The organism is Buttiauxella sp. AC142 (assembly GCF_979253435.1).
Map to the genome: position 1 here is coordinate 3,106,084 of NZ_CEEDCH010000001.1, position 115,343 is coordinate 3,221,426.

The window sequence follows — 115,343 nt, forward strand, 5'->3', positions numbered from 1 at the left end:
TATAAGGGTGCCGGGTACAACGAACTGATGTTTGAGGACCAGACAGGCCAGAAGCTGCTGTCGATGCATGCCCAGAAGGACATGAAGACGGTGGTGCTTAATAACCGGATGACGGAAGTAACAGCTAACCACAGCGAAAACGTGGGCGGCAACCAGGCAGTCACCATCGCCAGGAACCAGGTGCAAAGCATTGGTGCCAACCAGATGGAAACCATCACCGCCAACCAGGTCCTGACTGTCGGCCAGAATCAGTCGGAAACCATCGGCACAGCCAAAAAAGAAACGGTCGGGTTGCTCAGCGCATTAACTGTCGGACTGGCTTACCAGGTCAGCGTGGGAGGCGTGATGAATACCTCTGTTGCCCTGGCTCAGTCCTCAGAAGTGGGACTGCTCAAATCTCTGATGGTCGGGCAGAAATACGCTGTCAATGTCGGCAAGGAAATGACCGTCAGTGTGGGTGAGCGTAAAACAGAAAGTGTGGGCAAAGTGTCACAACACTCCGCCGGGGACCATCTGGAACTGAGTTGCGGAAAAGCCAAAATTGTTCTGACTAAAGACGGCAAAATATTTTTGTCCGGGATGGAACTGCATATCCAGGCCGTAACGGCCGTGAACAGTGATGCCCTGCTGATAAACCTGAATTGTGGGATGACCACACCGCCTCCTGCTGCGCCTTCTGACAGCGTTGGCAGTTAGCCAGACAACCCATTGATAATGTATTAATTAAAAGGATTTCACCATGCCAGGTATGCCTGCTGCGCGTCAGGGTGACGCAACGTTAATCGGTGGCCCGATTGTTCAGGGCTCGTTGGGTGTCATGATTGGTGCGCCCACCGGCGTGGCCTGTTCGGTCTGCCCGGGAGGTGTTGCGGTGGGCAATCCGGTCAACCCGGTGCTGGGCGCTAAAGTCCTGCCCGGTGAAACCGATGTCGCCCTGCCGGCACATTTACCCTTTGTGCTCACCCGTAGCTACAGCAGTTACCGCACCGACACACCCGCCCCGGTCGGCACGTTCGGCTCCGGCTGGCAGTCGGCGACAGATATTCGCCTGCAGATTCGTTCTTCTGAGCTCATTCTTAACGATAACGGTGGGCGCAGTATTCATTTTGACCTGCTGGCTCCGGGTGCGATTGCCTGGAGCCCGTCCGAAAAACTCTGGCTCGCCCGTGGGGGTGTGGATACGCAGCCCGATAATCATCGCCTGAGCCGCCTGTGGCAGGCGCTGCCGCCAGACGTTCGGCTAAATTCACATACGTACTTTGTCGCAAACGACGCCACCGGGCCGTGGTGGATACTGGAGCCTTTTCAGTTGCCGGTTTCACCGGAAGACGTGCTGCCGCGCCCGTTGCCGCCGTTCCGTCTGTTATCCGGTCTGACTGACCGCTCCGGTAATCAGTTGCACTATCGCCGTGATGCTGAAGGGGAATTTGCCGGTCAGGTCACTGCGGTGACGGACAGCAGCGGGCGGCAGTTCCGGCTGGAGCTTGCCACGCTGCCAGCCGGTACTCGTCTTGCCGCTGTCTGGCTGGTGCGCGATGTGGCGTTTCCCGATTTACCGTCAACACCACTGGTGCGTTATGACTACAGTCCGCGCGGTGAGCTGGCGGCGGTGTATGACCGGGCGGGGGTAAAAACGCGTCACTTCGAATGGCACCCGCAACATACAGGCCTGATGGTCGCCCATCAGCACACCGGCCGTCCCGCCAGTCGCTATGTCTATGACGACACGCTGCGCGTCATTTCCCAGACCAACCCCGGTGGGCTGAATTATCAGTTCGTGTACAGCGACAACCAGACCGTCGTCACTGACAGCCTCGGGCGGGTCACCGTCTACCACTTTGAGGGAAAACGCGGCCTGAAGCGGGTCGTCAGACTCGAACAACCCGACGGCAGTGACATCCACAGCGAATTTGACGGCAGCGGGCGGCTGGTCAGCCAGACGGATGCCGCCGGGCGTAAAACCGAATATCAGCTGGACGTGGTGAGCGGCAACCTGCTGGCCATCTGGTATCCGGACGGCACCGTCAGCCGCTTTGATTACAACGCCCGCAATCAGCTCATCAGCACCACCGCCCCGGACGGGAGTCGTACGGCCCGGGAATATGACTCTTGCGGACGACTGACGGCACAAACCGATGCCATGGGTCATACCCGCCGCTGGCATTATGCGGATGAGAAAAGCGCACATCCCTCAGCAACCGAAGATGCGGCGGGGGGACGCCAGCAACTGGAGTGGAATGCATACGGTCTGCTCGCCTCATACACCGACTGCTCCGGGTACAAAACACAGTACCGCTATAACCGCGACGGCCAGGTCACGGAAATGAGGGCGGAAGAAGGGCTCTCCACCCGTTACGAATACGATGCCCGCGGGCGACTTGTTGCCAGTGAAGACAACACCGCTGCCCGCACCACCCGCCAGTACAACGAGGCAGGTGACCTGCTGACCATCACGCATCCCGACGGCACCACCACCACACAGCGATATGACGCACGCGGCAACCCAGTCGCACAGACCCGCGGCGGACTCACCCGCCAGGCAGAGTTTGACGCTGCCGACCGGATTATCAGTCTGATAAATGAAAACGAGGCGCGCACACAGTTCCGCTATGACGCCATGGACCGGCTGGTGCACGAAACCGGGTTTGACGGGCGCGAGCATGTCTATCAGTACAGCCTGGCCGGAAAACTGATGCGCAGTGAGGACGCCGGGCTGGTCACCCGCTGGCACTATGACGACAACGGCCGTCTCATTCGCCGTGAGCGACCGCCCCTGCCCGACGGCACGCCCGATGAAATGCTGTTCGGTTATGATGACGCGGGACGGATAACCGACATGGCCCACCGCAGTGAAGACCATCTGGTCAGCGTGCGCCATGAATACAACCGTAACGGGCAGCTCACCGCCGGGCATCAGCTCATCCACAATGCGCAGGGGGACAGACTCTGGGAGTACAGCGTGGCCCGCAAATATGACCCGCGCGGCTTTGAGTCCGCCGTCACGTATGACGGACTGCCAGACATTCAGTGGCAGACCTACGGCCCCGGCCATCTGCTCGGGGTGAAACTCGGCGATGAACCCCTGCTCGAGCTGACCCGTGACCGTCTGCACCGGGAAACCCGCCGTCAGTTCGGTGACTGGCAGTCCGCCGCTGCGTACACGCCACGCGGGCAACTGGCACAACAGTCCGTCTCAGGCCCCCATCCTGCCCTGAACCGCGATTATCACTACAGCGCCACCGGGCTGCTGACCGGTATCCACACCGGCCACGGCGAACAACATTACACCTATTCCCCGTCGGGACGGCTGGAGAGTGCCCAGTTGCCGGACGCCTTTATCACCACCCTCACCGACCCGGCGGGCAACCGCAACGTGACGCTGGCGCACGATTTTATCCCGGCACCGGAAGACCGCCATGTCTGGCCCGATAACCGTACCGGCCAGGATGAACGCTACACGTATCAGTACGACCGGTATGGTTATCTCACCGAAAAACGCCGTTATCTGTCCGGCTGGACCGGCGAGGAATACGCCCCGGATGAAACTCACCATTATCATTACGACCAGAGCCACCGTCTGACGCGTTACACCCGGGAAGATGACGGAAAGCCCACCGCACAGGGCCGCTATGTGTACGACCCGCTTGGCCGCCGGGTGGGTAAACTCACCGCCATTGTAAACCCAGTAACGAAACAGACCGACACGCAGCACAGCTGGTATGGCTGGGACGGCGACCGACTGGTGCTGAGCGAAAGCCAGGGCATGCAACAGCACACGATTTATCAGCCCGGCAGCTTTGTGCCGCTGCTGAGAGTCGGGCAGACAAAAAAAGAAGATAACCACAGCTCGCTGGCCGAAAAGCTCGAACGTGACGCCGGGGTCACCTTCCCGCCGGAGCTGCACCAGCGGCTGAATCTTATTGAGCAGGAGCTGCGCAAAAACCAGCTCAGCGACGACACGGTGCAGTTCCTCATCGCCACTGGCCTGAAAGCGGAAAACCTCGCCCTGTGGCTGGAGCCCGAAGCGGAAAGTGACCGCACAATCCACCTGTACCACTGCGACCATCTGGGCACGCCGCTGGCGCTGGTTAACACGACCGGCACCGTCGACTGGCACATCACCCTCGACCCGTGGGGCAATGTGCTCCGCGAACACAATCCGCAGAGCCTGCAACAGCCGCTGAGAATGCAGGGCCAGCAATACGATGAAGAATCAGGGCTGCACTACAACCGGCATCGCTATTATGATCCGCAGCAGGGCCGGTATATTACGCAGGATCCGATTGGATTGGCGGGGGGGTGGAATGCTTATCAGTATCCACTTAATCCACTCATACATATCGACCCTTTAGGATTACATTCATATACGGGCATCAACATGGGGAAGGGAGTGACAGAACGAGCCTCGCTTGGCGAGTCGATGACTGAAAATGGAGCGTCTCCAGAAGAATTAACTAAATCTATGGCACCTTTCGCACCACCTAATCCTATATCAAGAGAATGTCGAGCCTCTGCAACAGCAGCGTTAGGTACTGGTGTATCAGGAACTGTTTCGTACAATGAAAATAATGGCATCAGCGGGTTAGGTAGCATCCCAGTTGCTGCTGCTGGCGCACGTGCAAGTGCAACGTGTGGACTGAAATTTAGAAGTTCTAAAGCTAAAGATTTAAAAGCTAATGCGGGTTTTGCAATTGGGTTAGGAATTATTAGTGTCGAGGTAACGCAGACATCATCATGGCCAGAGTTATATATTGGTGCAGGTCCCGGCATTGGCCCGGAAATTAAAATACCATACAACCCAAACGTATCCGTTCCATTGTTTTAGATGAGGTAAACATGTGTGAAGTAATTATAATCACCAGAGTCGTGGCATTCTTTATTATATTTTCTATGGCATTAATAGCTGTTTTTTCAGGAGTACGTTTCTGCAAAAAAAAAGGTATAGATTTTAATTCATTTTCAGGCATGTTTGAAATGTATACCCGTATTTTTAAATTTGAAGAAAAAGCATTTTCAATCTTGATGCTGAGTTGTATGTACGGAGGTGCTTTACTAGGAATAATAATAGTTTGCATCAGCGCTTGGGCAACAAATAAAGGATGTGTGTTCCCAACGCAATATAGTAAATAATCATAAACACGTGTCGATTATTAAGTACCCCAGGCATCCTTTGGCACGCGGTATTCTCAGAGATGAGAACTACTTTTGGCACTTCAATATCCATGAAGGTATGAAGTGCCAAGCTTAGTGATTGGGAGACTCTGCAAATAGAGATATCGCAGAATACGTATAATCATTCCTTTGAGTCAGAAAAAATATCATAGATATCTATAGTTATTTTCTCGTGAACAAATAAATCATAAGCCACAAATAAGGCCACCCAAACGGATGGCCAACCATGTCGAACATTTATTATTAGTTCTGCTTACTGAGGCAAAATAGCTTTCAGTGCTTCACCGATGTCAGCCAGGCTGCGAACGGTTTTCACGCCTGCGGCTTCCAGCGCTGCGAATTTCTCATCCGCTGTGCCTTTACCACCTGCAATGATGGCGCCCGCGTGGCCCATACGCTTACCTTTCGGTGCAGTCACACCCGCGATGTAACCTACTACTGGCTTGGTGACGTGCTCTTTGATGTAAGCGGCTGCTTCTTCTTCAGCGCTACCGCCGATCTCACCGATCATCACGATTGCTTCAGTCTTCGGATCTTCCTGGAACATCTTCAGGATATCGATGAAGTTAGAGCCTGGGATCGGGTCACCGCCAATGCCTACGCAAGTAGACTGGCCCAGACCGATATCGGTAGTCTGTTTAACGGCTTCATAGGTCAGCGTGCCGGAGCGGGAAACGATACCCACTTTGCCTGGCAGGTGAATGTGCCCTGGCATGATACCGATTTTGCACTCGCCTGGGGTGATAACGCCTGGGCAGTTTGGCCCAATCATGCGCACGCCTGCTTCGTCCAGTTTCACTTTCACAGTCAGCATATCCAGCGTCGGGATACCTTCGGTGATGGTGATAATCAGCTTAATGCCTGCGTCGATTGCTTCCAGAATGGAGTCTTTGCAGAACGGTGCCGGAACGTAGATAACAGAAGCAGTAGCGCCTGTTGCTTCTACGGCTTCGCGTACGGTGTTAAATACTGGCAGACCGAGGTGCTCAGTGCCGCCTTTGCCTGGCGTAACCCCGCCAACCATTTGCGTACCGTATGCAATCGCCTGCTCGGAGTGGAAAGTCCCCTGGCTGCCGGTGAAACCCTGGCAAATCACCTTGGTGTTTTTATCGATCAAAATGGACATTATTTCCCCTCCACGGCAGCAACAACCTGCTGTGCTGCATCCGTCAGACTTTTCGCTGCAATAATATTCAGGCCGCTGTCAGCCAGTTTCTTCGCACCCAGTTCCGCATTGTTACCTTCCAGACGAACAACCACTGGAACGTTAACACCCACTTCTGCAACCGCACCGATGATGCCGTCTGCAATCAGGTCACAACGCACGATACCGCCGAAGATGTTAACCAGAACCGCTTTCACTTTGTCATCAGACAGAATGATTTTGAATGCTTCGGTTACGCGTTCTTTGGTTGCACCGCCGCCAACGTCCAGGAAGTTTGCTGGTTCGCCGCCGTGCAGTTTAACGATGTCCATGGTGCCCATTGCCAGGCCCGCACCGTTAACCATGCAACCGATGTTGCCATCAAGCGCAACGTAGTTCAGTTCCCACTGAGCAGCCTGGGATTCACGTGCATCTTCCTGGCTTGGGTCACGCATTTCACGCAGCTCTGGCTGGCGGAACAATGCGTTGCCATCGGCGCCCAGTTTGCCATCGAGGCATACCAGATCGCCCTGCTTGGTGATAACCAGCGGGTTGATTTCGATCAGCGCCAGGTCACGATCCAGGAAGATGTTCGCCAGGCCCATGAAGATCTTGGTGAACTGCTGAACCTGTTTACCTTCCAGACCCAGTTTGAACGCCAGTTCACGGCCTTGATAAGGCATTGGGCCTGCCAGTGGATCCAGAGCAACTTTGTGGATCAGATGCGGGGTTTCTTCCGCAACTTTTTCAATTTCAACGCCACCTTCGGTGGACGCCATAAACACGACGCGACGGGAGCTACGATCAACCACCGCGCCGAGATACAGTTCTTTATCAATGTCAGTCGCAGCTTCAACCAGAATCTGGTGAACCGGCTGGCCATTTGCGTCTGTCTGGTATGTGACCAGACGTTTACCCAACCAGTGCTCAGCAAAAGCACGGATGTCTTCTTTGCTGTTAACCACTTTCACGCCGCCCGCTTTACCGCGGCCACCAGCATGAACCTGACATTTTACCACCCACGGACCAGCACCAATTTTTGATGCTGCTTCTTCCGCTTCACGTGGAGTGTTGCAGGCGTAACCGACTGGAGCCGGCAGGCCATATCGAGCAAACAACTGTTTCGCCTGATACTCGTGTAAGTTCATGAGTTCTATCCATCCTTCAGGGTAATCGTTATAAACCTGTAGGCCGGTGCGCTATTCATGCCAGATGGCGCGCAGCTTTCGGCCTACAGTGCAGGTGATGCTTTAAAACTAAACGTCCAGCAGCAGACGAGTCGGGTCTTCGAGCAATTCTTTGATTGCTACCAGATAACCCACTGATTCACGGCCATCGATCAAACGGTGATCGTAAGACAGCGCCAGATACATCATTGGCAGGATCTCAACTTTACCGTCAACCGCCATTGGACGATCTTTGATAGCGTGCATGCCAAGGATCGCGCTCTGCGGCGGGTTGATGATCGGCGTTGACATCAGGGAACCAAACACACCACCGTTGGTGATGGTGAAGTTACCGCCAGTCAAATCTTCAACTGTCAGCTTGCCGTCACGGCCTTTCACTGCCAATTCTTTGATGCGTTTTTCGATGTCAGCCATACCCAGGGTATCAACATCACGCAGTACCGGAGTCACCAGGCCGCGTGGGGTAGAAACCGCGATGCTCACGTCGAAGTAGTTGTGATAAACCACGTCTTCGCCATCAATAGAAGCGTTCACTTCCGGATAGCGTTTCAGTGCTTCAACGACCGCTTTGATGTAGAAGGACATGAAGCCCAGACGTACACCGTGGCGTTTCTCAAAAGATTCACCGTACTGCTTACGCAGTTCCATGATTGGCTTCATGTTCACTTCGTTAAACGTCGTGAGCATGGCGGTGGAATTTTTCGCTTCCAGCAAACGTTCAGCGACGCGTTTGCGCAGGCGAGTCATTGGAACGCGTTTTTCGCTACGGCCAGCCAGTGGCGCAACCGGAGCTTTGGATTCTTCTGCCGCTTTAGCTTGAGCAGGTTGAGCCGCTTTCGCCTGAGTCAGATGCTTATCCACATCTTCACGGGTGATACGACCGCCAACACCGCTGCCTTTAATGGCATTAGCATCCAGAGAATGCTCTGCAATCAGGCGGCGAATAGCCGGGCTGAGAGCGTCATTGCTCTGCTCTTCCAAAGAAGCCTGCTGGCGCTGCGCCGGGGTAGACTCTTTGCTTTCTGCTTTCGCAGAAGTCTCTTTACCAGAGCTGTTGCCTTCACGCAGGCGACCCAGGATTTGACGAGAAGTTACGGTGGTGCCTTCATCTTCCAGTACAGCATCCAGAATACCATCTGCAGACGCCGGTACTTCCAGTACCACTTTGTCAGTTTCGATTTCCACCAGCACTTCGTCACGGGTCACGGTGTCACCCGGTTTTTTATGCCAGGTTGCAACAGTCGCATCGGCAACGGACTCAGGCAGGTCAGGAACTAGAATATCTACGCTACTCATTTTTTATCCTTTAATTAATCGACGTTCAGCGCGTCATTAACCAGATCTTGCTGCTGTTTCTGGTGAACGGACAAGTACCCTACCGCAGGTGATGCGGAGGCTGGACGACCTGCATAACGCAGGGCTGATCCAAATGGAATCACTTCACGGAAATGGTGCTGGCTACAGTACCATGCGCCCTGGTTAAGCGGCTCTTCCTGGCACCACACAAAATCATGTACGTGAGCAAATGGTTTCAATGCTTCCTGCACCGCCTGGTGCGGGAACGGATACAACTGTTCGATGCGCACAATCGCCACATCTTTTTGATCGTTCTTACGACGCTGTTCCAGCAAATCGTAATAAACCTTACCAGAACACAGGACGACGCGTTTCACCGCTTTAGGATCAAGCTCGTCAACTTCGCCAATGGCAGGTAAGAAGGTGCCGTTAGCCAGTTCTTCCATGGTGGAAACTGCCAGTGGGTGACGCAGCAGAGACTTAGGCGACATCACCACCAGCGGACGGCGCATACCGCGCAGCGCCTGACGACGAAGCATGTGGTAAACCTGAGCCGGAGTAGAAGGCACGCAAACCTGCATGTTTTGTTCAGCACACAGTTGGAGGTAACGCTCCAGACGCGCGGAGGAGTGCTCCGGACCCTGGCCTTCGTAACCGTGCGGCAGCAACATCACCAGGCCACACATACGGCCCCATTTCTGCTCGCCGGAACTGATGAACTGGTCGATAACAACCTGAGCGCCGTTGGCGAAGTCGCCGAACTGAGCTTCCCAGATAGTCAGCGTGCGCGGTTCCGCAGTGGCATAACCGTATTCGAACGCCAGGACTGCTTCTTCAGACAGCACGGAGTCCCAAACTTTGAACTCACCCTGGCTGTTGTGAACGTGTTGCAGCGGCGTGTAAGTTGAACCGTTAGTCTGGTTGTGAATCACAGCGTGGCGGTGGAAGAATGTCCCGCGCCCCACGTCTTCACCCGACAAACGCACAGAAACGCCTTCATCAACCAGGGTTGCATACGCCAGATTTTCAGCCGCGCCCCAGTCGAATTTCTTCGCGCCGTTCGCCATTTCCATGCGGTCGCTGTAGATTTTCGCTACGCGTGACTGCATCTCAACGGTTTCAGGGGCGCTGCTAATACGCTTCGCCAGCTCCTGCAAACGCTTCATCTCTACCTTGTTCGGATAGCTCTCATCCCACTCGTGGTTGAGGTATGGCGACCAGGTAAATGAATGCATATTCATTGGGCGGTATTCTTCAACCACACATTCGCCAGCATCCAGCGCGTCACGATAGAGATTCACCATTTCGGTGGCATCTTCAAGCGTTGCCAGTTTTTGCTGCTCCAGACGGTCTGCGTAGATCTTACGCGGCGTCGGGTGTTTCTTAATTTTCTGGTACATCACTGGCTGAGTTGCGCTTGGCTCATCAGCTTCGTTATGACCATGGCGACGGTAGCAAACCAGATCGATAAACACGTCGCGCTTAAAGGTGTTACGGAAGTCCAGCGCCAGACGAGTCACAAACGCTACCGCTTCCGGATCATCTGCATTCACGTGGAAAATTGGCGCCATCACCATCTTACCGATATCGGTACAGTACGGCGTAGAACGCGCATCCAGCGGGTTAGAGGTGGTGAAACCAATCTGGTTGTTGATAACAATGCGAACGGTACCGCCCACTTCGTAACCACGCGCTTTGGACATGTTCAGGGTTTCCTGAACCACGCCCTGTCCGGCTACCGCGGCGTCACCATGAATGGTGATTGGCAGAACCTGGTTAATGCCTGGTTTTTCCAGACGGTCCAGACGCGCGCGCACAGAGCCGATAACCACCGGGCTAACGATTTCGAGGTGTGACGGGTTAAACGCCAGCGCCAGGTGTACCAGGCCGCCTTCGGTTTCAACGTCAGATGAGAAGCCCATGTGGTACTTCACATCACCGGTGCCGAGGTGTTCTTTATGCTTACCGGCGAACTCGTCGAACAGTTCCTGCGGTTTTTTACCCAGTACGTTGATGAGTACGTTCAGGCGGCCACGGTGCGCCATACCCAGAACCACTTCACGTGTGCCGCTCTTGCCCGCATGGCGGATCATCTCTTTGAGCATTGGCACCAGTGCATCACCGCCTTCCAGCGAGAAGCGTTTTGCGCCTGGGAATTTCGCACCCAGGTAACGCTCAAGGCCTTCTGCTGCGGTCAGCTCCTGCAGGAAGCGTTTTTTCTCATCAACAGTAAATGTTGAGTGACCCACTACCGATTCAATGCGCTGCTGAATCCAGCGTTTTTCTTCGGTGTTGGTGATGTGCATATATTCCGCACCGATAGATCCGCCGTAAGTCTGCTTCAGCGCACTGATCAAGTCGGACAACTTCATGGTTTCTTTGCCGCTGGCAAAAGAACCCACATTGAAAGTTTCCTGAAGATCGGCGTCAGTCAGATTATGGAAGGTCGGGTCAAGATCGGGAACCGCGTCCTGTTTCCATAAACCAAGTGGATCAAGGTTTGCAGCCTGATGGCCACGGAAACGCCAGGCGTTGATCAGCTGCAACACTTTGACTTGCTTGACGTCGGTGTCAGGGTCGGTAATTGCGGTGGAATAACGTGAGGCATCCTTCGCCAGACGACGGAAATAATCACGTGTTTTGGAATGGAATTGATCCGGTCTGGCCCCGGTTCCAGGTAATTGCTGGAACATTGAGCGCCAGTGCGCATCAACAGAGTCAGGATCGGTTAAGAAGTCTTCATAGAGCTGCTCTATCCAGGACTGGTTTGCACCTGCCAGGTAAGAGGAATCCAGCCAGGCTTTCATTTCGCCGTTCTGCATCGTGATCCCTTAAGCATTTATATGCTTATTTCGCCGTGAATAACTATTGCGTACACATGTGGTACACATTACCGGGGTTCACAACTACGAGCCTTTTTCCTTTCCAGGCGGCTCGAGAAGGAACCTTTAAAAACTGTCGCAACAGGGCAGTTTTTAAAGGTTTCCTGCAAATTTTCCCCTCTCCCGAAGGAGAGGGAACTAAAAGCTAGGCACTCTTTTGCAGCAACATCGACTTAATGTGGCCGATGGCTTTCGTCGGGTTCAATCCCTTAGGACAAACACTGACGCAATTCATGATGCCATGGCAGCGGAATACGCTGAAAGCATCACTGATTCCGTCAAGACGACTTGCGGTTTCAGTATCACGGCTGTCAATCAGGAAGCGATATGCCGCCAGTAAACCTGCCGGGCCGATGAACTTATCCGGGTTCCACCAGAATGATGGGCAGGAAGTCGAGCAGCACGCACACAGAATACACTCGTACAATCCATCCAATTTCTCACGCTGCTCGGGTGATTGTAAATGCTCACGAGCCGGTGGATTTTGCCCATTATTCAACAAGTAAGGCTTAATCTTCTCATATTGAGCATAGAATTGCCCCATGTCTACAACCAGATCGCGCACAACCGGCAATCCAGGCAGTGGACGGATCACAATCTTCTGCTTTCCATTGCCCAACGCGGAGATCGGGGTGATACAAGCCAGGCCATTTTTACCGTTCATGTTCACGCCATCGGAGCCACAAACCCCTTCACGGCACGAACGACGGAACGATAGCGTTGGGTCTTTTTCTTTCAGTTGCATCAGCGCGTCAAGCAACATCATGTCGCGCCCTTCTTCCCCTTCCAGGGTGTACTCCTGCATACGCGGAGCATCGTCAACATCCGGGTTGTAGCGATAAATAGAGAATTCGAGTTTCATCACTTTGCTCCGCTATTAATAAGTACGCACTTTCGGCGGGAATGCCGGACGCAGTTTCGGCTGCATGTTCACCTCACGGCGAGTCATGCTTTCCGACTCAGGCAGATACAGGCTGTGACACAGCCAGTTTGCATCGTCACGTTCCGGATAGTCGAAGCGGCTATGCGCGCCACGGCTTTCGGTGCGGAAGTTAGCGGAAACAGCGGTCGCAAAAGCAGTTTCCATCAGGTTATCAAGCTCGAGGCACTCAACGCGCTGGGTGTTGAACTCGCTTGAAGTATCATCCAGACGGGCGTTTTTCAGGCGCTCGCGGATTTCTTTCAGTTGCTCAAGACCTTTTGCCATCGCATCACCTTCACGGAATACCGAGAAGTTGTGCTGCATACATTCCTGAAGCGCTTTGCGGATTTGTACCGGATCTTCGCCGTTACGGTTGCCGTTCCAGCGGTTCAGGCGCTCGAGTGCGGCATTAATTTCGTCTTCGGTCGCATCACGCAGCTCGCCCTGCTCTGCGATAGACTCCAGCAGATGCATGCCCGCAGCGCGGCCAAATACCACCAGATCCAGCAGTGAGTTACCGCCCAGACGGTTTGCACCGTGAACGGATACACAAGCGATTTCACCGACGGCAAACAGACCAGGAATCAGAACGTCTTCGCCCTGCTCATTCACGGTCAGCGCCTGGCCAGTGACTTTGGTCGGGATGCCGCCCATCATATAGTGGCAAGTTGGGATAACCGGGATTGGCTCTTTAACCGGGTCAACGTGGGCAAAGGTACGAGACAGTTCGAGGATGCCCGGCAGACGGGATTCGAGAACTTCTTTGCCGAGGTGGTCAAGTTTCAGTTTCGCGTGTGGACCCCATGGGCCATCACAGCCACGGCCTTCGCGGATTTCAATCATAATGGAACGCGCAACAACGTCACGGCCCGCCAGATCTTTCGCGTTTGGCGCGTAACGCTCCATGAAGCGCTCGCCGTGTTTGTTCAGCAGATAACCGCCCTCACCACGACAACCTTCTGTAACCAGCACACCCGCACCCGCAATGCCGGTTGGGTGGAACTGCCACATTTCCATATCTTGTACAGGCACGCCTGCACGGAGCGCCATGCCAACACCGTCGCCGGTATTAATGTGTGCGTTAGTTGTAGACTGATAAATACGGCCCGCACCACCAGTTGCCAGAATGGTCGCTTTCGCTTTGAAATAAACCACTTCGCCGGTTTCGATACACAGCGCGGTAGTCCCCACCACGGCGCCATCGGCGTTTTTCACCAGATCCAGCGCATACCATTCGGAGAAGATCGTGGTTTTGTTTTTCAGGTTTTGTTGGTACAGCGTGTGCAATAGCGCGTGACCGGTACGGTCAGCCGCTGCTGCAGTACGTGCCGCCTGCTCGCCACCGAAGTTCTTCGACTGGCCGCCAAACGGACGCTGATAAATAGTGCCATCATCAAGACGGGAGAACGGCAGACCCATGTGCTCCAGTTCCAGAATCGCTTCCGGGCCGGTTTTACACATATATTCAATGGCGTCCTGGTCACCGATATAGTCGGAACCTTTTACCGTGTCATACATATGCCATTCCCAGTTGTCTTCGTGGGTATTACCCAGCGCTACGGTGATACCACCTTGCGCAGACACGGTATGGGAACGGGTTGGGAAAACTTTAGACAGCAAGGCGCAAGTCTGGCCACCTTGTGAAATTTGCAGTGCGGCGCGCATACCTGCACCACCAGCACCGATGACAACTGCATCAAACTCTCTGACTGGTAAACTCATTACACACCCCACACCACAACGAATCCATAAATGACGTAAACCAGCAGTGCTACAACAATCACGAATTGCAGCCCAAGACGAATCGCCACTGGTTTAACGTAGTCGGTCAACACCTGCCACATGCCAATCCAGGCATGGATCAAAATTGAGAACAATGTCAGCAGGGTGAACACTTTGGTGAAGGCGGAGCCGAAGAAACCACTCCAGACTTCGTAGGTTAAATCGCCGGTAACAGCGAAGAAGCCAATCATATAGATGATGTACAGGGTGATTACGATGGCGGAGGCACGAACCAGAATATAGTCATGCACACCATTGCGACCTAATGCGGAGGCATTGCTTACCATACGAGGACTCCTGCGAGAAGTGAAAGCACGACAGTAATAACAAAGGAAATCATTGCGGATCGTTTGCCCGCTATCAGGGTTTCTTCCAGTAAGCCGGTGTCCATCAGGATGTGGCGAATACCCACAACAACGTGGTATGCCAACGCGGTGAGGATGCCCCACATGATGAATTTAACAAAGAAGCTACTCATTATGGATGAAGCAACGAGGAAGCCTTCTGGAGAAGAGAGTGACTGGCCTAACAACCACAGTAGAATGCCAACAGCCACAAAGGTGATCACGCCGGATACACGATGGAGGATGGAAGCGATCGCAGTGACGGGGAACCTCATCGTTGTCAGATCGAGGTTTACAGGTCTTTGTTTTTTCGCATTTTTTATCATGAATAGCGCCCACATGCTGTTCTTATAGTTTCCTTCCTCCGGATCTGCAGGCGGGGTCAGACAGCGTGAACTTTCTATAACTGTGCGTCATGCAAAAACAGCTACATCCAGATGCCAAAAAACTGGCTACAACGCTGGGTGGCGCCCGGTGGCAGGGTATTCCGGAGACCTGGCGGCAGTATAGGCGCTTCACAAATTCATTACAATTAACCTACATATAGTTTGAAGGGTTTTGGTCGGAACAGTGAGCAGGATCACGATAACAACATTATTTTAAATTTTAATCATCTGATTTGACAAAACTTAAACATTCTTGTTACAAACAGAGCCAGAAAAGCCGTATAATTCGTAAAAGTTATAGGGTCTGCCTTTCACCTGAGAATAAGTTATGTAACAGTGTATCGGTATTGACCCAATCAATCAGGACAGTTATTAGTGGTATACAGGTTTGAATGATATGGACTGCTAACGCTCTGATTTGCTGATTTTTCGCCTGCGTGGCATATGTTACCTGCAAGCGCCCTTCGCTCTGTACCCTTGCTGTACACAATCAAAACAGAGCCACGAGCATATAAAAAAACGGGTAAGCGTCACGGTTGGTTTGAAAGCAAGTCGGGCATCCCGCAGTCTGATAAATTAGGCGCTAAGGAGACCGTAAATGGCTGATAAAAAAGCAACTCTCACCTACAATGGTGATGATGCTATCGAACTGGATGTGCTAAAGGGCACGCTCGGTCAGGATGTAATTGATATCCGTAGTCTTGGTTCTAAAGGTGTGTTTACTTTTGACCCGGGTTTCACCTCTACCGCATCATGCGAATCAAAAATCACCTTTATCGACGGTGATGAAGGCATCTTGTTGCACCGTGGTTTCCCGATCGATCAACTGGCAACCCATTCCAATTATCTCGAAGTCTGCTATATCCTGCTAAACGGTGAAAAGCCGACTCAGGAACAATACGAAGAATTCAAAACCACCGTTACCCGTCACACCATGATCCACGAACAAATCACCCGTTTGTTCCACGGTTTCCGTCGTGACTCTCACCCGATGGCTGTTATGTGCGGCGTGACCGGTGCGTTGGCAGCGTTTTACCATGACTCCATGGACGTGAATAACCCACGTCACCGCGAGATTGCAGCTTTCCGTCTGCTGTCCAAAATGCCAACCATGGCAGCGATGTGTTACAAATATTCCATCGGCCAGCCGTTCGTTTACCCACGTAACGACCTCTCTTACGCGGGCAATTTCCTGAATATGATGTTCTCCACACCGTGCGAAGAGTACGTGGTGAACCCAATTCTGGAGCGCGCAATGGACCGTATTCTGATCCTGCACGCCGACCACGAGCAAAACGCTTCAACCTCTACAGTGCGTACCGCCGGTTCTTCTGGTGCTAACCCGTTCGCCTGTATCGCAGCCGGTATCGCCTCCCTTTGGGGACCTGCGCACGGTGGTGCTAACGAAGCGGCACTGAAGATGCTCGAAGAAATCAGCAGCGTTGAACACATTCCTGAGTTCATCCGTCGTGCGAAAGACAAGAACGACTCTTTCCGCCTGATGGGCTTCGGCCACCGCGTCTACAAGAACTACGACCCGCGTGCCACTGTGATGCGTGAAACCTGCCATGAAGTGCTGAAAGAGCTGAATCTGAAAGATAACAGCCTGCTGGAAGTGGCGATGGAACTTGAGCACATTGCGCTTAACGACCCGTACTTCATCGAGAAGAAACTCTACCCGAACGTGGACTTCTACTCCGGTATCATCCTGAAAGCGATGGGAATTCCATCTTCCATGTTTACCGTTATCTTCGCGATGGCGCGTACCGTGGGCTGGATTGCACACTGGAACGAAATGCACGACGACGGCATCAAAATTGCCCGTCCACGTCAGCTGTACACCGGCTACGAACAGCGTGATTTCAAATCTGATTTGAAAAAATAAGTTCGTTACTGGAAAGTAAAAACGCGCCAAATGGCGCGTTTTTTTATATCTGAAACAGCTCCTGAACCCTGCGCATTGTTATGCCTGCGGCGTATCCGTCAGATTAGTGATGCTCACGCCCTGCGGTGTCGACGTTTGCGTCTCTGTCGGCGACTGAATGGTTGGCTTCAACTCGGTGACTTTCGGCGGTTCCTGTGTTTCCGGCGTTGCGACTGGCGCGGCGGGTGCTTCAGCCTGCGTCTGTTCGGTGGCGGCAGGCTCTTCAATTTGCTTCGGTATCATCGGAATGGGTTCTGCCGGAATCGATTCTGATTTCGGTTTCGGTACTGGAGTTGATGCACGGACGATAAATGTCGGTTTGCCGTTCGCCACAGAATAGGTCACATGGCTGATAACGTCGCTTGATGTCGACACTTCGACAGGCGCGATGGTCACACGACCAATCAGCGTCCGGGCATAGCCGCCGACTTTATGCTTGCCCTCAGGCAGTTGAACCTCGAGACTCTCACTCGTCCCCAGCTTACCGGCATCCTTGCTATCGACAGTCACGTAAATTGCAGTGCCATCGTCAGTTTTAGTCGGAATATGCGTCACTGTCACCCGCGAGGAGCCGAAATCGAAAACCGGAGCCTGGTCGGCTGTTTTCGATTTTGTGCATCCCGTGAGGGCTAAAACGGCTGCCATGGCAGTCAGGGCGAAACGATAACTCATAGTACAACGTCTTCCTTTAAGATTTTTTTGTGATCTGCGTCCCAATATACCCGATCTCTGCCCGATGAGATAAACGCAATCTTCAGGATTGTTTAATGCTGACAGCCCGGGCACCAATAAAATGGCCTGGAGGAAAGCATTGTTTTCTCGATGATGCCACCGCAGCGTTCGCACTTCTGCCCCGCCCGATGAAACACCTTAAAGCTAAAAATCACCCCATGATGCTTATTTTCATCGACATTCCCACGCGTATTGTAGGAATGTCGCGGAATATCCAGCAGTGCATGCGACAGTTTGTCGAGTTGCTCGGGGGTTAAATCCTGCGCTTTATGCTGCGCCAGCAACCCCACCGCCCAAAGAATTTCAACGCGCAGATAGTTTCCTAATCCTGCCAGAAATGCCTGATCCAACAGCAGACCGCTGAACTGCCGCTTGTGAAATCTCGTCGACAACAAACGCTCTTTCACCCGTTCAGCGCTCAGTGTGAGATCCAAAACATCCGGCCCGACGCGCAACAAAAATGGATGTTTCGCCAGGCCGTCTGCATCGAGCATTTCAATATCCGAAGCGCTATAGAGCAAAATGGCTTTATCGGCTGTCTGCAATTTCACGCGCAGTACTCGCGTGGTTTCCGGCATTTCCCCGGTGTTGACCACGCGCCACACGCCATAAAGCTGGTTGTGGCTATAAAGGGTTAAACCGGCAGAAAAATGCGTCAGTAACGCTTTACCGCGTGTTTCGATACGCTCAACTTTTTGGCCGACAAGTGCCTGTTCAAACGCTTTTAATTCAGGAAAGGCGAACCACGCCGCAGTTAAAGGTTTACCTAAAACCGCGGCTTCGAGTTTATCCGCCGCTCGTCGTATTTCCGGGCCTTCTGGCATCACATTATCCCTGAAAATCAGTCTTCGTTATTCAGCCGCCAGGCCAGTTGCTCGAGATAAATATGCTGCTCGCGACGCGCTTTCAGCGCTTCCTCAAGCGTGCATTGCACAAAATGCACGGGTTCGCCGAGTCGTATTTGCGCCAGGTTAAACATATCGGCTTCGATTACGCAGGCGATTCTCGGATAGCCGCCGGTTGTCTGAGCATCGTTCATCAGTACAATAGGCTGCCCGTTGTGCGGCACCTGAACCACACCGGGTAACAAGCCATGCGACAGCAACTCGCGGTCAGTGGTGCGCTCCAGGCGCTGCCCCTGTAAGCGATAGCCCATGCGGTTACTTTGCGGGCTTAACTGCCACGGCAGACGCCAGAATTCATCTTGCGAAGTTTGCGTAAATTCATGATATTCCGGCCCCGCCAGCGCCCGAATGCGATTGCCCCAGAGCAACTGTTTCACGCCCCGCGCTTCGCGGAAATGGCGTGTGGTAGGTAGCACAGGGATCTCATCGCCATCTTTCACCAAGCGTCCTTCAAGGCCACCCACTTGCGCTTTAAGATCGGTACTGTACGATCCCAGAACCTCAGGCACATCCAGACCCCCCGCAACAGCAAGATAACTTCGCATGCCACGCTCAGGGTTTTTGAGCTTCAGTTGCTGACCCGCTTTCACCGGTAAACGCCAGCCCGTCCACACCGCACGGCCATCCAACTCGGCATGGCAACCCGCACCGGTCAGGGCAAACCAGGTATCCTGAGTAAACTCAACGACGCAATGACCAAGCGTGATTTCCAGCGCCGCGCTTTCCGGCGCATTTCCTACCAACAAATTAGCGATTTGTAACGCTGATGCATCAAGCGCACCGCAGCGGCTCACGCCTAATTGACGATAGCCATAGCGCCCGGTGTCTTGCACTGACATGTGCATCCCGGCACGAATAATTTTCAGCACACGCCCTCCTTTTGAGGCACAAAGCGCACGGTATCACCCGGAGTTAATAATGTCGGTTTCTCTGCTGCCGGATTGAATAATTTCAACGACGTCTGACCGATAATCTGCCAACCGCCCGGCGTTGCCAGCGGGTAAATTCCGGTCTGACTGCCGCCAATTCCCACCGAACCGGCAGGAACCATCAAACGCGGTTCAGCGCGTCGTGGGGTGACAAGCGTGGGCGCAAGCCCTGCCAGGTACGCAAAACCAGGCTGGAAGCCGAGGAAATAGACCACGTAATCAACCGCCGCGTGTTGTTCGACCACCTGACTTACCGATAAACCGCAATGCCCGGCCACTTCTGCCAAATCTGGCCCGTGGTTGCCACCGTAAATTACCGGGATTTCCACGCAGCGCGAGGCGGGTATCATGGCTTCACTCTCTTCCCACCAGCGCTGGATGCGTTCAATGCCATCCAGCGCCAGGTTCTGCGGCTCACGTAATACGACGGTGATATTGTTCATCCCAGGGATGACTTCCGACACGGAAGGCGCTTCCAGCAATCGTTGGGTCAATCCCCAGATACGTTGCTGACTTTCCAATGATAATGGTGGCTCCAGTTCGAGAACCACTGCGCTTTCGCCTAATAGATAACAGCGTGCTCTTTGCACTTTTTCTCCTCGGTCTTGCGTTATGCCGGGTTCGGAATATCAATGAAGGTCACGTCTAAATCGGTTTCGCTGTTCAGCCAGTCGCTCAATGCCTGGATGCCGCCGCGTTCAGTGGCGTGATGGCCAGCCGCATAGAAATGCAGACCTTGTTCGCGCGCCGAATGAATAGTTTGTTCTGAAACTTCGCCGGTAATGAAAGCATCGACGCCAAAACGGGCCGCGCTATCAATAAAGCTCTGCCCGCCGCCCGTACACCAGGCCACGCGACGAATGTGTTCCGGGCCGGTATCGCCACACCATAGCGGTGTGCGCCCCAGACGCATTTCAATCCATGACGCCAGTTCAACGCCGGAAAGTGGCGTTGGGAACTCTCCCCAGGGCACCAGCGGCTCAATTTCACCTTTGGTTTCAATGCCCAGCAACGCACCAAGCTGCGCGTTATTACCGAGTTGCGGATGGGCATCAAGCGGCAGGTGCCAACCAAACAGATTGATATCGTTAGCCAGCAGCGCTTTGAGGCGATTACGTTTCATGCCGCGAATCACCGGCGGTTCGCCTTTCCAGAAATAACCATGGTGAACGATAATAGCGTCTGCCTGTTGGCGTATCGCCTCATCAATCAGCGCCTGGCTTGCGGTCACGCCGGTCACAATTTTGCGAATCTCTTCGCGCCCTTCAACCTGCAAACCATTCGGTGCGTAATCGCTTATCGCAGCACTGTTGAGCTTCTCGTTAATCAGACGTTCGAGTTCGCTATTTTTCATCTTCTTTCTCTCAAGATTTCCGGGCCGCTTCATAAGCGGCGAGTGTCGCGATACGTGCTTGTTTATGTTCAACAATGGGGCGTGGATAGTCCAGCTTCAATTGTTGTTTTTCTGCCCAAACCCAGGGCGTATGAATATATTTATCCGGCACATCACTCAGCTCAGGCAACCAGCGGCGGATAAATTCCCCTTGCGCATCAAAACGCTCCCCCTGTGTGGTCGGGTTGAAGATGCGAAAATAAGGTGCCGCGTCGGTGCCTGTGGAGGCTGCCCATTGCCAGCCGCCATTGTTTGCGGCGAGATCCCCATCAATCAGTTGTGACATAAAGTAGCGTTCACCACGCCGCCAGTCACACAATAAATCTTTGACCAGAAAACTCGCCACCACCATCCGTAAACGATTGTGCATCCAGCCTGTGGTGTTGAGCTGGCGCATAGCCGCATCCACAATCGGGAAACCTGTTTTCCCTTGCTGCCAGGCGATAAACTGCGATTCATCTTGTCGCCAGACAACGTTGTCTGTCCATGAGATAAATGGCTGATGGCGACAAAGTTTCGGATACGCCACCAGCAAATGGCGATAAAACTCACGCCAGATTAATTCGTTTAGCCAGATACTCCCACTTCCCCCCTCCAGCGCCTGGGGATGTTCTTTTAGCAGACGATGTAAACACTGGCGTGGGGACAACACACCCGTCGCCAGATACGCCGATAAGCGGCTGGTCCCGTCGATGGCGGGGAAATCCCGTTGTTGCTCGTAATCGGCAACCGGCTGGCGGCAAAACTGGCGCAGTTGGTTAATCGCCTGCTGTTCGCCGATGGGGAACAAACTTTCATCTATTGGCTGGCGGGAATAATCAAATTCGCGGAGTATTTCTGGCTCAGGCAATGTGATTTCACGTGCTTTCGGCGCCGGAACACATTCCGGTAAACCTTCGTGCAAGCGTTTGATAAACGCTTTGCTAAAAGGTGTGAAGACTTTGTACATCTCGTGATTGCCCGTTGTGACGCTGCCGGGCGGCAGTAATACGCTGTCATCAAAACCCTGACAAACCACATCCCGACCCAGCGCCTTCTCAACCGCTGCATCACGCTGGCGTTCATTAAGTTCGTATTGATAGTTATAAAACAGGGCGTCGATGTGTTGCTGTTCGCAGAAACTCTTCAGGTATTCAGCGCAGGCATTAAAATCAGCCACTTCATGAACCCGCAACTCAATACCGCGCTGGGCAAGTGCGTGAGACAAACTTTGCACGTGTTGCCAGATAAACTCGGCCTGACGCGGCGCCATATCGTGCTGCCGCCATTGCCCTGGCGTGGCGATAAAAAGACCAACGACACGAGCGTGGGGATCACGACATGCGGCTGCTAAAGCCAGGTTATCATTTACCCGTAGATCATTGCGAAACCAGACCAGATGCGTGGTCATAAAACTCCATATTTAATTACCTGGCGCAAGATATGCTTCCGCACGTTTGAAAATGCTCGCTTAAGTGTAGCAAGCCCATAAAACAAAAAGGGCCACCCTGTTGGGCAGCCCTTTCACAGGTCGGGTTGGAACTACATCATCGGTGTCGCCATACGCACTAGCGTAATCAGCGGTTGCGGGTAAACACCCAGCAACAACACCAGCACGGCAGAGATCAGCACGACAACGCCGCCCGCAGTAAATGCCCAGTTTGTTGGCGCATCACGGCCTGGCTGTTGCGGTGCATTCAGGTACAAACTCACCGTCACACGCAGATAGTAGTAAAGACCAATCGCACTACCCAGTACCACAGCACCGGTCAGCCACCACAGGTGAGACTGCACACCGACGGCGATGATGTAGAACTTACCGATGAAGCCCAGGGTCATTGGGATACCCGCCAGAGACAACATCATCACGGTCATCACCGCAGACAGAATCGGCTTGTGCCAGAACAGACCACGATAGGAGTACAGCGAATCAGCATCCGGACCACGGTACGGGCTGGACATCAGGCTGACAACACCGAACGCGCCGAGGCTGCTGAACAGATAACCGGCCAGATACACACCAACGGATTCCATCGACATATCGCCGCTTTGCAGCGCAATCAGTGCCACCAGCAGATAACCCAGGTGCGCGATAGACGAATAACCCAGCAGGCGTTTAATATTGGTCTGGCTCAACGCCATCAGGTTACCAACGATGATAGATGCGAAGGCGATAATCCCCAGCACCACACGCACTGCTTCGCTATCGCCGACTGGCGCATAGAGGAACAGACGCATCACCACACCAAAGATGGCGATTTTGCTGGCGGTTGCCAGGAAAGTGGAAACCGGAGCTGGCGCGCCCTGGTAAACATCTGGTGTCCACAGGTGGAATGGAACCAGTGACAGTTTAAAGCCAAGTCCAACAATCATCAGACCCAGACCCGCCAGCAGCAGCGGTTCATGCAGCATGTTATCGGCGAGGCTCTTACCGAGGCTCACAAACGACAGGTCGCCAGATTCCGCATACACCAGCGCCATACCGAACAGCAGGAATGAAGACGCTGCGGCAGACAGAATAGTGTATTTGATACTGGCTTCCAGCGAACGTTTCTGGCGGAAAGCGTAACCAATCAAACCGAACAGCGGCAGAGAAATCAGCTCGATACCGAGGAACAACGCTGCCAGGTGATTTGCGTTAGCCAGCAGAATACCGCCGAGAGCAGCAATCAATACCAGTAAGTAAAACTCTTCGCGGTTGTCGGTATAACCTTGCAACCACGGATAAGCAAACGTACAAGTCGCAAGGCTCGCCAGCAAAACCAAACCGGTGTAAAGCATCGCATAGCCATCAACGCGCATCAGCGGCGTGACGTCCATTGCGCCAGCCTGGCCGACAAACCACAGTGAAACGAGTGCGGCGTTCAGGCCGATTACTGCCAGTGTTGCATTGACAAAATGGTCGCGTCGCCACGCTATGGAGAGCATCACAACCACCACCGTCAATCCGACGACGAGCAGCGGTAGCAGCGCGATCAATTGTTGAGGAGTTATAGTCATGGCGAATTACGGCCTTGTAGTTGGAATTGAACTGGTAAACCACTGCTGAATATTGCTCATCGCGGAATGCGAAGTATCCAGAATTGGCTGCGGGTAGAAGCCCAACAGGACTAACAACACCACCAGCAACAGGATGATAAAGAACTCGCGCAGCGACATGCCTGCCAGTTGTTTATCACTGATTTCACTTTTCGCTTTACCGAAGTAAGCACGATGAATCATCGCCAGAGAATATACCGAGGCAAAGACCAGACCGAAGGTCGAGATAATCGTAATCATTGGCACGACACGGTAGCTGCCGAACAGAATCATAAATTCGCCAACGAAGTTACCGGTACCCGGCATACCCAGCGTTGCCACTGCAAAGAACAGCGACAGACCTGGCAGCCATTTAATTTTGTTCCACAGACCACCCATCAGACGCATATCACGAGTGTGCAGACGCTCGTAAATCTGACCACAGATGATGAACATACCGGCCGCAGAAAGACCGTGCGCAATCATCTGAATCACCGCACCCTGGTAAGCCAGTTGGCTGCCGGTATAAATGGCAATCAACACGAAGCCCATGTGGGAAACGGAGGTATAAGCAATCAGGCGTTTGATATCGGTTTGTGCGAAGGCCATCCACGCGCCGTAGAAAATACCGATAACACCCAGCCACATCGCGATAGGTGCAAATTCAGCAGACGCTTCCGGGAACAGCGGCAGTGCGAAACGCAGCAGACCGTAGGCCGCGGTTTTCAGCAAGATACCTGCGAGGTCAACAGAACCCGCCGTCGGTGCCTGGGAGTGCGCATCGGGTAACCAACCGTGCAATGGAACCACTGGCATTTTCACCGCAAACGCAATGAAGAAGCCCAGCATCAGCAACCATTGAACGCTGCTGGACATTTCAGTGTGCAGCAATTGCTCGTAGTTAAATGTCCAGACGCCGGTTGAGTTGTAATGCACGAACACCAGACCAAGAATGGCAATCAACATCACCAGGCCGCTTGCCTGGGTGTAGATGAAGAACTTGGTCGCAGCGGTGATACGCGTCTTCCCGTCGGAGGCTTTGTGGCCCCACAGTGCAATCAGGAAGTACATCGGCACCAGCATCATTTCCCAGAAGAAGAAGAACAGGAACATGTCGATGGCAAGGAACACGCCGATAACGCCACCGAGGATCCACATCAGGTTGAGGTGGAAAAAGCCCTGATATTTTTCGATTTCATTCCAGGAACAGAGTACCGCCAGCACGCCGAGCAGACCGGTTAGGACCACCATCAGCAATGACAGGCCATCCAACGCCAGATGGATTTCAATCCCAAAGCGTGGGATCCACGGCAAAACAAATTCAGACTGCCACTGCGGCAAACCTGCGGATTGCGTCAGTGTGTAGCCACCGGCTAACCACAGTTGCAAAGAGAGAGCCAGTGTCAGTCCCATCGTTACCAGCGCGATCCAACGCGGCACTTTTACGCCGAAACGTTCAGTCTGCCAGCAGAAGAAGCCGCCAATAAAGGGGATGAGTATCAGCCAGGGTAATAGCATGGCATTTGTGTCCCTAAGTCAAAATAAACCAAAACATCACTCACATTCCCTCCCCTTATTCAGAGGAGGGAGCGTTGAATTAGCGCAAGACCAGCAGCAAGCCCAGAACAACCACCGCGCCGATACTCATTGATGCCACATACCAGCGAAGATAACCGTTCTCGCTCACCAACAGGCCGCGACCTGCAAAGCGGGAAAGAACTGCCGGAATGTTCATCAGTGAATTCAGCGGATCGCTCTTAATCAACCAGGCGATACCGAGGAATGGCTTAACGAAGACTTTGTCATACAGCCAATCGAAGCCCCAGGCATGGAACCACCAGGTACCGAAGAAGCGGCCCGGTGCGCTGTTAGCAATGGAGGTCACCAGAGTGCGTTTACCCAGCCACAGCCATGCTGCAATCAGAATGCCCGCGATGGCGACCACACCAGAAGTGATCTCCAGCGTCAGCACGCTACCGTGCGCAAGCTCTGTGGTTGCTGGCAGGACGCCCGCTAATGGCGGAACAATCATTGCCCCCACGAAAGTGGACAACACCAGCAGCACAATCAGCGGCAGGTGGTGAGTGATGCCTTTAAGCGCATGCGCGTGAATCTGCTCTTTACCGTGGAAGACGATGAAGATCATACGGAAGGTATACAGCGAGGTCATAAACGCACCGACCAGACCTGCAACCATTAGGTTCACATGACCATTCGCCATCGCACCGGCCAGAATCTCATCTTTACTGAAGAAGCCCGCAGTAATGAGTGGCAACGCAGACAACGCGGCACCGCCGACCAGGAAGCAGATATACACCAGCGGAATGGACTTACGCAGGCCACCCATTTTGAAGATGTTTTGTTCGTGGTGGCAGGCAAGAATCACCGAACCGGATGACAGGAACAGCAACGCTTTGAAGAAAGCGTGCGTCATCAGGTGGAAAATCGCCGCATCCCACGCTTGTACGCCCAGCGCCAGGAACATGTAGCCAATCTGGCTCATGGTCGAGTAGGCGAGCACACGTTTGATATCGGTTTGCACCAGTGCCGCAAAGCCTGCCATCACCAGCGTCACCGCACCTACGATACCCACTAAATGCAGCACTTCTGGCGTTAACAGGAACAGGCCGTGAGTACGAGCAATCAGGTAGACACCAGCGGTAACCATGGTGGCCGCGTGGATCAGCGCTGAAACCGGCGTTGGGCCAGCCATCGCATCAGCAAGCCAGGTCTGTAAAGGCAACTGCGCAGATTTACCTACCGCGCCACCTAACAGCATCAGAGTTGCCCACATCAGCATTTGGTTGCCAGCCGCAAAGTGCTGCGGTGCCAGTTCAACCATTTCGCGGAAGTTCAGCGTGCCCAGTTCGTTGTAAAGAATGAACAGTGCGAAAGCGAGGAACACGTCGCCCACGCGAGTCACAACGAATGCTTTCATGGCCGCCGCGCCGTTCTTCGGATCGGTGTAGTAGAAACCAATCAGCAGATACGAGCACAGACCCACGCCTTCCCAACCGAGATACATCAGCAGCAAGTTATCGCCAAGCACCAGAACGACCATGCTTGCAATAAACAAGTTGGTGTAGGCGAAGAAGCGGGAGTAGCCCTCTTCCCCACGCATATACCAGGAGGCGTACATGTGGATCAAGAAGCCAACGCCTGTGACCACAGAAAGCATGGTCAGCGACAAACCGTCGAGGATCAGATTAAAGCCGATATTGAAATCGCCGACTGACATCCAGGTCCATAATGGCTGGGTAAACGCTTCTCTTCCGTTGTTAAAGAAATCAACCCCAACAATCGCGGTGACTAACGCCGCAAGGCCGATTGAGCCAACCCCAACCGTGGCAGAAAGGTTTTCTGACCAGCGGCCACGAGAGAACGCCAACAATAAAAAGCCAATAAAAGGCAAAAGAATGGTTAACCAGAGAAGGTTCATCCACGCATCTCACTTACTGAATCGATATTCAGGCTCTGGCGACGACGATGGAGCTGCAATAACAGCGCGAGGCCAATACTGGCTTCGGCGGCAGCTAAGCTAATCGCGAGAATATACATCACCTGGCCGTCAGCCTGGCCCCAATAACTCCCGGCGACCACGAACGCAAGCGCCGCGGCGTTGATCATCACTTCCAGGCTAATCAACATGAAAAGCAGGTTGCGACGAATCACCAGGCCAGTCAGCCCAAGAACGAACAAAATGGCAGCAAGGATTAGTCCATGTTGCAGCGGAATCATACGTGCTCCTCCGTTTTTCTTTTAGCAGCCGCGTCAGCCTGACGATTGCTCAGCACTTCACCAGGGCGGTCTTCACGACCCAGGTGGAAGGCCACAACCAGACCCGCTAACAACAGCATTGAGGCTAATTCCACTGCCAGAACGTACGGTCCGAACAGCGCGATACCTACCGCTTTTGCACTCACTGAGGTGCCGTCGATACCCTGGTCATTCAGACCGAGAATCGCGTAAACCAGCACCGCCAACAGTACGGCAGACAAAATACCAGGGCCAATCCACAACTGCGGCTTCAGCCACTGGCGCTCCTGTTCTACAACCGCGCCGCCGAGGTTTAGCATCATGACCACAAAGACGAACAGCACCATGATGGCACCGGCGTAAACGATGATCTCAAGCGCTGCGGCAAAGTACGCCCCCAGGGAGAAGAACACCCCGGAGATCGCCAGCAGTGAGATAATCAGATACAGCAAGGCATGCACCGGGTTGGTATGCGTGATCACCCGTAAGGTGGTCCCCACCGCGATGATTGCGCAAATATAAAAAGCGAATTCCATTGCCTTGCTCCTTTAAGGTAATAGGCCTTTGACGTCGATAGGCTTGGCTTCGTTTTCCGCTTCGCCCTTATCTTTGCCGTCGATTGCCATACCTGCCATCCGGTAGAAGTTATATTCCGGGTATTTGCCCGGACCGGAGATCAGCAGGTCCTCTTTTTCGTACACCAAATCCTGGCGCTTAAACTCACCCAGCTCGAAGTCTGGAGTCAGCTGAATCGCGGTGGTTGGGCACGCTTCTTCGCACAGGCCACAGAAGATGCAGCGCGAGAAGTTGATGCGGAAGAATTCTGGGTACCAGCGGCCATCTTTTGTTTCTGCTTTTTGCAAAGAGATACAGGCTACCGGGCAGGCTACCGCACACAGGTTACAGGCTACGCAACGCTCGGAGCCGTCCGGATCGCGCGTCAGCACGATGCGGCCACGGTAGCGCGGCGGTAAATAGACTGGCTCTTCCGGATACATCTGCGTTTCACGTTTGGCAAACGCGTGCAGACCGATCATCCAGATACTGCGTACCTGGGTGCCGAAACCAACCGCTAACTCTTTCAATGTCATGGTTTTTTCACCCCTTATGGTGCCTGATAGAGAATGACCGCGGCGGTCACCAGCAGATTGATCAGCGTCAGCGGCAGGCAAACTTTCCAGCCAAATGACATCACCTGGTCATAACGCGGACGAGGCAAAGATGCACGGATCAAAATGAACATCATCATGAAGAACGCGGTTTTCAGCGCGAACCAGATGAATGGTGGTAACCACGGGCCATGCCAGCCACCAAAGAACAGGGTGACGATCAGGGCTGAAACGGTAACGATGCCGATGTACTCACCCACGAAGAACAGGCCGAACTTCATGCCTGAATATTCGATGTGGTAACCATCTGCCAGTTCTTGCTCCGCTTCCGGTTGGTCAAACGGGTGACGGTGGCATACCGCAACGCCTGCGATGGCGAAGGTCACAAAGCCAAAGAACTGCGGGATGACGTTCCACAAATTAGCTTGGTTATCAACGATATCGCCCATATTGAACGAACCCGCTTGCGCCACAACGCCCATCAGGGAAAGACCGAGGAACACTTCGTAGCTCAGTGTCTGCGCAGAAGCACGCATTGCGCCCAACAGTGAGTATTTGTTGTTACTTGACCAGCCAGCGAACAGCACCGCATAAACCGCGAGGCCTGCCAGCATCAGGAAGAACAAAATACCAATGTTCAGGTCGGCAACCACCCAGTTCGGGCTGACCGGCACAATCGCAAAGGCCAGCAGCATCGAGGTGAAGGCAATCATCGGTGCCAGGGTAAAGATTACACGGTCCGCAAAGCGCGGGGTCCAGTCTTCTTTAAAGAACATCTTGATCATATCCGCGACTAACTGGAGCGAGCCGCCCCAGCCAACACGGTTCGGTCCGTAACGGTTCTGGAACAGGCCCAGCAAACGACGTTCACCAAAGCTCATGAACGCGCCGCAAGTCACGACTACCAGCAGGATTACGACCGCTTTAAGAATGCTCAGCAGAATGTCGATAACATCCGGTGTTAACCAACTCATTGGCCAGCCTCCTGGAGATTTTCAAGACGAGCACCCGCCAGTACCGGAGCAATGCCTGGCATCCCCATCGGTAAACCAACCTGCCCTGCTGCCAGACCTTCGGAAAGTTGCAGCGGCAGACTCAACGTCTGGCCTTCGTAACTAAACGAAATCAGGCTTCCCGCATTCACGCCCAGTTTTGCAGCGTCTGCCGGATTGAGCTTGATATACGGCTCGGCCATGCGGCTCTGGAATATCGGAGATCGCTGGGACATTTCATCGCTGCCAAACAGATGGTAGTAAGGCGCGATACGCCATTTCCCTTCTTCGGCATGGAAGATTTCCGGCACGTCGGTGAAGTAATCAATCCCTGTTTCGGACGCTTCAATCAGACGTACACCCGGGTCACCATGACGCAGTTTGCCACCCACTTCGGCCTGGAATTTGTTCCATGCCTGCGGTGAGTTCCAGCCTGGCGCCCACGCAAATGGAATTTGCTGGCGGTTAGCCGACGGGCTGTTGTTCCCTTCCATAGAGAAAGCAAACATGGTGTCTTTATCCTGCGGCTGGCGCGGTTCATGCACGCTGATGTTCGCGCGCATCGCCGTACGGCCACTAGAGCGGATTGGAGAGCGCGACAGTTTCTGACCACGAATACGGAAGCTGGCATCTGGTGCCGCATCTTTAATTCCGGCCAGTTGTGGCAGCGCTTTCACGCACGCGTCGATAACGTGGTCGAGTTGCGTCCAGTCCACTTCACGGCTTTGAACCGTGCTGTGAAGAGAGTGCAACCAGCGCCAGCTTTCGAGCATCACCACTGAATGGTCGTAGTAAGACGGGTCATAAACCTGGAAGAAACGCTGTGCGCGGCCTTCGTTGTTAATCACTGTTCCGTCGCTTTCAGCAAAGCTTGCGGTGGACAGCACCAGGTGGGCTTTGTCCATAATCGCCGTGCGTTGATGGTCAATAACCATCACCAACGGAGCTTTGCTCAGTGCTGCGTCAACACGCGCCGCAGAAGCATGACGATGCAGATCGTTTTCCAGCACCACGACCGCATCGGCCGCACCGCTTTCCAGTTCACTTAATGCTTCTTCCAGCGAGCCGCCGCCAATCATGCCGAGGCCTAAGCTGTTAACCGCGCGAGCGACCATAGTGATACCGACATCGGCACCACGGCCTTTCAGTGCTTTAGCCACGTTGGCTGCCGCCTGAATCACCGCTTCGCTACCGGCGTTAGTACCGGATACAATCAATGGTTTTTTCGCACCCGCCAGCGCTTGCACGATAACGTCGACTTTGTTTTTCAGGTCGCGATCCAATTCAACTGCTGGAGAACTGCTGTCCAGCGCGTTGGCGATTGCGAAGCCCAGACGCGCCTGATCTTCAACCGGCGCACGGTAAGTCCACGCGGCGATGTCGTCCAGACGAGTGCTGTCGATGTTGGTGACAAACAGTGGATGTTTGGCGTGCTGGCCGATGTTCAGGATTGCGGCAATCTGCCAGTCAGCCACTTTCTGCGCTGCTGCCATTTCACGCGCTTTGCCTTTGACGGCCTGACGCACAGCCAGCGCAACACGCGCACCGGTTTGGGTAATGTCTTCGCCCAGCACCAGAACCGCATCGTAAGATTCGATTTCACGCAGTGCCGGAGTATGAATGCCGCTCTCTTGCAGCACTTTGAGCATCAGTTGCAGACGTGCTTGTTCACCGGTTGCGATACCGGTGTAGAAGTTGTCCGCACCGACCAACTCGCGCAGCGCAAAGTTGCTTTCTACGCTGGCACGTGGGGATCCAATACCGATCACTTTCTTCGACTGGCGCAGAATATCTGCCGCGCCCTGCATCGCTTGTTCAGCGTTCAGGGTGATCAGATCGTCGCCACGACGCTGGATCGGCTGACGTGGACGATCCTTCAGGTTGACGTAGCCATAACCGAAGCGGCCACGGTCACACAAGAAGTAGTGGTTCACGGTACCGTTATAGCGGTTTTCGATACGACGCAATTCACCATAGCGCTCACCAGGGCTTGTGTTACAGCCGATGCTGCACTGCTGGCAAATGCTCGGTGCGAACTGCATATCCCACTTACGGTTATAGCGCTCGGAGTGAGTTTTGTCCGTGAACACGCCGGTCGGGCAGATTTCTACCAGGTTGCCGGAGAATTCGCTCTCAAGCGTGCCGTCTTCCGGGCGACCGAAGTAGACGTTATCGTGCGCGCCATAAACACCCAGGTCGGTGCCGTCAGCGTAATCTTTGTAATAACGTACGCAGCGGTAACAGGCGATACAGCGGTTCATTTCGTGAGAGATGAACGGGCCGAGATCCTGATTACGGTGAGTACGTTTGGTGAAGCGATAGCGGCGGAAGCTATGACCGGTCATGACCGTCATATCCTGCAAGTGGCAGTTGCCGCCTTCTTCACAAACCGGGCAATCGTGCGGGTGGTTGGTCATCAACCATTCCACAACGCTTTCACGGAATTCTTTTGCTTCACCGTCATCAATAGAGATGAACGTGCCGTCCGAGGCCGGTGTCATACAAGACATCACCAGGCGGCCACGAAGATCTTCTGCGTTCTGATATTGCTTCACCGCGCACTGGCGGCAAGCACCGACGCTGCCTAGCGCCGGGTGCCAGCAAAAATAAGGAATATCGAGGCCGAGTGACAGACATGCTTGTAGCAGGTTGTCTGACCCGTTTACCTCATATTCTTTGCCGTCTACATGAATCGTAGCCATAGTCAGCATGCTTCCAGTTAATTATAAAATTTTTCTTACCTGCACCTTTATCGGCGCAGATATCACCAGCGTGCTTTTAACAAGTTCGGCTGAATACCACTAATGGCACGGGTGTTACCGAAATCTTGTTTGGCAATGCCTGCTTCGAATTCTTCGCGGAAATATTTAATCGCGCTCTGCAATGGCTCAACCGCACCTGGCGCATGCGCACAGAAGGTTTTACCTGGACCAAGGAATCGACACAGTTGCTCAAGTGTTTCGATATCCCCTGGCTGGCCTTCGCCACGCTCCAGCGCACGCAGAATTTTTACGCTCCACGGCAAGCCATCACGGCACGGTGTACACCATCCGCAAGATTCGCGGGCAAAGAACTCTTCCAGGTTACGAACCAGCGGAACCATACCAATTTCATGGTCTACGGCCATCGCCAGTGCAGTACCCAAACGGCTGCCTGCTTTGCCGATGCTTTCGAATTCCATCGGTAAATCGAGGTGTGATTCGGTCAGGAAGTCAGTCCCTGCCCCACCCGGCTGCCAGGCTTTGAATTTCAGTCCATCGCGCATACCGCCCGCATAATCCTCGAGGATTTCACGTGCCGTGGTGCCGAACGGTAATTCCCAAACGCCAGGGTTTTTCACACGACCCGAGAAGCCCATCAGCTTAGTACCAGCATCTTTGCTGGTAGAAATGCCCTGATACCACTCAACGCCATCCGCCAGAATCGCCGGGACGTTACACAGCGTTTCGACGTTGTTAACGCAGGTCGGTTTACCCCACACACCGCTCGACGCAGGGAATGGTGGTTTTGAACGTGGGTTTGCACGACGGCCTTCGAGAGAGTTAATCAATGCGGTTTCTTCACCACAGATATAACGCCCGGCACCGGTGTGCACGATCAGCTCAAAATCAAAACCAGAACCGAGAATATTTTTGCCAAGCAGGCCCGCTTCGGTGGCTTCTGCAATCGCACGGCGCAGATGCACCGCAGCTTCGATGTATTCGCCACGCAGGAAGATGTATCCGCGATACGCTTTGAGAGCGAAAGCAGAAATCAACATGCCTTCAACCAAAAGGTGCGGCAGTTGCTCCATCAGCAAGCGGTCTTTATAGGTGCCCGGTTCCATTTCATCGGCGTTACACAGCAGGTAACGGATGTTCATGGACTCGTCTTTTGGCATCAGGCTCCACTTCAAACCCGTGGAGAAGCCTGCGCCGCCGCGCCCTTTCAGGCCAGCGTCTTTAACACGGTTAACGACTTCATCTGGTGCAAGGCCAGTCAACGCCAGACGAGCACCTTCGTAGCCGTTTTTGCTGCGATATTCATCCAGCCAGACCGGCTGTTTGTCATCGCGCAACCGCCATGTCAGCGGATGGGTTTCGGCAGTACGAATAACGGTTTTCATTTGTACTGCTCCAGCAAATCAGGGATCGCTTCCGGCGTCAGATGGCTGTGAGTGTCATCATCAATCATCATGGTCGGCCCTTTGTCGCAGTTGCCCAGACAGCAAGTTGGCAGCAGGGTAAAGCGACCATCAAACGTGGTTTGACCCGGTTTGATGCTCAGTTTTGCTTCGATAGCCGACTGAATGCCCTGGTAGCCCGTAATATGGCAAACCACGCTATCGCAATAGCGGATAACGTGGCGGCCCACTGGCTGGCGGAAAATCTGGCTATAGAATGTCGCAACACCTTCTACGTCACTGGCAGGAATGCCCAGCACGTCAGCGATGGCATAAATAGCGCCGTCTGGCACCCAGCCACGCTGTTTCTGTACAATTTTCAGCGCTTCGATAGACGCTGCGCGAGCATCTTCGTAATGATGTTTTTCGTGCTCAATCGCATCACGCTCGGCCGCACTCAGTTCAAAAGCTTCAGCCTGGGGTTGTTGTTTATCGTGCATAGTTAGCGATCCACATCAGACATTACAAAATCGATACTACCCAGATAGACAATCAGGTCAGAAACCAGGCTGCCACGAATCGCAGACGGGATTTGCTGCAAGTGCGCAAAGCTCGGGGTGCGGATGCGGGTACGGTAGCTCATGGTGCTACCGTCGCTGGTCAGGTAGTAACTGTTAATCCCTTTCGTCGCCTCAATCATCTGGAAGGATTCGTTAGCCGGCATAACCGGGCCCCACGAAACTTGCAGGAAGTGAGTGATCAGGGTCTCGATATGTTGCAGCGTGCGCTCTTTCGGCGGCGGCGTTGTCAGCGGATGGTCAGCTTTGAACGGGCCAGCAGGCATGTTTTTCAGGCACTGATCAAGAATGCGCAAGCTCTGGCGAAGTTCTTCAACTTTCAACATCACGCGGGTGTAGCAGTCGCTGATGCCACCGCCGACCGGAATTTCGAAGTCGAAGTTTTCATAACCAGAGTAAGGGCGAGCTTTACGGATATCGAAATCGACACCAGTAGCACGCAGGCCAGCGCCGGTAGTGCCCCACTCCAGCGCTTCTTTCTTACCATAAGCAGCAACGCCCTGAGAACGGCCTTTCAGGATGGTGTTGCGCAGCGCAGCTTTCTCGTAGGAATCCAGACGTTTCGGCATCCAGTCGAGGAACTCTTTAAGCAGACGTTCCCAACCGTTTGGCAAGTCATGTGCCACACCGCCGATACGGAACCAGGCCGGGTGCATACGGAAACCGGTAATCGCTTCGACCAGGTCATAGATTTTCTGACGGTCGGTAAAGGCGAAGAACACCGGAGTCATCGCGCCCACATCCTGAATAAACGTGGAGATGTACAGCAGGTGGCTGTTGATTCGGAACAGTTCAGACAGCATGACGCGGATAACGTCTACGCGTTCAGGAACCTTGATACCCGCCAGTTTTTCGACCGCCAGCACGTAGGGCATTTCGTTTACGCAGCCGCCGAGGTACTCGATACGGTCGGTATACGGAATGTAGCTGTGCCAGGACTGACGCTCACCCATTTTCTCAGCGCCACGGTGGTGATAGCCGATATCCGGAACGCAATCGACAATTTCTTCACCGTCGAGTTGCAGGACAATACGGAATGCACCGTGAGCAGATGGGTGGTTAGGACCGAGGTTCAGGAACATGAAGTCTTCATGTTCACCGCAGCGCTTCATGCCCCAATCTTCAGGCTTGAAGGTCAACGCTTCCATCTCGAGGTCTTCTTTCTGTTTGGTCAATTCAAACGGATCGAACTCGGTGGCACGCGCCGGGTAGTCTTTACGCAGCGGATGGCCTTCCCACGTTGGCGGCATCATGATGCGCGTCAGGTGCGGGTGACCATTAAAGGTAATGCCAAACATTTCCCATGTTTCACGCTCATACCAGTTCGCGTTAGGGAACAGTTTGGTTATCGTTGGCACGTTCAGGTCGTTTTCAGACAGCGCCACCTTGAGCATGATGTCGCGATTGCGATCGATAGAAATCAGGTGGTAGAAAACGGAAAAATCCGCGGCCGGTAAACCGTCGCGGTGAGTACGAAGACGCTCATCCATACCATGCAAGTCAAATAGCATGACGTAAGGTTTTGGCAGTCTTTTCAGGAAATCGACAACTTCCAGTAATTGTTCACGCTTAACCCAGGCCACCGGAACACCAGTGCGGGTTGGCTGAACAGTGAAGGCGTCCGGCCCAAAACGGTTACGCAGTTCGCCAATAACCGGATCATCAAGATGGTCACGGGTTTGCCAGGCTTGCTGGTTGGCATCATGCGCAGTTAAATCGGTCATAATTCTCACCATTGCAAATGGTACTGTGGTGACTGTTGGTCAGCGGCTTCGCGCTAATATTATTGATATGCGAAGTAAACTCACGCCGACCACAGGCGCAAATTAAATCTCGTCTGGCGTCCGCAAGTTGGTGACAGCAATACGCTCACCACGTTTACGTTCGCGCTCGGATTGCATATTGGCGCGATACACACCTTGATCGCCAACTACCCACGAGAGCGGACGACGTTCTTTACCAATAGATTCTTGCAGCAGCATCAGAGCCTGCATGTAAGCTTCCGGACGCGGCGGGCAGCCAGGGATGTAAACATCAACCGGAAGGAATTTATCCACGCCCTGCACCACGGAATAGATGTCGTACATGCCGCCGGAGTTGGCGCAGGCACCCATTGAGATGACCCATTTTGGTTCGAGCATTTGGTCATAAAGACGCTGAATGACGGGAGCCATTTTGGTGAAGCAGGTTCCGGCAATCACCATCAGGTCAGCCTGACGCGGAGAAGCACGCAATACTTCGGCACCAAAACGTGCCACGTCATGCACGGCGGTAAACGAGGTCACCATCTCAACGTAGCAGCAAGAAAGGCCAAAGTTGTAAGGCCAAATTGAGTTTTTACGACCCCAGTTCACCATATCGTGCATGGCATGTTCGAGCTTGCCCATGTACACGCTACGGTTGATTTCTTGATCAAGAGGATCGGTTACGATCTCCTGTTTTTGCAGGGGGTAACGGTCGTTCTCACCGTCGGGGTCTATGCGGGTGAGCGTATAGTCCATCTTATTGCCTCGCTGTTACTGCTGACGGTTAGTGATACTGTCGGTTTCCGGGTTGATTTGGGCACGGCGCGAACGCGCAGGTGTCCAGTCAAGCGCGCCAATACGCACCAGATACACCAGGCCTGCCAGTAACACTAAAATGAAAATTGCGGCCTCGACGAAGCCTACCCATCCACTTTCACGGATGGACACTGACCACGCATAGAGATACAAGGCTTCCACGTCGAAGATGACGAAGAACATGGCGACCAGGTAAAACTTGGCGGATAGACGTAAGCGCGCTGTACCAACTGAGTCGATACCTGACTCGAAGGGAGTGTTTTTGTGCCGACCCTTAGCTCTCCCGCCAAGGAACCAGGCCCCGAGAAGCATTACGCAACACAGGCCAATGGCAACAATCAGAAAAACTGCGAACGCCCAATGGTGAGCGATAACTTCAGTGGATGTTGACATACTCATTGCTTACTCATCAAAAGTGGCGCCAAAGTCTCTGCTCTTGCTGGCAGATGAACACCACATCGATTCATGGGGAGGAACAATAAACCTTACAATAACTGCTGGAATCAAAACTTTACCAGCAAATTGATGGGGTTTTTTACTCCTTTCTATAACCTTTTGTCAACTTTAACAAAAGTATCCACACATTAATTTACATGACACCACCTTCATTAACATTTAGTGCCTTAAACGTTAGTAACGCCGAGTGATTAACTCGGTTTTATTAATGGTGAATCGTGTCCGTAACGGTGGAAAAAAATAACTACTGTTCTATTTTGGCAGGAAATCTCAACTATTCATCCCCCCTATAGGGAGTATTTTCTTGATCTGAGACACGCTTTTGTTAATCCATATCAAAAACCAACAACATTGCGGCCTATTTTTTAACATTTAAACACGAGTTGATTCAGAAGACGGTGGATGAAGGCAGTCAGTGAGGGAGGTGCGGAGTGGTTTGTTTTAAAACATGTTTTTACAAAATAGCAATAAACTTATCTTGCGTTGAATAAAAAACAAGCCACTGAGCTAAAAAACAAACTCAGTGACCTGTTTTCAAATTTCATATTTTGTTACCAACAACCTGCCATGCGTTACTCGAAATCGCGTTCCATTAACACAGTGCCATCATCTTCATCTGATGAAGCCAAATAACGATAGGGATTTGGGTTGGATTCCAGCGCACTAAAAATAGCCTGCGCCAAATCATTGGTCGTTTGCATATTGCGGCACAACAGATATTGGGTCTCTGGCATCACGGGTAAGCCATCAGCGCTACCGAGCACGCGCAACTCAGGACTCATCATTTCAACAGGACGAGCGGTAACACCCAGGCCTGCTTTAACGGCCGCTCGTACCGCTGAAAGCGTTGAAGCAACGTAAGCAATACGCCAAGGAATGCGCTCTGCATTCAAATGCTCAAGCATCATATCCCGGTAAGGACTCGGATCGTCGAGCATCACCAGAGGGACAGTTTCACCTTTCTGGAAGACATAATCTGCCGCGCAATACCATAACGTCGGTGAAGTGCGTAAAACAATGGATTCAAAATGTGCAGGCTTCGCTGTCGTAACAACTAAGTCAACTTCCTGCTGGTTGAGCATTTCAATCATGAACGGATTACGTTTAACCCGCACGTCCAACGCAAGCTTTGGATAAACGGAACTTATCCGATTAAGCAGGAATGGCAGAATCGTATCCGCTGTTTCATCAGAGGCGCCGATGGTCAGCACGCCCTGCAAATTACTAAACATCAGTGAGGTGCAAGCTTCATCATTGAAACGCAGAATTTTTCGCGCGTAGCCCAGAAGCTGGATTCCATGCTCTGTCAGTAGCTTATTACGGCCATGACGTGCAAAAAGCTCTTTCCCTACTAACTGTTCCAGACGCTGCATCTGCTGGCTTACTGCCGATTGAGTACGGCACACCGCAACTGCCGCCGCAGCAAAGGTATTGAGATCCGCTACGGCAACAAAAGTCCTTAGCAGATCGAGGTCGAGATTTAATATCGGACGATTTGCGTTAATCATAATTTTTTCACTAGTAGGTTGCTCTTACGAGTCTGCCTTAGTTTTATTGCTGTGATTTATCAAAAAGATAAAGCAATTCCCTTTTACAGAACGTCCCCGTAGGGCTGCACCATCATCCTGACAGTCGCTCTGACTTTTTTATTTTCACTAACCCAGGGTGACACGCACCAATAATGTGCAGCGCGTATTCCGGGAGTTATTATACTGGCGTAAACAACATACAAACATTCGTCTTAACGTACTAGTCGCGTAAATTAAAACTGAGTAATTATTGTAAATCCACTTCAATAATGAGTTTTATTTATTCGATACACAACAACAACGAGTGTATGACTGATGAAAATCTTCTTAATGTTACCACGCAGCAAGGGTAATTAGCCGGGCATGGTGACCACGAACGAACCCACAACAAAACATAGAGTTGCGTAATATTCAACAAGAAACACCTGCCATTAACTGTAGGATATCTTACCGCAAATCGTCTCATCTCATAACTTTTGTTGCGAATTATCTGATCTCATTCTCTTTTTTAATTCTTTCTTCTACCAATTATTACCAAAATTGGACATTTTCTTTCAAGGTAAATGAGAGGAAATTCAACTCTATTAACTATTTATATTAATAATATCGGTTGTTATTTTTTTATGCATATTATTAACTCACTCTAATGTATTCATTTTAACCTTAAGCATGAATATTCAATTTTCCTTAACTATTACTCAATTAAATTCGCAATTAACACAGCATTACCTGCTGCAACACCACACGCAGAGGTAGTTAACAGACTTAAAAAAACCTCATTTTGTTATATTTTTAATTGATAAATGCACACTTTACGACATATAACACTACAAAAACATCACTCACCTGGTTTTATCACTATCTCAAAAATTCAGAAGATTAATTACAGTTCAGCGCTTCGCCCACCTTCAAATCTGCGCGTGGCAGGAGTACATTGATGCCTGGTCGCTTCCACGGCAGGAAGTGACGCTAACATTTAAGGTCAGGTTCATGTCCCCTATCGAAAAATCCAGCAAACTTGATAACGTCTGTTATGACATCCGTGGCCCCGTGCTCAAAGAGGCAAAACGCCTTGAAGAAGAAGGGAATAAAGTCCTCAAACTGAATATCGGCAACCCTGCGCCATTTGGTTTTGATGCACCGGATGAAATTCTTGTCGATGTGATTCGTAACCTGCCTACAGCGCAAGGTTACTGCGACTCAAAAGGACTTTACTCCGCACGCAAAGCCATCATGCAGCATTATCAGGCACGTGACATGCGGGATGTGACGGTTGAAGACATCTATATCGGGAACGGTGTATCTGAGCTGATTGTGCAATCCATGCAAGCCTTGCTCAATAGCGGCGATGAGATGCTGGTTCCTGCTCCGGATTACCCTTTATGGACGGCTGCAGTTTCACTTTCCAGCGGTAAAGCTGTTCATTATTTATGTGATGAGTCTTCCGATTGGTTCCCGGATCTTGATGATATTCGAGCTAAAATCACACCTCGTACACGCGGGATTGTGATTATTAACCCGAACAACCCAACCGGCGCGGTCTACTCTAAAGAACTGCTACTGGAAATCGTGGAGATCGCTCGTCAGCATAATTTAATTATTTTTGCTGATGAAATTTACGACAAGATTCTTTACGACGAAGCCCAACACCATTCGATTGCAGCTCTCGCACCTGATTTGCTGACTGTCACCTTTAATGGTTTGTCCAAAACTTACCGCGTCGCGGGCTTCCGTCAGGGCTGGATGGTACTGAACGGACCGAAAAAACACGCTAAAGGTTATATTGAAGGTCTGGAAATGCTGGCGTCGATGCGCCTGTGCGCCAACGTTCCGGCTCAACATGCGATCCAGACGGCACTTGGCGGCTATCAGAGTATCAGTGAATTTATCGCGCCTGGCGGACGTCTGTATGAGCAACGCAATCGCGCATGGGAATTGATTAACGATATCCCGGGTGTCTCGTGTGTGAAGCCACGCGGTGCGCTGTATATGTTCCCGAAAATCGATGCGAAACGTTTTAACATCCATGATGACCAAAAAATGGTGCTGGATTTCTTGCTGCAAGAAAAAGTGCTGTTGGTTCAGGGAACTGCATTTAACTGGCCGTGGCCGGATCACGTGCGTATTGTGACTTTACCGCGCGTTGACGAACTGGAAATGGCGATCAATAAATTTGGCCGTTTCCTGGGGCACTACCACCAGTAAACCTTGAGGGGGAGATGTTTGCATCTTCCCCTGCCCCCCTGCACAATGGTTTTTTTGTAGTAGACACCGAGTGTACCTATGAGCCAGAGCCATTTCTTCGCCCACCTTTCACGTCTGAAATTAATCAATCGTTGGCCGCTGATGCGTAATGTGCGTACCGAAAATGTTTCGGAGCATAGCTTACAAGTCGCGATGGTCGCTCATGCCCTGGCAGTGATTAAAAACCGTAAATTTAACGGGAAAATTAACGCCGAACATGTTGCGCTGTTGGCGATGTATCACGACGCCAGCGAAGTTTTAACCGGAGATCTGCCCACTCCCGTAAAATATTTCAACTCGCAGATTGCCCACGAATACAAAGCCATCGAGAAAATTGCGCAGCAGAAGCTCATTGATATGGTGCCGGAAGAGTTACGCGATATCTGGGCGCCGCTTATTGATGAGCATCGCAGTAGCGATGAAGAAAGAGCGATTGTGAAACAAGCTGATGCGCTATGCGCCTACCTGAAATGTCTTGAAGAACTGTCTGCCGGGAATAACGAGTTTTTGCTGGCGAAAAGCCGACTCGAAAAAACCCTGGCGGACCGCCACAGCGAAGAGATGGACTATTTCATGAAGGTGTTTGTACCGAGCTTCCAGTTATCGCTGGATGAGATTAGCCAGGATTCACCATTATAGTTTTATGCCCTCACCCTAACCCTCTCCCCCAGGAGAGGGGATTCTCCGGTTTTCCCCCTCTCCATCAGGGAGAGGGCCGGGGTGAGGGTTGTTTTTAGCTAGTTAAAACGGAAATAGCATCGGCACCATCACCACGCTCACCACCATCACAATCACCGTAAATGGCACACCCATCTTCACAAAATCGCTGAACTTATAATTTCCCGGCCCCAGAACGAGCGTATTAACCGGTGAAGATACCGGAGTCATAAACGCAGCAGAGGCGGCAAGTGCGACAATCATCGCAAAGGGATAAGGCGAAACCCCCATTGATTTTGCCGCCGCCAGCGCGATAGGCGCCATTAACACGGCGGTGGCGGTATTGGAGATGAATAGCCCAATTGCAGCGCACATCACGAACAGGCAGATCAGCATCATGTGCGGGCCGTAGCCGCCCCCAAGACGCATCAAACCATCCACAATCAAGTTCACCCCACCCGTTTTTTGCAGCGCAAGAGCAAACGGCATCATGCCGACAATCAAGATGATGCTTGGCCAATGCACCGCTTTATAAGCACTTTCCATATCTATACAGCGGAATTTACCCATCAGCAAACAGGCAATAATAGCGGCAATAGTGTTGGGGATTTCATCGGTCAGCATCAGCGCAACCATCAACGCCAGGCAGAAAATAGCGTGCGGAGCCTGACTATGCGCAGGCGAGGCTTCGCCCTCTTCCACAGGTAAGTTAAGCACCAGGAAATCGCGGCCTTTGAGTTGCAATTGGCTGATCAGTTTCCAGTCGCCAACCACCAGCACGATATCGCCAAGTTGTAAGGCTTCATCCACCAGCAAGCCTTCCATCGCTTCGCCATTACGGCGTAACCCGACGACATTCAGGCCGTAGCGCGTACGGAAGCCGATTTCGCGCAGTGTTTGCCCGATTAACTCAGACTCAGGGATCAGCGAGACTTCCGCCATCCCCACATCCAGCGCCTGATCTGAAAAATACTCACCACGCAGCACCATCGGCTCAAGCATCTGTTCGCTACAAAACTCACGCAGATCGATTTCAGAAGCAGACATATCAATCAACAGCACGTCGCGCGCGCGAAATTCAGTGACGCCCGTAACATTGACGATCACCCGGCGGAATTTACGCCAGCGCTCAAGACCAATAACATTGGCACCATAACGCTCACGCAGTTTTAAATCATCAAGACGGCGACCCACCATTGGCGAACCAGGGCGAATCGCCAGACGACGCGCACGCCCCGTCAGCCGATAATCTTTGATCAGATCGCGGAAAGTTCGGCGTCGCCAGTCTTGTCTGCCGTCATCTTTTTTCTGCCCGTTTAATGCAAACCGCGCGATCAGCATATAGCCGATACCCAACAGCAAAATGACCAGGCCAATTGGCGTCACGCTAAAGAAGTGGAAACCCTGCAAACCTTCGCGCAGCAGTTCACTGTTTACCACCAGGTTTGGTGGCGTGGCGACAAGCGTCATCATGCCGCTAATCAACCCGGCAAAACTCAGCGGCATCATCAGGCGTGATGGTGACGTTTTCATGCGCATTGAAACACTGAGAACCACGGGAATAAATATTGCTACCACGCCCGTTGAACTCATGAACGCGCCGAGGCCCGCCACCGTTAACATCAGCAAAACCAACATTTTCGTTTCACTGCTGCCCGCGACATCCACCAGCCAGGCGCCCATTTTTGTGGCAACGCCGGTTCGAACGAGTCCATCGCCAATGATAAAAAGCGCTGCAATCAAAATAACATTGGGGTCGCTAAAACCAGAAAAGGCTTCGCTAAGAGTCAGTGTACCGCTGAGGACAAACGCAATAATGACAAGCAAAGCAACCGCATCCATACGCACTTTGCCGGTGGCGAATAACACTACCGCAATCGCTAATAGCGATAAGACCCAAATCAATTCTGAGTTCAAAACAATTCCTTTGTGGTTGTCTCAGGGGGTAAAAATCTTGCCATAAAAAAGCCCCGCTATCGCGGGGCTAAATCATGTGTTTAGTGTTTTCTAAGCACTTCGACTGTACCGTCTGGCAACTTCTGCACCAGCAACTCAGTTAACGAGTGCAATGCATAATCGACATGTGCAAGGCGCGGCGTATCTGCCGGGGCGTTGACCGCAATAACGTGACAACCCGCTGCAAGACCTGAAAGCACCCCCGCAGGGGCATCTTCCACCACCACGCACTCTTCAGGCTCAAGCTCAAGTAATTGTGCACCGAGCAGGTAAGCATCTGGCTCAGGTTTTCCACGCGCTACACGTTCAGCAGTCACCAGCACTTCTGGCGCGGGTAGCCCACCCGCAGCACGACGAGCAGAGGCGACCGGTAACGAGCCCGAAGTCACGATGGCCCATGGAATGCCTGCTTCGTTCAGGTGAGTCAACAGTTCAACAGCGCCAGGCAAAGCGACAATACCATCGGTGTCTTCGGATTCGATTTTTTCCAGACGCAAGAATTCTTGCTGGATCTCTTCTTCAGAGGCACCCGCCATAAAGTGACGCAGCGAAGTAATCGCCTGTTTGCCATGAATGAAGCCCAATACTTCTTGCGGCGAAATATCGAAACGCTTTGCCCAGTTAATCCATGCACGCTCGACTGCTGGCAGGGAATCAACCAGAGTCCCATCCAAATCAAACAAGAAACCTTTGCACTTCACGACAAGTCTCCCCTCAGGCATTAATAATTTGCGCGATCTCGTTCGCACTTAAATGATACTGACGTGGGCATGACTGCCACACTTTCAACATACGCTGGTATTTTTCCCACATTGGGGTCTGCGCGTTAAAGCCGTGCGTACCCGCATCAAAATGCGCGTAACGGCCTTCAATATTCACCATGAAACGAACGTAACCCAGGAAACGTGCTTCTGTGGCCGCATCAAAACCGAGGAAGGTGACGCGGCGTTCGTCGATTTGCTGGTTGTCTTTCAGGTTGGTCCAGGAAACGTGCAGCGCGTGGTACATCTCCATGATGTCGATAACCGTGCGGCAGGTTTCTTCTGTCAGCTCGCCAAACTCCCTGTCCAGCTCACGCATTTGTAGGCCATAGCCACGCTCAATGATCGTTTGCAGGCGACGATAACGCTCGGCGTTGTCCGCATCGAGCATGGTCATCATTTTGTACTGATTAGATAAAATCAGTCGCTGGGCGTTAGTCATTTCCATTTCTTAGCTCCTGTTGCGCAGGGTAGATTGCCCTACGAAAAATAATCCTTTCTATATATGCGAAACGGCAGGGATTTTACAAATCATCAAGAAAAGTTTTATCCAACTGCTTGAACGCACGTTTAAGAACTTCCGCCAGCGCCTGGTAATCAGGCTTGCCTTCAATCGGCGATAACGCCTGTCCGGCTTCCTGTAGTTTGCCACGCACTTCGTAAAACCAATTAAGAATGGATGGCGGCAGCGGTGTGACGGAACGTTTTCCTAACCACCATAGACCTTGCATCGGCAGGCTACAGGCGAACAATGCGGTAGCGACGGCGGGGCCAAGTTGGCCACCAAGGGCAATTTGCCAGGTCAGCGTAAAGACAGCGAGCGGAGGCATAAAGCGGATGGCAAAGCGCGTGGCGCGGATAACGCGGTTTTCAACGAAGATCGGCGCGAGGCGTTTATCGACAGGCCAGGTCTTAGAATAATGCTGCCCGCGACTGAACATACTGAACCAGCTTGCGTGGCTGTTTTGGGGTGTCGACATGACGTTACCTCAACTTCACATATAAAAAATAAAATTTTTGTGCAATTTAACAACTCTAAATTACATGGTTCAAAATCTTTTGTCTTTAACCATCGCAATCAGGTATCCTGTGCCGGCCTTGATGGCCGTAGAAGGGAAACCGCAGGTTGTCAATTTTTTGCTCAGTTCGCCAATGCCGAAATATCACGCAATATGGCGTAAACTCTAGAGTATTTCTTCGTCATGCCAAAAAAACGCTTTCGGCATGACGTTAATCATAAATGTCTGTCTCATCATGCGCTACGCTGAGAGACTAAATGACGTTTTTTTAGCCACGTATAAAAGTAGGTACTTCCATGTCGAGTAAGCTAGTACTGGTTCTGAACTGCGGTAGCTCTTCACTGAAATTCGCAATTATTGATGCTGTAAACGGTGACGAGTACCTCTCTGGTTTAGCCGAATGTTTCCATCTTCCTGAAGCACGTATCAAGTGGAAAATGGATGGCGGTAAACAAGAAGCGGCTTTGGGTGCAGGCGCCGCTCACAGCGAAGCTCTGAACTTTATGGTTAATACCATTTTGGCACAAAAACCTGAATTGTCCGAGCAGCTGACTGCTATCGGCCACCGTGTTGTTCACGGCGGCGAGAAGTACACCAGCTCCGTCGTTATCGACGAGACCGTGATTCAGGGTATCAAAGATACTGCTTCTTTTGCACCTCTGCATAACCCGGCACACCTGATCGGTATTGCTGAAGCATTGAAATCTTTCCCTAAACTGGCTGATAAAAACGTTGCTGTGTTTGACACCGCGTTCCATCAGACCATGCCAGAAGAATCTTATCTCTATGCTCTGCCGTACAAACTGTACAGAGAGCACGGCGTTCGTCGCTACGGCGCACACGGCACCAGCCACTACTATGTGACTCAAGAAGCCGCGAAAATGCTGAATAAGCCAGTGGAAGAAGTGAATATTATCACTTGCCACTTGGGCAACGGCGGTTCCGTTTCTGCTATTCGTAACGGCAAGTGTGTAGACACCTCTATGGGTCTGACTCCACTGGAAGGCCTGGTAATGGGCACCCGTTCTGGTGACATCGATCCTGCGATTATCTTCCACCTGCATGACTCTTTGGGCATGAGCGTTGATGACATCAACAAAATGCTGACAAAAGAATCTGGTCTGTTGGGTCTGACTGAAGTCACCAGCGACTGCCGTTATGTTGAAGACAACTACACCACTAAAGAAGATGCTAAACGTGCTATGGACGTGTTCTGTCACCGTCTGGCTAAATACATCGGCTCTTATACTGCGCTGATGGACGGTCGTCTGGATGCAGTTGTGTTCACTGGTGGTATCGGTGAAAACGCAGCAATGGTACGTGAACTGTCTCTGGGCAAACTGGGTGTTCTGGGCTTCGAAGTTGACCACGAACGCAACCTGGCTGCGCGCTTTGGCAAATCAGGCTTCATCAACAAAGAGGGTACCCGTGCTGCGGTGGTCATTCCGACCAACGAAGAACTGGTTATCGCTCAGGATGCATCTCGCCTGACCGCTTGATTCTCCTTACCGCCAGCCTTCGCTGGCGGTGTTGTTTTCTGAGTCTCACAAGCCCCGCTTGTGCAACAAAGAGGTTATACCGTGTCCCGTACAATTATGTTGATCCCTACCGGAACTAGCGTCGGCCTGACTAGCGTCAGCCTGGGTGTTATCCGTGCTATGGAACAAAAAGGCGTTCGCCTAAGCGTTTTCAAACCTATCGCTCAACCACGCACGGGTGACGATACTCCAGATCAAACCACCAGCATCGTTCGTGCTAACTCCAGCATCCCTACTGCTGAGCCACTGCACATGAACCACGTTGAGTCGTTGCTGTCGAGCAACCAACAAGACGTGCTGATGGAAGAGATCATCGCCAACTTCCACGCCAGCAGCAAAGACGCTGAAGTGGTTCTGGTAGAAGGTTTGGTTCCGACTCGTAAGCACCAGTTTGCTCAGTCTTTGAACTATGAAATCGCTAAAACGCTGAACGCTGAAATCGTCTTCGTGATGTCCCTGGGTAACAACTCCCCAGAGCAGATGAAAGAACGTATTGAACTGGCTCGTAGCAGCTTCGGTGGTAGCAAAAACACCAACATCACTGGCGTTATCATTAACAAACTGAATGCCCCAGTTGATGAGCAAGGTCGTACCCGTCCTGATCTGTCTGAAATTTTCGATGACTCCACTAAAGCGAGCATCGCTAACATCGATCCTAAAGCACTGTTCGCTGACAGCCCGCTGCCAGTTCTGGGCTGTGTGCCATGGAGCTTTGATCTGATTGCTACTCGCGCGATTGATATGGCGCGTCACCTGAACGCAACCATCATCAACGAAGGCGACATCAAAACCCGTCGCGTGAAGTCTGTGACCTTCTGTGCGCGTAGCATTCCGCACATGCTGGAACACTTCCGTCCAGGTTCTTTGCTGGTGACTTCCGCAGACCGTCCAGATGTGCTGGTTGCAGCGTGCCTGGCAGCAATGAATGGCGTGGATATCGGTGCCGTTCTGCTGACCGGTGGTTACGAAATGGACCCACGCGTGAGCAAACTGTGTGAGCGTGCATTCGCCACCGGCCTGCCGCTGTTCATGGTTGATACCAACACCTGGCAGACCTCCCTGAGCCTGCAAAGCTTCAACCTGGAAGTCCCAACTGACGACCATCAGCGTATCGAGAAAGTGCAGGAATATGTGGCTAGCCACATTGATGCAAACTGGATTGAATCTCTGACTGCAACTTCCGAGCGTAGCCGTCGTCTGTCTCCGCCAGCATTCCGCTACCAGCTGACCGAGCTTGCTCGTAAAGCCGGTAAACGTGTTGTGCTGCCAGAAGGCGAAGAGCCACGTACCGTGAAAGCGGCATCTATCTGCGCTGAACGTGGTATCGCAACTTGCGTGCTGTTGGGTAACCCGGATGAAATCACCCGCGTTGCTGCTGCGCAAGGTGTTGAACTGAGTGCTGGCATCGAAATCGTTGATCCAGAAGTGGTTCGCGAGAGCTACGTTGCACGTCTGGTTGAGCTGCGTAAGAGCAAAGGCATGACCGAAGCCGTTGCGCGTGAGCAACTGGAAGACAACGTGGTGCTGGGTACTTTGATGCTTGAGCAAGACGAAGTTGACGGCCTGGTTTCCGGTGCGGTTCACACCACAGCGAACACCATTCGTCCTCCGTTGCAGCTGATCAAAACTGCACCAGGGAGCTCTCTGGTTTCTTCTGTGTTCTTCATGCTGCTGCCAGAACAGGTTTATGTTTACGGTGACTGCGCGATCAACCCAGATCCAACTGCTGAACAACTGGCAGAAATCGCTATTCAGTCTGCGGATTCCGCTGCTGCATTCGGTATCGACCCACGTGTTGCAATGCTGTCCTACTCCACCGGTACTTCTGGTGCGGGTAGCGACGTTGAGAAAGTACGTGAAGCTACACGTATTGCTCAAGAAAAACGTCCTGACCTGGTCATCGACGGTCCGTTGCAGTACGACGCCGCGGTTATGGCTGACGTTGCTAAATCCAAAGCGCCAAACTCACCGGTTGCAGGTCGCGCTACCGTGTTCATTTTCCCAGACCTGAACACCGGTAACACCACCTATAAAGCGGTACAGCGCTCAGCAGACCTGATCTCCATCGGGCCAATGCTGCAAGGTATGCGTAAACCCGTTAACGACCTGTCTCGTGGCGCACTGGTAGACGATATCGTTTACACCATCGCTCTGACTGCGATTCAGTCTTCTCAACAAGACTAAGTTCTTCTGAGAAGCAAAAAAGCCGCTAATTTGCATTAGCGGCTTTTTTATTGGTGATGTTCCGAGAAAAACCGAATCAATTACTCCGCAGCAGCGGCATGTTGGGATTCATTTTTAGCGTTGCGTGTCATCCACAAAGCCAGGGCTTTCAGAGAGTCAGGCGTGAAGTCATCACAACGTGCGGTAATTTCTTCAGGGGACATCCAGCACACTTCGCTGACTTCATCTTCCTGCAACGCAAACGGGCCGTGTGATACGCAGCTAAACAAGCCTCCCCATACGCGGCAGTTGATGTCCTCAAAGTAGAATTGCCCATGCTCTGCGAACGGTACACCAGCAATACCCAACTCTTCTTCTGCCTCGCGACGAGCCGAGTCCAGTAATTGTTCATCGGCCTGAACCACGCCACCCGCAGTTGCGTCGAGCATGCCCGGTAAAAAATCTTTTGTCTCAGTGCGACGTTGCACCAGGATTTTGCCCATACCGTCGTGCACAACGATATAAGTCGCGCGATGGCGTAAGCGCTGCGCACGCATTTGCTCACGACTTGCCTGCGCGATGACTTCATTGTCTTCACTGACAATGTCTACCCATTCCATGCCAACAAAATGACTCTGTTCCGCCATTGGGGAAACCTTATATAGGGCGCTCTTTGGCGCGTGATTCGTCTAACAAGCGGTAAGTTACGGGGTAATCTCGACCTGTGCAATAACCCCATCGTTATTCAGTGCGTGAACGCTCAGAACACCATCGTTTAGCATCCCGTAACTCGCTTCAAACCCACCTTTGGGGATACTCACGGAGCCAGGATTGAACAGATATATCGAGTCTTGCTTTTCAGCCAATGGCAGATGAGTGTGACCAAAAACCAACACATCATTTTCTGCCAGCGGCGGCAATTTATCGGGATTATATAAATGGCCGTGAGTGATAAATAAACGCTGCTCGGCCATCAATATCTGTTGCCAGGGAGCTGAAATCGGAAAATGTAGCAGCATCTGATCCACTTCGCTGTCACAGTTGCCGCGCACTGCAATAATTTTATCGGCAATGCTGTTAAAGCGCTCCGCAACGGCACCTGGATTGTAACCCACCGGCAAAGCATTACGTGGCCCGTGATTTAATACATCGCCCAGTAATATCAGCCATTTAGCAGCGCTGCGTTCAAAATGAGCCAGCACCAGCTCGGTTGCGGGTAGCGAACCATGAATATCGGAGGCAAACATCAGCTTCATAAAACCACATTCCTGTTAGTGATAAGCAAAATTATCATAACGAATTATGGGGCTAATCAGCCAGAATGCTTTGCGGAAAGTGCCAGAAAACGCTGCACGGATGCTCGCTGCCACTGGAATGCGGCATACTCCTGCAAACGCTCCGGAACCTCATCGCCATTGAGAATCAAGCGATTAAGCATCAGTGCCAAATCGGTATCAGCAATCGACCATTCGCCAAAAAGATTTTGCTGGCCGACGGGGAGTAAATTTTCTACCGCCGCGATGAGTTTTTGCGCCGCCGCCTGCCCTTTCTCGGTCAGAGGGGCTTTCTTCACGCCGGCAAAAACCACGTCGGTTGAGCGTTCTTCACGAATGGGCATTAAATCGCTGCGTATCCATGCCTGAATTTGTCTGGCCCGAGCGCGTTTTTCGAGATCATGGGGATAAATACGCTCCCAGGTAGGAGGCGCGAAACGGTCTTCCAGATACTCAGCAATGGCGGAGGATTCAGTCAGCAAAAAGTCATCGACCGCTAGCACCGGAACGCGTCGCGTAAGGTCATACCCTTTCCAGCCTGGTTGCAGATTTTGCCCGCTGTTTAAATCAACCGTTTGCAGAGTAAAGCTCAGACCTTTCTCTTTCAGTGCAACATAAACGGACATGACATACGGACTAAAAAAGTTAGCGTCGGACCAAAGTGTGATTGTCGGCTGGCTCATAACATCCCCATAATTTAGCTTTCCAGGTTATTGAACATATAGCGGAAAATAACTTCTGTCACTTGAACAAAACTCATCCACCCGGCAAGTTTTTCAAAAAGTCTATACTCCATAGGTTTACGAAAAATGCTGACATCAGGATGGGCATAACATGATTGACCTTTACTATGCACCGACACCAAACGGCCACAAAATCACGCTTTTTCTGGAAGAAACGGGGCTGGATTACACCCTTCACCGTATAGATATTGGCAAAGGAGATCAGTTTCAGCCTGCCTTTTTGGCGATTTCACCGAACAATAAAATCCCGGCGATAATCGACCACCATCCGGCAGACGGCGGCGGCCCACTGAGTATCTTTGAATCAGGCGAAATCCTGCTTTATCTGGCAGAAAAGACCAACGAGCTATTAAGCAAAGATCTGCGTGAACGCACCCACACGCTGCAATGGTTGTTCTGGCAAGTCGGAGGGTTTGGCCCAATGCTCGGCCAAAATCATCACTTTAATCATTTCGCGCCACAGCCTGTTCCTTACGCCATTGAACGTTACCAGGTGGAAACTCAGCGTCTGTATGGTGTCCTCAACAAACAGCTCGAGAAAACCCCATGGCTGGGCGGCAATGAATACAGTATTGCCGATATCGCCACTTACCCGTGGACGGTTTCTCATGAGCGCCAGCGCATTAATCTGGCGAATTTCCCGGCGGTGCAAAACTGGTTTGAACGTATTCGTTCGCGCCCGGCAACCGAACGGGCCTATGAGCAGGCTCAGAAAAGCTAACATCCGTGCGCCCGCGATGGGCGCGACATTAGCGCGGCAGAAACAGCGCTCAACGAACTAACATCCGTGCGCCCGCGATGGGCGCAATGTTTTTCCTCATCTCTTTTGGGTATAGTCTGCAACAGGAAATAACCAGAAATAGATACATAAAGGAAACCTGCAATGTCGCCAGACGCAATTATTCGAATCAAAAACTTACGCCTGCGCACTTTTATCGGCATCAAAGATGAAGAGATTTCCAACCGCCAGGATATTGTCATTAATGTGGCAATTCATTATCCGGCAGAGAAAGCTCGCGCCAGTGAAGACATCAACGACGCACTGAATTACCGCACCATCACTAAGCAAATCATCCAGTTGGTTGAGAATAATCGTTTCTCACTGCTGGAAAAATTAACTCAGGATGTGCTCGACATCGCATGCGATCATCCGTGGGTATCTTATGCTGAAGTAGAAATCGATAAACTACATGCGCTGCGTTACGCCGATTCGGTCTCTATGACCATGAGCTGGCAGAGGTAGACAAAAACAGCTGGAGACGAGCATGCAGATACTGATTACCGGCGGAACCGGCTTGATTGGCAGCCATCTGATACCGCGCTTGTTGGAATTGGGGCATGAAGTGACCGTTGTGACTCGCACCCCCGACAAAGCCAGGGCGTTATTTGATCCCAAAGTCACGCTGTGGAAAGGATTGAGTGAGCATAACAATCTCGATGGTTTTGGTGCGGTAATCAATCTCGCAGGTGAACCGATTGCCGACAAACGTTGGACGGAATCACAAAAACAGCGCCTTTGCCAAAGCCGCTGGCAAATCACCGAACGCCTGGTCGAGATGTTTAAAGCAAGCCAGACGCCGCCTGCGGTGTTTATTTCCGGGTCTGCCGCTGGATATTACGGCGACCTCGGCGAAGTGGTCGTTAACGAAGATGAACCGCCGCACAATGAATTTACCCATAAGCTCTGCGCCCGCTGGGAACAAATCGCCTGCGGCGCACAGAGCGAGCAAACACGTGTCTGCCTGCTGCGCACTGGCGTGGTGTTAGCACCAAAAGGCGGGATTTTGGGAAAACTATTACCGATATTCCGCCTGGGTCTGGGCGGCCCGATGGGCGACGGACGACAGTATCTGGCGTGGATTCATATCGACGATATGGTGAACGGCATTTTGTGGCTGCTGGATAACGATTTACGCGGGCCGTTTAACATGGTTTCGCCCTACCCGGTGCGCAATGAACAATTCTCTCACGCGCTGGGCCATGTGCTTAATCGCCCGGCATTTATACGCGCCCCAGCTACGGCAGTCAGACTGATGATGGGTGAATCTTCGGTGTTGGTGTTAGGCGGGCAACGAGCACTACCAAAGCGACTTGAAGAGTCCGGCTTTGGTTTCCGTTGGTATGATTTGGAAGGGGCGCTTGGGGATGTGGTGCGGTGATATTTAAGTCCCGCCACAACGGCGGGACTTTCGGTGTTACTTAAGCGATCCCGACAGAAACTGCTGTAAACGGGCGCTTTTCGGGTTACCAAACAACTCTTCCGGCGTCCCTTCTTCCTCGATTAACCCCTGATGCAGGAAAATCACATGGTTTGAAACGTGGCGCGCAAAGTCCATCTCATGCGTCACCACCACCATGGTTTTCCCTTCTTCCGCGAGTTTCTGCATGATACGCAGCACTTCACCCACCAGCTCAGGGTCGAGCGCGGAAGTCGGTTCATCAAACAGTAATACTTCTGGTTCCATCGCCAATGCACGGGCGATAGACACGCGCTGTTGCTGCCCGCCGGAAAGATGCACCGGATATTTCACCTGCTGGCGCTCGTCAATGCCGACTTTCGCCAGATACTTAACCGCACGCTCTTTCGCTTCTTGCTTGCTCAGGCCCAGCACCTGAATCGGCGCTTCCATGACGTTTTCCAGTACCGTCATATGGCTCCACAAGTTGAAATGCTGGAATACCATCGTCAGGCGCGTGCGCAGCAAACGGAGCTGGTTTTTATCGGCAACTTTCAGCTGACCATCGGTATCGCGCACCAGGTTAATATTTTGGTTATTGACGACAATCGTCCCTTCACTCGGTTTTTCGAGGAAGTTAATGCAGCGCAAAAAGGTACTTTTCCCTGAACCAGAAGAACCAATAATGCTAATCACATCGCCAGCATTGGCCTGTAAAGAGACGCCTTTCAGCACTTCATGTTGGCCATAACGCTTGTGCAGGTCGGTAACGCTTAATTTTTTATCAGTCATCATTGCACACTCAATGTGTTGAGCTTGGTTTAATATGCTGCAACCAGCGTTGCTCAGCCTTGCGGAACAATCTAATCAGCACATAAGAAATACACAGGTACAACACCGCAGCAATCCCGAAGGCGGTAAACGGCTGGTAGGTTGCGGAGTTGATGTCACGGGCGATCTTCAGCAGATCCGGCACGGTAGCGGTGAATGCCAGCGCCGTGGAGTGCAGCATCAAAATCACTTCGTTGCTGTACGCAGGCAGCGCAATACGCAGCGCTGAAGGCAAAATAATGCAGCGATACATTTTGAATGGCGAGAAACCGTAAGCCCGACCGGCTTCAATTTCACCGTGTGGAACGGCACGAATCGCTCCGGCAAAAATTTCTGTAGTGTACGCACAAGTGTTTAACGTCAACGCCAACACGGTGCAGTTCAGGCCACTGCGGAAAAACTCATTGAGCAGCACAGTGCCTTTCACCACTTCCAGCGTGTACATACCGGAATAGAAAACCAGCAACTGCACATACAACGGCGTGCCACGGAAAATGTAGGTAAACAGCCAGATTGGGAAGGCGATATATTTGTTGCTTGATACCCGTCCGATAGCCAAAAATAGCGCCAGAATCCCCCCCATCACCACCGACGAAATCAGCAACCAGAGTGTGATTGCCACGCCGGTAAAGCGGTATCCGTCAGTCCACAGCAGGGCTTTCCAGTATTCCTGAATGATTTCTATCATAGCTCCGCCCTCTTAACGCCAACGGAATAACGGCGTTCAAGCCAGAGCAATACGCCATTCGATACCGTGGTAAAGAACAGGTAGATGATCCCGGCAACAATCGCAAAGTAGAACGGCTGCCAGGTGCTTTTCCCGGCAAGCTGTGTCGCTTTCACCACATCTTCCAGGCCTAACAGAGAAACCAGTGCGGTGGCTTTCAAAATAACCTGCCAGTTGTTCCCAATGCCCGGTAACGCATAACGCATCATGGCCGGGAAGAGAATGCGGCGGAAAGTTTGCGAGCCGGTAAATCCGAAGGCGGTTGCCGCTTCGATATGCCCTCTCGGCACAGCCATAAACGCACCGCGGAAGGTTTCGGTAAAATAGGCACCGTAGATAAAACCAAGCGTAATGATACCGGCAACCATTGGGTCGATATCAAACTGGGCAACGCCTAGCGAATCGGTTAAGACATTAAGCGCCATTTGCAGACCATAGAAAATCAGCAGCATCAGCACCAAGTCAGGCACGCCGCGAATCAGCGTGGTGTAGCCTTCAAACAATATGGCTAACGGGCGGTTTTTGGATAATTTAGCACCGGCTCCAGCCAGGCCAATAATAACGGCGAGGATAACGGAGCTTAACGCCAGTTCCAGCGTGACGAGCGCCCCTTTAAATATTACTTCAGAAAAACCGTACAACATGGTGCGTATCCTGTCGTCAGTGTCTGCACAAACTTAACCTGCCCATTCAGGGCAGGTTTAACCACTGGTGACTGTTAACCACCGTAAACATCGAAATCGAAGTATTTCTTCGCTAACTTCTCATAAGTTCCGTCTTTACGCATTTCGGCAAACGCTTTGTTGAGCGCTGCACGTAATTCGGTATCGTCTTTACGCAGACCCATACCGGTGCCGACACCAAAGAGCTTTTCGTCTTTGATTGACGGGCCACCAAACTGGTAATTCGCACCGACAGGTTGCTTCAGGAAACCTTCGCTGGCGGCAACTTCGTCCTGGAATGCTGCGTCAATACGACCCGCAGTCAGGTCAGCGTAGATTGAGTCCTGCCCCTGGTAAGAAACAATTTCGATACCTTTAGGTGCCCAATGCTCATTCCCGAAGGTTTCTTGAGTCGTGCCTTGCAAAACGCCGACACGCTTACCTTTAAGGGATTCAAGGGTAGGTTGAATTGAGGAGCCTTTCGCAACCACTAAACGGGAATCTGCTGCGTACAGTTTGTCGGTGAAGGCAATCTCTTGCTGGCGCTTTTCAGTGATGGAAAGTGACGACATAATCGCGTCAATTTTTTTCGCTTTCAACGAAGGGATCAGCGCATCCAGTGGGTTTTCCACGAAGGTACAATTAGTTTCGATGCGTTTGCAGAGTTCTTTTGCCAAATCGATATCAAAACCCACTAATTCCCCTTGAGCGTTTTTCGACTCAAACGGGGCGTAAGTTGGGTCAGTACCAATACGTAAATTCTTGGGAATAGCGGCGAATGCTGTGGAAACACTGGAAAATGCCAGTACCAAAGAAAGAGCGATGATCTGCTTGTTCATAATTATCCTCGAAGTCACTGTTTTTATGCGCGATTGCTTTTCAACCGGATAAAATTGCATGTTCCATGCCAATTTATGCATCTCAATATAGTGTTTTTTCCCCATTATGGCGCAGCATTGCCGCGCATCTCAAAACAGGAAAAACACCTTGCACCAACAAGATGCAAGAAAACCACCATTTTAGTGCAGAGATAAATTACTGCACTAAACGGGTGCAGACAACTTAAACTGGATTGCAATTCTATTCAGCCCGGTTGCGCCAAAGCATAACCGGGCTACAGACTACGGGATAAACTTATTCACCGTAAACATTAAAATCGAAGTACTTCTTCGCAAATTTGTCGTAAGTACCGTCTTTACGCATATCTGCCAGCGCTTTATCAAAGGCCGCTTTCAGCTCAGCGTCGTCTTTACGCAAGCCAATACCGGTGCCGTCACCAAAGTACTGTTTGTTTTTTACCGATGGGCCTGCAAACTCATAGCCTTTACCCGCAGGCAGTTTCAGGAAGCCTTCGCTTGCAGCAGTTTCATCCTGGAATGCAGCATCAAGGCGGCCAGCAGCCAGATCAGAATAGATCAGATCCTGGTTTGCGTAAGGCACCACATCGACACCTTTACTGCGCCATTCAGCGTTGGCATACGCTTCTTGCGTCGATCCTTGCAATACACCGATGTGTTTGCCTTTGAGGGAATCCAGAGTCGGTTTAACCGGGGAGCCTTTAACAGCAATCAGGCGTGAATCAGCAGCATAAAGTTTGTCTGAGAAGGCAATCTCTTTCTGGCGTTTTTCAGTGATGGAAAGCGAGGAAATGATACCGTCAATTTTCTTCGCTTTAAGTGAAGGAATCAGCGCATCGAAGTCACTTGCGACCCAGGTACATTTAGTATTAATGCGCTTACACAGCTCATTACCAAGATCGATATCGAAACCAACAAAATCCCCTTTCGCATCTTTAGAAGAAAACGGCGCGTAGGTCGTGTCCGTTCCAAGACGAATACTCTGCGGAAGTGCTGCGAAGACGCTTGCGGTGGCGCTCAGGCCAAGCAGTAAAGACAGAGCGAGAACTTGCTTTTTCATACGTAACTCCCAAGTTTGACTTATCTTATTATGTGTAACGTCGTGTTGTGTTTGTTTTGTGTAGCTGTTTAAGAGTTGCAGTTCTCATGCCACTTTTTCTTGCGTGAAAGAAAGTGGGCAATATTGTGTTAAATAAAAGTTACAACTCTGTCACAAGAATGAAAGATAGCAGGTCTGGTATGAGGAAAAAGCATTCGCGGTGGAAAATAGCGGATAAATGTTCTGGAAGTGATCGGGGTTACAAAAACGCCTCATAATGAGGCGCAAGGTTTTGTGATGCACCACACTAGCGCATCGCGCTTATGCACCGCTCCAGCGAGTGAACAAATCTTGTGGTAACTCAATATCGAACTGATCGATGACCCGGTTCACCGTCTGGTCGATAATGTCCTGCACGCTTTGTGGCCGATGATAAAACGCAGGCATCGGGGGCATTATCACTGCGCCCATTTCAGCAGCCTGGGTCATCAGGCGCAAATGCCCAAGATGCAGCGGCGTTTCACGCACGCAAAGCACCAACGGGCGACGCTCTTTGAGCACGACATCCGCTGCACGCGTTAACAAACCATCTGTATAGCTGTGGACAATGCCAGAAAGAGTTTTGATTGAGCAAGGCAAGATCACCATGCCGTGCGTCTTAAAAGAGCCAGAGGAAAGGCTGGCGGCGATATCACGCGAGTCGTGAACCACATCGGCAAAGGCCTGAACTTCTCGTAAGGAAATATCGGTTTCCAGCGCGAGTGTCTGGCGGGCTGCATTGCTCAGGATAAGATGCGTTTCGATGTCCGGTAATTGTTGCAGTACCTGAAGCAGTCGCACACCGTAAGTTGCGCCACTGGCACCTGAAATCCCAACAATTAACCGTTTCATATTTTTCATTCGCCCGAGGAGTTTATCTGGGCTGACTTTGCCGCAAGATGGGCAGGGATGCAAGAAATGGTAACCCTCTCCTTCAAGGAGAGGGTTAGGTTGAGGATGGTGTTAACCCTCTCCTTGAAGGAGAGGGTTAGGTTGAGGATGGTGTTAACCCTCGTTATGCATCTCTAAGTTTTCCACTTCGTTCTGACGGGCAATCGCTTGTGAATCGTCATTACGCAGTGACTCAAGATACTCAAGGTATTCGTGATCCACATCTTTGGTCACGTAGATACCGTTGAACACCGAGCATTCAAACTGCGTGATATCCGGATTCTCAACGCGAACCGCTTCAATCAGATCGTTCAGATCCTGGAAAATCAGACCATCGGCACCAATCAACTGACGGATCTCGTCAACTTCACGGCCATGAGCAATCAGTTCGTTAGCGCTTGGCATATCGATGCCATACACATTCGGGAAACGAATTTCCGGTGCCGCTGACGCGAGGTAAACTTTCTTCGCACCGGCCTCACGTGCCATCTCGATAATTTGCTCAGAAGTGGTGCCGCGCACGATGGAGTCATCCACCAGCAGCACGTTCTTATCGCGGAACTCAGCGCGGTTAGCATTCAGTTTACGACGCACAGATTTACGACGCAGTTGCTGGCCTGGCATGATGAACGTGCGGCCTACGTAGCGGTTTTTCACAAAACCCTGACGGTACGGCTTGTCGAGAATACGGGCGATTTCCAGCGCGATGTCGCACGAAGTTTCTGGAATCGGGATAACCACGTCGATATCCAAATCTTCCCATTCGCGAGCAATTTTCTCACCGAGCTTTTTACCCATTTCAACGCGGGCGCTGTAAACGGAAATTTTGTCGATGAACGAGTCCGGGCGCGCAAAGTAAACGTACTCGAACAGGCATGGATTGCTGGTCGGGTTGTCAGCACACTGGCGTGTAAACAACTGGCCTTTTTCGGTGATGTACACCGCTTCGCCCGGCGCAACATCGCGCAGGAACTCAAAGCCCAACGTATCAAGCGCGACGCTTTCGGAGGCCACCATATATTCGGTGCGGCCATCATTCAAATCGCGCTTGCCCATCACCAACGGACGAATACCGTTCGGGTCGCGGAACGCCACCATACCGTGGCCGATAATCATCGCAACACAAGCGTACGCACCACGAATCTGGCGGTTGGTTGCGGCAATCGCGGCGAAAATGTTGTCTGCTTCCAGCGGATAGTTGCGGAAGTTATCCAGCTCGCTGGCAAAAACATTGAGCAGGATTTCAGAATCGGAAGTGGTGTTAATGTGACGACGCTTTTCTTCGAACAACTTTTGGCGCAGTTCGTGGGCGTTAGTCAGATTGCCGTTGTGTGCAAGAGTAATGCCGTACGGAGAGTTAACATAGAAAGGTTGGGCTTCAGAAGCGCTAGAGCTACCCGCAGTCGGGTAACGTACGTGGCCGATACCCATGTTTCCCTGCAAGCGTTGCATGTGAATGGCACCGAACACATCGCTCACCAGCCCATTGGCTTTACGCAGACGAAAACAATTTAAGGCATCAATGGTGACGATGCCTGCGGCATCCTGCCCACGGTGTTGAAGCACCGTTAACGCGTCATAGATAGACTGGTTTACCGGCATAAAACCGGCGATACCGACAATACCGCACATGTTGTCTTTTCCTCATTAAGCCACAACCCCTGCCTTATGGCCGGGGCAAGAAACTTGACGAGCTTTGCAGATAGTCAAAGAACCATCTGATGATGAAACTGAATTGCGGGATAAGCTGCGACTTTTGCCAGTCGTCACTCTTGGAAAAACCAGTGAACGTATCAAGAAAGAACAGAATGGCGGCGACGATCAGTGCTCCACGTAACGCACCAAAACAAATCCCCAACACCCTGTCTGTACCCGACAGGCCGGTTTTCTCAACCAGCGCGCTAATCACATAATTGACTATCGCACCGACGATGAGTGTCGCGATAAACAGTATCGCGATAGCTATTCCATTACGTACCAGTTCGTCTTCAAAGCCAGTGAACCAGACAGAAAGGTAAGTGTAGTAATGACTGGCGACAAAGAAAGCACAGCCCCAGGTTACTAGCGATAACGCTTCACGCACAAACCCACGAATAACACTAATCAGAGCCGAAAAGCCGATGACCGCAATGATGGCGTAATCTATCCAAACCATGAACAAATCCCACGACAAATCGCCCTGACGTCCAGTTCGGGGCGCATTCTAACAGAAAAAGAAAACGTTTGCGTAGGGATTTCCTTCCCTCGCGTAAATAAATAATGGCGTTGAAAAAATGCTCAACGCCATTAAAAATTTGCCCTAAATCCCGCCTCTGCGGGTTTATCTGGCCGTATAAGTCATCACCACACCGTTCAGCCCGGAAAGCGAATTTAGCTCGCCCAATGAAGACTTAAGTTTGTCTTTCGAGGCATCCGGCCCTACCAGAATTCGGGTGACTTTACCCTGAACTGGCGTTGACGGTGAGGTATAAGCACGGAACCCAGCGCCGCGTAGTTTACCAACAATTTCATTCACTTTGTCGGCATTCTTCAAGGCACCCAGTTGCACGACGTAAGCTTTGCCGGTCGGTGCTTGCTCTGCAGTTTCTTGCTTCGCTGGTTTTGCAGGCTCCGGAGGCTGTTCGTTCATCATTGCCAGACGTTCTTCGGTTTGATCAACGGAAGCTTTGCTCTGTGGTTTTTCAACAGGCTTAGGTTTTGGTTTCTCAGCCACAGGTTTTGGCTTCGGCTGCTCACGGCTGACAGGCACTTCATCAATACCCGCTGCTCCGTCCCCAGGCAAAGAAGCGATATCAAGCCCTGGTGCTGCCGCTGTGCCTGCTCTCACCTCTTCGGCCGCCCCTTCAGGGGGTTGCGAAGGCAGTGCCTGAGTCGCGGCAGGCAGCATGTCTGGCTCATCGGTGTCACCCGGTTTTGGAACCAGAGGAATCGCTGCGAACTCGTCCTGATAATGCTTTTTCTGACCATCAAGCAGCCCTGGCAGGATAATGACCCCCAGTGCGACCAGAATAATGGTTCCGACTAATCGATTTTGAAACTTACTCGCCACCTGCTTTCTCCGCGTCCAACGCTTCCATTACGTGGGCTACTGTATGAAATGAACCACACACCAGCACGGTATCATTTTCTGTGGCGGCCTTCATTGCGGCACGCCAGGCTTGCGCCACACTGCCATAGACTTCGCCCTGACCGAGATGTTCAATCAGTTGTTCCGCCGTGGCACCGCGTGGGCCTTCTAATGGAGCACAATACCAGCTATCAACCTGAGGCGACAAACATGCCAACGTGCCCGCGATGTCTTTGTCATGCAGCATCCCGATAACGGCCAACACGCGTCCGCGTTTTGGAAGTTGCTCCAGACGCCCGGCCAAATACGCCGCCGCATGAGGGTTGTGCGCCACATCAAGGATCACCAACGGCTCACGCGAAATCACCTGGAATCGCCCCGGTAACGTCGCTTCTTTAATGCCTTGAATAATAGCCTCATTGTTGACATTTAGCTCGCTGGCACGCAACGCCGCCAGTGCCGTCGCCGCATTCGGCTGCGGAACTAACGGCAACGGTAATCCGCTCAGTTCGCCCTGGCTGTCCTTGAAGCTCCAGCTATTCTCACCAACGTGATAAGACCAGTCCACGCCACGGCGCAGCAATTGAGCGCCCTTCTCCGTCGCCACATCGGCAATGGTATGCGGCATATCAGGCTCGCCGACGATTGCCGGTTTCCCGCCACGGAAAACACCCGCTTTTTCACGCCCGATACTTTCACGATCTGGCCCCAGCCAGTCAGTGTGGTCCAGCGCGATACTGGTGACGACCGCCACATCGGCATCGACAATATTGCTGGCATCAAGACGCCCGCCCAGGCCCACTTCAAGGATCACCACATCCACCGCCAGTTGCTTAAACAACAGTAGCGCCGACAAGGTGCTGTACTCAAAATAGGTCAGAGATGTCTCGCCACGCGCGGCTTCAATTTGTGCAAATGCCGCCGTGTGGTATGCCTCGTCCAGCTCTTCACTTTGCACGCGCACACGCTCGGTGTAACGCACCAGATGCGGCGAGCTATAAACACCCACGCTGTAACCGGCCGCCATCAACACTCTTTCCAGGGTACGGCAGGTTGTGCCTTTGCCGTTGGTTCCCGCCACGGTAAACACCGTTGGCGCGGGTTTCAGCACATCAAGTGTTGCGGCAACTTTTTTTACGCGCTCAAGGCCAAGCTCGATGGTTTTAGAATGGAGGTTTTCCAGATAACAAAGCCACGTGGCCAGGGGCGACGTGGCTTGAGGAGTTTGAGTTTTTTCCATGATGCCCGCTCTACGCTACGGTTCAAGAAAAAGGGCAGGACCTGTTTGGCCTGCCCTTATTAACTATCAGGCCTCGTGACCTTCTTCCGGTGCGGCCGGAACCACAATCGGTTCACGCGGCTCTTCCGGATTCGGCGCTGGCTGATTTGTCAGTTTTGCCAGAATGCTTGCCAGTTTCAGGCGCATTTCCGGGCGGCGAACGATCATGTCGATCGCCCCTTTTTCAATCAGGAACTCACTGCGCTGGAAGCCCGGCGGCAGTTTTTCACGAACGGTTTGCTCGATAACACGTGGACCCGCGAAGCCGATCAGAGCTTTTGGTTCAGCAATGTTCAGATCGCCCAGCATCGCGAAGCTTGCCGAAACGCCACCCATTGTTGGGTCAGTCAGAACCGAAATATACGGCAGACCGCGTTCCTGCATTTTTGCCAACGCAGCACTGGTTTTCGCCATCTGCATCAGCGACATCAGCGCCTCTTGCATACGTGCGCCACCGGAAGCGGAGAAGCAGATCATTGGGCAATTATCTTCCAGAGCCTGTTCCACAGCACGAACAAAACGCGCGCCCACAACAGAACCCATAGAGCCGCCCATGAAAGCAAACTCAAACGCTACAGCCACAACTGGCATGTTGTAGAGCGTACCTTTCATGACCACCAGCGCGTCTTTCTCGCCGGTTTCTTTCTGAGCAGATGCCAGACGGTCTTTATATTTTTTAGAGTCTTTGAACTTGAGGATATCTTTTGGCTCAAGCTCACTACCCAATTCAAACATCGAGCCTTCATCTAACAGGCTGTGCAAGCGATCGCGCGCAGACATACGCATGTGGTGATCGCATTTTGGGCAGACTTCGAGATTGCGTTCCAGTTCGGCACGGTACAGAACCTGGCCACAGCTGTCGCATTTCGTCCACACCCCTTCAGGGATACTCGCCTTACGGGTAGGGGTGATATTGCTCTTATTGAGAATTCGTTCAATCCAGCTCATTGATGACCTTTCTGCTTGAACCTGGTCGATGCCAGTTTTTCTGTGGCAGAACTAGCTGCCCCAGACCATAAATGGTGCTCATTAAAACATAACGGCCCGCGACTTTGGATAAAAAAGTGGTCGAACCGCGCGATGGGGTTACTTTTGCAGGCGTTTGGCCGCACGTTTGTGGCGAATAATCTCAACCACGCCCGGCAATACCGACAATACAATAATCGCCACAATCAGTAATTTCAGGTTTTCCTGCACAATCGGCAAATCGCCGAACAGGTAGCCTGCGTAGGTAAACAGCAGTACCCACAGCAACGCACCGACAACGTTATACATCGCAAAATGGCGATAAGACATATGCCCCATGCCCGCGACAAACGGTGCGAAAGTTCGCACAATCGGTACGAAGCGCGCGAGGATAATCGTTTTTCCGCCATGACGCTCGTAAAAAGCGTGTGTTTTATCAAGATAACTACGGCGGAAGATTTTAGAGTTCGGGTTACTGAATAGCTTTTCGCCAAAAAGCCGCCCAATAGTGTAGTTCACTGCATCGCCAATAATCGCGGCGATGACCATCAAAATCACCATGGTGTGAACGTTCAGATCGTTAGTTGGCAACGCCGCCAGCGCACCTGCCACAAACAACAATGAATCCCCCGGCAGGAACGGTGTGACCACCAGACCGGTTTCACAGAACAAAATCAAAAACAGAATGGCATAAACCCAGACACCATACTTCGCTACCAACTCCGCCAAATGCACATCAATGTGCAAAATAAAATCAATAATGAAGCGGATAAATTCCATATGCTATCTACCTATTTCGTCTGGCGTCAGTCTGCCAAAAAAAGGGGTCCCATTGGGGGTTTAGGCAACTCAAAATGTTCAGGGTAGTCCACAGAAACTAAGTACAAGCCTTCTGCTTTACCGGTTGCAGCTGCCAGCTTGCGATCTTTTGCTGCCAGTAATTCTGCCATCCAGTTTTCTGCCTGATTGCCACAGCCGATTTCCATCAGGCTGCCGACAATGTTTCGTACCATATGATGAACAAACGCATTGGCTTTGATATCCACCACCACGTAAGCACCGTAACGGGTCACGTTGATGTGCATCAGGTTACGCCACGGCGTGCGCGACTGGCATTGCACTGCGCGGAACGAGGTAAAGTCATTCTCGCCCAGCAAGCATTGCGCCGCCCGGTGCATACGTTCAGCATCCAGCGGATGGTAAAAATGCGTGACACCTTGAGACATCACAGCCGGGCGCAGACGCTGGTTATAAATGACATAACGATAGCGGCGCGCCGTTGCACTAAAGCGGGCGTGAAAATCATCGGGCACATTTTTAACCCAACGCACGGCAATGTCGCCAGGTAAATTCGCATTTACACCCAGTGTCCATGCCGCGTCTTTACGATCCATACGCGTTTCGAAATGCACAACCTGGCCGGTGGCATGAACGCCTGCGTCGGTTCGCCCGGCGCAGAATACGTTGATTGGCTCATCCGCCACTTTCGAAAGTGCTTTTTCAAGCTTTTCCTGCACGCTGCGCACTTCGTTCTGGCGCTGCCAGCCGTAATACTTACTGCCGTCGTATTCAATGCCAAGTGCAATTCTGCGAAGCGGGGTTTGCAGCAACTCGTCGGACATTAGTACATATACTCCTGCACTAATTTTTCAGCTGTTTTCACTGCCATCAGTGCGCCGCCAAAGCGAACGTTATCGGCAACAGACCAGAATTGAATTTGTTCTGGCATACCGTAATCGTTGTGGATACAGCCGATGGAAAGGTGCGAGCTGCCGGAAGCATCGGAAACCTGAGTCGGGAAATCGCCCTCTTCAGAAAGTTCGATATCTTCAAATTGAATATATGCGTCACGTGCTTCTTCAGAGGCAAGCGGACGCATGGCTTCAAAGTTCACCATTTGCGCGTGGCCGTAAAACACCGGTGCCTGGACGAAGCTCGCAGAAATGATCACGCCTTCATCCTGCAAGACTTTGCGCACTTCGTTCACTAAGCGGCGCTCGACAGGAATGCTGCCTTCTGCATCAGGCATTAACGGCAGCATGTTGAACGCTAACTGGCGACCAAACAAATCGGCATCTTCAATTGGCAAACCGTTCAGCAGACGAGCACTCTGCCCGGCCAGCGCATCGACTGCACTTTTGCCACGACCAGAAGCGGCCAGTAAATTAGTGACCTGAATACGGGATAAACCACCTTGTTCGATAAGCGGTTTCAATGCGGTCAACAACTGGCTGGTCAGGCTGTCAGCCACGGCCACCAGATTGCGATTGCGGTATTCACCCAGCACGAATGGGTTCACATCTGGCACCACCAACGGTACGTCGTGTTCCATGGCGAACAAGCCACTTGAGTCGATAACCAGGCAACCAGCGTTAGTCGCTTCTTCAACATAACGCGCTGACGCTTCTGCACCCGCCACAAAGAACGCGAGCTGAACCTGAGTCCAGTCAAATGATTCAGCATCCTGAACCATCACGGTTTTGCCTTCATAACGAATATTTTCACCCGCACTTTCATTACGTGCGAGGGCATACAATTCACCAACCGGGAACTGGCGCTCGGCAAGCAGTTCAATCACAGCTGCGCCTACGGCACCCGTGGCACCTAAAACGGCAATATTCCAGCCTTCAGACATGTTGGTTTACTCCAGACTTAAATAGCAGTATCTCCCCGATAGCAGCACCGGGAAGATGAGAAGGATTGTTTTAACGCACCGCGTGATAGATAGCGCCAAAGCCTAGCTTTTGCAGCATTGTTGCTGCCGCTTCATCATCACACTGAATATAGAGCGACGACCATTCACGACGTTCCTGATAGTTTTTGCGTAACTTGTCAAACTCACCAGGAATACCCGCGACTTTACGCAGCGGTGCATCATCGCGGCGCACATCATACACCAGATGAACCAGTCTTTTGAGTGTCGCTTGATCGAGCGGGCCATGCAGGGTAATACGGCCAAATTCGGGTGCAGGCAGCAACGTGTCTAAAGCCACTTGCTGCTTCTGACCGATAAATTCACTGAATGCTTCGAACACTTGCGTGGTGCCACGCGCTTTACCTTCCAGCGTATAACCCGCAATGTGCGCAGTGCCAATATCCACGTTATCGAGCAATGCGACGTTGAGCTCAGGCTCAGGTTCCCAGACATCGAGCACAACACTCAGATCCTGGCCGTTCTCCAGGCATTTCAGCAACGCGGCGTTATCAACCACCGGGCCACGGCAAGCGTTAATCAGAATTGAGCCTGGCTTGAGGCTGGAGATGAGTTTTTCATCGGCTAAATGCAGCGATTTGTACGGGCCGTCTTTAAATAGCGGCGTGTGGAAGGTCAACACATCGGCTTCACGAACCAGTGTTTCCAGCGGCTGGAAATCACCGGGTTCACCACGATCGCTGCGAGGAGGATCGCAAAGCAGCGTGCGCACACCAAAGGCTTCTAAACGCGCCTGCAAACGTGAACCCACATTACCCACACCAACAATGCCCACCGTGCGGTCAGTCAACTGGAAACCGTCACGTTCTGCGAGCATTAATAGCGAAGAAAAGACGTATTCAACTACCGCGATAGCGTTGCAACCTGGTGCTGCTGAAAAAGCGATACCCGCGCTCTCAAGATAAGTTTCGTCAACGTGGTCACAGCCCGCCGTCGCCGTACCCACAAACTTGATTGCTTTACCATCGAGTAAATCAGCATTCACTTTAGTCACTGAGCGCACCATTAATGCATCGGCATCGGCCAGTTCAGACACGGGAATGGGGCGACCAGGAACGGCGGTGACATCGCCAAGACGGCTGAACAATTCGCGTGCATAAGGCATATTTTCGTCAACGAGGATTTTCACGTTAGTTACCTGTTGGTTAATCGTCGAGAATAAGCCCGATAGTGTGCCATAATCTGGCGTCCTGGCATACTTGAGCCGGGGGCTGACAAAGGATTAAGACTATGCAACCCATTCAGGGGGCGACAGCGCGTCCTCCGGGGGAACCGCCCTCCACACATTCTGCGGCAGGCGAGTTTCCGCTTTCCACTGTGCAACGTACCGTACTGGAACGTTTGATTACTCGTATCGTTGCGCTAAACCAGCAGCAAAGCGCCGAAGTATGGGCGGGTCTGAAACACGACCTCGGATTAAAAAGTGAAACGCCTTTGCTGTCGCGCCACTTCCCCGCGGCTGAACAAAATCTTAATCAGCGCCTGAATCATGCCCAAACGACTCACGGCACGCGCCAGGTTGTTCAGCAGCTTAGTGAGCTTTTGCCCCAGGGGAATAACCGCCAGGCCGTAAGCGACTATATTCGCCAGAATTTTGGGCAGACGGCCCTCAGCCAGCTCACGCCAGAACAATTAAAAAGCGTACTCACGCTTTTGCAAAATAACCAGTTGGCTATTCCGCAACCGCAACAGCGCCAGGCAACCGATCGCCCATTATTGCCCGCTGAACATAATTCACTAAATAAACAGGTCGCTAAACTCGCTGCCGCAACGGGCGAGTCCAGTAAGTTAATCTGGCAGTCAATGCTTGAGCTTTCAGGAGTGAAAACGGGTGAGCTGATCCCGGCAAAACACTTTGCGTTGTTGACCACGTGGCTTCAGGCACGCCAGACATTGAGTCAGCAAAATACGCCGACGCTACATACTATTCAGGCGGCTTTAAAGCAGCCGCTCGAACCCGCTGAATGGAAAGAGATAACGGACTATTCGCAGCAACGTTTTCAGGCTACACCGCAAACGTTACTGACCACCGCGCAGGTGCAGGATATTTTGAATCAGGTGTTTTTAAAACGCGCCGAACGCCAGCCATCAGCGCTTGAAGTGCATCACATTCAGCCGATCGCCAGCCCAATCTGGGCACCGTTTATCGATCCGCTGAAAGCGATAAGCGCACGACCAGGATTAGCGCTTATCGCGCTGGTTGTGGTGATTCTTTTGTTGTGGATAGTGATATGAAATTTGCCACCCGCGACGGGTGGCAATTGAAGGTTACTTGCGAAAAGCGATTAGCGTAACAACGATGCCCACGCCCGCCGAAATCGCCCCAGCTAAAAATACAGATGGGTATCCCATCGAAGTTGCCAGCAGCCCGGTCAGTGGCCCGGCGACACCGTACGAGATATCCTGAAACGCCGCATATCCACCAAGTGCCGTACCGCGCACTTGTGCCGGAACGCGTTTAACCACTTCAACTCCCAGCGCCGGGAAAATAAGCGAACAACCGCAGCCGGTTAACGCAGCACCTATTAACGCAATACCTGCGCCCGGTGCTTGCCACAGCAAAACCAGCCCGATGGTTTCAATCGCCAGTGACACTAATGCGACTCGCACACCACCAAAACGGTCCGGCATCCAGCCAAACAGGACACGCATCAGCACAAATGCGCCACCAAATGCGGTGAGCGTAAAGCCCGCCCACGCCCAGCCGTTCGACGCAAAATAGAGTGAGACGAAGGTGCCGATCACGGCAAAACCCACGCCCTGTAACGCAAGTCCGAGCCCTGGTTTCCAGATAAGGCCAATCACGGCAAACAGAGAAGGACGCTCGCCTTTATGCGCAGGCACTGCGCGAACGCGTCCGTTAAACGCCCACGCCACCAAAGGCAGCGCGATAGTTGATACGCCCAGCGCCACGAATCCCCATTGGCTGTTTAACAGCAAGCCAATGGGTGCCCCCGCCGCTAATGCGCCATAAATCGCCATCCCGGTCCAGGACATCACTTTGCCTGAGCGAGTCGGGCCAACCAGGCCTAAACCCCAGGTCAGATTTCCGGTCAGTAATTGGCTTTCGCCAAAGCCAAGAATCAAACGCCCCACTATCAATAAACCGAATTTTGCCATCGCATCCACTGGCAACAACGCGGCCAGCAAATAGGCCACCCCAGCGAAAGCACAGGCGCACATCCCTTGCATGGTCGAGCGTTTCGCACCTTGCTGGTCGGCCAGACGCCCGGCATAACCTCGGGTCAAAACCGTCGCGAGGAACTGGATCCCAACAGCGATCCCGACCATGGTATTGCCGAAGCCAAGCTCGTGATGGACAAAAAGTGGAATAACCGGCAGCGGCAAACCCACCGTCATATAGGTGAGGAACACCGCAAAGGTCAGGCTAAATAGGGACTTATTTTCGGATTTATTGTTTTGAAGCTGAGAATTATTTATTGAGGACATACTGCGGCTCCTTGGCAGTCGTCATTATGCAAAAAAAACGGGGCGCACAAGGCACCCCGTTTATTAACTTCACCGGAATTAAGCGTTAACTTTACGCATCACCAGTGTGGCGTTCGTTCCACCGAAACCGAAGCTGTTAGACATAACAGTGTTCAGTTGACGTTCGGTCGTTTCAGTCACGATGTTCAGGCCAGCAGCCTGCTCATCCAGCTCTTCGATGTTAATGCTTGGCGCGATGAAACCGTGCTCCAGCATCAGCAGAGAGTAGATAGCTTCCTGAACGCCAGCGGCACCCAGAGAGTGACCCGTCATGGCTTTGGTCGCAGACATCGACGGTGAGTGATTACCGAAGACTTCTTTGATTGCGCCCAGTTCTTTCACATCACCAACTGGTGTGGAAGTCCCGTGAGTGTTCAGGTAGTCAATCGGAGTATCAACACCGTGCATTGCCATCTTCATGCAACGCACTGCGCCTTCACCAGATGGAGCAACCATGTCCGCGCCATCAGATGTTGCGCCGTAACCAACGATTTCAGCGTAGATGTGTGCGCCACGAGCCAGAGCGTGCTCCAGTTCTTCGACCACAACCATACCGCCGCCGCCTGCGATAACGAAACCGTCACGGCTCGCATCATAGGTACGGGATGCTTTGTCCGGCGTTTCGTTGTATTTAGTAGACAGCGCGCCCATGGCATCGAACTCACAGGCCATTTCCCAGCACAGCTCTTCGCCGCCGCCAGCAAAAACGATGTCCTGTTTGCCCAGCTGAATCTGCTCAACAGCGTTACCGATACAGTGCGCAGAAGTCGCACATGCGGAGCTGATCGAGTAGTTCACGCCGTGAATTTTGAACGGAGTCGCGAGGCATGCGGAAACCGCAGAACCCATCGCTTTGGTCACAACGTAAGGACCCACCGCTTTCAGGCCGCGCGGGCTACGCATTGCGTCTGCACCGAACACCTGAGATTTAGACGACCCACCGGAACCTGCAATCAGGCCCACACGCGGGTTGCTTTGATAAACTTCTTCTTTCAAACCAGCATCTTCGATAGCTTGCTGCATTGAAAGGTAAGCGTAGACAGAGGCATCGTTCATGAAACGGACCACTTTACGGTCAATCAGGCCGGTGGTGTCCAGTTTAACGTTACCCCACACGTGGCTGCGCATTCCAGAATCTTTGAATTCTTGAGAGAAAGTGATCCCCGAGCGACCTTCACGCAGAGATGCCAGGACTTCCTGCTGGTTGTTACCGATGCTGGAAACAATGCCCAGACCAGTAATCACTGCACGTTTCATTCAATACCTCTTTCACTACACTATTTAGGATTTCGAATGGCACAATAGCGTACACTTGTACGCCGAACAAGTCCGATCAGCCAAATTGGTCTGAAATTTGCGCCGCTTCGCACACATCGTTATGATCGTTTCACCGCCTGCCAGACGAGTAACTTACGTGAAACCGTCCCCTATACAATCTGCCAACCTTGGCTTTAACGAAGAGGGTACACCTGTATCCCGAGAATTCGACGATGTGTACTTCTCTAATGATAATGGACTGGAGGAAACTCGTTATGTCTTTCTTGGTGGGAACCGATTATCGGAACGCTTCATAACCCACGATCGCTCGCTATTTATCGTTGGTGAAAGCGGTTTTGGCACCGGACTTAACTTCCTGACTTTATGGCAAGCTTTTGAAGACTTTTGCAAAAACCAGCCTCAAGCCACGCTCAAGCGCCTGCACTTTATTAGTTTTGAAAAATACCCTCTCACTGCCGAAGATTTACACACCGCTCATGCGCATTGGCCCGAACTGGCCGATTTTGCGCAGCAACTTCAGCAACAGTGGCCACTTCCAATTGCCGGTTGCCACCGTATTTTACTGGCTAATGGGCGTGTGACTCTCGACCTGTGGTTCGGGGATATTAACGAACTGATCCCGCAATTAGATGACACATTAAATAATCAGGTCGACGCCTGGTTCCTTGACGGTTTTGCGCCGTCAAAAAACCCGGATATGTGGACGCAAAACCTGTTTGACACCATGGCAAAACTGGCGAGACCAGGCGCCACGCTGGCGACATTCACCTGCGCCGGATTTGTGCGTCGAGGCCTGATTGATGCAGGTTTCACTATGACCAAAACGAAAGGTTTTGGACGCAAGCGTGAAATGCTGACGGGTGTAATGGAACGAGCGCTTGAAACGCCAGCACGCACGCCGTGGTACGCCCGCCCGGCAGCGCAAGGGCAAGAAGTCGCTATTGTTGGCGGCGGTGTGGCCAGCGCCCTGCTCTCACTCGCCTTGCTACGCCGTGGCTGGCGGGTCACGCTTTACTGCGAAGATATCGCCCCGGCACTTGGCGCTTCCGGTAATCGTCAGGGCGCGTTGTATCCCTTGCTGAATACGCACGACGCTTCGCTAACAAACTTTTTCAGCGCGGCGTTCACCTTTGCCCGTCGCTTATACGACTCGTTGCCTGTTGAGTTTGATCACGACTGGTGTGGCGTGACGCAACTGGGTTGGGATGAGAAGAGTCAGCATAAAATCGAACAAATGCTGAGCCTCGAATTCCCTGAGCGACTGGTTCATGCCGTCGATGCACAAACTGCTGCAAAACTTTGTGGCCTGGAAACCGGGCATGGTGGCGCAACCTATCCGCTCGGAGGCTGGTTGTGCCCCGCACAATTGACCGCAGGTGTGCTGGCTCTGGCAGAACAAATGGGGCTTAAAACCTATTACCAGCATCATGTCGAAGAACTGACGCAAACACCTGACGGATGGGAATTAATGTTTGCTGAACAGGCAGCAAAACGCCATGCGGTTGTGGTGCTGGCTAACGGCTTCAAAGTCAGTAAACTCGCCCAAACCGCGAAGCTGCCGTTCTCCGCTGTTGGCGGCCAGGTGAGCCATATTCCAACCAGCCCGTCGCTGTCTGAATTACGCCAGGTGCTGTGTTACGACGGTTATCTGACGCCGCAAAATCCAGACAATCAGCAGCATTGTATCGGTGCAAGCTATCATCGTGGCGTGGAAGAAATGCGCTATAACGATGAAGATCAGCAGCATAACCGTCAACGTTTGTTGAATTGTCTGCCGGATGTGGAATGGCCGAAGGAAGTCGATGTATCAGCGGGTGAGGCCCGATGCGGAGTGCGATGTGCAACACGCGATCACATACCGATTATCGGCAGCGTTCCGCGTTATGACGCCACGCTTGAAGCCTATGCGACACTTTGCGAAAACCGTGAAAATGCCGAAGCTGCACCGGTCTATCCCAATCTGTTTATGTTGGCGGCGTTGGGTTCAAGAGGGTTATGCAGTGCACCACTGGCGGCAGAAATTCTGGCAGCGCAGATATGCGATGAACCTGTTCCCATGGATGGCGAAACGCTGGCGGCTCTGAATCCGAATCGATTCTGGGTGCGGAAACTGCTGAAAGGAAGAGAAGTAAAATAATGAGGGTTTAACGCCCTCACCCCAGCCCTCTCCCCCTGGAGAGGGAGAACACCGAACAGTCCCCTCTCCTTGGGGAGAGGGTTGGGTGAGGGGGTAACTTAGAATTGCGCTTTCTGGTACAAGTTGTCCCACATTTCCAGCACCAAAGACTGGTCGCGTGGCGAAAGCTCACCTGCCTGAATCGCTTTCTCCAGGCTGCCGGATACCGCACTGTGCAGCGCTTCCGGGCTATGATCTTCACCGTGCTCCACATCAGCCACAGCGAGGGTCAGGTGGCCACGCAGATAACCGCTGGCAAACAGTTCATCATCACTGGCCGTCTCAACCATTTCATCAATTAGCGCCAGAATGCGTGTTTCAAATTCAGCGATCATCGTACTTCCTCTTCAATATGCAGGTTTTTTAGTTTAAATCTTCCGGCCACGGGAACTGTTCTGCGGCCAGCGGCGGGGTTTTGTAATACTCCCGCAGTGCTTCAATTAATTTTGCCGTGCGAGCCGGGATACCTTCTTGCAGGTAAATCATCACCTGCGCATGGACCCGACGCTGAAATGCGATTCTGTCCGGGTCAACATCCCCACTCAGGTTGTCGCAACTCACATTGAACGGGAAGTTTGCCGCCACGCACAGTAACCATTCCTGCGCCTGGGGTTTGACTTCCACATCCTCAAATTTACTTTGAGTTTCGGCATCACGCCCGTCCGGGCAATACCAGTAACCAAAATCCACCAGCTCGCGGCGAGCTTTACCCGCGATAAGCCAGTGAGAAATCTCGTGCATGCCGCTGGCATAATAACCGTGGGCAAACACCACGCGGTGATAAGGAATTTCCTCATCTGCAGGAAGATAGATCGGTTCGTCGTCGCCTTTAATCAGACGTGTATTAAATTCATCTTTAAAGCAGCTATCGAAAATGTCGATAAGTTCCTGATAATGGTGTTCTGTCGTTATTGTCATATTTGCTGTGGTCATCTTAATTTATCCCCAACCATTGGAGAATTTCCGTTCCGTGGCTATCAAATAAGAGTTTGGCGCTCATCACCGCCGACACAATCACAATCATCGGTCGGATCAGTTTTTGCCCTTTACTCAACACAAGACGCGATCCCATCCGCGCCCCTAAAAACTGCCCGGCCATCATCACAAAACCGGTTCCCCAAATCACCTTCCCGCCGATGATGAACAGCAGCAGGCCGCCCAGGTTTGACGTCGCATTTAATACTTTGGCGTGAGCGGTAGATTTAGCGAGGTTAAAGCCGCATAGGGTCACAAAGGCCAGCGCGTAAAATGAACCCGCGCCTGGGCCGAAGAAACCGTCGTAGAAACCGACGCAGCCCCCTGCAATCAGCGCAAACGGCAGGCCGTACAAACGGCGTTGCCTGTCTTCTTCACCCAGTTTTGGCATCAGTAAAAAATACAAGCCGATGCAAATGACCAGTAGCGGCAAGATTTGGCGCAGCACGTCAGATTTCACATACTGAACCAGCAGCGCACCCGATGTGGAGCCGAGAAACGTCATCAGAATATTCAGTTTCTGCTCTTTAAGATCGACAACTTTGCGGCGAATAAAATAGAGAGAGGAAGAAACCGAACCCCCACAGGCCTGGAGTTTGTTGGTCGCCAAAGCATGTGCGGGGGACATTCCCGTGGCTAACAGCACGGGGACGGTTATCAAACCACCCCCACCTGCCAGTGAGTCAATAAACCCTGCAAGCATGGCGACAAAAAACAGCGCCACCAGCATCAGGGGGGAAACCATAAACCATTCCATGAACTTATCCGTTAGAGAACGTGCTCATCCAGCAAAGCCTGACAAGAGGCGGGTAAAGGCGGTGGTGTTTTCTTTTTCGGTGGCCGCTCGCCCGGTGCTGGCGGCGCGAACCAGCTTTGCAGCTCGGCACCACAACCGTCGCCTGGCGGTGGTAATGGTTGGTCCTGGCACTCGAGGCTGTCAGCCGGACAACGCAGACGCACGTGCATATGCGCGCGGTGAGCAAACCACGGGCGCACTTTGCGCAGCCAGTCACGGTCAGCTCCGGCATCCAGACACAGTTGCTGCTTGATTGCCGGATTGACGAAGATCCGCGTGACGTCGTTATCTTTCCCCGCAAGCTTAATCAGGCTGCTGATTTCCGGCTGCCACAAACGCGGCACCACATGCTGATTATCGCTGGCGACTAAATCCAGCGCCTGCGGTTTAAGAAGCTGAGCTGAAGTCCAGCGAGCTTTGGGAAGCTGCAAGAAGATATCGACGTCCAGCCCGCTTTGGTGGCTGGCATGGCCTGAGCTAAAACGACCGCCCGCCGCCATTCCCATATCACCAATCAGCAGCGTACCGAGGCCAAGTTGCGTCGATTGATTGCTCAAGCGCTGGATAAACGACACTAAATCGGGATGGCCGAAATAGCGACGTTGGTCCTGGCGCATCACCTGATAGCGAGGATCGTTGAGCGGCAACTCGTGGGCACCCACAATGCAGCCGTTAGAGAATGCACCAATAGACTGCGGGCTTCCCGCAATCGGATGACTAATTTTCTGCCACGGCGTCGCGGCAAAAGTAGCGGTACTGGCAAGCAATGCCAGCAGCCCCACGAGTCTCTTTTTCATCGCATTACCAGCGCGGCAAAGGGAAAGTCACGTCACCGTTTTGAGCACGCTGACGCAGCATATGATCCATCAATACAATCGCTACCATGGCTTCGGCAATCGGAACCGCGCGAATACCCACGCAAGGATCATGGCGGCCACGCGTGACCATCTCAACTTCTTCGCCTTCGCGATTGATGGTGCGCCCCGGAACCATAATGCTGGAAGTTGGCTTCAGCGCCATGTTCGCGACAATTTGCTGGCCGCTACTGATACCACCGAGAATGCCGCCAGCGTGATTGCTCTGGAAACCTTGTCTGGTGATTTCGTCACGGTTCTGGCTCCCGCGCAGGTTAACCACGCCAAAGCCCTCGCCAATTTCCACGCCTTTCACCGCGTTGATGCTCATCAGCGCATGCGCGATATCGGCATCTAAGCGGTCAAATACGGGTTCGCCCAGGCCTGGTGGCACGTTGTCAGCCACAACCGTCACTTTCGCGCCGATGGAGTCGCCTTCTTTTTTCAGCGCACGCATTAGCTCATCAAGCGTTTCGATTTTATCGGGATCCGGGCAGAAAAACGGGTTCTGCTCGACTTGATCCCAGTCTTTGATTTCCAGCGGCACGTCGCCCATTTGCGTCAGACAGCCACGAATTGTGATGCCGTATTTGTGCGCCAGATATTTTTTAGCAATCGCTCCCGCCGCTACACGCATCGCGGTTTCACGAGCCGAAGAACGGCCACCGCCACGGTAATCGCGCAGGCCATATTTTTGTTCGTAGGTGTAATCTGCGTGGCCCGGACGGAACACGTCTTTGATCGCGCTGTAATCTTGCGAGCGCTGGTCAGTGTTTTCAATCAACAAACCGATGCTGGTGCCGGTCGTCACGCCTTCAAATACACCGGACAGAATTTTCACCTGATCGGGTTCACGGCGTTGCGTGGTATAGCGAGAAGTCCCTGGGCGGCGACGGTCGAGATCGTGTTGTAAATCTGCTTCGGTAAGCGGAATGCCCGGCGGCACACCATCAACGATGCAACCCAACGCCACACCGTGAGATTCACCAAAAGTCGTTACGCGAAAGACTTGTCCAATAGAGTTTCCAGCCATCTTCTTTCCGTTATCGTTTTTCGTTGTGTTGTGAGCAAATGAAGACGGGCCGTAAGGCCCGCCTGCACAGATTAATCTTTGTAAATGCTGAAATGTTCGCGGGCATCAATAAGCTGCGATTTGGTCAGCATGAACACGCCGTCTCCGCCGTTATCAAACTCAAGCCAGGTGAACGGCACATCCGGATACTGGTCCATCAGATGTACCATGCTGTTTCCGACTTCACAAATCAGGACGCCGCCATCGGCGAGATAATCCGGCGCACACGCCAGAATGCGACGCGCCAGTTTCAGGCCATCTGTACCCGCCGCTAAACCTAATTCCGGCTCGAAGCGGAACTCGCCTGGCAGGTCAGACATATCTTCCGCATCCACATACGGTGGATTAGTGACGATAATGTCGTACTGCACTTTTGGCAGGTCGCGGAACAGGTCGGAACGCATTGGCGTTACCTGGCTTTCCAGGCCGTGCTCGGCGATGTTTTGCTCGGCAACCGCCAGCGCATCAAGAGAAATATCCACCGCATCAACTTCTGCATTGTGGAATTCGTAAGCACAGGCGATAGCGATACAGCCGCTGCCGGTGCACATATCCAGAATGTGCTGCGGTTCGTTATCAAACAGGCCCGCAAAACGGTTGGTGATAAGCTCGCCGATTGGGGAACGTGGCACCAGCACGCGTTCATCGACATAAAACTCGTGACCGCAGAACCAGGCTTTGTTGGTCAAATAGGCGACCGGGATGCGCTCGTTGACGCGGCGAATCACGCGTTCAACGATACGATGGCGTTCGCTTGGCGTCAGACGCGCAGTGCGCATATCTTCTGGAATATCCAGCGGCAGATAGAGACTTGGCAGCACTAACTGAACGGCTTCGTCCCACGGGTTATCCGTGCCGTGGCCATACCAGATGTTGGCGGCGCTAAAGCGACTGACTGCCCAGCGCAGCATATCCTGAATGGTATGCAGTTCATTCACTGCCTCATCGACGAAAATTTTATCCACGTTGCCCTCCGCAGGCCGTTCGCGCTAATTCAATAATCGATTAGTTTGCCATGAAGGCCGCGACAAATCAGCATTTCAATCACTGTCACTGCGGTGAAAATTGCGTTTTATTTAGCGATGGACGACAAACCAGGTAAACTGGCGCTAATGCAGATGCGAGACGAGAAACAGATGAAGAAGAAAAATCCGCTCAGCGCTGACGATCAGAACCTTTTCCGTGATCTGATGAGCGGCACAAAAAAATTAACTCAGGACACCATTGTTCATCGCCCGATGCGTAAGAAAGTCCAGGAAGTTCCAGTGAAACGGCTGTTGCAGGAACAAGCCGATGCGAGTCATTACTTTTCAGACGAATTCCAGCCACGCCTGGCGACTGAAGGCCCGACACGTTATGTGCGCGAAGACGTCAGCCATTTTGAGCTAAAAAAAATTCGGCGCGGGGATTATTCGCCAGAATTATTCCTCGATTTGCACGGTCTGACTCAGATGCAAGCGAAGCAGGAATTAGGCGCGCTGATTGCGGCCTGTCGTCGCGAGCATGTGTTTTGCGCCTGTGTGATGCATGGACATGGCAAACACGTTTTGAAGCAGCAAACGCCATTATGGCTGGCGCAACACCCACACATCATGGCATTTCACCAGGCACCGAAAGAGTACGGTGGCGATGCAGCATTGCTGGTGTTGATTGAAATCGAAGAGTGGCTACCGCCGGAGTTGCCGTAGCATTATCTGCCGGATGACGTCGCGCTTATCCGACCTACGTTATTGATTTTGTAGGGGGAATAAGCGCAGCGTCATCCACCAAATTTATCGTATGAGCGCACAAACAAAAAGAGCCGCATTTCGCGGCTCTTTTTTCATGCTTACGGCAATTAAATAGCTTTAGCTACTTTCAAATTGCATGGACTCATTTGCCAGTTGAACACACCTTTGCCCGTTTCGGCATCCAGTGTGACATTAGCAATAGCCGAAGTGCTGAACATCGGCGGTGTCTCTTCCGGGCAAAGCTCAGACACCAGATAACCGACTAACGGCAGGTGAGAAATCACCAGCGCCGACTCAACCCCTTCATTTGCCAGGGCTTGCAGGTAGCAGCTCACCAGGCCCACATCGCCGCACGGCGTCAATTCCGGCAGAATGTCTTCTTTACCTGGAAGGGTCAGTGTTTCCCGCACTACATCCAGGGTTTGTTCGGCTCGCAGGTAAGGGCTCACCAGAACACGTTCGATATCTAACACTTGGCCTTTCAACCAGGTCGCCATTACCCGGGATTCATCACAACCACATTGTGTGAGTGGACGTACCGAGTCGCTGGCAGCATCGAGTGCTGCGTCGCCGTGACGCATGATAAAAACTTGCATATTGCACCGCTTTTGTTAACCAGGAATGCTTGAATTCCCCTGAAACTTAAGAGGGGAAATTCAGCAGCCGGGCATTGTGCCTTATCCGTACATCGAATGAAACGCTGTTTTTTACCTCAATGGTGCAAGTATAGTCAATCACTGTTTAATAAGTGACCGACCAGCATCCATTCACCGAGCCATATGTTGATGTTTCTTTGACTACAGTTTCATCTCCGGGGTTCACTTTGCCCAGAAATTTCGTTGCTCTTCCACCATTTGTAAAAGTCTGTCACAAGGGGCAAAACGCTCCCCGTATTGACTCGCCAGGCGCTGCAATTGCGCGACAACTTCACCCGCACCCAAAGAATCCATATAGCGGAACGGGCCACCAAGGAACGGTGGGAAACCAATACCGAACACTGCACCGATGTCGCCATCGCGAGCACTGCGAACAACACCTTCATCAAGGCAACGCGCCGCCTCATTGAGCATCATCATCACGCAGCGTTGTGCAATTTCTTTTTCTGCCAGTTGTCCTTTTGGTGAAACACCTAACAGCTTATAAATTGCAGGGTCGACCTGCTTTTTGCTTCTACTCCCTTTGCCTGGATAAAGATAGAAACCGCGCCCATTTTTTCTACCTTTGCGATCGTCATTCAATATTGCTGCAATATTTTGCGGTGCAGCAAAACGATCCCCGTAAGCCTGCTGAAGTATAGGGCTAATTTTAGTCCCTACATCAATTCCCACCTCATCCAAAAGTTGGATTGGGCCGACAGGGAAACCAAACGCCATCAGCGCATTATCAATTTTATCGACCAGCTCACCTTCCACCAGGCATCGCATCGCTTCATTAACGTAAGGTGCCAGAATGCGGTTGACGTAAAACCCGGCGCTGTCGCCTACTACAATAGGCGTTTTGCCTTGTTTCTTCGCCAACTGAACTGTTGTGGAAATCGTTTCCGCGCTGGTTCCCGCGTGAGGAATGACTTCTACCAGCGGCATTTTATCCACTGGGCTGAAGTAATGCAGACCGATCACCAGCTCGGGGCGCGCGGCGTTAGCCGCGATATCGGCAATCGGCAATGAAGAGGTGTTTGAAGCAAAAATAGTATGCGGTGCAGCATTTTGTTCAATCTCAGCGACCATTTTCTGCTTGAGCGCGAGATCTTCAAAAACGGCTTCCACGACAATGTCACGATTACGAAAACCGTGATAATCGGTGCCGCCGGAAATACGCGCCATTTCGCGCTGGCGTTCAATAGCTTTCAGATGGCGGCGACGCACTTTTTTATCCAGCAAATCCCAGCTGTATTTCAGCGCGTGGTTAATGCCTTCATTATTGATATCTTTAATACGCACCGGCAGCTTGCCTTTTGTCGCGGTGACAAACGCAATTCCTCCGCCCATCAAGCCACCGCCCAGCACGCCTACCGCCTTGATTGGACGCGGCTGCGCATCCGCGCCGTGCTCTTTTTTAAGCTCGGTGCTGGCAAAGAATAGCCCACGTAACGCCGCCGATTGTGGCGTCATCGCTAACTCGCCAAACGCTTTCGCTTCTGATTCGTAGCCGCTAAAACTCCCCTGCCCGAGGCCGATTTTTATCACGTCGATAATGCGTTTCGTGGCTGGATAATTACCGCGCGTTTTTTGCTCGGTTTTTTTCTCCACCATGCTAAACAGCAGCGAACGGCCAAGCGGGCCTGCCAGAATGCGTTCCCGCACCGGTAATGTCCGAGAGGGTTGGCGGCCCTTTGCGACACGTTCAACCGCGGCGGCCAGTAAAATAGACTGCGGAACCACTTCATCGACCAGGCCCAGTTTCAGCGCCTGGCGCGGGCGTAACTGCTTACCCGTCAAAATCATATCCAGCGCATTACTGACGCCAATCAAACGCGGTAAACGCTGGGTGCCGCCAGAACCAGGCAATAAGCCAAGCTGCACTTCCGGCAAGCCAAGTTTGGTTTTTTCATCATCGGTACAAATGCGTGAATGGCAGGCCAGGGCCAACTCCAGCCCACCGCCGAGACACGCGCCATGAATAGCCGCCACAACCGGAATCGGTAGCGCCGCAATTTCTGCCATGATCTGTTGCCCCTGATGCGCCAGCGTTTGGGCTTCCAGCGCGTTCTGGCAGTTGGCAATCATGTTGATATCAGCGCCAGCAATAAAGTTGTCAGGTTTACCTGAAATAAATATCAACCCTTGCAGTGCCGTATTGTCGCGCACCTGTTTGATGATGTTATGGACTTCGGGGCCGAAAGAGGCTTTCAGCGTGTTCATCTTTTCGTCCGGCACATCAATGGTCACAACCGCGATATTGTCGAGGCGGATGTGTAAGTTGAAAGCGGAAATCTGTTCCATTATTCGGCCTCCAGAACCATAGCGGCGCCTAATCCACCCGCAGCACAGGCAGTCACTAACCCAAATCCACCGCCACGGCGACGTAATTCGTGCAATGTTTGCGTGATCATACGCGCGCCCGTTGCCGCGAACGGGTGCCCATAGGCAATCGAACCGCCCAGCACGTTGAATTTCGCATCATCGACTTCACCGGTCGCATGAGCGCGGCCCAATACGTCACGAGCAAAACGTTCGCTGGCGAGCATTTTCAGGTTAGCCAGCGTTTGCGCGGCAAAGGCTTCATGCATATCAAACAACGTCAGATCATTGAGAGTGATGCCTGCCCTTTCGAGCGCCAGCGGCGTCGCCCAGGCCGGGCCTAGCAGCATGTCTTGCCAGACATCTACCGCCGTAAACGCATAACTGCGTAAGTAGCCCAACGGTTTCAAACCGAGTTCTTTGGCGCGGGATTCCGTCATCAGAATCACCGCAGCGGCACCATCCGTTAACGGCGTGCTGTTAGCGGCAGTGACGGTTCCGTGCTGGCGATCAAACGCCGGACGCAGCTTCGCGTAATCAGCAACCGACGAATTCTGACGCACGTTATTATCTTCGCTGAACGGTTGGCGATAAGGCGGGATAAATGCCGTCATGACCTCCTCCGACAATTTCCCCTCTTTCCACGCAATCGCGGCTTTGATGTGTGAGCGATGTGCTAACGCATCTTGCTGTTCACGCGTAATGCCATGGGTTTTCGCCATTTGTTCAGCAGTATCGCCCATTCGCAAACCGGTCGAATACTCGGCGACAGCAGGAGGAACAGGTAACAGGTCGCGTGGGCGTAAGCGGGAAAAGAGTTTCAATTTTTGCCCCAGGGTGCGTGCTTTATTAGCATCGACCAGTACGCGCCCCAGTTTTTTACTGACGCCAATCGGTAAAACAGACGATGAATCCGCGCCACCCGCGATACCCGCGCGAATAGTCCCGGCCATTAAACTTTCGGCTACGTTCGCCACCGCCTGGAAACTGGTCGCACAGGCGCGACTCACGCTATAGGCATCGGTATGTACGCTTAAACCCGCACCAAGAACGATTTCGCGGGCAATGTTTGGCGCTTCCGGCATCTGCACCACCTGGCCGAAAACGAGCTGTTCGATAACTTCCGGGGGAATTTCGCTGCGAGCGAGCAGCTCGCTGACCACCATGGTGCCAAGGTCAACTGCGGGAATGCCATGAAATGCCGTCGCCTGGCGGGCAAACGGTGTGCGTAAACCACTGACAATGGCAATGCGGTCACCCTGACGGGTCACCAACGGAAGTGCCTGACTCATAACGCTCCCCTATTCTTCCCTTTGTGTATGAATCTACAGCGATGTTGCTGTAACTGCATATTTCTGGGAATAAAAATGTAATTGACCAACAGTGGTCAGACCTGATCACAGTTTTAACCAAAAAGTTACAATCAGCCAACCGGGGGACTAAATAATTGGGAGGGGGGACACGCTTTAAGGAAGGATATTAAAGTGAAAGAAGGTGGATGACGCTTTCGCTTATCCACCCTACGGTTGGCACTTGTAGGTCGGATAAGCTTGCGCCATCCGACATTTTTACATTTAACGCAGGCCGAGCTGGAAGATCATGGTTTCAGCCTGGCAGCTGAAAGTGAAATCGATATCCAGACGGATGCCATCAGCTTCTTCGGTGTAACGCGGAACAATCTGGCAAGGTTCTGATTCTGCTGCACGAGCCTTTTCACTCAGTGCTGCCAGGGTTTCGTCCGCTTCAGCTTTAGTGGCAAATACGCGGCTGTAAGTGGCTGTGCAGTCGGTGTTATCAATGATAGAGCCGACATCAATACAGCAGCAAACCGGGGTTTCATCAGCAGTGTTCTTACTCATTTTATGATTTCCTCTGTATTTAAAAGGCAAAATATTTTCAACGAATCTTGTCTATTTTACGCTCCCTGTTGAAGCGACTCCAGTCGTTAATCTTGTCAAAATCTCTAAGTGACCCAAATCACACTTAAAAATGATCTAAAACAAGATTCACCTATTTTGCATAGTGACGCCGAACCCGATTTTGCCAGGCAGATCTCGTTTCGGCGATCAAATTTGAAAAATCTTAGATACAAACTTGCAACATACCATCTGGTCAGACCTATACTCTCGCCACTGGTCTGATTTCTCTGTAACAGATCAGCCCCTACTATTCGCGCTCCTGTTACGGTATGTAACATTGTTTGTATAAAAATAAATCCATTATGAGGTTTTGGTCATGAGCCAGAAAAACCTGTTTACAAAGTCAGCCCTAGCGGTTGCAGTGGCAATTGTCTCATCGCAGGCGTACTCAGCCGGCTTTCAATTAAACGAGTTCTCTTCCTCAGGCCTAGGCCGAGCTTATTCAGGGGAAGGTGCGGTCGCAGACAATGCGGGCTCCGCAAGCCGTAACCCTGCAACGATTATGATGTTTGACCGCCCAATGTTCTCCGGCGGTGCGGTCTTTATTGACCCGGACGTTAATATTTCTGGTACTTCTCCAACACGCCGCAGCACTGACGCAGATAACATTGCGCCAACCGCGTGGGTTCCAAACCTGCATTTCCTTGCGCCAATTAACGATCAATTTGGCTGGGGTGCTTCTGTTACTTCAAACTATGGCCTGGCAACCGAGTTCAACAATAACTACACCGCAGGTTCGATGGGCGGCAAAACCGACCTGACGACTCTGAACCTGAACCTGAGCGGTGCATACCGTTTAAATAATAACTGGAGCTTCGGTCTTGGGTTTGACGCCGTTTATGCGAAAGCAAAAATCGAGCGTTACGCAGGTGACCTGGGCCAGATTATTGCGGGTTCTGGCGCGTTGCCACCAAGTTTAGTTGGCCCAGTAGCAGGACTTCCGGCTGATACCCAAATCGCGCACCTGAAAGGCGATGAATGGGGCTTTGGCTGGAACGCGGGTATCCTTTATGAAATCAATAAAGATAACCGTTATGGCTTAACCTACCGTTCAGAAATCAAAATCGACTTTGACGGCGACTATAGAAGCAACCTGCCTGCGGCATATACCCCAATGCTTTCTGCATTCGGCCTACCGGCGGGCACCAGCGGGCAAACCGTTCCAGGTTCTCTGACCCTGAACCTGCCTGAAATGTGGGAGCTGTCAGGTTATAACAAAGTCGCGCCACAGTGGGCGATTCACTATAGTCTTGCCTACACCAGCTGGAGTCAGTTCGAAGAGCTGAAAGCGACTGGCAACAACGGCCAGACATTGTTCAAAAAAGAAGAGAACTTTAAAGATGCGTACCGTATTGCTATCGGTACCTCTTACTATATGGATAAGAACTGGACCTTCCGTACCGGTATCGCATTTGACGACAGCCCGGTTCCTGCGGATAACCGTTCTATCTCCATCCCGGATCAGGACCGCTTCTGGCTGAGTGCGGGTACCACTTACGCATTCAGCGATGATGCTTCCGTCGATCTTGGTGTTTCCTACATGCACGGTCAGCATGTTGAATTCACCGAAGGCCCATACACCTTCAAGTCTGAAGGTAAAGCGTGGCTGTACGGCATGAACTTTAACTACGCATTCTAATAGTTAACAGTTACAAAAAAGGCGAAACTCAGGTTTCGCCTTTTTTTATGCCTCGAACATATCGCATTTACTGCGAGTCGATATCTTTCAGGTCATCTTCAATGGACGCCGCATTCGGATTCTCCTGCGGTGAAAGCTTCCCACCGTTAGCCAGGAAATCATGGCGCTGGAAGTAGGCTTCACGAACCAGAATATACGGGTCTGAAGATTGTTTGAGCAACCCTTCAGAATCCAGCAATTGCGCACGTGTTTCAATGCCTTCAAGCGTCCACTTACCAATCGACATCCACCAGGTGAGCCAGGACAGAGGGGCATATAAATCATCTACCCATTCCCCGCCGTCTTCACGAATCGTAAAGCTACCATAGGCTGGCAACTGCACGTATGGACCGTAGCCAACACCGTAATGCCCAAGTGTGGTACCAAAACGGTTGGGTTCAACGCGTTGTAATTTCGGATTAGCCATACCGGCAACGTCGATGAAACCACCCATGCCCAACAAGGTGTTCAGGAAGAAACGGGTGAAATGCACCATCCCCTGATACGGATCGCCTTGCAGGAAATTGTTGACCATTGACGCAGGTTCTTCGAGGTTACTCGTAAAGTTACTCAGACCGTTGCGCGCAGGTTGCGGCACATAATCACGCCACACGACAGCAACCGGGCGCACGATATACGGATCCAACACATTGAAGTTGAAGTCGTACATTGTCCGGTTGAACCCTTCTAATGGGTCCGAGCGCCCTTGCGGCTGTGTATCGGCCGAACTCGCACAGCCGACTAATACGGTAGCGGCCAGTGCCAGCCCGGTCAGGCGGAAATTCATATCTCTCTCCCTGTTATTATTGCTCTCCGCTCCCCGCTTTAGTGCCGTCGTTACCTGCCAACGCCGCTTTTGCCTGCTCGATGCTTCTTTGCACCACAGCCCGACGCTGGTCGTTTACGGGTAAGACTTGCAACATGATTTGCCATGCACCAATCGCTTCGCGGTAATTCTGTTGTTCAAAAGCATTAAATGCGAGCAAGCTTAATACGCGAACATTTGTATGATCCGCCTTAAGCAATTCACGCAAAAGATCCCCACCAAGTTGGTTATCCTGTGGGTCGCCGCTGCGGGTCAATACTTCAGCATAGCCCAGCTTTACATTACTGTTAGAGGGCGACAGTTTAAACGCATGTGCAAAGGCTTGTGTAGCGGTACTTGCATTATTGAGCACCATACCAATTCGCCCGAGCATCATCCAGCCCTCAATATTGTCAGGTTCCTGCTGCAAACGCGTGCGTAATCCCAGTCCGAGATCGGCCATTTCAGGCATATCTAGCGGTTTTGCCTGTGGATCTAAGGCGCGCTGCAGAAGTTGTGGCGTTTGTTCGGTGACTCTTTGCCAGGTCTGCACCTTCTTCCAGTCCGACGTTTTCAGATAAACGCCTACACTCACGGCAACCAAAACAACCGCTCCCGGAGCAAAAAACCAGAAATGGGCTTTTCGAGTGACAGTCTGGTGCTGTTCGGTTTCCGGTTCATCACTAAAATGAACGCGTCGTTTGCGGCTACGCACCACAATCACGCCCGCGCCGCCGAGAATAAACAACACCGGCAGAACCCACAGAATAATGGTGGCAGGCGTCAACGGCGGTTCATAAGTCACAAAATTACCGTAACGCTGCACCATATAGTCGATAATTTGCTGCTTCGTTTTCCCCTGCTGCATCAACTCATAGACTTTCAGACGCATGTCAGAGGCGATCATCGCGTTAGAATCCGCAATGCTATTGTTCTGGCATTTCGGGCAGCGTAATTGCTCGGTGAGCTGGCGGAACTGCTGTTCCTGCGCTTCATCTTTAAACTGGAAAGTGTCTATTGCCGCCAGGACATTAGACGAAAACAGGAATGCGACGATCAGTAGCCATCCGCGTTTCATGCCCCGGCCTCCTTATTGTATTTGTCCCACAGCGGTTTCAGCTCCTGCTGCCAGACGCGATCGTTGAGATCGCCCGCGTGGCGATAACGAATGATCCCTTTGCCGTCGATAAGGAACGTTTCCGGTGCGCCATAAACGCCTAAATCCAGCCCTAACATGCCGTTGCCGTCAAACAGACTCAGCGCGTAAGGGTTGCCAAGTTCATTGAGCCAGGTGATCGCTTTGCTGCGTTCGTCTTTGTAATTCATCCCCACGACACGAATTCCCTGCGCCTTCAGCCCATTAAGAAACTGATGTTCAGCGCGGCAGGTTGGGCACCAGGTCGCCCACACGTTGAGGAGCAAAGGTTTGCCGTCAGTGAGCACCGCCTGGTCGTAAACCTTGCCAGGGTTTTCCAGCGACTCAAGACGAAACACCGGAACGGGCTTCCCGACTAATGCCGATTCCAGATTAGTGGGATCATCGCCCTGCGCGTTTCGCGCCAGTTGCCAAAGCAGCATTGCGGCCAGCAGTAAAAACAGAACGAGCGGGATAAATAATACTTTGCGATTCATGCAGCCTCCGGCACGTTTTTACGCTGGCGGTAACGCGGGTCAAACAAGCAGAACAACCCGCCAATGGTCATCAAAACTCCGCCCATCCAAATCCAGCGCACGAACGGTTTGTAATACAGGCGAACCGCCCAGCTTCCATCGTCCAGCTCTTCGCCGAGTGCGGCATACAGGTCACGCGTTACGCCGCCATCGATCGCCGCTTCGGTCATCATGGCGCGGTTACTGTTGTAGAAACGCTTTTCCGCATGCAACGTGGCTTCGGGTTTGCCATTACGCGTGACGTCGATAATCCCCACACCGCCGCGGTAATTCGGACCAGTCAGCTCATGCACATCGCGGAACACAAAGTGGTACTGATGGATGTCGATGCTATCGCCTGCTTTCATGCGCACATCGCGTTCAATGCTGTAGTTCTGACTAAACGCGATACCGACGACAGTCACCGCCAGCCCCAGATGCCCAAACACCATGCCCCAGTGGCTGCGTGGTAATTTCCATAAGCCTTTCAGCAAGCCGTGGCGATGCGCGGCGCGCTCATAGACTTCGGTTAAGGCCAGCACAAACACCCAAATCGCCATCAATAAACCGACCACCGTCATGGCTTCAACGCGGTCTTGCATCAGCCACGGCAGCACCAACGAAAACGCAACCGTAATGGTCACGGCAATCGCCAGCCTTTTCACTAATTTTTGCGGTTCGTCGCGACGCCAGCGCACCAGCGGGCCAATGCCCAGCAACAGCGCGAACGGCGCCATGAGTGCCGTAAACATGGTGTTGAAGAACGGTTCGCCGATGGAAATACTGCCCAGCCCAAGCTGTTTGTGCACCAGCGGCAGTAACGTCCCGAGTAACACCACCAGCATCGCGGCAATCAATAACACGTTGTTGCCGAGCAAAAATGATTCCCGCGACCACAAACTATTCCCAACGCGCGATCGCACTTTGCTGCCCTTCACCGCATACAGCAGCAGCGAACCGCCAATCACAATCACCAGGAAGGCGAGGATAAACATGCCGCGAGCAGGGTCTGAGGCAAACGAATGCACCGAAACCAGCACGCCAGAACGCACCAGGAAAGTGCCCAGCAGGCAAAGCGAGAATGCCGTAATCGCCAACAACACTGTCCAGGCTTTAAAGCTACCGCGCTTTTCTGTCACCGAAAGCGAGTGGATTAACGCCGTGCCCGCAAGCCACGGCATAAACGAGGCGTTTTCTACCGGGTCCCAGAACCACCAGCCGCCCCAACCCAGCTCGTAATAAGCCCAGGCCGAACCTAAAACAATGCCGATGGTTAAAAATGACCAGGCGGCTAACGTCCACGGACGCGTCCAGCGCGCCCAGGCAGAATCGAGTTTTCCAGCCATTAATGCGGCAATAGAAAACGCAAACGCCACGGAGAAGCCGACGTAACCCATATACAACAACGGCGGGTGAAAAATCAGCCCGATATCCTGCAACAGCGGGTTCAGGTCACGCCCTTCAATCGGGAAGTCAGGCAATGTGCGGGTGAAAGGATTCGAGGTAAAAATGATAAACAGCAGGAAGCCGAAATTAATCATCCCCATCACCGCCAGCACGCGTGCCACCGCATCTTGCGGCATGCTGCGACTAAACAGCGCCACGGCAAACGTCCAGGCACTGAGCAGCAACACCCACAGCAGCAACGAGCCTTCGTGCGCGCCCCAGGTCGCGGCGACGCGATACCACACTGGCAACTCGCTATTGGAGTTATTCGCGACGTACAGCACCGTAAAATCGTTCACCACAAACGCATTCACCAGCACCAGGAAACTTGCGCACAGCGTGATAAACAACGTCCAGGCTAATGGGCGTGATGAGGCCATTAAACGCGAATCATTGCGCGCCACGCCCCACAGCGGGTAAACACTCAGTAACAATGACCAGCCTAGCGCCAGACAAAGCAAAAAACTGCCGATTTCAGGCATCATGAGGCGTTATCCTTGTAAGCCTGTGGCGCACGTTGGTGATTTTTATCCATCGCTTCTTTCACTTCTGGCGGCGTGTAATTCTCATCATGTTTCGCCAGCACTTCTTTCGCTTCAATACGGTTCCCGGCTTCGAATACGCCTTGAGCGACCACGCCCTGCCCCTCGCGGAACAGGTCCGGCAAAATCCCGACGTAGCTGACATCCACCACACCGCTGGCATCGTAAAGTTTAAACGTCACTTTTAGCGTCTGGTTATCACGTTTCACACTGCCTGGTTGAACCATGCCGCCAACGCGTAAACGCTGCCCCACTTCGGGCAATTGATGGCTTTCCCCTTTGCCGTACAGAATTTCGCTCGGCGTATAGAAAAGGTCGATATTGCTGCGTAATGCATACAGCACCAGCGTGATAGTCAGCCCCAACCCCACCAGCACCGAAAGCGCCAGGTAAAGTCGATGTTTGCGACGAGTATTCATTCAGTTCCCTCTGCTTGTCGTGCCGCCTGAATCCGTTTTTCCCGTGCATGTTGGCGCGAGACAGAATTTAAAATCATGCGGCGCTGCATGCGGCTATGCACCACCAACAAGAATAATGGGATGACGGTCAACGCGACGGCGAGCCAGACGTAAAACGCATAACCGCCCATGGCGAAAAAATCAACCCAGTTTAAAAATGCGCTCGTCATGCGTTTCTCCCTTTATTCGCCAGTTCCATTACCCACGGGCGGCGTTGTTCCTGAAGCAAAATGAGATTGCGTAAACGCATTAGTGTCAGCGTGATGAACAGCATGAGGAAACCAAAAATGGTGAAGCGCAACGGCGTGCGCATAGCAGGGTCAATACTTTGCTGCATATTGGTTGAACCCTGATGCAGCGTATTCCACCACTCAACGGAGAAATGGATAATCGGCAAGTTCACCACGCCCACCAGCACCAGAATACCCGCCGCACGCCCGGCCAGACGGCGGTCGTCAAAAGCGTTATAGAGCGCAATCACGCCGATATAAAGGAACAGCAGCACCAGCTCAGAAGTCAGGCGGGCATCCCACACCCACCAGGTTCCCCACATCGGTTTACCCCATGCGGAACCCGTCACCAACGCAATAAAGGTGAACACCGCCCCAACGGGTGCCATCGCCGCCACGGCGAGGTCAGACATTTTCATTTGCCACACCAGGCCAATAAACGCCGCCACCGCCATCGAGCCGTAAATGCCCATCGACCAGATAGCCGCCGGGACATGAAGATACATGATGCGGTAGCTCTGACCTTGTTGATAATCGGCAGGAGCAAAACCGAAACCCCAGACGCAACCGACCATCAGAAGTATCGTGCTGATGATGGCAAACCACGGAACCAAACGCCCGCATAGCAAGTAAAGTCGCTCGGGTTTAGCGAGCTGATGTAACCATTTCCACATAATCGTTGCTCACAAAATATCAACCAAATCGGGTTTGAATTTGTAGGTCGGATAAGCAACGCGCCATCCGACATTTTTTAATTATTGAATACTCACTCGTAGCGCCGCCGCCGTAGCGAACGGGCTTAGCGTCGCGCTGCCCGCAAGCAACGCGCCAAGAATCGCCATATAACCATCCACCGGAAGATGCATTGATGCGGCGTCCATCGCAGCGGTGGCAAAAATCAGCAGCGGGATAGTCAACGGCAAGACCAGTAAACTCAGCAGCACGCCGCTACGCCGTAAACCCACCGTTAGCCCTACGCCCGGAGCACCCAGAAAACTCAACGTCGGCGTCCCAATAAGCAGCGTGAGCGCCATCACCTGCCAGCCGTAAAAATCCATTCCTAACAGCAAAGCGGCGAGCGGCGAAAGAATTAGCAGGGGTAAACCTGTCACCACCCAGTGAGCGGTCACTTTCGCTAACACCACCATCGGCAAAGGAATGGGCAACAGCATCAGTTGCTCAAGGGAGCCATCCTGAAAGTCATCACGAAACAGTCTGTCCATCGCCAGTAACGACGCTAATAGCGCCGCCACCCAAATCACACCCGGTGCAATACGCGCCAGTAACTGCGGCTCCGGGCCAATTCCCAGTGGAAACAGCGTGATAACGATAAGAAAAAACCATAAAGGATTGGCGATTTCTGCCCCTTTGCGGAACACCACGCGCAGCTCATGCAGAAAAATTCGGCTCATCATGCCAGTTTCTCCTGCAAATGAATTTGACGAACATTATTGGCTGCCAGCGGCTGATGGGTAGTGAGGATCACCATTCCGCCATTTTCGGCATGGTGTTCAAGCTTTCGTGTGAGTTTTGCAACGCCCGTCACATCTATGGCGGTAAATGGCTCATCCAGAATCCAGATTTTATGCGGGCTTAACCACAAACGTGCGAGGGCCACACGTCGTTGTTGCCCGGCGGACAGTTGATTGACCGGCACATCTTCAAAGCCCAGCAAACCCACTTCAGTAAGCGCTTGCCAACGTAGTGATTCCGCACTTTGCGCGTGATAAAAACTCAGATTTTCGAATGCGGTTAGAACCGTTTTAATTCCAGGCTGATGCCCAAGCCACAGCAGATCCTGATGATATTGATAACGAATGCGGGATAACGCTTCGCCCTGCCATTTAACTTCGCCCTCTTCTGCTTGCGCAAGCCCTGCCAAAATTCTTAGCAGCGACGTTTTCCCAGCGCCATTTTTGCCGGCGATTTGCACCATTTCACCCGGCAAAACGCTGAACGACAGCTCGCTAAATAACGTGCGGTCGTCGCGTACACAGGTCAGGTTAATCGCATCAAGCATTTTGAGGAGCCACTCCTTGTCTCGGGATGCAAAATCATAACACATCATAGGCTTTGCTCCAGTTGGGCTCGCGCCGCTGCGGTACTCCAAAAGAGGTAATCATCGGACACGAGATCAAAATTAAGTCGAATTAGTCTGTATCTCGGGGAAACGAGCCAAAAACCGCTACGCTTAGAAGTATCGCTAACTGGTGAGTGACCTTAAAAATGGGTGAAGTTAAAGAAGAGAAAATTGATAAATCCACCGATGAAATTGAGGTCGAAAGTGACGAAAAAGATCACGGGGAAAAGATAGAGGTCGATGAGGAACAGTTGCCATCGCGGGCCATGGCTATCCACGAACACATTCGCCAGGACGGTGAAAAAGAGCTGGAACGCGATGCGATGGCGCTGTTTTGGTCAGCCGTCGCCGCCGGGTTATCTATGGGCGCATCGCTGCTGGCAAAGGGGATATTTCACGTCAATCTGGAAGGCGTGCCGGGCAGTTTCTTACTCGAAAACCTCGGCTACACCTTCGGCTTTATCATCGTGATTATGGCGCGCCAGCAACTGTTTACTGAAAATACCGTCACCGCCGTATTGCCCGTGATGCATAAACCGACCGGCAGCAACTTCCTGTTATTAATGCGGCTGTGGGGTATGGTTTTACTCGGCAATATTATCGGCACCGGGCTTGCTGCTTATGCGTTTGAATATATGCCAATATTTGACGAGGAAACCCGGGACGCTTTCGTTTCTATCGGTATGGACGTGATGCATAACACGCCGGGTGAGATGTTCGCCAACGCGATTATTTCCGGCTGGATAATCGCCACCATGGTGTGGATGTTCCCGTCAGCGGGTGCAGCTAAAATCGTGGTGATTATCATCATGACCTGGCTGGTCGCGCTCGGGGATTTAACCCATATCGTGGTTGGCTCAGTGGAAATTCTGTACCTGGTCTTTAACGGCACCATCCACTGGAGCGAATTCTTCTGGCCTTTCGCCCTGCCAACCCTTGCCGGGAATATTTGCGGCGGAACTTTTATCTTCGCACTGATTAGCCACGCGCAAATCCGTAACGATATGAGCAACAAGAAGAAAGCCGAGGCGAAGGCTAAAGCAAAGCGCAAACAGGAAGTGGAAGACGGCAAAGAAGGTGGCGAAGACAAAAAGCAGGCGCGACGCACATAAAAATGGTTACGTTTCAGGCGATCAGCAGACCTGCCCCTTAACTCAGACCTAAAAGCGGGTATACTGTGCCGCGCAATGCCCTAAATAGTTCGAATTGTGGTTAGGCGGCAAAAGAACAAATCTCCAGGAGCTTACTTGAGTAAGTGACTGGAATTTGTGAATGCAGCCAACACACTCACAATTTGAAGTATGACGGGCATTAGGTCCTCTTAGTTAAATGGATATAACAAGCCCCTCCTAAGGGCTAGTTGCAGGTTCGATTCCTGCAGGGGACACCATTTATCCTTCCAGAACAGTTCAACAACGTCTAAAAATTCAATAATATCAATCGTATTACATCATCACACCTTCTCAAGCAGTCCAAGACATTCTAATGGAATCTATACACTGTTGCGTATAAGATTGTGTGTAACTTGGTTCGATCTTTTTTCTATACATATGCTGCTATCAGACCTTCAAATCAAACGCGCTAAACCACAAGACAAACCCTACACGCTTAATGATGGCGCGGGCTTATCACTGCTCATTGATACAACTGGTGGGAAAGGATGGCGTTTCCGTTATCGCTTCGCAGGTAAACCTAAGATGATCTCATTTGGCATCTATGGTGAAGTGTCGTTAGCAGAAGCCAGAAAAAAGCGTGATGATGCCCGTTCGATGCTGGCCAAAGGGATCAACCCGAGCGAAGCACGGAAAGCTGACAAAATCGCGTTACGCTTCGCTCATGACAATAACTTTGAAGCAGTTGCCCGTGAGTGGCATTTATCTAAAACAACGACCTGGTCAGATGGTTATGCTCAAGAAGTATTGAACTGCTTAGAGAAAGATATTTTCCCTTTTATCGGCCAACGTCCCATTGAACAAATTGAACCGCTAGAACTGCTGACTGTGCTTCAGAAGATAGAGAAACGTGGTGCACTTGAGCAAACTAGTAAAGTTCGTCGTCGCTGTGGTGAAGTGTTTAGATACGCCGTAGCCACTGGACGCGCTAAGTATAACTTTGCCCCAGACTTGGCTATCGCACTTAATAAGCCTCAAACAAATCATTTCCCGTTCCTGGCAGAAAGCGAACTACCGGCTTTTGTCCAAGCTCTGGAAAATTATCAGGGTAGTTTAGTGACAAAGTACGCCACGCAACTGCTCATGTTGACCGGCGTTAGAACTATCGAATTACGCGCTGCGGAATGGGCTGAGTTTGATCTTGAAAATTCTCTATGGGAAATTCCAAAAGAACGTATGAAAAAGCGCCGTTCTCATTTGGTGCCGCTTTCAACTCAGGCAATCACTATTCTGAAAAAACTGAGTGTGATTACTGGAAAATATAACTTGGTTTTTCCGGGCAGAAATGACGTAAGAAAACCAATGAGTGAAGCCAGTATAAATAAAGTGATCAAAATGCTTGGCTATCATGGGCGTCTAACAGGCCATGGGTTCAGGCATACAATGAGCACTATTTTGCATGAGCATGGCTTTGACAGTGCATGGATTGAAATACAACTAGCGCATGTTGATAAGAACTCTATAAGAGGTACTTACAATCATGCGCAATATTTAGAAGGTAGAAAAAAAATGCTTGAATGGTATTCATTAAGAATAACAGGGCAATGAATTGTCCTGTTATTCTTAGGTCAAAGCATTAAAAGCATTAGTAATACATAATGGTATATGCTCTACATTTATTTCATTGGAAATAACAGAACCCCATTCATGACTCTTGTTAGGCCATAAGGTAATGTCATCTACTCGTTCTATAGCAGCTAACTTTGTTCTTAACGCCGCCCTTAATCGTGAAGCAAACTTTTGGCTCTCTTGGCAATCTACACCCGGTCCAGCGTTAGGGATAGCATCTATTATCCCTTGAATTTCAAGTTCCGTAATAGATATTAAACCATTGAAAACGTTTCTCACTATTTCAGGCCAAATATGAATAGGTAAGCAATCTTCTAAATCTTGCTTCCCGACTAAAAAAACCGTAGGACTTGGAACCTTTCTGGTATCAGAATCAAATATATATACTGCAAGATCATCCATCTTAGAGAAACCATTAATTAATTGCTCTAATACATCGCTAGCAACCACTGCATTGGTGCATCCCTTTAAATTAATTAGCTGTACATTATCTTCTTTTAATGTCCTACCTTTATATAAATAATAAAGGGTAGGAATTAATGTTTCCTCTGTATGCCCCTCCACAATCAAGAATTTATTATAAAATAAAAAATCACTATTTTTTAGACCTAACGTTGTATATATATCTTCAACATTTGCGACTGTACCAACGTTAGTATAGTGGTTATCTATTTTGAACGTTTTAATATCCTCAACCTTGCTCGAATCTACAAATATTGTACTATGTGTACTTACTAATATTTGAAAGTTCTGACGAGATAATGATTGTATAGCGGAGAAAAAATCTCGTTGCGCTTTGGGATGCAAATGTGTTTCGGGTTCATCAAAACACCAGAAGTATCTTTTGTTACTGGCATTCATCTCAGCAATGTTTGCTTGAAGCTTTAATAAAGCAAACCATATTTGACGCTTAATGCCTTCACCTTGATTATCAATGTGAACATCATCTTGCGCCCCGACCTTTTGCACAAAAAGATCTGTTATCTTTCTTTGAAGTTCAAATGAAACCTTTGCACTAATACCCGTGATGCTAGGAACTTCATTTTGAATACCAACACTATTCAATTGCGAATCAATTTTCCGCTGGGCTTTTTCTTTCAGGAGCCTTGAAACTCTTTCCGCACGACTTATCTCAGCGCCAAGGGCCTCATCTAAAATAGTTGCCGCAACTTTGTTTATAGACTCTAAAGACTCAGCCCAACTCAAATATTGATATTCTGGAAAAAATTTAAGATCTGCTTTCCATTTGGATTTCTTTGCATCATCCTTAAATTTAACTGTGGCATTCACGGTAGGACCAGATTGAAGAATAGACCTAATTTTTTCATATATTGAGTGTTGACCTTGCCCGTTATCGTTAACCAAATTATTACCATCAGGATTTTTTTCTCGCAATGCCGCATTGGTTTGGGTCTGATTTAAATTAAACAATTCATTATTCACATCACTGCTAAGATATAAACCTGAGTAATAAACATCTGAATCACCAGATTGAGCATCAAAAACTCTAACTTTCCAAAAATCATTCCCAACCCCAGTTGACTCCAAAATCCATTTAAGATGAACTGAGGACTCTCGTTCATTATCTATATCAATTCCCTCAACCTTAAACCTAGCCGCAAAAACAATATACTCCTTATCCTCCCCTTCAAGAAAAGGGGGTAATTCTAACTGAGTCAGTTCATCATTAATATATGAAACATTCAATGGGCTATGGGAAAGATCACTTTTCTCCGACTTTTGATTTGGTAAGTTTACAGAAGCAGAGGAATCTAATAAAAATCTAATACTGCTGAGAGTAGATGTTTTTCCACAATCATTTTCACCAATTAAAACATTGGCTTTAACGTCATTAAATTCTACAAAAATATCTCTACAGCTTTTATAGTTAAATACCCGGAGTGAACTAAGCAGCATTTTTATCTCCTTTGCTGTGCGTGCTAATGCTGTCATCTAATGTAGCGTCCAATAAACTGAAAACACAGAAATTTTTTTGGCGTTACTAAAATCGCACTACAGTGCACCCGGTTACGGGGTTGGGGGGGTTGGGGGGGTTGGGATCATAAAAATTTTTCAGTTTTATTTTTTACAAACACTAAAGCCAACCACCGCCACGACTAGTGGTTCTAGGGATAGTGTGAAACTGAAAACATTGAAATTGCTTTCAGTATTTTTCATTTTTAAAGAGCAGAAATTGTTCTTAGAGTCTATGTAACCAATTGATTAATATTAAATAAATATACTTTACGTGGCTTCGAGTTAATTGATGAAAGGAAAAATACAGATGGTGATTGCTCTGGAATCCCTTACCGAACAATCACTTAAAGATAGGATTTCATAGACAGTTACTGAAAAATGCACATTCAAATTAAGTTGAAATTGTACCTTCAACCATCACGCAGGTTTTGAACTAAATGTACCTTAACTACCGGATTATCGATTTGTTGCAACTTTTTGTGGTCACGGTACGCCCTGCAGAGCATATCTACCATGTCCTAGCGCTTTTCCGATGGATAGGCTCAGGTGCTCAGTTCAATCAGCCTGTACTTACGAAAGTCGTGTCATGCCTGAATAGGCAGCACAACCTCACGCTTTAGCCTAATTCACAAGGTTTTTGAAACATACGCTAATTCAATATAGTTTTCTGAGCATCGTTTCAATCTTAACGTTTCCTTTCGTGGAGACTTGCCCCATTAAACTTCTGCGATTCCCACACAACTAAAAACCACCGACGTAATCACAAACGCCACGTAAACGGCGCTACACCGCACCCGCCTGCACTATTTAGATCCTGATTTTTTTGCAAAAGAACAGGTATGCAAATCTCCCCGTCAGCCACAGGGTGCGCGGGGTTCAGAGGAACGACTGGTTTTGCGCAATGTGCAACCAATTGCAATGTTTTGCAAAAGCAACTCTAAGACTCGAGTCAAGTAAATTTCATATCAGTATGTTTATAAAGAGATTTGTTAGCTTTACGTCACTATGGGCATTCAAAATTAAGATGCACACTTCAGTTCTTAAAATATGGCCAACCTCAGACCTGGCACACGTTGCAGGGCAATCTTTACGAATTTGAGAATTGCAATTTATTGCATAAGGAAGCAGCTAAATAACCATGGCTGAACCTTACTCGCGTAATACTACAAGAAAGCAAAAAAAACCATGTATACATTAAGGGGGAGAAGCGATAAATATTGAAGCCACCTTCTATATTAAAGATGGCTCCATCTATAATATTTAATCTATGAGTTGCATTTGTTCTTTTCGGAAACCGGAGAGGCATAGAATTTACTGATTTCAACACCTTCAACTAATTTAATAATTTTAAGCGCATCGTCAATTAACACTCCATGAAGTTCTATGACTTTGCGATCTTTATAAATATCAATTTTTATTATCTGGCGATTAATAAACATAATTACCCCTTCTAATGATTATCATTTATTTTATGCTTTACAAATAATCTTTCATCTTTACCCGCCACGCCTGTAACGGGATGGAGAGGGTTGACCTGCTGGTTTTTCGTTTATTAGTGTCTTGCTATCATCATTCTGCACCATTCGAAGCATATCAATCATTTCCTGACGCTTATCATCTGCGATACTGCCTATTAACCCTTTTATCAAATGACCGTGCGATATTGCGCTGGGGCTTAACGTGTGTGAAAACGTCATATTCATCACAAATGTATGCCCACATTCCACATTGCTGCATGCGCAGTAAACGTCTGAAATATGTGCATGCTTACGATTAGTTTTCTTGATAACGGCAACTTCGTCGCACTCCGGGCAATATATACGCATAACTCGCATATTGCTGGCTCCTCTTTAATGGACAGAACCGCCCGCCAGGAATAAAGCCTTAACGGACGGCTACTTTAACTTTATCTCTCTTATTCAGGTAAGGTAACAGCGGTAACACTGGCAACATCAATGATTTATAAAGAGAAAAAATGTTACCACTGCGATTTTTTCTAAGGTAACAACTGGTAACGCCATGATTCTTGTTACCAGTGTTACCAGTTAATATTTCTGACTGGTAACAGCTACAACCTGCATGACTTATGATTGTTACCTCTGTTACCTGTGTTACCTCAGAAAAATAAGACTCACGCGAAGTTAATCTTCATCTGACTCACCCAGAACATTGGTATTGAACTGATAGACCCGTTTGAGGCCTATTTCTGGCAGGCGGAGGCTTATTTGGGTTCGTCCATCCTTCCCCGGTTCCAGCCAGCCCGCACTAACACATAGTCTGGCAACTTTACGGGCATCAAAACCTTTACAGATTTCTTTCCATCCAGAAGGCAGCACATAGAAGGTTGTCACCGTCTCAGTATTGTTTGTTCCCTTATCCACCTTTCGAAAGCCCATCATGGCTACAGGGCGGTTCTTGTCGTCATGCCAGTCAGCAAAGCGGCTGAACTGGTTACGGGTCATAAAATCACGAACCTGTTCCATTGCAGCACTGTCTTCCTGATTGGCAGAATGGCCACGATCTGCCATCCATGATGCCAGGCAGCTTTCTGCTGCCCGATAGGCTTCTCCCGGCTGCCAGCCGGTGATACCGGCGCGGGTAGCCAGTTCACCCGCCATAGCAACCAGAGCAAAGCGAGTTACTGCACGTCCTACCTGATTTCCAGCATCTGCGGGGGTCATTCGGCGGGTGAAATCCTTCAGCATGACTTTTGCTTCACCAGTGATACCGATTAAGTCCTGCGTAAGGTGATGCAACCAGTCACGGAACGGCGCACCATGATATTGCGTTACCGCCTGTTCAAGATGTTCAGATAATGTTTTACCGCCGCTGAAACCATGCAATTCTTCAAACACGCCGTATTTGCCTGAGTCACTGGGGATCTGAATCATCCTGACTTCCACACCGGCATAGGTTCGTTCTCCGGCATTCGCGGCATGCTCAACCAGAGACAGCTCACCAGTAGATAGAAATAACAGGTTCCAGCGGTTTGTTTCACGCACTGAACCATCGGTACGCGCCCTTGCCTTGCCCTGGCCATTAGCCAGCATGTAAGCGATATTCCCGGCCTCGCGTCCATCCACTTCCCGGATCTCATCCAGCATTAACGTGGCATCGTTGCGGCGGCTTGCCGTTCCTTCCAGCGCGTTGCCAGTTGCTCGCCAGGTATGCCAGAAATCGGTTCCGCCACAAACTGAAGCCGATACTTTCATAGTGGTGGTTTTACCGTCTGTGGATTCGCCCTTAAGGTGATAGCCACCGCCACTAACGCCTACGATGCGCAGTAATGGCGCAGCGAAAGCCAGACTGACCGCAAACGCCACGCGGGCATTTCCGACACAATAACGGCTAACATGTTGCCGCCATTCCTCACTTGTACCCATTACGCGAAAATCACGACCTTGCACGCTGGAAGTTTGCAGGATCACCGACTCCGCACCCTTACCAATCACTTCATCCTGTAAAACGTATACCCCGCCATGCCAGCCGGTTTTATTCACACAGGTAACTTTTCTTTCAGGCTTACACAAAGAGATGTATTCCATCAGGTGCGCACGAGCCAGCCCATTGATATTGATATAGGACAAACCATTTACCAGTAACACCCGGCGCAACTCTTCACCACTGCCGCCCAGCATTTCCATTGGCATCGCCCATTTACGACTGTTGCCGTAGGTATCTTCCCATTCCAGTAAGCGGCCATAATTACTGCCATCTGCATCGCAAGTGATAGCCGTCACACGTAACGGGCTGCAAATCTTGATATTGCGGATCTCGGTATCACCATCCGATTTATTCACCAGTTTGTCGTACCACAAATATTCCTGGGTCAATCGGAAACCCTGCGGTAAGCGGGTACGCCCCTTACCGTGGAGGGTCATTTCTTCGGTGAAAGCTTCGCGGGTTCGCTCCTGGCCATGCTCCTGACGGTAATCATCCCAATCTGCTTTATGCCTTGTTGGCGGCAGAGTTACCCAGCCGTCTACTGCTTTCGCCGCTTTTTCAGCCCAAAGTCTGCCGGTGTTTTCTTTACCGTCCGTCAGATCGTTGTCACCTGCTATGATGATTCGCGCATCCGGCCAACGCTGGCGCAACTGCTGCGCCACCTTTACCAGATTGGTGGCAGCAACAGCGGCAACGACCAGACTTTCCGTCACTCCCGCCACTGTCAGACCAGTCGCATAGCCTTCAGTGATAACAACCTGCTCCGCAGCCTGTTGTTCACTACCCGCTATATGAATAAATGCACCTGACAGCTGGCTTCCAGGCAAAAGACTTTTATCCCCTTGCGGGCTGATAAGTTGGCCGCCTGTGATGTTCCCGGCAACATCTGTGAGCGGAAGCAGTATCGATCCTTGTGGGAATGCCATACCAGCCACGTCAAAGGTCTGCTTCAACAACGGAAGAATATGGCCATGAAAGCCGCGCCCGCTGAGATAGTCACTCTCACCGGTACTACATTTTTCACGCAGCCTGGTATAATGCTGTGCGCCTTTATCGGCTCGAGGGGCTTCTTTCCTGGCGGGCTGGGGCGCAACTGACGCCACATCGGGCAAAGAAAGCGCTCCGGCCACTAGTGAAGAAGCCTGTTTAATGCTTTTGCCGGACACCAGACAAACCAAATCAAGCCCGTCACCATTGCCGCACTGATTACAGAACCATGTTCCTCGCCCCTCTTTATCATCAAGACGAAAACGATCTTTGCCGCCACAGGCCGGGCATGCACCATGATGTCGCCCAGCCGGAACAGTGATACCCAGCGCGGGAAGAATTTGCGGCCAGCGTCCTCGTGCCGCTTCAGAAATGGCCGATACTGGTTTTAAAATCACAATAAATCCTCCCCGCCTACTGCTTGCATGAGTTCCATCCCTTCGGGCAACTGACCATCTGGCGCACCAAAAATAATATCCCGATAAACTTCGCGCATCTCAGTCACACCGGTTATAGAAAGGCGGATGCTTTCGCCCATAAATCCCGGTATTAGCATTTTTTCCAGCGCTTTAGCCGCGAAGTAACTGCCCTCGTCAATGCCAAATGAATCAATCAAAGGGGATTCAATGTGATAGATAATATTGATGGCCACACGATCAGGTGTCAGCGGGATACGCTCACCGTCTTCGACATACGCCGGTTCCCCATTGACCTTTATCATGAGTTCAAGAAATGCTTCAGCGATGTAGCGTCTTAATAGAGCAGTACGAAACGGCAGAGAATGAAGAGTTTTAGTGCTTATCATGGCGCACCTCATCACACATTCTGTTGCTTTGTTTGATCACGTTATCCATCTGATTAGCGAGACAGGCAAGAAGTGCTGCTGCCCCTTCACCTGAAATACTCCTGTTCCCGTCATAGCTGGAGCCAGAGAGCAATTCAGAGACGAACGTAGTAGCCAGAGATACACGCAGCAAAGTGTTTTCACCTTCTTCACTGAGCGTCATAGGAGCGTTTTTCATCAGATCCGTATTCATGCATTAGCCTCCCCATTCGCGTTTACAGGCAATCGCCCGGCAAAGGAAAGTACAAATTCGGAAGCCAGCAGAATGCGGGCAGAACGTTCATCGGATGCAGTAACTCGGACACGGCAAGGCTGTGCCAGACAATCAGCACGGCGAATAGCAAGAAACAGGAATGAATATTGAGGATAAGAAAAAGCAGGGATAGTTGTCATTATGGCGACATCCTTCAGATAGCGGGTAACGCTACCACCGGAGTTTCCACGCTCACTGGTGGTAGCCCAGACGGGGGTGGAAATACCGGCTCTGAAGGATACCGGCCTGACCGAAGTCAGCCCCGCCTGAGCCACCATTACGCGAGAGCTACAACGGCTAAGAAACCATTGCGCAAGTAACAGATGTGCAAAGACATAGACACAAAAAAAGACGCAAGGCGCGTCTGGTGTCGCCTTCAGATTACACGGGTTTCCACGCCCGGCAACCGATTTTGCGGCTGCTTTAAAACTATAGCTCGCGTCATTTGAGCGAAGCAAGATATTTATTACTGAAAGATAAAAGCGGATCACAAAATATAGGCCTGGCATACACGGTTTTCCTTCACGTTCGCTTTGCGTTACTGGTTTCTACCCGGCCGCTCAAAACCCGCGAAACAGTAGCGGGTTTATATATGAGCGTAATCAGTCAACTAGGGTCACTACACTTTCGTCCACAGCGGCATAAAGCCCCGTATCGCCCAGTGCATAGCCTTCGTAACGCAGATAGGAATGTGTGTATTCGCAGTTGACCTCATCAAATTCAGCACGATAAAAACGCGTATCAGCCTGTGTATAAATATGAAGGTTATTAAGCGTAGTAACGGCAAGACGCTTACCTGGCATAAATGGTGGAATAAAGGCAAAACGACCGGCGACTGAACTGGTAGCCATTTGTGCAGCGTTAATATCAGCTGGCCGATCCGCCACATTGAACAACTTCAGACGTTGCTGCGCAGCTAGCTCGGCCCCGACCAAAACGACCAGGCGAGAATCTTCCCTGAACGGTTCGGCGATAATATTTGTGATCAGGTGGTTGGCAAGCTGGTCAATGTTTTTCCAAGTACCGGACTCACCCAGGCTAACAGGCTCAGAGATGACCTGCTTGCCTCCCTGAAAATCCTTTGCCAACGCATGCCAACCAATATTGACATCCTCACCTTTCTTATTGGTTTCGGGGTCAGTGTTATCAGCAATTGAAGCACCATTAAAACCAATACGTAACATATCCAGCGCATAAGCCTGACTAAAGAAAGCATTCATTGCATCTTCAAAACCACCGCTCTGACCGAGACTATAAATATCAGTCATTTCTGCATAACTGATTCGGGCATTGCTATCCGTTTCAGAAAGCCAGAACTCAGTTCCGTTGATTGCCATTTTCTTACGGAACCGTCCACCTTCTACCCTGCCAGTATGCAACTCGCTAGCACCAATATTTATGGCGTTACCTGACGGGGCGTTAATATCGCGTAGTGTAATATTTTGCATCATCCAGCTAGATTCAAGTAAAGACACGCGCAACTTATTTTCTTTTCTCGTAGGCAAAGCAAATAGGCGGGTGGAATCAAGTTTAAAATCTGCTCCAATTGTAAGATTCCTGTGGTAGCGATTAGCCGCTTCCGGTTTAGCTTTCGTAAACACATTCATATTTACCACCAATAATAATCAATGAGGGAAGATTTTGTTTTTTCTTTCTGAAATACTTTTGTGATCGTGTACATACTCCACATAGTCTCTGTCACTAATAATGGCGCGCAGTAAGTAACTATTAGCACAGTAATAATCCCTATATGCTAAAGCTCGGGCAACCCCACCGTTATTAGCCGTATATTTATCTAAAGGAAATGTGCATAGTTGAATTATTTTCTTTACAGCTTCCGTTAGTTCATTCAGTGCATTGATAATAAAATCAGCAGCATTTTTTATTTCAGCCTGGCGGAATGCATCTAAAAAACCTGTAGGGATTCGAGCCATACGAGAGAACCCATTTAGTAATTTCTTGTTTATTCCCTCTTCGATATAATTGGCTTCTTCGGCTAATAAACCAGGCAACGATTTAATATGATTGAGCCTTGTTTGCTGCTCCATTTTCCGAGTCAATGCAGATTGATAGCGATGCTCTCTATCTGCCCGATCTGCACGGCTTTTACTTCCATTTCGTGCATCAGCGATGCTGCTAGCGCCAGTAGATGCCTGTTGAAATAGATGTTCTGTTTCATTAACTTCTCGTAATCTGAAGGCTAACTCTTCCTCCTCACGTCGGCACAACACAGCGCAGTGAGAAAGCAATGTGTTAATTTCTTCTGCGGTGGCTTCACAGTCAGGAACAGTTAAACCAGTCAATGAAAAAAGTTCTTTGCCATCAATTCTTAATTTATTAAGGAGATGTATTTCAATAATACGGGCAACGCATGCAGCATCACTATGTGTTTCCTTAAAAGGAATAACAGTATAACGCTGAATGATATCTGTCGTATTGTTCTGTAGTGGTGGAAGAGTGCGCAAACCCTCTCCCGATCTCTCGAGATTATTCATGATAAAATCCTATTTAATGTTTATTCAAGAAGTAGCCATCTATAAGTATTAAATTTAATTATTATTTCGCTTTATCAGATTTCCTTTTATCCAGTCTTGCACTTCACTTTCAACCCAAGCTACTGATTTCGTCCCTATATGTACCTGTGTAGGAAACTCATTATTCTTAACTTTAAGATATATAGTTGATTTCCTTAACCCAGTTAAATTAATTACGTCCGTGATACGTATTAGACGTAAATTTTCTGGGCATGCGTTACCCCGAGGTAATAAGCTCATGGCTTTTTCCTTTTTGTTCCAGAGAAGTTTACTTGGTCTTGTTTGGATGGATACATATTTGCACAGAAGGTTGATTTGGTAAAGATAGGGGGATTTCCAGAAAGTTAGCATGAACACTATATTGGTGGTTACTGATGAACACTGAGGATTGCCAATAAAATTCAATATAGGCCAATATAAGCCAATATTTGTCCTCTATTAGCCATTAAAAAGAGGTAAATACATTCAAATAATTATGTAAAGTAATGTAAATGATTGCGGGGCGTGAAATTAACGCGACCAGCCCGCCAAGATTTAAAGCCTATCCCAGTAGCCTAGTTTAATTGCCTGCTTGAACCAGGCAGTGCTCTAAATCCTAACATTGAGCGTTTATGCCTTGGTATTCCCGCACTGTTCGGATTCAAGCTACCTGCAACTTGGGCATCTGTTGGAAAGCACTCTTAAACAAATCCTGATAGGTATAGATGTGTGTATAAAATACAAATAAAAAAACATTTATTTAAGCATATTCAATATGATATCTATAAATATCGATTCCTGCAGGGGACACCATTTCTTAGTTACCCGACATTTCCCGCCGTAACCAAAACCCCATAAAAACTAGCAGCAAAGCCAATCCTTTATTACCTGACGTTACCTGTTGTGGATGGACTACAATCCATCAACCCCCACGCATCTTTCCAGTCAGCGATGCGTTTTGAACAATGCGCGGGAAAAGCCAAAACGCTGGCGAATGGAATATAATCATGAAAGGACACATTCATCATTAAATAACATAATTCTGGCTGAATTTATCCGAAGCATCAGGAAAGGCGAACGTCTCTAGTATAGAGACGAACTGATTTTGAGCCAGGATCAAAACATCAGCGCTAAAATCTGATACGGATTTCATCATAGGCTGAGATAACGGAAAACCGCTTCCAGGAAAGTGGCTTTATTCACATTGCTTACAGGTAATTAAAATGTAGCGTTGCAGCAACATTCACTTTCCCCGCTGAGGTGGTTGGGGCAATTTGAATATAATTGGCGTGTAATGGAATAAGCAACGCTCCAGTTTCCGCATTGTCCAGCTCCCTGCCCATAATCATAAAAGGAATATTAACGGGTATTATTCTCTTTTTGTACCAAAATTGAACACCGACTCCTCTGGCCGCATCATCTGACTTTTCAATATTTAAAATCCCCGCTAATGAATTAAATGCATCACCGTTGAGGGTAAGTGATATTAAATGCGGCGTTGAATTGCATTCCAGAGATAATGGAATTAATGTCTGGTCATTTGGAAGTGATTTTTTAGCGCCAATGGAAGCCAGTTTTTTAGACGGAAGATGGACAATTAGCTGAGGCAGTTGAACATTACATACAGGAGCAGGGAGCGCTGTGGAGATATGCAGGTTAATGATATTATTCAGTTGTTTTGTGTGAAAACTTAAGAGTGCCTGTTGCTGAAACTGCAATACCCCGTGTGCTTTGATTTCTCCCGCCGTTCTAACCAGCTCAATTTTCAATGTAATATCTTTTGTCTTAAGAGGCTGGTTCTTGTAAACAGGCATTCCGTCATGAAATGGTAATTTTTTTAACGAACGATAGCTGTCATGATAATTGACACCATAATAAATTCGAACCCCGACTCCATCGATTGCCGTAGGATAAACACCTCTTCCGCTTTCGCTACCCGTGAGCAACCCTGAGACCATCAATATGTCTGAGCTATCGGCACATGAAAGATCACTATTATTATGTGTCAGTTCTGAAAGTTTTTTTGTTTCAGAATAAAGCACTGAACCTGATTTTTGAGTGTTATTTAATCTCAGGGTGGCGTGTAACTGAACATCAAGGACATGGTTTTCATTATTACCCGCACAGGAAAACGCGCGGGGGACGATAAAAAAACAAATCAGTAATGATAGAATTATTTTCATGAATTAGTCGCAATTTAACGTAATAATATTAAAGTTACCTAAACGACTGGCATCAGCGATATCATACTTTGCCAGGCAGGTTTTTCCATGGTCATAAGTAACAGACAACGTGCCTTTCTCTTTGACGCCGCTGATATAGACCTGACCTTCATCGCCAACATAAAATACGCGCTGATTATCCTCAGCAGTACGGGCGACAGCCCCGAAGGGGATTTTCTCGCTGTGGTGAAGCAATGTCACCATCATATTTTCGCCTGGATGTGTCTCAAAGGGTACTAATACGATAGCATCCCTTGTCGGAATGACGGATTTAGACATTGAACTGATATTATTAATTGCAGAACTTTGATTGGTATCGAAAGCCACATCATCTCTGCTGTAGACAGACATATCCGGTTTGATGGCATAGCCAAAATAATCGGTATGAAGTCCTGTTCCCCCTGCTATCTGCGCACCACTCACTCCTGGCGTACTGATTAACGCCATCGCACCGGTAGAATACTGGCCCAAAGTGACTCCGCCGGAATGAACAATTAAGCCACCATTGACTGCCCAGGATGCTTTATTCTGTGTTGTTTCGTGAGCATAACCTAAATCAGCTTCTCCCTGATTCCCTGTCCAGGCAACATTGACGCTACTCTGGCTATTTTCAGCCTGACTATGATTAAAACTTTCCCCCGTCTGGAAAGAATAAGCTAACTGATCGTATTCAAGTGCTTCGCCCGACAACCCTGTCTGGAAAGAGGTATTTCCATGTAAATCGCTGGTTGCCATGTTGGTTATTGTCTGCGTGTGAGACGAAAATACCGATAAAGGTATTGATACCGAGAGAGCCACTTGTTTATCATTTTCAAAATCTGAGTCAGAGTCTTCATTTTTATTCGCGCTGAACGATAAAGAAACCTGAGCTTTGCTCACCGGGAAGTTTAAACCCGCCTGATAATTGTCTGACTCACTGCCATCGTAGTAAATATTTTTGTTAAGAGATAAATACAGACTCCACGAATCAATCAAAGCCTGATTCACAGAAAGGGTATATTCATATTTCTTCTGTTTATTATTATTGTCAAGGGTCATCGCGTCTTCAAGCGTGGCATACTCTTTGGAAGCATACCTTGTACTGGTTTGGATATCTGTTTCAGTGGAGTCAATATGGCGGGAATAACTGATACGGATATTTTTTCCGGAATACGTACTATCATTATTTACTTTCTTCGCCCGGGATAAAGTGACATCTGTTGAAACAGCCCCCAGTATCCCGAGATCGGCGCCAATACCCATATTCTCAGCAAAAAAATGACTATCACTCATTTGCAGGCCATTCAGTAGAGTTAATCCCCAGGGTAAACCATATGAAAGGTTGTATTGTGCGATATTACTTTGCTGACTTTCGCTATGCCCCTCGAAGGGAGTGGAATTATCTGGATAGCGCCGTTCTGTATCTTCTTTCTCCGGCGTACCGGTGGACTGTTTATCGTGATAGTGACCCACGGCAAATGCATATTTTAAAGCGCCTTCTCGTTGTAAATTCTGCATCGCGGAGTAGGTTTGCTGCAGGTGAGTCTCCTGACCGTTACTTTCTTTTATGGTGATATCCAGTTCCCCGCCGGAGGAGACGGGAGACAAATTATCAATAGTAAAGGGGCCGGGAGTGACATTGATCTGTGTAAGCGTATTACCCTGTTCTTTCACTGTCACGGTGGCATTGCTTTTAGCAATGCCGTGGATAACGGGCGCAAAACCATTCTGACTTTCGGGGATCATGCCGGTATCCGTAACTAACTGAATCCCTTTTATTTTGATGCTGTCAAATGTATCCGCCGTTGTATAAGTATCCCCGGCGGAAAACTCACTTTTTAATGCCGGTACCGTTCGTTCAATATAGGTGCCAATATTGTCAAAATGTTGCTCATCGCCACTGCTTTTTTGCCAGGAAGATAAGCTTCGCAGCCTCCAGGCTCCCAGATTAATGCCTGAGACAAGGTTCAAATAGTTTTCCTGCGCGTCATTCCCGGATGACGATGCATCTGTTTTGGAACCAGAGTATTGATATTCAACCAACAATGCCGGAATCCCTTCATCCCACTCTGAGGGCAATATGTCATCTTCATTTTTTCTTAACATAAAAGCCTGCGGGAATGTGATATCAAGAGCCATCTGATTCGGATTCAGACGTGATGTCGATTCCGGCGCAGCTTGTTGAATAAAGACACATTCATCAGCTTTACTCCCGGAGAACCTGTAACGCAATGCAGAAATATCCACTCCCAAAGCAACATAGTCACTTTTAGTCAAGCAGGGCTGGAGTGCCGAGTTTTTATCTTTCTTTAATAATATCGGCATCAGTCTGTAGCTTTTATCACCATTGATAAAAACATGTAAATGGCTGACACCTTCTTTTAACATTGTGGACTGTATTTCTTCAGTGCTTGTTATATCAGGAGCGTCATCGAAAGAGTGTAATAACGCCGGGTCATAATAATTATTTGCGTACGCAAGTTGACAGCTTACTGACAGGATAATGGGGACCGGAATACAACGCGTTAATCGTGCAAGTGACATAAAAGTTAAGCCACCTAGTGTATTACTGTTGAGTAAGACTGCGACGGAATACTGTAATCATTGATACCACTCCATGTTACTGCAATGGTATCCGTATTTTGTGCAGCAAGGCTAAATACTTTTTGTCCAAAAGGGGGCACTACTGTGTTATTTGTTTCAATAGAGACCACTGTTTCTTTATTATTTAATATGAGCCTGTTCATAACTACATAAAACGGTGTGTTGTTAACTGCTGCCACTGATTGTTTACCATCTCTTTTCCATATCAGACTTTTAATTGCCGCGACAGAAGTTCCCTGCAACCCCGCAGGGCGGTAGAAGACTTTAATTCTGTTACTGACGGCTAACAGCATTTTGTTATTCAATTCCTTTTCATTTTCTGAAACGGCTGGCACGGTTTTGATGTTTAACCATAAAAGACTTTCTCTGTCTTTCGGCAGACCTGCACCAAAATAAACCAGCTGGATGAGGTTTTCGGAATCTGGCTCCATCTGGAATAAAGCGGGTGCAATCATAAATGGAATTTTTATACCGCTAAGTAAGGGATTACCTTTAGTATCCAGCCACGTCTGAACTAAAAATGCCCGCGTATCATCATTTTTCAAAGATAATGTGGTATCTGATTTATCACCTTCATAGACCAGACGATTAGAGCCGAGTTTTAAACTAGCGTTCACTGATAATGAACAGAGTGAAAAAAGAATTAATAGTGTAGTGATTATTTTATTCATGAGGGGCTCAGCAAAAAACACAGCCCCGATCAGAACTGTGTTATTAATATTAAATTAAAGGTAATTAATGTGGATCTGTGCAGTCGCTTTGATTTTGCCTGGCTCGGCAGTACTGTTGGTTTCTTTAACAGGATTTATCTGGAATTCGAAGTTGTGTTGACTTTCTGTTCCACCTGTTTGCGTCGCTGTGCCGGTATTAGGCGCAACTATTGCGTTGTTTTGCGCGCTGATGAATGCAATGCCAACATGTTTTGCGTAGCCGTCACCCTGGGTAATACCCAGCAGTTCGGGATCGTTGGCATCAGCCGTACCGACTATTGAAGCGCTAACTGTGCCTGGCGAACACTCGGTGGCATTGATTACCAACAGTGTCGCATTCGAATCTGCACCTTTGCTTTTAACGTAAGCAGCGTCATGCATTTTATCGAATGAAACTGCATTGATAACAACTTCTTGAGACAGTGCCATCTGACAGGAGTTTTGCGTAATTTTACCAGTTGCTTCAAATGGAAGGTTACTCGGGTCTGCCGCGTGAGTAATTGGTGATAATAATACCAGCAGAGTTAACAGTGATATTTTTTTCATTTTATAATTATCCTTAATTAATTCAGAGGTAAACGATTTGAATTTGTCCATTAATACGAACATCACCCGCACCCGGCGCGTCGGTGGTTTTTACCAGTCCAGGCCATGCCTGAACGTTGAATGTACCATCTGTTTTGGCGGTATATGCTGAACTTGGTGTGCCTGGGGTAAGCTTGACTGCACTGGCACCATTCCCTAAAAACATCAGCAAACCGACATGTGTTGCAGGTGAGTTTGTGGAACCATTGGCAAGTGCATTGGCATCATCAGCATCTGCGGTACCTAGCAATGTCACGGTAAATTGCTGTTCTGCCGCGCAGTCAGACAAATCCAGCGTGGGCATCTGACCGGAGGGAGTAATCATATTTGTTGAATTTGCCGCGGTGCTGATTTCCAGTTTTGAAATATCAGTATCAGCAAAGGAGATCGAAGTCGGGAAGCTTACTGTGCAGCCGCCCCCGGTGACTTCTCCTTCAATATTTATGGTTTCCGTCAGACCATCAGCACCAAAAGCAATGGAGGATAATCCAGCTGAGACTAATAAAAGGCTTAACGCTAATGCCTTTCTAGTTTTATTTTTATTCATACTAATTTTCCTTGTGTTTATTATTTCCCAACTTCAAAGCATTTATTTTCGCTAACTATCTAATTTATCTAACAATAGTAAGCTAACACTTGTATGACATGATCTCTTTATATATTCGCTCCAAAAAAAGACCATTTTTTAATGGTAATAAAACTTCACTACTAGTAGCAGCCAGTTTGATCGTTATGCATTCCCGCTGATTTTTATCAACAGCAGGCGCTATCAGCCGCTTCGGAAACCCGCCTGCGGGAACCATTTTTGTAATGCGGTACCGGATTGCGTAAACTTTTGGTCATGCAAGCCAAATAGGCAAAGCCGATTGCGTACCATCACATACATTAGGCGGGAGCGCCCTGCCAGCCACCTGCAACATGATTTCCGACTGTGAGGCGTTCTGCGTCTTTGGTTTCTTCCGATAAAATCCTGATGCCGTCAAAACCGGTAATTTTCGCAGCAAATTCTTCTTTTGCGAGTCACGTCGCACCACATAAATGCAACGCTGAAAGCCCTATAATTCCACTTGTCACCTGAAAACCTCCGGGCGTATTCTCTCTGTGCACCAGCAAAATCTGGTGTCGGGCGTAGGAACCCGAATACTCTCTACGGCGATATCAAGGATTTAGCGTCTTTTTGATTGTCGCAGCACTCGCACACCTTTATCCTTATCAACGGTGGTGCTGATGGGGCAACCTTCGGGTTGGCCAGCTATCGTAGAGAGTCTGGTATTCCTACCCCCATTAGCACCACCAACTTGAGCGTAGGAACTCTTGTGGTGACGATTTAAATAACTCGCTACGGAGATCACCAACATGATGTCAGCTCAAACATTTTCTGAGGCGCAATGCGGCGGCGCCCTGTATTCCCAAATTTCTGCCAGCATGGATCTATTCCAGCTTCTCGACACGTGCGAATCCCTTGCCGACGAACTGATCGAATGCCATTCAGAAACTGAACAACAGGCGCTTTGCGGGCGAATCGCACATTGTCTGGAGGTGCTGAAAACGACTTTTGTCCAGCCACTGCCCGGCTACCTGGTCGAATGCCTCACCGTTGGAAAAGAAGCCAAAATACAGGTGAATAACGACTCAGAAATACAGCGCCAGTATTGCCATGCATTGACCCAGACATTATTAAGTCGTGCCCATACGCCTGAAGTTAACCGCGCCTTAACCGGCATGCTGTTTGATTTGATTAATGACCTGGTTGAAGACCTGCAGGCACCGCGCTTTCTGCGCGATTAAGTAGGGTTGTCTGACACAGCCTCGAAAATAAAAGGTATAATCTGCGGTATTACTTTATTGGATTTAGAAACGATCATGACAAAACTCACGTTACAAGAGCAGATGCTCAAAGCTGGATTAGTCAGCAGCAAAAAAATGGATAAAGTGCAGAGAACGGCCAAAAAATCGCGACTTCAGGCTCGCGAGGCAAGAGAGGCCGTGGAAGCCAATAAAAAAGCGCAAATTGAGCGCGATAAACTGCTGAGTGAACAACAAAAGCAGGCAACGTTATCTAAAGAATTAAAAGCTCAGATTAAACAGCTCATTGAGATGAACCGAATTGTTATATCAAAGGGTGATATTGGATATAACTTCACCGATAATAATCTGATTAAAAAAGTGTATGTCGATAAAGTGACTCAGGCTCAATTAATTAATGGCCGCCTCGCTATTGCACGTCTGGTTACTGATAATAACCCTGATGGCGAATACGCTATTATCCCCGCAAGCGTCGCCGATAAAATCGCGCAACGTGATGCCAGCAGCATTGTATTAAATAGCGCACTTAGCAAAGAAGCTCAGGATGAAGAAGATCCGTATGCTGATTTCGTCGTACCTGACGATTTGATGTGGTAAAGGTAATTGCCAGTCACATGGCGTGGCAGGCATAAAATTAGAAGGCAACGGGGTGACCCATTGCCTTCATTGCAAACCAGACTAAAAAATAAGTTACTCAAGACAGGCAATATATTTTTCACCTGAACGTCGCACGATCTCATCTGCGTTTTTGGTAATGTCTTTTCCTTCAAACGCCCCGTAGAGTTGCGCAAATTTCACATCACTCAGGCGGTGCGTAATATCGCTGACGGTCGCAGCCGATAGCGGCAGCATATTCGGGTAGCTCCACATGAACGATACGGCATTCGCGCCCGGCGTGACCTGGATAATATCTCCGGAAAGCAGTACCCCTTCGCCTCGCGTCCAGTGAAGAACGCTGCCACCGGCGAAGTGCCCGCCAAGACGAATTAAACTGACATCAGCAGTCAGCTTAAGGGTGTCACCTTCCCAGAGAGTAATGGAAGGACTGTCGCGCATGATCCACTTGCTATCACTGGCGTGCAGGTAAATCGGCGCGTCAAATTCAGCGGCCCAATCCTGCATCGTGGTGTAGTAATGAGGGTGTGAAATGGCGATGGCCTTTAAGCCACCGATGGCGGAAATCAGCGTTTTCGTCGCGTCGTCGAGATTAGCAATACAGTCCCACAGAATATTGCCTTCCGGCGTTCTCAGAATAAAAGCGCGCTGACCAATCGCAAAATCTGGAATACTCTCGATGCTAAAGAGGTTGCTCTCGAACTGCTTCCATTTGTTCGTATGCGCAGCTCTGACGGCGTCAAAATCGACCCATTTCTGCCCTGAGACAGGAATATACTGCCGCTCGTCTTCGCAAATTTTACAGTGTTCTGGATGGGAATCGGCTATCTCATAGGATGTGCCGCAGGCTTTGCATAAAGTGATCATTGCTGCTCCAGTATCCGATAAACATTGTCAGCCTGGCACAGCGATACATCACAATGTGTCAGTTAGTGCTTCCACCCGACTGTATCGGGTATCATTCAGCCCCAATATTCCTGATAACTTCTGTGGCTACTGGTATGAATCTCAATCGCTTCTGTTATTTTCTGCTGGCTTTAGCGGCTGCTGGAAGCCTATTTACGCCGCATCCCTGGGTCATGTGGCTCCTGCTCGTCAACATACTGACGGTGGTCGTTTACGGCGGGGATAAAATGGCGGCCCGCAAGGCCTGGCGCAGAGTTCCTGAAATTACCTTGCTGATGTTTGGGTTGGTGGGAGGATGGCCTGGCGCGATTGCGGGTCAACAACTCTTCCGCCATAAA

At 50.6% G+C, this 115,343-nt stretch carries 109 protein-coding genes and 1 tRNA gene (2 of these 110 only partly in view); 23 read left to right on the plus strand and 87 right to left on the minus strand.

The window, feature by feature from the left end:
- The 3 genes in view from AC0IWZ_RS14480 to AC0IWZ_RS14490 are tightly spaced (at most 43 nt apart) and all read left to right on the plus strand, a layout consistent with a single transcriptional unit that may run on beyond the window.
- A protein-coding gene (locus tag AC0IWZ_RS14480; protein WP_471676962.1) for a type VI secretion system Vgr family protein crosses the window boundary here: on the plus strand, window positions 1-696 show its final stretch. 1,422 nt of this gene lie to the left of the window's left edge; only the last 696 of its 2,118 coding nucleotides appear in the window; its start codon lies off the left edge, out of view; it ends in the stop codon at window positions 694-696.
- Window positions 697-739: 43 nt separating this feature from the next.
- Complete coding sequence (locus AC0IWZ_RS14485) at window positions 740-4,825, plus strand: RHS repeat-associated core domain-containing protein (RefSeq protein ID WP_471676961.1); 4,086 nt, start codon at window positions 740-742, stop codon at window positions 4,823-4,825.
- An 11-nt stretch (window positions 4,826-4,836) separates the two neighbouring features.
- The gene (locus tag AC0IWZ_RS14490) at window positions 4,837-5,130 is read left to right on the plus strand and encodes a hypothetical protein (RefSeq protein ID WP_410373397.1); all 294 of its coding nucleotides are present in this window, start codon (window positions 4,837-4,839) and stop codon (window positions 5,128-5,130) included.
- A 295-nt stretch (window positions 5,131-5,425) separates the two neighbouring features.
- On the opposite strand, the gene sucD is transcribed toward AC0IWZ_RS14490, so the two are convergent.
- From sucD to sdhC, 8 genes are all read right to left on the minus strand, one after another.
- Window positions 5,426-6,298, minus strand: coding sequence for a succinate--CoA ligase subunit alpha (gene sucD / locus AC0IWZ_RS14495; RefSeq protein WP_259266692.1), 873 nt, complete (start codon window positions 6,296-6,298; stop codon window positions 5,426-5,428).
- A complete protein-coding gene (gene sucC, locus AC0IWZ_RS14500; RefSeq protein ID WP_034497176.1) occupies window positions 6,298-7,464 on the minus strand; it encodes an ADP-forming succinate--CoA ligase subunit beta in 1,167 nt (388 codons plus the stop codon). The genes sucD and sucC overlap by 1 nt, the downstream gene beginning before the upstream one ends.
- A 108-nt stretch (window positions 7,465-7,572) precedes the next feature.
- Window positions 7,573-8,799 (minus strand): 2-oxoglutarate dehydrogenase complex dihydrolipoyllysine-residue succinyltransferase, encoded by a 1,227-nt coding sequence (gene odhB / locus AC0IWZ_RS14505; protein WP_115627746.1) that lies wholly within the window; start codon window positions 8,797-8,799, stop codon window positions 7,573-7,575.
- A 14-nt stretch (window positions 8,800-8,813) separates the two neighbouring features.
- Complete coding sequence (gene sucA, locus AC0IWZ_RS14510) at window positions 8,814-11,621, minus strand: 2-oxoglutarate dehydrogenase E1 component (RefSeq protein ID WP_034497181.1); 2,808 nt, start codon at window positions 11,619-11,621, stop codon at window positions 8,814-8,816.
- 205 nt (window positions 11,622-11,826) lie between these two features.
- Window positions 11,827-12,543 (minus strand): succinate dehydrogenase iron-sulfur subunit, encoded by a 717-nt coding sequence (locus tag AC0IWZ_RS14515; protein WP_034497183.1) that lies wholly within the window; start codon window positions 12,541-12,543, stop codon window positions 11,827-11,829.
- A gap of 15 nt (window positions 12,544-12,558) precedes the next feature.
- Window positions 12,559-14,325 (minus strand): succinate dehydrogenase flavoprotein subunit, encoded by a 1,767-nt coding sequence (sdhA, locus tag AC0IWZ_RS14520; RefSeq protein ID WP_172893583.1) that lies wholly within the window; start codon window positions 14,323-14,325, stop codon window positions 12,559-12,561.
- Window positions 14,325-14,672 (minus strand): succinate dehydrogenase membrane anchor subunit, encoded by a 348-nt coding sequence (gene sdhD, locus AC0IWZ_RS14525; protein ID WP_034497188.1) that lies wholly within the window; start codon window positions 14,670-14,672, stop codon window positions 14,325-14,327. Before sdhD ends, sdhA begins: the two co-directional genes overlap by 1 nt.
- Window positions 14,666-15,070, minus strand: a complete 405-nt coding sequence (gene sdhC, locus AC0IWZ_RS14530) for a succinate dehydrogenase cytochrome b556 subunit (RefSeq protein ID WP_034497190.1) — start codon at window positions 15,068-15,070, stop codon at window positions 14,666-14,668. The genes sdhD and sdhC overlap by 7 nt, the downstream gene beginning before the upstream one ends.
- Window positions 15,071-15,348: 278 nt before the next feature.
- On the opposite strand from sdhC, the gene AC0IWZ_RS14535 reads away from it, so the two are divergent.
- Complete coding sequence (locus tag AC0IWZ_RS14535; RefSeq protein ID WP_425591308.1) at window positions 15,349-15,507, plus strand: hypothetical protein; 159 nt, start codon at window positions 15,349-15,351, stop codon at window positions 15,505-15,507.
- 206 nt (window positions 15,508-15,713) lie between these two features.
- Window positions 15,714-17,000, plus strand: coding sequence for a citrate synthase (locus AC0IWZ_RS14540; protein WP_034497193.1), 1,287 nt, complete (start codon window positions 15,714-15,716; stop codon window positions 16,998-17,000).
- Window positions 17,001-17,078: 78 nt separating this feature from the next.
- Here AC0IWZ_RS14540 and AC0IWZ_RS14545 read toward each other — a convergent pair whose 3' ends face one another.
- The 20 genes from AC0IWZ_RS14545 to lrhA all read right to left on the minus strand — a co-directional run bounded on the left by AC0IWZ_RS14545 (window position 17,079) and on the right by lrhA (window position 39,057).
- Window positions 17,079-17,711 (minus strand): hypothetical protein, encoded by a 633-nt coding sequence (locus tag AC0IWZ_RS14545; RefSeq protein ID WP_471679039.1) that lies wholly within the window; start codon window positions 17,709-17,711, stop codon window positions 17,079-17,081.
- 92 nt (window positions 17,712-17,803) lie between these two features.
- A complete protein-coding gene (nei, locus tag AC0IWZ_RS14550) occupies window positions 17,804-18,595 on the minus strand; it encodes an endonuclease VIII (protein WP_034497199.1) in 792 nt (263 codons plus the stop codon).
- 17 nt (window positions 18,596-18,612) lie between these two features.
- Window positions 18,613-19,545 (minus strand): 5-oxoprolinase subunit PxpC, encoded by a 933-nt coding sequence (gene pxpC / locus AC0IWZ_RS14555; protein WP_471679038.1) that lies wholly within the window; start codon window positions 19,543-19,545, stop codon window positions 18,613-18,615.
- Window positions 19,539-20,195, minus strand: coding sequence for a 5-oxoprolinase subunit PxpB (gene pxpB, locus AC0IWZ_RS14560; protein WP_410373401.1), 657 nt, complete (start codon window positions 20,193-20,195; stop codon window positions 19,539-19,541). Before pxpB ends, pxpC begins: the two co-directional genes overlap by 7 nt.
- A gap of 20 nt (window positions 20,196-20,215) precedes the next feature.
- Complete coding sequence (locus AC0IWZ_RS14565) at window positions 20,216-20,959, minus strand: type 2 GTP cyclohydrolase I (protein ID WP_471679037.1); 744 nt, start codon at window positions 20,957-20,959, stop codon at window positions 20,216-20,218.
- Window positions 20,960-20,969: 10 nt separating this feature from the next.
- The gene (gene phrB, locus AC0IWZ_RS14570; RefSeq protein WP_471679036.1) at window positions 20,970-22,388 is read right to left on the minus strand and encodes a deoxyribodipyrimidine photo-lyase; all 1,419 of its coding nucleotides are present in this window, start codon (window positions 22,386-22,388) and stop codon (window positions 20,970-20,972) included.
- Window positions 22,389-22,519: 131 nt separating this feature from the next.
- A complete protein-coding gene (nuoN, locus tag AC0IWZ_RS14575; RefSeq protein ID WP_034497210.1) occupies window positions 22,520-23,977 on the minus strand; it encodes an NADH-quinone oxidoreductase subunit NuoN in 1,458 nt (485 codons plus the stop codon).
- A 6-nt stretch (window positions 23,978-23,983) separates the two neighbouring features.
- The gene (gene nuoM, locus AC0IWZ_RS14580) at window positions 23,984-25,513 is read right to left on the minus strand and encodes an NADH-quinone oxidoreductase subunit M (RefSeq protein WP_034497211.1); all 1,530 of its coding nucleotides are present in this window, start codon (window positions 25,511-25,513) and stop codon (window positions 23,984-23,986) included.
- Window positions 25,514-25,592: 79 nt separating this feature from the next.
- Window positions 25,593-27,434 carry an NADH-quinone oxidoreductase subunit L gene (gene nuoL / locus AC0IWZ_RS14585; RefSeq protein WP_034497214.1) on the minus strand — a complete coding sequence of 614 codons (1,842 nt, stop codon included), beginning with the start codon at window positions 27,432-27,434 and terminating at the stop codon, window positions 25,593-25,595.
- Entirely contained in the window at window positions 27,431-27,733 is a 303-nt protein-coding gene (nuoK, locus tag AC0IWZ_RS14590; protein ID WP_034458791.1) for an NADH-quinone oxidoreductase subunit NuoK, read from the minus strand. Before nuoK ends, nuoL begins: the two co-directional genes overlap by 4 nt.
- Window positions 27,730-28,287 carry an NADH-quinone oxidoreductase subunit J gene (gene nuoJ / locus AC0IWZ_RS14595; protein ID WP_471679035.1) on the minus strand — a complete coding sequence of 186 codons (558 nt, stop codon included), beginning with the start codon at window positions 28,285-28,287 and terminating at the stop codon, window positions 27,730-27,732. Before nuoJ ends, nuoK begins: the two co-directional genes overlap by 4 nt.
- 12 nt (window positions 28,288-28,299) lie before the next feature.
- Window positions 28,300-28,842 carry an NADH-quinone oxidoreductase subunit NuoI gene (gene nuoI / locus AC0IWZ_RS14600; protein WP_034458795.1) on the minus strand — a complete coding sequence of 181 codons (543 nt, stop codon included), beginning with the start codon at window positions 28,840-28,842 and terminating at the stop codon, window positions 28,300-28,302.
- A 14-nt stretch (window positions 28,843-28,856) separates the two neighbouring features.
- The gene (nuoH, locus tag AC0IWZ_RS14605) at window positions 28,857-29,834 is read right to left on the minus strand and encodes an NADH-quinone oxidoreductase subunit NuoH (protein WP_154154551.1); all 978 of its coding nucleotides are present in this window, start codon (window positions 29,832-29,834) and stop codon (window positions 28,857-28,859) included.
- Window positions 29,831-32,554, minus strand: coding sequence for an NADH-quinone oxidoreductase subunit NuoG (gene nuoG / locus AC0IWZ_RS14610; protein WP_259266684.1), 2,724 nt, complete (start codon window positions 32,552-32,554; stop codon window positions 29,831-29,833). Before nuoG ends, nuoH begins: the two co-directional genes overlap by 4 nt.
- A gap of 62 nt (window positions 32,555-32,616) precedes the next feature.
- A complete protein-coding gene (gene nuoF / locus AC0IWZ_RS14615; RefSeq protein ID WP_034497222.1) occupies window positions 32,617-33,957 on the minus strand; it encodes an NADH-quinone oxidoreductase subunit NuoF in 1,341 nt (446 codons plus the stop codon).
- The gene (nuoE, locus tag AC0IWZ_RS14620; RefSeq protein WP_034497224.1) at window positions 33,954-34,454 is read right to left on the minus strand and encodes an NADH-quinone oxidoreductase subunit NuoE; all 501 of its coding nucleotides are present in this window, start codon (window positions 34,452-34,454) and stop codon (window positions 33,954-33,956) included. The genes nuoF and nuoE overlap by 4 nt, the downstream gene beginning before the upstream one ends.
- Before the next feature lie 2 nt (window positions 34,455-34,456).
- Entirely contained in the window at window positions 34,457-36,268 is a 1,812-nt protein-coding gene (gene nuoC / locus AC0IWZ_RS14625; RefSeq protein WP_471679034.1) for an NADH-quinone oxidoreductase subunit C/D, read from the minus strand.
- 90 nt (window positions 36,269-36,358) lie between these two features.
- The gene (gene nuoB / locus AC0IWZ_RS14630) at window positions 36,359-37,033 is read right to left on the minus strand and encodes an NADH-quinone oxidoreductase subunit NuoB (protein WP_034458804.1); all 675 of its coding nucleotides are present in this window, start codon (window positions 37,031-37,033) and stop codon (window positions 36,359-36,361) included.
- A gap of 15 nt (window positions 37,034-37,048) precedes the next feature.
- A complete protein-coding gene (gene nuoA, locus AC0IWZ_RS14635; protein WP_034497229.1) occupies window positions 37,049-37,492 on the minus strand; it encodes an NADH-quinone oxidoreductase subunit NuoA in 444 nt (147 codons plus the stop codon).
- A 629-nt stretch (window positions 37,493-38,121) separates the two neighbouring features.
- Entirely contained in the window at window positions 38,122-39,057 is a 936-nt protein-coding gene (gene lrhA / locus AC0IWZ_RS14640) for a transcriptional regulator LrhA (protein ID WP_034497231.1), read from the minus strand.
- A 1,011-nt stretch (window positions 39,058-40,068) separates the two neighbouring features.
- Between lrhA and alaA the strand changes: the two genes are divergently transcribed.
- Entirely contained in the window at window positions 40,069-41,283 is a 1,215-nt protein-coding gene (alaA, locus tag AC0IWZ_RS14645; protein ID WP_034497233.1) for an alanine transaminase AlaA, read from the plus strand.
- Window positions 41,284-41,361: 78 nt separating this feature from the next.
- The gene (yfbR, locus tag AC0IWZ_RS14650; protein WP_034497235.1) at window positions 41,362-41,961 is read left to right on the plus strand and encodes a 5'-deoxynucleotidase; all 600 of its coding nucleotides are present in this window, start codon (window positions 41,362-41,364) and stop codon (window positions 41,959-41,961) included.
- 102 nt (window positions 41,962-42,063) lie between these two features.
- Here the strand turns inward: yfbR and AC0IWZ_RS14655 are convergent, their stop codons facing one another.
- From AC0IWZ_RS14655 to yfbV, 4 genes are all read right to left on the minus strand, one after another.
- Entirely contained in the window at window positions 42,064-43,896 is a 1,833-nt protein-coding gene (locus tag AC0IWZ_RS14655; protein ID WP_410373407.1) for an SLC13 family permease, read from the minus strand.
- 80 nt (window positions 43,897-43,976) lie between these two features.
- A complete protein-coding gene (locus AC0IWZ_RS14660; RefSeq protein WP_115627728.1) occupies window positions 43,977-44,657 on the minus strand; it encodes a sugar phosphatase in 681 nt (226 codons plus the stop codon).
- Window positions 44,650-45,144: a YfbU family protein gene (locus tag AC0IWZ_RS14665; RefSeq protein WP_034497251.1), complete on the minus strand. Its 495-nt coding sequence runs from the start codon at window positions 45,142-45,144 to the stop codon at window positions 44,650-44,652. Before AC0IWZ_RS14665 ends, AC0IWZ_RS14660 begins: the two co-directional genes overlap by 8 nt.
- Window positions 45,145-45,220: 76 nt before the next feature.
- Window positions 45,221-45,676 carry a terminus macrodomain insulation protein YfbV gene (gene yfbV / locus AC0IWZ_RS14670; protein ID WP_034497254.1) on the minus strand — a complete coding sequence of 152 codons (456 nt, stop codon included), beginning with the start codon at window positions 45,674-45,676 and terminating at the stop codon, window positions 45,221-45,223.
- Window positions 45,677-46,011: 335 nt separating this feature from the next.
- Here yfbV and ackA point away from each other — a divergent pair, with 335 nt between their 5' ends.
- A complete protein-coding gene (ackA, locus tag AC0IWZ_RS14675; protein ID WP_034497257.1) occupies window positions 46,012-47,214 on the plus strand; it encodes an acetate kinase in 1,203 nt (400 codons plus the stop codon).
- 81 nt (window positions 47,215-47,295) lie between these two features.
- Window positions 47,296-49,437: a phosphate acetyltransferase gene (gene pta, locus AC0IWZ_RS14680; RefSeq protein WP_034497259.1), complete on the plus strand. Its 2,142-nt coding sequence runs from the start codon at window positions 47,296-47,298 to the stop codon at window positions 49,435-49,437.
- Between the two features lie 80 nt (window positions 49,438-49,517).
- On the opposite strand, the gene yfcD is transcribed toward pta, so the two are convergent.
- The 3 genes from yfcD to yfcF are packed head-to-tail and all read right to left on the minus strand — an operon-like array spanning window position 49,518 to window position 51,373.
- Window positions 49,518-50,063, minus strand: coding sequence for an NUDIX hydrolase YfcD (gene yfcD, locus AC0IWZ_RS14685; RefSeq protein ID WP_471679033.1), 546 nt, complete (start codon window positions 50,061-50,063; stop codon window positions 49,518-49,520).
- A 57-nt stretch (window positions 50,064-50,120) separates the two neighbouring features.
- Entirely contained in the window at window positions 50,121-50,672 is a 552-nt protein-coding gene (gene yfcE / locus AC0IWZ_RS14690) for a phosphodiesterase (protein WP_410373408.1), read from the minus strand.
- A gap of 56 nt (window positions 50,673-50,728) precedes the next feature.
- Window positions 50,729-51,373, minus strand: coding sequence for a glutathione transferase (gene yfcF, locus AC0IWZ_RS14695; RefSeq protein ID WP_034497265.1), 645 nt, complete (start codon window positions 51,371-51,373; stop codon window positions 50,729-50,731).
- Window positions 51,374-51,524: 151 nt separating this feature from the next.
- Between yfcF and yfcG the strand changes: the two genes are divergently transcribed.
- The 3 genes from yfcG to AC0IWZ_RS14710 all read left to right on the plus strand — a co-directional run bounded on the left by yfcG (window position 51,525) and on the right by AC0IWZ_RS14710 (window position 53,592).
- A complete protein-coding gene (yfcG, locus tag AC0IWZ_RS14700) occupies window positions 51,525-52,154 on the plus strand; it encodes a GSH-dependent disulfide bond oxidoreductase (protein WP_172893566.1) in 630 nt (209 codons plus the stop codon).
- Window positions 52,155-52,316: 162 nt separating this feature from the next.
- Window positions 52,317-52,676, plus strand: a complete 360-nt coding sequence (gene folX / locus AC0IWZ_RS14705) for a dihydroneopterin triphosphate 2'-epimerase (protein WP_034497269.1) — start codon at window positions 52,317-52,319, stop codon at window positions 52,674-52,676.
- A gap of 22 nt (window positions 52,677-52,698) precedes the next feature.
- The gene (locus tag AC0IWZ_RS14710; RefSeq protein ID WP_471679032.1) at window positions 52,699-53,592 is read left to right on the plus strand and encodes a TIGR01777 family oxidoreductase; all 894 of its coding nucleotides are present in this window, start codon (window positions 52,699-52,701) and stop codon (window positions 53,590-53,592) included.
- A 36-nt stretch (window positions 53,593-53,628) separates the two neighbouring features.
- Here the strand turns inward: AC0IWZ_RS14710 and hisP are convergent, their stop codons facing one another.
- From hisP to pdxB, 15 genes are all read right to left on the minus strand, one after another.
- A complete protein-coding gene (gene hisP / locus AC0IWZ_RS14715; RefSeq protein WP_034497324.1) occupies window positions 53,629-54,402 on the minus strand; it encodes a histidine ABC transporter ATP-binding protein HisP in 774 nt (257 codons plus the stop codon).
- A 10-nt stretch (window positions 54,403-54,412) separates the two neighbouring features.
- Window positions 54,413-55,129, minus strand: a complete 717-nt coding sequence (locus AC0IWZ_RS14720; protein ID WP_034497272.1) for an ABC transporter permease — start codon at window positions 55,127-55,129, stop codon at window positions 54,413-54,415.
- A complete protein-coding gene (locus tag AC0IWZ_RS14725; protein WP_115627722.1) occupies window positions 55,126-55,812 on the minus strand; it encodes a histidine ABC transporter permease HisQ in 687 nt (228 codons plus the stop codon). The genes AC0IWZ_RS14720 and AC0IWZ_RS14725 overlap by 4 nt, the downstream gene beginning before the upstream one ends.
- 74 nt (window positions 55,813-55,886) lie before the next feature.
- Complete coding sequence (gene hisJ / locus AC0IWZ_RS14730; protein ID WP_034497278.1) at window positions 55,887-56,669, minus strand: histidine ABC transporter substrate-binding protein HisJ; 783 nt, start codon at window positions 56,667-56,669, stop codon at window positions 55,887-55,889.
- A gap of 295 nt (window positions 56,670-56,964) precedes the next feature.
- Window positions 56,965-57,747: a lysine/arginine/ornithine ABC transporter substrate-binding protein ArgT gene (argT, locus tag AC0IWZ_RS14735; RefSeq protein WP_115627721.1), complete on the minus strand. Its 783-nt coding sequence runs from the start codon at window positions 57,745-57,747 to the stop codon at window positions 56,965-56,967.
- 300 nt (window positions 57,748-58,047) lie between these two features.
- A complete protein-coding gene (locus AC0IWZ_RS14740; protein WP_034497282.1) occupies window positions 58,048-58,617 on the minus strand; it encodes a UbiX family flavin prenyltransferase in 570 nt (189 codons plus the stop codon).
- 153 nt (window positions 58,618-58,770) lie between these two features.
- On the minus strand, window positions 58,771-60,288 hold the full coding sequence (purF, locus tag AC0IWZ_RS14745; protein ID WP_034497284.1) for an amidophosphoribosyltransferase: 1,518 nt from the start codon (window positions 60,286-60,288) through the stop codon (window positions 58,771-58,773).
- Window positions 60,289-60,322: 34 nt separating this feature from the next.
- Entirely contained in the window at window positions 60,323-60,811 is a 489-nt protein-coding gene (gene cvpA / locus AC0IWZ_RS14750; RefSeq protein WP_034458856.1) for a colicin V production protein, read from the minus strand.
- A 165-nt stretch (window positions 60,812-60,976) separates the two neighbouring features.
- Entirely contained in the window at window positions 60,977-61,705 is a 729-nt protein-coding gene (gene dedD, locus AC0IWZ_RS14755; RefSeq protein WP_034497287.1) for a cell division protein DedD, read from the minus strand.
- On the minus strand, window positions 61,695-62,963 hold the full coding sequence (gene folC / locus AC0IWZ_RS14760; protein WP_471679031.1) for a bifunctional tetrahydrofolate synthase/dihydrofolate synthase: 1,269 nt from the start codon (window positions 62,961-62,963) through the stop codon (window positions 61,695-61,697). Before folC ends, dedD begins: the two co-directional genes overlap by 11 nt.
- 66 nt (window positions 62,964-63,029) lie before the next feature.
- Window positions 63,030-63,950 carry an acetyl-CoA carboxylase, carboxyltransferase subunit beta gene (accD, locus tag AC0IWZ_RS14765; protein ID WP_034497292.1) on the minus strand — a complete coding sequence of 307 codons (921 nt, stop codon included), beginning with the start codon at window positions 63,948-63,950 and terminating at the stop codon, window positions 63,030-63,032.
- A 138-nt stretch (window positions 63,951-64,088) separates the two neighbouring features.
- Window positions 64,089-64,748, minus strand: coding sequence for a DedA family protein (locus AC0IWZ_RS14770; RefSeq protein WP_471679030.1), 660 nt, complete (start codon window positions 64,746-64,748; stop codon window positions 64,089-64,091).
- Between the two features lie 26 nt (window positions 64,749-64,774).
- Complete coding sequence (gene truA / locus AC0IWZ_RS14775; protein WP_471679029.1) at window positions 64,775-65,590, minus strand: tRNA pseudouridine(38-40) synthase TruA; 816 nt, start codon at window positions 65,588-65,590, stop codon at window positions 64,775-64,777.
- Entirely contained in the window at window positions 65,590-66,603 is a 1,014-nt protein-coding gene (locus AC0IWZ_RS14780) for an aspartate-semialdehyde dehydrogenase (RefSeq protein WP_172893561.1), read from the minus strand. The genes truA and AC0IWZ_RS14780 overlap by 1 nt, the downstream gene beginning before the upstream one ends.
- Before the next feature lie 70 nt (window positions 66,604-66,673).
- Entirely contained in the window at window positions 66,674-67,810 is a 1,137-nt protein-coding gene (gene pdxB / locus AC0IWZ_RS14785; protein ID WP_471679028.1) for a 4-phosphoerythronate dehydrogenase PdxB, read from the minus strand.
- Window positions 67,811-67,911: 101 nt separating this feature from the next.
- On the opposite strand from pdxB, the gene flk reads away from it, so the two are divergent.
- On the plus strand, window positions 67,912-68,916 hold the full coding sequence (gene flk / locus AC0IWZ_RS14790) for a flagella biosynthesis regulator Flk (RefSeq protein WP_471679027.1): 1,005 nt from the start codon (window positions 67,912-67,914) through the stop codon (window positions 68,914-68,916).
- Window positions 68,917-68,949: 33 nt separating this feature from the next.
- Here the strand turns inward: flk and AC0IWZ_RS14795 are convergent, their stop codons facing one another.
- Window positions 68,950-70,131 (minus strand): arabinose transporter, encoded by a 1,182-nt coding sequence (locus tag AC0IWZ_RS14795; RefSeq protein ID WP_471679026.1) that lies wholly within the window; start codon window positions 70,129-70,131, stop codon window positions 68,950-68,952.
- A 78-nt stretch (window positions 70,132-70,209) separates the two neighbouring features.
- Window positions 70,210-71,427 carry a beta-ketoacyl-ACP synthase I gene (gene fabB / locus AC0IWZ_RS14800; RefSeq protein WP_034497307.1) on the minus strand — a complete coding sequence of 406 codons (1,218 nt, stop codon included), beginning with the start codon at window positions 71,425-71,427 and terminating at the stop codon, window positions 70,210-70,212.
- 157 nt (window positions 71,428-71,584) lie between these two features.
- On the opposite strand from fabB, the gene mnmC reads away from it, so the two are divergent.
- Window positions 71,585-73,585 (plus strand): bifunctional tRNA (5-methylaminomethyl-2-thiouridine)(34)-methyltransferase MnmC2/FAD-dependent 5-carboxymethylaminomethyl-2-thiouridine(34) oxidoreductase MnmC1, encoded by a 2,001-nt coding sequence (mnmC, locus tag AC0IWZ_RS14805; RefSeq protein ID WP_471679025.1) that lies wholly within the window; start codon window positions 71,585-71,587, stop codon window positions 73,583-73,585.
- A gap of 98 nt (window positions 73,586-73,683) precedes the next feature.
- On the opposite strand, the gene AC0IWZ_RS14810 is transcribed toward mnmC, so the two are convergent.
- The 6 genes from AC0IWZ_RS14810 to prmB all read right to left on the minus strand — a co-directional run bounded on the left by AC0IWZ_RS14810 (window position 73,684) and on the right by prmB (window position 78,286).
- A complete protein-coding gene (locus AC0IWZ_RS14810) occupies window positions 73,684-73,959 on the minus strand; it encodes a YfcL family protein (protein WP_172893555.1) in 276 nt (91 codons plus the stop codon).
- A gap of 28 nt (window positions 73,960-73,987) precedes the next feature.
- Window positions 73,988-74,536: an elongation factor P hydroxylase gene (locus AC0IWZ_RS14815; protein WP_410373511.1), complete on the minus strand. Its 549-nt coding sequence runs from the start codon at window positions 74,534-74,536 to the stop codon at window positions 73,988-73,990.
- A gap of 22 nt (window positions 74,537-74,558) precedes the next feature.
- Window positions 74,559-75,356 carry a sulfite exporter TauE/SafE family protein gene (locus tag AC0IWZ_RS14820; protein WP_115627709.1) on the minus strand — a complete coding sequence of 266 codons (798 nt, stop codon included), beginning with the start codon at window positions 75,354-75,356 and terminating at the stop codon, window positions 74,559-74,561.
- Between the two features lie 11 nt (window positions 75,357-75,367).
- Complete coding sequence (gene mepA, locus AC0IWZ_RS14825) at window positions 75,368-76,192, minus strand: penicillin-insensitive murein endopeptidase (RefSeq protein ID WP_471679024.1); 825 nt, start codon at window positions 76,190-76,192, stop codon at window positions 75,368-75,370.
- A gap of 4 nt (window positions 76,193-76,196) precedes the next feature.
- A complete protein-coding gene (gene aroC / locus AC0IWZ_RS14830) occupies window positions 76,197-77,282 on the minus strand; it encodes a chorismate synthase (protein WP_471679023.1) in 1,086 nt (361 codons plus the stop codon).
- A gap of 71 nt (window positions 77,283-77,353) precedes the next feature.
- Window positions 77,354-78,286, minus strand: a complete 933-nt coding sequence (gene prmB / locus AC0IWZ_RS14835) for a 50S ribosomal protein L3 N(5)-glutamine methyltransferase (protein WP_115627706.1) — start codon at window positions 78,284-78,286, stop codon at window positions 77,354-77,356.
- A 171-nt stretch (window positions 78,287-78,457) separates the two neighbouring features.
- Between prmB and smrB the strand changes: the two genes are divergently transcribed.
- A complete protein-coding gene (smrB, locus tag AC0IWZ_RS14840) occupies window positions 78,458-79,009 on the plus strand; it encodes an endonuclease SmrB (RefSeq protein ID WP_034460090.1) in 552 nt (183 codons plus the stop codon).
- Window positions 79,010-79,158: 149 nt separating this feature from the next.
- Here smrB and sixA read toward each other — a convergent pair whose 3' ends face one another.
- The 4 genes from sixA to AC0IWZ_RS14860 form a co-directional block, all read right to left on the minus strand.
- On the minus strand, window positions 79,159-79,647 hold the full coding sequence (gene sixA, locus AC0IWZ_RS14845) for a phosphohistidine phosphatase SixA (RefSeq protein WP_034497333.1): 489 nt from the start codon (window positions 79,645-79,647) through the stop codon (window positions 79,159-79,161).
- Window positions 79,648-79,869: 222 nt separating this feature from the next.
- Window positions 79,870-81,993: a fatty acid oxidation complex subunit alpha FadJ gene (gene fadJ, locus AC0IWZ_RS14850; protein WP_471679022.1), complete on the minus strand. Its 2,124-nt coding sequence runs from the start codon at window positions 81,991-81,993 to the stop codon at window positions 79,870-79,872.
- The gene (fadI, locus tag AC0IWZ_RS14855) at window positions 81,993-83,303 is read right to left on the minus strand and encodes an acetyl-CoA C-acyltransferase FadI (protein WP_034497337.1); all 1,311 of its coding nucleotides are present in this window, start codon (window positions 83,301-83,303) and stop codon (window positions 81,993-81,995) included. The genes fadJ and fadI overlap by 1 nt, the downstream gene beginning before the upstream one ends.
- A 282-nt stretch (window positions 83,304-83,585) precedes the next feature.
- Window positions 83,586-83,870: a YfcZ/YiiS family protein gene (locus tag AC0IWZ_RS14860; RefSeq protein ID WP_034497340.1), complete on the minus strand. Its 285-nt coding sequence runs from the start codon at window positions 83,868-83,870 to the stop codon at window positions 83,586-83,588.
- 376 nt (window positions 83,871-84,246) lie between these two features.
- Between AC0IWZ_RS14860 and fadL the strand changes: the two genes are divergently transcribed.
- A complete protein-coding gene (fadL, locus tag AC0IWZ_RS14865) occupies window positions 84,247-85,569 on the plus strand; it encodes a long-chain fatty acid transporter FadL (protein WP_471679021.1) in 1,323 nt (440 codons plus the stop codon).
- Window positions 85,570-85,636: 67 nt separating this feature from the next.
- On the opposite strand, the gene mlaA is transcribed toward fadL, so the two are convergent.
- The 9 genes from mlaA to ccmA all read right to left on the minus strand — a co-directional run bounded on the left by mlaA (window position 85,637) and on the right by ccmA (window position 92,759).
- Window positions 85,637-86,395 carry a phospholipid-binding lipoprotein MlaA gene (gene mlaA / locus AC0IWZ_RS14870; RefSeq protein ID WP_034497344.1) on the minus strand — a complete coding sequence of 253 codons (759 nt, stop codon included), beginning with the start codon at window positions 86,393-86,395 and terminating at the stop codon, window positions 85,637-85,639.
- Between the two features lie 16 nt (window positions 86,396-86,411).
- Complete coding sequence (locus AC0IWZ_RS14875) at window positions 86,412-87,491, minus strand: cytochrome c-type biogenesis protein CcmH (protein ID WP_471679019.1); 1,080 nt, start codon at window positions 87,489-87,491, stop codon at window positions 86,412-86,414.
- Window positions 87,488-88,045 carry a thiol:disulfide interchange protein DsbE gene (gene dsbE, locus AC0IWZ_RS14880; RefSeq protein WP_034497347.1) on the minus strand — a complete coding sequence of 186 codons (558 nt, stop codon included), beginning with the start codon at window positions 88,043-88,045 and terminating at the stop codon, window positions 87,488-87,490. Before dsbE ends, AC0IWZ_RS14875 begins: the two co-directional genes overlap by 4 nt.
- A complete protein-coding gene (locus AC0IWZ_RS14885) occupies window positions 88,042-89,994 on the minus strand; it encodes a heme lyase CcmF/NrfE family subunit (RefSeq protein WP_471679018.1) in 1,953 nt (650 codons plus the stop codon). Before AC0IWZ_RS14885 ends, dsbE begins: the two co-directional genes overlap by 4 nt.
- Window positions 89,991-90,470 (minus strand): cytochrome c maturation protein CcmE, encoded by a 480-nt coding sequence (ccmE, locus tag AC0IWZ_RS14890; RefSeq protein ID WP_172893547.1) that lies wholly within the window; start codon window positions 90,468-90,470, stop codon window positions 89,991-89,993. Before ccmE ends, AC0IWZ_RS14885 begins: the two co-directional genes overlap by 4 nt.
- Entirely contained in the window at window positions 90,467-90,679 is a 213-nt protein-coding gene (gene ccmD, locus AC0IWZ_RS14895; protein ID WP_471679017.1) for a heme exporter protein CcmD, read from the minus strand. Before ccmD ends, ccmE begins: the two co-directional genes overlap by 4 nt.
- Entirely contained in the window at window positions 90,676-91,413 is a 738-nt protein-coding gene (locus AC0IWZ_RS14900) for a heme ABC transporter permease (protein ID WP_471679016.1), read from the minus strand. Before AC0IWZ_RS14900 ends, ccmD begins: the two co-directional genes overlap by 4 nt.
- An 81-nt stretch (window positions 91,414-91,494) precedes the next feature.
- Entirely contained in the window at window positions 91,495-92,154 is a 660-nt protein-coding gene (gene ccmB / locus AC0IWZ_RS14905) for a heme exporter protein CcmB (protein WP_471679015.1), read from the minus strand.
- Window positions 92,151-92,759, minus strand: coding sequence for a cytochrome c biogenesis heme-transporting ATPase CcmA (gene ccmA, locus AC0IWZ_RS14910; protein ID WP_034497359.1), 609 nt, complete (start codon window positions 92,757-92,759; stop codon window positions 92,151-92,153). Before ccmA ends, ccmB begins: the two co-directional genes overlap by 4 nt.
- Before the next feature lie 206 nt (window positions 92,760-92,965).
- On the opposite strand from ccmA, the gene AC0IWZ_RS14915 reads away from it, so the two are divergent.
- The 3 genes from AC0IWZ_RS14915 to AC0IWZ_RS14925 all read left to right on the plus strand — a co-directional run bounded on the left by AC0IWZ_RS14915 (window position 92,966) and on the right by AC0IWZ_RS14925 (window position 95,539).
- Window positions 92,966-93,931: a formate/nitrite transporter family protein gene (locus AC0IWZ_RS14915; protein WP_471679014.1), complete on the plus strand. Its 966-nt coding sequence runs from the start codon at window positions 92,966-92,968 to the stop codon at window positions 93,929-93,931.
- A 203-nt stretch (window positions 93,932-94,134) separates the two neighbouring features.
- Window positions 94,135-94,209: transfer RNA gene (locus tag AC0IWZ_RS14920), tRNA-Arg, on the plus strand.
- Window positions 94,210-94,369: 160 nt separating this feature from the next.
- Window positions 94,370-95,539: a tyrosine-type recombinase/integrase gene (locus AC0IWZ_RS14925; RefSeq protein WP_471679122.1), complete on the plus strand. Its 1,170-nt coding sequence runs from the start codon at window positions 94,370-94,372 to the stop codon at window positions 95,537-95,539.
- A 15-nt stretch (window positions 95,540-95,554) separates the two neighbouring features.
- Here the strand turns inward: AC0IWZ_RS14925 and AC0IWZ_RS14930 are convergent, their stop codons facing one another.
- The 10 genes from AC0IWZ_RS14930 to AC0IWZ_RS14975 form a co-directional block, all read right to left on the minus strand.
- Window positions 95,555-97,513 carry an AAA family ATPase gene (locus AC0IWZ_RS14930; RefSeq protein WP_471679013.1) on the minus strand — a complete coding sequence of 653 codons (1,959 nt, stop codon included), beginning with the start codon at window positions 97,511-97,513 and terminating at the stop codon, window positions 95,555-95,557.
- Window positions 97,514-98,802: 1,289 nt separating this feature from the next.
- Window positions 98,803-98,976, minus strand: a complete 174-nt coding sequence (locus AC0IWZ_RS14935; protein WP_471679012.1) for a hypothetical protein — start codon at window positions 98,974-98,976, stop codon at window positions 98,803-98,805.
- Window positions 98,977-99,033: 57 nt separating this feature from the next.
- Window positions 99,034-99,372, minus strand: coding sequence for an Ogr/Delta-like zinc finger protein (locus tag AC0IWZ_RS14940; protein ID WP_471679500.1), 339 nt, complete (start codon window positions 99,370-99,372; stop codon window positions 99,034-99,036).
- A gap of 306 nt (window positions 99,373-99,678) precedes the next feature.
- Entirely contained in the window at window positions 99,679-102,366 is a 2,688-nt protein-coding gene (locus AC0IWZ_RS14945; RefSeq protein WP_471679011.1) for a DUF927 domain-containing protein, read from the minus strand.
- Window positions 102,363-102,773, minus strand: a complete 411-nt coding sequence (locus tag AC0IWZ_RS14950) for a hypothetical protein (RefSeq protein WP_471679010.1) — start codon at window positions 102,771-102,773, stop codon at window positions 102,363-102,365. The genes AC0IWZ_RS14945 and AC0IWZ_RS14950 overlap by 4 nt, the downstream gene beginning before the upstream one ends.
- Window positions 102,760-103,005, minus strand: a complete 246-nt coding sequence (locus AC0IWZ_RS14955; protein WP_471679009.1) for a hypothetical protein — start codon at window positions 103,003-103,005, stop codon at window positions 102,760-102,762. Before AC0IWZ_RS14955 ends, AC0IWZ_RS14950 begins: the two co-directional genes overlap by 14 nt.
- On the minus strand, window positions 103,002-103,574 hold the full coding sequence (locus AC0IWZ_RS14960) for a host cell division inhibitor Icd-like protein (RefSeq protein ID WP_471679008.1): 573 nt from the start codon (window positions 103,572-103,574) through the stop codon (window positions 103,002-103,004). The genes AC0IWZ_RS14955 and AC0IWZ_RS14960 overlap by 4 nt, the downstream gene beginning before the upstream one ends.
- A gap of 93 nt (window positions 103,575-103,667) precedes the next feature.
- A complete protein-coding gene (locus AC0IWZ_RS14965; protein ID WP_471679007.1) occupies window positions 103,668-104,672 on the minus strand; it encodes a P2 family phage major capsid protein in 1,005 nt (334 codons plus the stop codon).
- 18 nt (window positions 104,673-104,690) lie between these two features.
- Window positions 104,691-105,560 (minus strand): hypothetical protein, encoded by an 870-nt coding sequence (locus AC0IWZ_RS14970; RefSeq protein ID WP_259266656.1) that lies wholly within the window; start codon window positions 105,558-105,560, stop codon window positions 104,691-104,693.
- Between the two features lie 54 nt (window positions 105,561-105,614).
- Complete coding sequence (locus AC0IWZ_RS14975; RefSeq protein WP_471679501.1) at window positions 105,615-105,950, minus strand: AlpA family phage regulatory protein; 336 nt, start codon at window positions 105,948-105,950, stop codon at window positions 105,615-105,617.
- Between the two features lie 535 nt (window positions 105,951-106,485).
- Here AC0IWZ_RS14975 and AC0IWZ_RS14980 point away from each other — a divergent pair.
- Window positions 106,486-106,665, plus strand: a complete 180-nt coding sequence (locus AC0IWZ_RS14980; protein WP_471679006.1) for an integrase core domain-containing protein — start codon at window positions 106,486-106,488, stop codon at window positions 106,663-106,665.
- Between the two features lie 121 nt (window positions 106,666-106,786).
- Here the strand turns inward: AC0IWZ_RS14980 and AC0IWZ_RS14985 are convergent, their stop codons facing one another.
- Genes AC0IWZ_RS14985 through AC0IWZ_RS15005 form a run of 5 tightly spaced genes read right to left on the minus strand, consistent with a single transcriptional unit; the run spans window position 106,787 to window position 112,225 of the window.
- Window positions 106,787-107,761: a hypothetical protein gene (locus AC0IWZ_RS14985; protein WP_471679005.1), complete on the minus strand. Its 975-nt coding sequence runs from the start codon at window positions 107,759-107,761 to the stop codon at window positions 106,787-106,789.
- Window positions 107,762-107,764: 3 nt separating this feature from the next.
- Window positions 107,765-110,323: a fimbria/pilus outer membrane usher protein gene (locus AC0IWZ_RS14990; RefSeq protein ID WP_471679004.1), complete on the minus strand. Its 2,559-nt coding sequence runs from the start codon at window positions 110,321-110,323 to the stop codon at window positions 107,765-107,767.
- Window positions 110,324-110,337: 14 nt separating this feature from the next.
- A complete protein-coding gene (locus AC0IWZ_RS14995; RefSeq protein WP_471679003.1) occupies window positions 110,338-111,054 on the minus strand; it encodes a fimbrial biogenesis chaperone in 717 nt (238 codons plus the stop codon).
- A gap of 54 nt (window positions 111,055-111,108) precedes the next feature.
- Window positions 111,109-111,639, minus strand: a complete 531-nt coding sequence (locus AC0IWZ_RS15000) for a fimbrial protein (RefSeq protein WP_471679002.1) — start codon at window positions 111,637-111,639, stop codon at window positions 111,109-111,111.
- A gap of 22 nt (window positions 111,640-111,661) precedes the next feature.
- Window positions 111,662-112,225: a fimbrial protein gene (locus tag AC0IWZ_RS15005; protein WP_034497383.1), complete on the minus strand. Its 564-nt coding sequence runs from the start codon at window positions 112,223-112,225 to the stop codon at window positions 111,662-111,664.
- An 809-nt stretch (window positions 112,226-113,034) separates the two neighbouring features.
- Between AC0IWZ_RS15005 and AC0IWZ_RS15010 the strand changes: the two genes are divergently transcribed.
- Together AC0IWZ_RS15010 and AC0IWZ_RS15015 are read left to right on the plus strand one after the other, a co-directional pair.
- Window positions 113,035-113,466, plus strand: a complete 432-nt coding sequence (locus AC0IWZ_RS15010; protein WP_051873728.1) for a hypothetical protein — start codon at window positions 113,035-113,037, stop codon at window positions 113,464-113,466.
- A 75-nt stretch (window positions 113,467-113,541) separates the two neighbouring features.
- Window positions 113,542-114,081 (plus strand): DUF2058 domain-containing protein, encoded by a 540-nt coding sequence (locus AC0IWZ_RS15015; RefSeq protein WP_034497387.1) that lies wholly within the window; start codon window positions 113,542-113,544, stop codon window positions 114,079-114,081.
- A 93-nt stretch (window positions 114,082-114,174) separates the two neighbouring features.
- On the opposite strand, the gene AC0IWZ_RS15020 is transcribed toward AC0IWZ_RS15015, so the two are convergent.
- Window positions 114,175-114,966, minus strand: a complete 792-nt coding sequence (locus tag AC0IWZ_RS15020) for an MBL fold metallo-hydrolase (RefSeq protein WP_471679001.1) — start codon at window positions 114,964-114,966, stop codon at window positions 114,175-114,177.
- Window positions 114,967-115,100: 134 nt separating this feature from the next.
- Between AC0IWZ_RS15020 and AC0IWZ_RS15025 the strand changes: the two genes are divergently transcribed.
- Window positions 115,101-115,343: the 5' portion of a DUF1294 domain-containing protein gene (locus AC0IWZ_RS15025; RefSeq protein WP_471679000.1), read on the plus strand. It continues 111 nt past the right edge of the window; the window shows 243 of its 354 coding nt (coding positions 1-243); the start codon lies at window positions 115,101-115,103; its stop codon lies beyond the right edge, outside the window.

Excerpts from the sequence above, each read along its gene's own strand:
- AC0IWZ_RS14960 (WP_471679008.1), bottom strand. The coding sequence starts at position 103,574 with ATGCCAGGCCTATATTTTGTGATCCGCTTTTATCTTTCAGTAATAAAT.
- fabB (WP_034497307.1), bottom strand. The coding sequence starts at position 71,427 with ATGAAACGTGCAGTGATTACTGGTCTGGGCATTGTTTCCAGCATCGGT.
- AC0IWZ_RS14795 (WP_471679026.1), bottom strand. The coding sequence starts at position 70,131 with ATGTCCTCAATAAATAATTCTCAGCTTCAAAACAATAAATCCGAAAAT.
- sucD (WP_259266692.1), bottom strand. The coding sequence starts at position 6,298 with ATGTCCATTTTGATCGATAAAAACACCAAGGTGATTTGCCAGGGTTTC.
- AC0IWZ_RS14485 (WP_471676961.1), top strand. The coding sequence starts at position 740 with ATGCCAGGTATGCCTGCTGCGCGTCAGGGTGACGCAACGTTAATCGGT.
- AC0IWZ_RS14860 (WP_034497340.1), bottom strand. The coding sequence starts at position 83,870 with ATGAGTAAGAACACTGCTGATGAAACCCCGGTTTGCTGCTGTATTGAT.
- dsbE (WP_034497347.1), bottom strand. The coding sequence starts at position 88,045 with ATGAATCGCAAAGTATTATTTATCCCGCTCGTTCTGTTTTTACTGCTG.
- AC0IWZ_RS15005 (WP_034497383.1), bottom strand. The coding sequence starts at position 112,225 with ATGAATAAAAATAAAACTAGAAAGGCATTAGCGTTAAGCCTTTTATTA.
- nuoH (WP_154154551.1), bottom strand. The coding sequence starts at position 29,834 with ATGAGTTGGTTAACACCGGATGTTATCGACATTCTGCTGAGCATTCTT.
- AC0IWZ_RS14490 (WP_410373397.1), top strand. The coding sequence starts at position 4,837 with ATGTGTGAAGTAATTATAATCACCAGAGTCGTGGCATTCTTTATTATA.
- nuoK (WP_034458791.1), bottom strand. The coding sequence starts at position 27,733 with ATGATTCCGCTGCAACATGGACTAATCCTTGCTGCCATTTTGTTCGTT.
- AC0IWZ_RS14820 (WP_115627709.1), bottom strand. The coding sequence starts at position 75,356 with ATGGAATGGTTTATGGTTTCCCCCCTGATGCTGGTGGCGCTGTTTTTT.
- AC0IWZ_RS15010 (WP_051873728.1), top strand. The coding sequence starts at position 113,035 with ATGATGTCAGCTCAAACATTTTCTGAGGCGCAATGCGGCGGCGCCCTG.
- accD (WP_034497292.1), bottom strand. The coding sequence starts at position 63,950 with ATGAGCTGGATTGAACGAATTCTCAATAAGAGCAATATCACCCCTACC.
- aroC (WP_471679023.1), bottom strand. The coding sequence starts at position 77,282 with ATGGCTGGAAACTCTATTGGACAAGTCTTTCGCGTAACGACTTTTGGT.
- sdhC (WP_034497190.1), bottom strand. The coding sequence starts at position 15,070 with ATGTGGGCGCTATTCATGATAAAAAATGCGAAAAAACAAAGACCTGTA.
- AC0IWZ_RS15000 (WP_471679002.1), bottom strand. The coding sequence starts at position 111,639 with ATGAAAAAAATATCACTGTTAACTCTGCTGGTATTATTATCACCAATT.
- nuoB (WP_034458804.1), bottom strand. The coding sequence starts at position 37,033 with ATGGACTATACGCTCACCCGCATAGACCCCGACGGTGAGAACGACCGT.
- AC0IWZ_RS14740 (WP_034497282.1), bottom strand. The coding sequence starts at position 58,617 with ATGAAACGGTTAATTGTTGGGATTTCAGGTGCCAGTGGCGCAACTTAC.
- nei (WP_034497199.1), bottom strand. The coding sequence starts at position 18,595 with ATGCCAGAAGGCCCGGAAATACGACGAGCGGCGGATAAACTCGAAGCC.
- sdhA (WP_172893583.1), bottom strand. The coding sequence starts at position 14,325 with ATGAGTTTACCAGTCAGAGAGTTTGATGCAGTTGTCATCGGTGCTGGT.
- AC0IWZ_RS14875 (WP_471679019.1), bottom strand. The coding sequence starts at position 87,491 with ATGAAACGCGGATGGCTACTGATCGTCGCATTCCTGTTTTCGTCTAAT.
- AC0IWZ_RS14930 (WP_471679013.1), bottom strand. The coding sequence starts at position 97,513 with ATGACAGCATTAGCACGCACAGCAAAGGAGATAAAAATGCTGCTTAGT.
- purF (WP_034497284.1), bottom strand. The coding sequence starts at position 60,288 with ATGTGCGGTATTGTCGGTATCGCCGGTTTTATGCCGGTAAACCAGTCT.
- AC0IWZ_RS14980 (WP_471679006.1), top strand. The coding sequence starts at position 106,486 with ATGGACTACAATCCATCAACCCCCACGCATCTTTCCAGTCAGCGATGC.
- AC0IWZ_RS14990 (WP_471679004.1), bottom strand. The coding sequence starts at position 110,323 with ATGTCACTTGCACGATTAACGCGTTGTATTCCGGTCCCCATTATCCTG.
- phrB (WP_471679036.1), bottom strand. The coding sequence starts at position 22,388 with ATGACCACGCATCTGGTCTGGTTTCGCAATGATCTACGGGTAAATGAT.
- AC0IWZ_RS14565 (WP_471679037.1), bottom strand. The coding sequence starts at position 20,959 with ATGAAAAATAGCGAACTCGAACGTCTGATTAACGAGAAGCTCAACAGT.
- ackA (WP_034497257.1), top strand. The coding sequence starts at position 46,012 with ATGTCGAGTAAGCTAGTACTGGTTCTGAACTGCGGTAGCTCTTCACTG.
- fadJ (WP_471679022.1), bottom strand. The coding sequence starts at position 81,993 with ATGGAACAGATTTCCGCTTTCAACTTACACATCCGCCTCGACAATATC.
- AC0IWZ_RS14995 (WP_471679003.1), bottom strand. The coding sequence starts at position 111,054 with ATGAATAAAATAATCACTACACTATTAATTCTTTTTTCACTCTGTTCA.
- nuoE (WP_034497224.1), bottom strand. The coding sequence starts at position 34,454 with ATGCACGATAAACAACAACCCCAGGCTGAAGCTTTTGAACTGAGTGCG.
- AC0IWZ_RS14770 (WP_471679030.1), bottom strand. The coding sequence starts at position 64,748 with ATGGAATTTATCCGCTTCATTATTGATTTTATTTTGCACATTGATGTG.
- sdhD (WP_034497188.1), bottom strand. The coding sequence starts at position 14,672 with ATGGTAAGCAATGCCTCCGCATTAGGTCGCAATGGTGTGCATGACTAT.
- yfcF (WP_034497265.1), bottom strand. The coding sequence starts at position 51,373 with ATGAGCCAGCCGACAATCACACTTTGGTCCGACGCTAACTTTTTTAGT.
- AC0IWZ_RS14985 (WP_471679005.1), bottom strand. The coding sequence starts at position 107,761 with ATGAAAATAATTCTATCATTACTGATTTGTTTTTTTATCGTCCCCCGC.
- sixA (WP_034497333.1), bottom strand. The coding sequence starts at position 79,647 with ATGCAAGTTTTTATCATGCGTCACGGCGACGCAGCACTCGATGCTGCC.
- AC0IWZ_RS14660 (WP_115627728.1), bottom strand. The coding sequence starts at position 44,657 with ATGCCTGAGGGGAGACTTGTCGTGAAGTGCAAAGGTTTCTTGTTTGAT.
- nuoC (WP_471679034.1), bottom strand. The coding sequence starts at position 36,268 with ATGGTGAGAATTATGACCGATTTAACTGCGCATGATGCCAACCAGCAA.
- AC0IWZ_RS14665 (WP_034497251.1), bottom strand. The coding sequence starts at position 45,144 with ATGGAAATGACTAACGCCCAGCGACTGATTTTATCTAATCAGTACAAA.
- AC0IWZ_RS14955 (WP_471679009.1), bottom strand. The coding sequence starts at position 103,005 with ATGAATACGGATCTGATGAAAAACGCTCCTATGACGCTCAGTGAAGAA.
- smrB (WP_034460090.1), top strand. The coding sequence starts at position 78,458 with ATGAAGAAGAAAAATCCGCTCAGCGCTGACGATCAGAACCTTTTCCGT.
- folX (WP_034497269.1), top strand. The coding sequence starts at position 52,317 with ATGTCGCCAGACGCAATTATTCGAATCAAAAACTTACGCCTGCGCACT.
- nuoF (WP_034497222.1), bottom strand. The coding sequence starts at position 33,957 with ATGAAAACCGTTATTCGTACTGCCGAAACCCATCCGCTGACATGGCGG.
- folC (WP_471679031.1), bottom strand. The coding sequence starts at position 62,963 with ATGGAAAAAACTCAAACTCCTCAAGCCACGTCGCCCCTGGCCACGTGG.
- AC0IWZ_RS14540 (WP_034497193.1), top strand. The coding sequence starts at position 15,714 with ATGGCTGATAAAAAAGCAACTCTCACCTACAATGGTGATGATGCTATC.
- hisP (WP_034497324.1), bottom strand. The coding sequence starts at position 54,402 with ATGACTGATAAAAAATTAAGCGTTACCGACCTGCACAAGCGTTATGGC.
- lrhA (WP_034497231.1), bottom strand. The coding sequence starts at position 39,057 with ATGATTAACGCAAATCGTCCGATATTAAATCTCGACCTCGATCTGCTA.
- AC0IWZ_RS14725 (WP_115627722.1), bottom strand. The coding sequence starts at position 55,812 with ATGTTGTACGGTTTTTCTGAAGTAATATTTAAAGGGGCGCTCGTCACG.
- nuoI (WP_034458795.1), bottom strand. The coding sequence starts at position 28,842 with ATGACATTGAAAGAGTTAGCGGTTGGTTTCGGCACCCAGGTACGCAGT.
- ccmD (WP_471679017.1), bottom strand. The coding sequence starts at position 90,679 with ATGACGAGCGCATTTTTAAACTGGGTTGATTTTTTCGCCATGGGCGGT.
- mlaA (WP_034497344.1), bottom strand. The coding sequence starts at position 86,395 with ATGAATTTCCGCCTGACCGGGCTGGCACTGGCCGCTACCGTATTAGTC.
- AC0IWZ_RS14515 (WP_034497183.1), bottom strand. The coding sequence starts at position 12,543 with ATGAAACTCGAATTCTCTATTTATCGCTACAACCCGGATGTTGACGAT.
- fadL (WP_471679021.1), top strand. The coding sequence starts at position 84,247 with ATGAGCCAGAAAAACCTGTTTACAAAGTCAGCCCTAGCGGTTGCAGTG.
- ccmB (WP_471679015.1), bottom strand. The coding sequence starts at position 92,154 with ATGATGAGCCGAATTTTTCTGCATGAGCTGCGCGTGGTGTTCCGCAAA.
- nuoA (WP_034497229.1), bottom strand. The coding sequence starts at position 37,492 with ATGAGTATGTCAACATCCACTGAAGTTATCGCTCACCATTGGGCGTTC.
- AC0IWZ_RS14915 (WP_471679014.1), top strand. The coding sequence starts at position 92,966 with ATGGGTGAAGTTAAAGAAGAGAAAATTGATAAATCCACCGATGAAATT.
- AC0IWZ_RS14965 (WP_471679007.1), bottom strand. The coding sequence starts at position 104,672 with ATGAATGTGTTTACGAAAGCTAAACCGGAAGCGGCTAATCGCTACCAC.
- nuoG (WP_259266684.1), bottom strand. The coding sequence starts at position 32,554 with ATGGCTACGATTCATGTAGACGGCAAAGAATATGAGGTAAACGGGTCA.
- AC0IWZ_RS14780 (WP_172893561.1), bottom strand. The coding sequence starts at position 66,603 with ATGTCTGAAGGCTGGAATATTGCCGTTTTAGGTGCCACGGGTGCCGTA.
- ccmA (WP_034497359.1), bottom strand. The coding sequence starts at position 92,759 with ATGCTTGATGCGATTAACCTGACCTGTGTACGCGACGACCGCACGTTA.
- AC0IWZ_RS14710 (WP_471679032.1), top strand. The coding sequence starts at position 52,699 with ATGCAGATACTGATTACCGGCGGAACCGGCTTGATTGGCAGCCATCTG.
- AC0IWZ_RS14545 (WP_471679039.1), bottom strand. The coding sequence starts at position 17,711 with ATGAGTTATCGTTTCGCCCTGACTGCCATGGCAGCCGTTTTAGCCCTC.
- nuoM (WP_034497211.1), bottom strand. The coding sequence starts at position 25,513 with ATGCTATTACCCTGGCTGATACTCATCCCCTTTATTGGCGGCTTCTTC.
- nuoL (WP_034497214.1), bottom strand. The coding sequence starts at position 27,434 with ATGAACCTTCTCTGGTTAACCATTCTTTTGCCTTTTATTGGCTTTTTA.
- nuoJ (WP_471679035.1), bottom strand. The coding sequence starts at position 28,287 with ATGGAATTCGCTTTTTATATTTGCGCAATCATCGCGGTGGGGACCACC.
- yfcE (WP_410373408.1), bottom strand. The coding sequence starts at position 50,672 with ATGAAGCTGATGTTTGCCTCCGATATTCATGGTTCGCTACCCGCAACC.
- sucA (WP_034497181.1), bottom strand. The coding sequence starts at position 11,621 with ATGCAGAACGGCGAAATGAAAGCCTGGCTGGATTCCTCTTACCTGGCA.
- yfbR (WP_034497235.1), top strand. The coding sequence starts at position 41,362 with ATGAGCCAGAGCCATTTCTTCGCCCACCTTTCACGTCTGAAATTAATC.
- sucC (WP_034497176.1), bottom strand. The coding sequence starts at position 7,464 with ATGAACTTACACGAGTATCAGGCGAAACAGTTGTTTGCTCGATATGGC.
- alaA (WP_034497233.1), top strand. The coding sequence starts at position 40,069 with ATGTCCCCTATCGAAAAATCCAGCAAACTTGATAACGTCTGTTATGAC.
- fadI (WP_034497337.1), bottom strand. The coding sequence starts at position 83,303 with ATGAGTCAGGCACTTCCGTTGGTGACCCGTCAGGGTGACCGCATTGCC.
- AC0IWZ_RS14720 (WP_034497272.1), bottom strand. The coding sequence starts at position 55,129 with ATGATAGAAATCATTCAGGAATACTGGAAAGCCCTGCTGTGGACTGAC.
- AC0IWZ_RS15020 (WP_471679001.1), bottom strand. The coding sequence starts at position 114,966 with ATGATCACTTTATGCAAAGCCTGCGGCACATCCTATGAGATAGCCGAT.
- AC0IWZ_RS14975 (WP_471679501.1), bottom strand. The coding sequence starts at position 105,950 with ATGCTAACTTTCTGGAAATCCCCCTATCTTTACCAAATCAACCTTCTG.
- mepA (WP_471679024.1), bottom strand. The coding sequence starts at position 76,192 with ATGAAAAAGAGACTCGTGGGGCTGCTGGCATTGCTTGCCAGTACCGCT.
- AC0IWZ_RS14940 (WP_471679500.1), bottom strand. The coding sequence starts at position 99,372 with ATGCGAGTTATGCGTATATATTGCCCGGAGTGCGACGAAGTTGCCGTT.
- flk (WP_471679027.1), top strand. The coding sequence starts at position 67,912 with ATGCAACCCATTCAGGGGGCGACAGCGCGTCCTCCGGGGGAACCGCCC.
- ccmE (WP_172893547.1), bottom strand. The coding sequence starts at position 90,470 with ATGAATACTCGTCGCAAACATCGACTTTACCTGGCGCTTTCGGTGCTG.
- AC0IWZ_RS14935 (WP_471679012.1), bottom strand. The coding sequence starts at position 98,976 with ATGTTTATTAATCGCCAGATAATAAAAATTGATATTTATAAAGATCGC.
- cvpA (WP_034458856.1), bottom strand. The coding sequence starts at position 60,811 with ATGGTTTGGATAGATTACGCCATCATTGCGGTCATCGGCTTTTCGGCT.
- argT (WP_115627721.1), bottom strand. The coding sequence starts at position 57,747 with ATGAAAAAGCAAGTTCTCGCTCTGTCTTTACTGCTTGGCCTGAGCGCC.
- nuoN (WP_034497210.1), bottom strand. The coding sequence starts at position 23,977 with ATGACTATAACTCCTCAACAATTGATCGCGCTGCTACCGCTGCTCGTC.
- AC0IWZ_RS14810 (WP_172893555.1), bottom strand. The coding sequence starts at position 73,959 with ATGATCGCTGAATTTGAAACACGCATTCTGGCGCTAATTGATGAAATG.
- AC0IWZ_RS14885 (WP_471679018.1), bottom strand. The coding sequence starts at position 89,994 with ATGATGCCTGAAATCGGCAGTTTTTTGCTTTGTCTGGCGCTAGGCTGG.
- yfcG (WP_172893566.1), top strand. The coding sequence starts at position 51,525 with ATGATTGACCTTTACTATGCACCGACACCAAACGGCCACAAAATCACG.
- AC0IWZ_RS14970 (WP_259266656.1), bottom strand. The coding sequence starts at position 105,560 with ATGAATAATCTCGAGAGATCGGGAGAGGGTTTGCGCACTCTTCCACCA.
- AC0IWZ_RS15015 (WP_034497387.1), top strand. The coding sequence starts at position 113,542 with ATGACAAAACTCACGTTACAAGAGCAGATGCTCAAAGCTGGATTAGTC.
- yfcD (WP_471679033.1), bottom strand. The coding sequence starts at position 50,063 with ATGGCGGAACAGAGTCATTTTGTTGGCATGGAATGGGTAGACATTGTC.
- AC0IWZ_RS14950 (WP_471679010.1), bottom strand. The coding sequence starts at position 102,773 with ATGATAAGCACTAAAACTCTTCATTCTCTGCCGTTTCGTACTGCTCTA.
- yfbV (WP_034497254.1), bottom strand. The coding sequence starts at position 45,676 with ATGTCGACACCCCAAAACAGCCACGCAAGCTGGTTCAGTATGTTCAGT.
- hisJ (WP_034497278.1), bottom strand. The coding sequence starts at position 56,669 with ATGAACAAGCAGATCATCGCTCTTTCTTTGGTACTGGCATTTTCCAGT.
- AC0IWZ_RS14900 (WP_471679016.1), bottom strand. The coding sequence starts at position 91,413 with ATGTGGAAATGGTTACATCAGCTCGCTAAACCCGAGCGACTTTACTTG.
- AC0IWZ_RS14925 (WP_471679122.1), top strand. The coding sequence starts at position 94,370 with ATGCTGCTATCAGACCTTCAAATCAAACGCGCTAAACCACAAGACAAA.
- truA (WP_471679029.1), bottom strand. The coding sequence starts at position 65,590 with ATGTCCGACGAGTTGCTGCAAACCCCGCTTCGCAGAATTGCACTTGGC.
- odhB (WP_115627746.1), bottom strand. The coding sequence starts at position 8,799 with ATGAGTAGCGTAGATATTCTAGTTCCTGACCTGCCTGAGTCCGTTGCC.